The following is a 113,851-nucleotide window of genomic DNA, read 5'->3' as shown; positions in this document are numbered from 1 at the left end:
AATTTGCCCGTTCACCGTCGCATGTACCTCACGCGCCTTGGGCGGCTTGGCAAGCCGGCGCCGAAATGTGCCGGGCTTGGTGCCGAACCGGTCATGGAAGGCTTCGTAGAAACGGGAGAGGGAGCCGAAACCCGCCTCGAAGGCAATCGAGGTGATCGGCAGGTCGGTGGAAATCAGCAGCGATTGCGCCGTGTCGAGGCGGTGGCGGACGATCGATTGATTGATGGTCACGCCAACGGTGCGCTTGAAGATGCCCATTGCATAATTTGGGTGAAGGCCGACATCCCTTCCGACATCCTCGGCCGATATGTTTTCCAGCGCATGTTCGGTAATGAAGCGCATCATCCGCTCGACATGGAACATCCGGTCGGCGTCGTGATGTTCGAACGAGGCGATGGCCGAGCCCTGTTCGCGCAGATCGCGCCAGCCCTCGCGGTCGAGACGGCGCACGCGCGCGCCGAGTTCCTCGCGTACGATCTGCTCCAACTCCGCGTCACCGGAGAGCAGTTCCTCGCGCCAGCGCATGAAGACGTCGCGGTCATAGGGCCTGATATCGAGCGCTTCGATCATTGCGCCGCGAAAGACGGCATCGCGAAAACGGCTGAGGCTTGGAAGCGCCAGAAAGACCGACATCGGCACATAGAGGCAGATGAACCGCGTCGGGTCTTTGATATCCGTCACCTGATGCGGGATCATCCCCCAGAACAGGCAGAGCCGTCCTTCCGAAACGCTGAGCTCGCGCCCGTCGAACCAGTAGGTCATCTCGCCTTCCAGCACGAAATTGAGCTCGATCTGACTGTGCATGTGCGGGCCTGCCATGCGCCGCACATTGATGTTGTCGCCGGCGCAGAAACGGTGATCGCCAAACACCACCAGCGGATGGGCCGGATCGCGTTCCGGATGAACCGGTGTCGCTCCGAGCCTGTTCACGAGTTTCGGACGGCGGGTCATTTCATATCCTGCTGATGTTAGGAAACCGGAAGTCTATGCCGAAATGTCGGAAGTAGATTGCGGGTTTCGGCCGCAAGGTCAAGGCGTTCATGCGGGAGAGAGGAACAAGACGACCTGCGGGACGCAACGGCACCACACGCTGATCCTTGGGAGGATATCATGAATTCTTTTAAAGCCGCGCTCGCGCTCGGCTATGCACTGACCGTCTCGACCGCGTTCGCAGGCGAACTCGTCGTCAATTCCGACCAGACCGATCCGGCGCCGAAAAAGGCAATGGAAACCTTGATCGAAGGGTTCAAGGCTGCCCATCCGGACGTCACGGTCAAGTGGAACAATTTCGACCATGAAGGCTACAAGTCGGCGATCCGCAACTTCCTGACGGCGGACGCGCCCGACGTGGTGTCCTGGTATTCCGGCAACCGCATGGCCCCCTTCGTCAAGGCCGGCCTGTTCGAGGATGTCACTGATCTGTGGACCGAAAACAAGCTGGACGACCAGCTGAAATCGGCTGTGAAGTCAATGGAAATCGACGGCAAGAAATGGGGCATTCCCTATTCCTACTATCAGTGGGGCATCTACTACCGCAAAGACATCTTCGCCGAGCAGGGTATCACTCCGCCAAAGACCTGGGCCGAACTGATAGCCGCTTGCGAAAAGATCAAGGCAGCCGGCATGACGCCGTTTGCAATCGGCACCAAGGCCCTTTGGCCGACGGGCGGCTGGTTCGACTATCTCGACCTGCGCGTCAATGGCTACGAATTCCACATGGACCTGACGGCGGGCAAGGTTCCCTACACCGATCCGAAGGTGAAGGCCGTGTTCGAAAAGTGGGGCGAACTGGTCAAGCCCGGCTATTTCATTGAAAACCACGCCGCGATCGACTGGCAGGATGCCATCCCGCAATTCGTCCAGGGCAAGGCGCCGATGTATCTGATGGGCAATTTCGCCGTTGCTGCGATGGTCGATGGCGGGCTGAAGGAAGACCAGATCGGCTTCCTGCAGTTCCCGGAAATCACCGCCGGCATCCCGATGGCCGAGGATGCACCGACCGAATCCTTCCACATCCCGTCGGGTGCGAAGAACAAGGAAGATGCCCGCAAGTTCCTCGCCTATCTGGCAACGCCGGAGGCTCAGACCAAGATGAACGAGGTTCTCGGCCAGCTTCCGGTCAACAACCAGTCGGCCAAGTCGAACGATCCGTTCCTCAAGGCAGGCTTCGAGATGCTGGCCAACGCCTACGCCTTGGCCCAGTTCTACGATCGTGATGCACCGGCTGAAATGGCCAAGGCCGGTATGGAAGGTTTCCAGCAGTTCATGGTCAAGCCTGACAGTGTCGATGCGATCCTTGCACGCCTCGAAAAGGCACGCGGGCGGATTTACAAGTAGCGGCGGTCTCGGAATAACCCTCCCCCTTGTGGGGAGGGTCGGAGCGAAGCGAAGGGGAGGGGTTCTTTTTCTTAAACAGAAGAAAACCCCGCCCCACCCCTCCCCACAAGGGTGAGGGAGTACTCCGAGCATGCCGCGCCTTCATTAATCTCAAATTTTTTTAACAAAAGGGGCCGCGATGAGCAGCACCGTTCCCGCGACAACGAGTTACTGGAAACGCAACCAGCAGCGCCTCGCGCCCTGGCTGTTTCTGGCGCCCGGCATGATCATGTTTTCGATCTATGTGATCATCCCGATCTTTGAATCCATCTGGATCAGTTTCTACGACTGGGATGGCCTTGGGGCAAAGACCTGGATCGGCGTTGCCAATTATGTCGAGCTTCTCGATGACGAGGCGTTCTACACCTCGCTGAAGAACAACATCCTCTGGCTGGTGCTTTATCTGCTGGCGGTTCCGGCCGGTCTTGCCGTGGCGTTGTTTCTCAACCAGACGGTCACCGGCATCCGGCTCTATAAGTCGCTGTTCTTCTTTCCGTTCGTCATCAGCCAGGTGGTCGTCGGCCTGATCTTCACCTGGTTCTATGCCCCGGATTTCGGACTGCTTTCGGCGCTGATCAAGACGGTGACCGGCGAAAGCATCGCCATCCTTGCCGACGAGCGTTACGTGACGCTCGGCATCATCGCCGCTGGCCTCTGGCCACAGATCGCCTATTGCATGATCCTCTATTTGACGGGCCTCAACAACATCAATCCCGAGCAGGTGGAAGCCGCCCGCATGGACGGCGCCAAGGGCTGGTCGCTGCTCTGGAACATCGTCCTGCCGCAACTTGGTCCCGCCACCTTCATCGCCATCGTCGTCACTGTCATTGGGGCGCTGCGCTCCTTCGACCTGGTGTCGATCATGACCGATGGCGGCCCCTATGGATCGAGCCGCGTGTTGTCCTTTTACATGTATGAGCAGGCGCTGTCCGAATACGGCTACCGCATGGGTTACGGCGCGGCGATCGCGGTCGTTCTGTTCATGATCATGATGGTCTTCATCACGATGTTTATCGTGCGCATGCTGATGCAGGAAAGGAACGCCTGATGTTTCCAACGCCTGTCCAGAAGGCTTCCCCCTGGGTGCGCCACGCCTATACGATCATCCTGCCGGTCGCGCTGATCGTCTGGCTCTTGCCGCTGATCGGCGTCGCCATCACCTCGATTCGTCCGTCCGGCGATCTCGCCGCCGGCAACTATTTCGGCATACCCTCGCGCTTTGCCGGTATCGAGAACTACACCGCCGTCTTCCGGGATTCGCCGATCGGCTGGTACATCCTCAATTCCTTCAAGGTGACGATCCCGACGGTGATCGGCGCGGTCGGGCTTGCCTGCCTCTCTGGGTTCGCTTTGGCGGTCTACAAGTTCCGCGCCAACCTGATCCTGTTCTTCCTGTTCGTCGCGGGCAACTTCATTCCATTTCAGATTCTCATGGTGCCGGTGCGCGACATGACGCTGAAGGCGGGGCTCTACGACAGCATTTCCGGTCTCGTGCTCTTCCACATCGCCTTCCAGACCGGTTTTTGCACGCTGTTCATGCGCAACTTCATCAAGTCGCTGCCATTCGCGCTGATCGAATCCGCCCGTGTCGAAGGTGTCAGCGAGTGGCGGATCTTCCGCTATATCGTCCTGCCCTTGATGCGACCGGCCATCGCAGCCCTTTCGGTGCTGGTGTTCACTTTCATCTGGAACGACTATTTCTGGGCGACGGTCCTGGTGCAGGGCCAGCACGCCATGCCGGTGACGGCCGGGCTCTATTCGCTGAACGGCCAATGGATCGCCGCCTGGCATCTGGTCTCGGCCGGCTCGATCGTCGCCGCCATGCCGCCGGTGCTGATGTTCTTCCTGATGCAGAAACACTTCATCGCCGGGCTGACGCTCGGAGCGACCAAGGGATGATCGCCATGTCCTGCTTTTCCACATTTCAACGTACTTCGGGAGGCAAGGCCAATGGCTGATGTCACACTCCACAATGTCAAGAAACAGTTCGGCGCCGTCAGCGTCATCAAGGGCGTGGATCTCACCATCGCCGATGGCGAGTTCTGCGTCTTCGTCGGCCCGTCCGGCTGCGGCAAGTCCACGCTGCTGCGTATGATTGCCGGGTTGGAAGACATCTCCGCCGGTGACCTGAAGATCGGCGGCAAGGACATGACCCATGTCGGCCCGTCCGAGCGCGGCGTTGCCATGGTCTTCCAGTCCTATGCGCTCTATCCGCACATGACTGTTGCCGACAATATCGGTTTCGGCCTACGCATGACCGGTCACGACAAGGGCGAAATCGAAAAACGCACCAAGCATGCGGCAAAGATGCTGCAGCTCGAACCGCTTTTGACCCGCAAGCCCTCGCAGCTTTCCGGCGGCCAGCGCCAGCGCGTCGCCATTGGCCGCGCCATCGTCCGCAACCCGGAAGTCTTCCTGTTCGACGAGCCGCTGTCGAACCTCGACGCGGCACTGCGCGTGCAGATGCGCACCGAGATCAGCACGCTGCATCAGGACCTGAAGGCGACGATGATCTACGTCACCCACGATCAGGTGGAGGCCATGACCATGGCCGACAAGATCGTCGTCTTGAGTGCCGGATCGATCGAGCAGATCGGCTCGCCGCTCGAACTGTATCATAGACCGAAGAATCTCTTTGTTGCCGGCTTCATCGGCTCGCCGAAGATGAATTTTTTGCGGGCCACAGCCGCGCCTGCAGGCGACCAGATCCGGGTGACGTTGCCGGGTGCCATCGATATTCTGTTGCCTGCCGGTAATGCAAAGGTGAGCGAAGGCCAGCCGGTGACGCTCGGTATTCGTCCCGAACATATCGATGCTGATGCCAGGGACGGCGCCATCCTGTCAGCCAAGCTCAGGCTCGCCGAATATCTCGGCTCCGAGACGATGTTCTATGTCAGCCTTGCCGATGGCAGCGATATCGCCGTCAAGGCCGATGGGCTGGCCACGGCCAAACCGGGCACGGATTTCCGCATCGGCATTCCGCCGAAAGCCTGCCACCTCTTCGACGCCGAGGGCGTCGCCATCATCAATGGGGATCTGACGAAGTAATGCTGGGCGTTTGCTATTATCCGGAACATTGGCCAGAGGCATGGTGGGCAAAGGATGCCCGCCGCATGCGCGAGCTTGGTATCTCTTTCGTTCGCATTGGCGAATTCGCGTGGTCGCGGCTGGAGCCAAAGCGCGGCACGTTCGATTTTGACTGGCTCGACCGGGCCATGGATACGCTGGGTGCCGCCGGTCTGAAAGTCGTGCTCGGCACGCCGACGGCGACTCCGCCGAAATGGCTGATGGACGAATATCCGGAGATCGCCCCGGTTGACCAGCAGGGTCATGTCCGCGGCTTCGGTTCGCGCCGGCATTATACATTTTCCTCGGAAGTCTGGTGGCGCGAGAGCGCCCGCATCGTCGAGATCATCGCCAAACGCTACGGCGAGCATCCGGCACTCGATGGCTGGCAGACCGACAACGAGTACGGCTGCCACGACACGACGCAATCCTGGGGGCAGGAAGACCTGAAGGCATTTCGCCGCTGGCTGAGGCTGCGTTACCAGTCGACCGACCAGCTCAACGAAGCCTGGGGCAATGTCTTCTGGTCGATGGAGGTCAACAGTTTCGACGATGTCGTGCTGCCGAACCTGACGGTCACCGAGACCAATCCGGCGGCGCGGCTCGATTTCTGGCGTTTCCAGTCGGGGCAGGTGGCAGCCTATGACACGATGCAGTGCGAGATCATCCGCAAGCATTCTCCGGGCCGTTGGATCACCCATAACTTCATGGGCTTCGTCAATGATTTCGACCATTGGAAGGTCGGCGAGAACCTCGATATAGCCTCCTGGGATAGTTATCCGATCGGCTTTGTCGAAAAATTTCCGTTCAGCCAGGACGAAAAGAACCGCTGGGCGGAGACGTCGCATCCCGACATCGCACCATTTCATCACGACCTTTATCGCGGCGTCGGCCGTGGCCGTTTCTGGGTGATGGAGCAGCAGCCGGGTCCGGTAAACTGGGCGCCGTGGAACCCGGTGCCGAAGCCGGGCATGGTGCGGCTCTGGACCTGGGAGGCGTTGGCGCATGGTGCCGAAGTCGTCAGCTACTTCCGCTGGCGGCAGGCGCCGTTTGCGCAGGAACAGATGCACGCGGGCCTCAATCTGCCGGGATCGGACGAACTGTCGGCCGGCGGCCGCGAGGCGGAGGTCACCGGCCGCGAGATCATCGAGATGGGCGAACTGCCGACAACGGAACAAGCGCCGGTCGCGATCGTCTATGATTACGAAACCTACTGGAGCGCCGTCATTCAGCCGCAGGGCAGGGACTTCCAGTATCACGACCTTGCTTTCCGCTGGTATGAGGCCGTGCGCAAGCTCGGGCTCAACGTCGATTTCGTTCCCCCGGGTGCGGCGCTCGACGGCTACAAGCTGGTCCTCGTGCCATCGCTGATGATTGTCTCGGAGGCAGCATTTCAGGCATTTGCCGCGGCGGAGGGCATCGTTCTCTACGGTCCACGCTCCGGCTCGCGCACGCGCCAGTTTTCCATCCCCGACAATCTGCCGCCGGGTCCGCTTGCCGCGCTGACGGGTATTCGCGTTACGCAGGTCTCGTCGCTGCGTCCCGGTCTTGAGGATGCCGTCTCCGGGGCCGTCTCGGGCGCTGCCATCCGCTGGCGGGAATATATCGAGACCGACGGCGAGGTTCTTGCGCATTTCACCAACGGCGATCCGGCATTGTCGGTGAAGGGCCGGCACCACTATCTTGCCTGCTGGCCTGATCAGTCTCTGCTACAACAGACGCTCACCCAACTGGCGGCAAAAGCTGGCCTCGAAACGGTGGCGCTGCCCGACCACATCCGTCTGCGCAAGCGTGGCGGCATGACGTTTGCATTCAATTACGGCACCGAATCCTGGGCAAGCCCGGCCACGGGTACCGTCATTCTCGGCGACATCGACGTGAAGCCGCAGACGGTAGCGGCCTGGCGGAAATAAAACTGGCGTTTTGCCCTTGCGTAAAAAACGATCTCCTCCACAAAAGGAGATCGTTTTTCGCATTGGATTTTTTGAATGAGAGCCAGCCTGAGACAGAAAATCATCGAGGTCTGCGATCGCAAGATCGCGGAAAAAGGACCCGGTGTCGGGCTGTCCTTCTACGCGTTCTTTGCAAACCGCAATGATGATCCGGAGCTGCTGATGGAAGCGGCCGAATGGTGGATCCGGACGCACAGGCTCGATCACTTCGAAAAGGCGGTGAAGATCAAGGCGATGGTGGAGGAGATGGCCTAGGCGGCCAAATCCGCCTTTGCCGCAAGGCCCGCCACATAGGTCTCGACGATTGCCCGGTCATCACCCATGGTCTGCAACAGGAACAATTCATCGGCGAGCGAGGCCACCATCTCTGCTTTCAGCGCCATGGCAGGAGTTCCGGCCATGTTCAGCACGATGAAGTCGGCGTCTGTTCCAGGCTCCAGCGTTCCGATCCTGTCCTCCAGCGACAGCGCCTGCGCGTTGCCGAGCGTCATGAAATAGGCGCTTTCCAGCGGGTTTAGCCGCTCGCCCTGCAATTGCTGGATCTTGTAGGCTTCATCCATGGTGCGCAGCATCGAATAGCTGGTGCCGCCGCCGATATCGGTGGCAAAGGAGACGCGCACCGGCTTCTCTCTGGTCATCAGCCGCCGCAGCGGAAACAGGCCGGAGCCGAGGAAGAGGTTCGAGGTCGGGCAATGAACCGCAATCGAGCCGGTCTCGCTCATCGCGTCCATTTCGCGCTCGGACAGATGGATGGCGTGACCGAACAGGGTTTTCGGCCCCAGCAGGCCGTAGCGGGCATAGACGTCGGTATAGTCGATGGCCTCCGGATAGAGCGCACAGGTGAAATCGATCTCGTCGCGGTTCTCCGAGAGATGCGTCTGGACGTGGAGGTCCGGGAATTCGCGCACTAGGGCTGCCGCGGCCGACATCTGTTCCGGTGTCGAGGTGATGGCGAAACGCGGGGTAATGGCGACGTGGTTGCGGCCCTTGCCGTGCCATTGTTCGATCACGGCGCGAGTTTCGTCGTAGCCCATTTCCGGCGTGTCGAGCAGACCTTGCGGGGCGTTGCGGTCCATCATCACCTTGCCCGCGATCATGCGCATGTTACGGTTCAGCGCTTCGGCGAAGAAAGCATCGGCGGAAGCCTTGTGCACGGAGCAGTAGGCAGCGGCGGTCGTCGTGCCGTGGCGGACCATTTCATCAAAGAATTTTCCGGCAATACGCTGAGCGTGCGCCGTCTCGACGAAGCGGCATTCCTCGGGAAACGTATAGGTGTTCAGCCATTCCAGAAGGTTGGCCGCATAGGAGCCGATCACCTGCATCTGTGGGAAATGTAGGTGGGTATCGATGAAGCCTGGAAGGATCAGATGCGGTCGATGGTCAACTTCGGCGGCATCTCCGGGCGCCTGCACCTTGACGGAATCATAGCTGCCGCAGGCAAGGATCACACCGTTTTCGACCAGCAAAGCGCCATCGGCCTCATAAGTATAGGCACCGCTGTCATCGAGGCTCGAGGGAGCACGGTTGAAACTCAGGGTGCGTCCACGGATGAGGGTAGCGGTCATTCTGTCTTGCCTTCCGAAACGGAGCTTTCAAACCATGCGGCCACAAGCTTGCGTTCGTCATTGGTCATGTCGGTGATATTGCCGGGCGGCATCGCATGGCTGCGTCCCGCCTGGATATAGATTTCGCGGGCATGAGCAGCAATTTCCGCGTCGTTTTCGAGCATAACACCCTTTGGTGCCCGATTGATGCCTTCATAGACGGGTTCGGCCGAGTGGCACATGGAACAGCGCGTCGAAATGGCGTCTTTGACGGCCGAGAAATGCGCATTGGCGGCGAATTGCTGGAAGGCGGGCGAGACTTCGGCCTTCTCTTCGCCGGTCAGCACTTTTGGCACTGTCGAGAGCCACATGATGACGATGAAGATGATCAGAGTAACGATCCATGTCCAGGTCGGACGTCCCTTTCTGGCATGGGTGGTATTGAACCAGTGCCGGATGGTGACGCCCATCAGGAAGACCAGAGCCGCGATTACCCAATTATAGGCGGTGGCAAAGGCCAGCGGATAGTGGTTGGACAGCATGAAGAAGATGACGGGCAGGGTGAGGTAGTTGTTGTGCAGCGAGCGCTGCTTGGCGATCACGCCATATTTCGGATCCGGCGTGCGGCCTGCAATCAGGTCGGCGACGACGACGCGCTGGTTCGGCATGATGATGAAAAAGACGTTGGCCGACATGATCGTCGCGGTGAAAGCGCCGAGATGCAGGAAAGCGGCGCGGCCGGTGAACACCTGCGTGTATCCCCATGCCATGATGACGAGCGCCACATAGAGGATGCCCATCAGCGTCCAGGTGTTCTTGCCGAGCGGCGATTTGCACAGGAGATCGTAGAAAATCCAGCCGATCGCGAGCGAACCGATCGAGATCGCAATAGCCGTGGTCGCGGAGATATCCAGCACATGGCGGTCGATCAGGAAGAGATCGGCGCCGCCATAATAGACCAGACAGAGCATGGCGAAGCCGGAGAGCCAGGTGGCATAGCTTTCCCATTTGAACCAGGTCAAGTGCTCCGGCATGGTGGCGGGCGCGACCAGGTATTTCTGGATATGATAGAAGCCACCGCCATGCACCTGCCACTCCTCGCCATAAGCACCAACGGGCAGATGGTCACGCTTCACCAGGCCGAGATCAAGCGCGATGAAGTAGAAGGACGAGCCGATCCAGGCGATTGCCGTGATCACATGCAGCCAGCGAACGGCAAAAGCTAGCCATTCCCAGGCGATGGCAAATTCATACATTGATGTTCCCTTTATGCTTCCTCTGCGCACCTTGCGCAAAAATGCCCGGCGGGGGAAGAGGGCGATGCGGTCGTCAGACGCTATTTGGTGAAGCTGTTGGCTTGCGGGTTGAGTTCGCCGAGAATCCAGTCGCGAAACATGCGGATTTTCGGCGTGTTGCGTCGTGCATGCGGATAGACGACCCAGTAGTTGTGGCCATCGTTGCCGACCAGTTCGAACGGCTGGTAGAGCCTGCCGAGCGCGATGTCGTCCGGGTAGAAATCCGGCGTCAGGATGGCAACACCCTGGCCGGCGATCGCCGCGCGCGCTTCGAAACTCTGGGCTCCAAGCCGGCTGGTCGGCCGTCCCTCCAGATCCGGATCGTCAACACCTGCTGCAGCAAACCACAGCCGCCACCACGGATCGCCAGCATCGATGATCCGCAGTTTCAGAAGGTCACGCGGCTCCTGGATGCCGCCGACCGTTTCGGCAAGCGCCGGGCTCAGCATCGGTGTGAACTCGATGGGCATCAGGGGATGGCTGTCGAGGCCCGGCCAGACGCCGGTTCCTGCGCGGATGGCAAGGTCGGTGGATTCCGCGATGAGGTCGATCACCTTGTCGGTGGTGGTCAGCCGTACGGCGATGTTCGGATGGGCGAGCTGAAAGCTGCCGATGTTGCGGGCGAGCCATTGCGAGGCAAAGGTTGGCGTCGAGTTGATCAACAGGGCGCTGTTGACATCACCGCGCGCCGATAGCACCGCTTCCTGCAGCATCTCGAAAGCTTCGGTAACACGTGGTGCGAGTTGCTCGCCAACATCGGTCAGCACAATCTGCCGTGGCCGCCGCAGGAACAGCGGCTCGCCGACATTCTCCTCGATCAGCTTGATCTGATAGCTGACCGCCGTCTGCGTCATGCCGAGTTCAGCGCCTGCCTTGGTGAAGCTGCCCAGCCTTGCCGCCGCTTCGAACACGCGAAGCGCATTGAGCGGAAACTGTTTCGACATTTTCATGGATAAGTTCTCTTAATGCATGCTGACGGTTGTTCGATTGGAATTGGAGCATGTTTGCGCGCATGCTGCAATCACATTCACGAAAACAACAGGTGCCGTCATGGATTGCCAAGCAATTGAAAGATATCAACCAATGTCGCGCAAGCGCAGCGAGGGATGGCGCTCCGTGCTGGCAAGACTGCTCTGCGGGTTTCAACCACGCTACCCGAGGCTCGATCTCGAAGTGATGTCCGAATACATGAAGAGAGACTTGGGATTCATGGACGGTCGCGACCCGCGTGAGGATTCGGATATGACGCGATAGACCCTGTTTGCCGCCGGACATATTCAGAAGGTCCGGCGGTGTGATGTCAGCGTGGTACGCCCAGTTCGCCGCGTTCCAATTGTTCGAGATAGATGAATTCCGGCGCCTCGACCCCGGCCTTGGCGCGGATCTCGACCAACCGGTCGGACTCGAAAAATGCTCTCGCCGCATCGAGTGAACTCCATAACGCATAATGGACGATCCGGTTGGGGTCGGTATCGTATTTCAGCACTTGATAGGCGATCTCACCGGCCTCGCGGCGGATGCCGGCAGCGGCGTCGAAAATTGCCTTCCAGGCGGGGTAATCGGCGACCTCATGGATGATCAGAACGTAGGGCATGGTTTTCCTTCGATGGATTGGAGGGAGCGTCGCATCATGCCTTTGCCGTGAATGTAGCATTGGCTCTGGAACGGCGTGTCTTTGTTTGCAGGGGACGCCCTCTTCAACGGCTTGTTCGGCCAGGGATTGATACCGTCGCGCAGCCAGAGCAGGCTATCCAGCCAGAAACCGGCGGCGTGTCGTTTGTGAAAGAGGCTGAAATGGCCGATGCGGTCGAAGCCAAGATCTGTCGGTGACAAGGCGGCTTCGGCAGGACTGGCATTTTCATAATATTTGAGCGCCCGGCGAATGGCATTCGAGGTGCCGATGTCATCATCCGTCACTCCGATCGCCAGAATGTTGGCGGTGACGGCAGAGAACCGCCTCAAAATATCCGGCCGGTCTTCGCGCCGATGGGTAAGTTCCATGCGGGCGCGGCGAAAACTCCAGTCTCTCGCCACCCCTGCCGGAAGGTCTTCCAGCCAGCCGAGCATCCTGCCGGGGAAATATCCGCATATCGCCGTCAGGAGCGGCATGGCGAGATGCCATTTTAAAAACAGGCGCAGGCGTTGATCTCCGGCATAGTCGCGCCAATAGGCATATTGGGCGCCGACAGTGAGCATGCGGTCGACCAGCGGCGCGTTTTCCGCAAAGCCGGGCAGGAACCCGCCGATGCTGTGACCGACCACGAGCCTGGGGCCATACGGTATATGGGTGTCCAGAAAGGCGAGGGCTGCAGCGAAATCCAGTTCACCCCAATCCGCCCAGCGATAGGTACAGCCGCGCAGCGTGGCGGGCCGCGACTGGCCAATGCCGCGATAATCATAGGTCAGCACCGTGAAACCGTGACCGGCCAGAAACCGCGCATAGGGGTGGTAATAGCGTGCGAGCACGCCGGTTGCCGGGTTGATGATGACGGTGCCGCAATGATTAGCAGCCTTGCTTACCCAGATATGGCCACCAAGCCGAACGCCGTCCGCGCAGACAATCCCGACGGGCCAGCCGTCCATCTCCAGCATGATCGTTCTCCGGCGGTTTCGATGGCTTTATCGTAGGCGAGAGCATTGCTTGTGTATATTCACTGGTCGGTATACATTGAGGTATGGCAGCACCCGCTCTTCCCACCCGAGACCGCATTGTTTCTGCGGCTTCAAAGCTGTTTTACAGCGAGGGCATCCGTGCCGTCAGCGTCGATGCGGTGGCGGAAAAGGCGGGAGTGACCAAGCGCACGCTTTACTACCATTTCGACAGCAAGGACGACCTGATCGCCGCTTATCTGGAAGAGCGTGACCAGCCCAATCTGGCCCTGTTCAAACGATGGTTTTCAGAAACGGAAGGCGATGTCGCCGACAAGGTGCGGGGCATCTTCCTCAATCTGGCGGTTGCAGCCCGGCATCCACGCTGGAAGGGCTGCGGGTTTCTGAGAACGTCGGCTGAGCTTGCCAATATGCCCGGTCATCCGGCGATGAGGATCGGTGCCATGCACAAGCTTCGGGTCGAGGACTGGTTAGACAGCGTTTTCGAGGCGGCGGAATTGGGTGCGCAGGCGCGGATGCTTGCCCGGCAGACGATCCTGCTGCTGGACGGCTCTTTTGCCGTCGTCCTCCTGCATCGGGACCCCTCCTATATGGAAACAGCGGGCGAGGCCGCACATGCGCTGATCCGTGCCTCCATGCCGCGTCCGTAGAGGCTACCGCGCATGCAGCGCGACGAGAATCTCTGCCGCAGTCATGGCAGCGATCACCGAGGGGCGCTTGTCGCTGACGGCCTTGCCGCCGATGGGCAGGACGAGCCTGCCGATCGCCTCGTCGCCGAGGCCGTCCTTCTTCGCCCAGTTTGAGAACGTTGCACGCTTGGTCCTGGAGCCGATCATGCCCACGTAAGCAAGGTCGTCGCGGGCGAGTGCTTCCCTGGCAATGAGGAAATCCAGCGCGTGATCATGTGTGAGGATAACCACGGCAGAACCCGGCGCGATCTCCTTGACGATCGCCTCCGGCATGGCAACCAGGCGATGGCTGGCACCGGCCGACATCAGGTCGAGTTCATTCTTCCGGGTTTCCACCGCGTAGGTCTTCAGCGGTAAAAGCAGGAGTGCGTCTGCCAGTGCGCGCCCGACATGGCCGGCCCCGAACAGCCAGACCTCCGGCAGGGCCTGCAATCGTTGCCTCAGTTTCCGGTCGAGTGCTGCGCGGGTGGCGTCATCGCCGATCCGGAATGTCAGAACCACGCGGCCCCCGCAGCATTGGCCGATATCGGGGCCGAGCGGGATGTCCATCTCCAGTTGGTCATTCACACCTGCGAGCAATGCTCGTGCATGGTCGATCGCCATATGCTCCATCTGGCCGCCGCCGATCGTACCATGCGTGTCTGCCGGAGAGACCAGCATGACCGTGCCGGCTTCGCGGGGTGTCGATCCGAAGGTCTGCTTGATCTCGACGATGACCAGCTTGTGTTCGCGCGCAAGGAACGCTTCGAGGCTGTCGATTGCAAAGTTCATTTCAAGGCTCTTTATGCTCTTCCTGTCCGCAGGCGCTCGACGGCCATCAGGATGCGTTCCGGAGTGGCCGGTGTATCGAGCCGCGGGCATTCGCGGTAATCGGCGACACTGGCAACCGCCATCGACAGGGCTTCGAGAACCGAGATCGGCAGCATGAATGGCGGCTCGCCGACAGCTTTCGAGCGGCCGATGGTCATCTCGGCATTTTCGGCCCATTCCGCCAGCTTGACGTTGAAGATCTTTGGCCGGTCGGAGGCGAGCGGAATCTTGTAGGTCGATGGCGCGTGGGTGCGCAGTCGCCCCTTGGCATCCCACCACAATTCCTCGGTCGTCAGCCAGCCCATGCCCTGCACGAAAGCGCCCTCGACCTGACCGATATCGATCGCCGGATTGAGCGACTTGCCGACATCGTGCAGCACATCGACCCGGTCGACCATATATTCGCCGGTGAGCGTATCGATAGAAACTTCTGAGACCGAGGCGCCATAGGCGAAATAATAGAACGGCGTCCCACGGCCGGTATTGCGGTCCCAGTGGATTTTCGGTGTCTTGTAAAAGCCTGCCGCCGAGAGTTGTACGCGGGCAAAATAGGCCTGCTTGATGAAGGCTGGGAAGGGCACCAACTCATCGCCGATCTTCACATGATTGGGTACGAAAGTGATGTTTTCCCGCTCGGTCTGCCAGCGTTCGGCGGCGAAATCGACAAGCCGCTCCTTGATCTGCCGGGCGGCATCATAGGCCGCCATGCCGTTCAAATCCGACCCGGAGGAGGCGGCGGTTGCCGACGTGTTCGGCACTTTGCCGGTGGTGGTCGCGGTGATCTTGACGTTGGTGATGTCGACCTGAAAACTGTCGGCCAGAACCTGCGCCACCTTGGTATAGAGCCCCTGGCCCATTTCGGTGCCGCCATGGTTCAGGTGGATCGAGCCGTCCTGATAGACATGCACCAGCGCGCCCGCCTGGTTGAAGGCGGTCATGGTGAAAGAAATGCCGAATTTGACCGGTGTCAGCGCGATACCCTTGCGGATGATGCGGCTGGTCTTGTTGAAGTCGATGACCGCCTTGCGCCGCGCCTGATAATCGGCGCTCTCTTCCAGCTCCGCGACAATGCGGTGGATGATGTTGTCTTCAACCTGCTGATGGTAGGGCGTCAGGTCACGGCCGGAGCCTTTTTCGCCGTAGAAATTCACCTTGCGGATATCGAGCGGGTCCTTGCCCAGCGCATAGGCGATCTCCTCGATGATTCGCTCGCCGCCGACCATGCCCTGCGGCCCGCCGAACCCGCGATAGGCGGTGTTGGAGACGGTGTGGGTCTTTAGGGGTTGCGAGGTCAGTTTTACATGCGGATAGAAATAGGAACTGTCGGCATGGAACAGCGCACGGTCGGTGACCGGGCCGGACAGGTCCGAGGAATAACCGCAGCGGGCGGCATAGTTCGCCTTGACCGCATGGATACGGCCGTCGTCATCGAAGCCGACATCGTAATCGACAAGGAAGTCGTGCCGCTTGCCGGTCGCGGTCATGTCCTCGTCGCGGTCCGGCCGGAATTTCACGGCGCGCTTCAGTTTCTTCGCGGCCACTGCGGCGAGTGCCGCAAACTGGTTGCCTTGTGTCTCCTTGCCGCCAAAACCGCCGCCCATGCGCCGGACCTGCACGGTCACGGCGTTGGATGGGACCCCAAGCACGTGGCCAACCATATGCTGCACTTCGCTCGGGTGCTGGGTGGACGACCAGACGGTGATCTCGTCGTCCTCGCCCGGAATGGCCATGGCGATATGGCTTTCGAGATAGAAATGCTCCTGTCCGCCGATCCGCATCCGGCCGGCCAGGCGGTGCGGGGAGAGCTCAAGCTCCGCTTCGGCATCGCCCCGCGACAATGTCAGCGGCTTGGTGACAAGCTCGGCGCCGTTCTCCAGTGCGTCGAGAATATCTGTGTGATGCGGCAGGTCGCGATAGATGATTTTTGCCTTGCGGGCAGCCCTTCGGGCAATGTCACGTGTCTCGGCGATTACGGCAAATGTGGGCTGCCCGTGGAATTGCACCAGACCTTCGGCCAGCACCGGCTCGTCATCGAGATGGCTGGGGCTGATATCGTTGGAATGCGGCATGTCTTTTGCGGTCAAAACACAGACGACGCCGGGCGTTGCCTCGACGTCGGACAGGTCCATCGAAACGATCTCGGCATGGGCGCGGTCGGTCATGCCCAAAGCGCCATGCAGCGTACCTGCCGGTTCCGGAATGTCGTCGATATAGTCGGCTGTGCCCGAGACGTGCTTGTGGGCGCTGTCGTGGCGCAAATTCGAATGCATGGAACCGGCGATGGTCTTGCGTTCCTCGAAGGTGGAGTTGTCCATCAGTAGGTTCCTTCGCTTCTTTCTCTTCTCCCCAGCGGGGAGACGGTGGCCCGAAGGGCCGGATGAGGGGGAGCCGCACAAACTGGACTTTGCCGCAAGACCCCCTCATCACCTCGTTCCACTCGCCACTTCTCCCCGCTGGGGAGAAGAGGAAAACCGCCGCCCGCACTCATGCCGTCACCTCAAAGCGGACGAGTTCCGCCTTTTGTCCCGAAGTTTCCAAAAAGAACCGCAACAGAAGGTTCTTCGCCGTCAGCATGCGATAGGCGGCCGTGGCCCGCCAATCCGTCAGAGGCTGGTAATCGGCATCAAATGCGGCCTGAGCGGTCTTAACGGTTTCCTCGTTCCAGAGGTTCCCGACCAACGCTTTTTCGACATTGGAGGCCCGCTTTGGTGTCCCGGCCATGCCGCCGAAGGCGATCCGGGCGGAGGCGACGGTGTTGTCACTGTTGAGCGAAAGGCGGAAAGCGCCGCAGAGCGCTGAGATATCCTCGTCACGGCGTTTGGAGATCTTGTAGACAGCGAAATGATCGTCCGCAGGCAAATGCGGCACGAAAATGCTTTCGACGAACTCGCCGAGCTTGCGATCCTGGCGGCCGTACTCAATGAAATAGGCTTCGAGGGGCACGGTTCGCTGCCCGGTTTTCGAACGCAGATTGACGCTGGCACTGAGCGCGATCAGCGGCGGCGGCGTATCGCCGATCGGCGAACCGTTGGCGACATTGCCGCCGATCGTGCCCATGTTGCGCACCTGCTCGCCGCCGAGACGGTCAAGCATGCGGCCAAAGGCGGGATAGCGGGCGGAAATGGCTGAAAACGCTGCGGAGTAGCTGACACCAGCCCCGATCACGATGCCATCCTCCGTTTCGCGAATGAACTGCAGGTCTTCCAGGCCGTTGATGAAAATGACCGGATTCAAGGCACGCATCTGCTTGGTGACCCAAAGCCCAACGTCGGTGGACCCGGCAACGATGGTCGCCTGCGGGTGATCGGCCAGCACCTCGGCAAGATCAGCTGCCGTGCCGGGCACGATCAGGGTAGCATCGCCGCTTGTCATGTGGATTGTTTGTGGCGAGCGGATTGCGGTTAGCTTGCTGATGATACCGTTCCGGGCCTTGACGATCGGGTCGAACACGGCATCGGGTCTGGCCTTCGCCACGGCTTCCGCCGCCTTGACGATCGGCTCGTAGCCCGTGCATCGACAGAGATTGCCTTGCAGCGCCTTTTCGATATCGGCCCGGCCTGGATTGTCCTTCGATAGCCAGAGGCCATAGAGCGACATGATGAAACCGGGCGTGCAGAAACCGCATTGCGAGCCGTGATAATCGACCATCGCCTGCTGCACCGGGTGCAGTGTCCCATCTTTGGCCGCCAAGTGCTCCACGGTGACGACATGGGTGGCGTTCAGCGAGCCGGTGAAGCGGATGCAGGCATTGACGCTTTCGTAGACGAGTTCACCGGCCGATAGCCGTCCTACCAACACGGTGCAGGCGCCGCAGTCTCCCTCGGCGCAGCCTTCCTTGGTGCCGGTCATACGCTTTTCGAGGCGCAGAAAATCGAGCAGCGTCGCGGTTGGCTGCACGGTGGTGAGCGCAATCTCCCGATCGTTCAGGATAAAACGGATGCTGCCGGACGACTGTGTCATTCTGTCTCTTCTTTTCATTTCGACTCTTGAAACTATGCCCAAAACCGGCACCCTGACAATTGTGTTTTTGCCGTTTTCCGCCCGGTCTTTCAGGGTGAGCGCGGACATCTGGATTTGCGTTTTGTTTTCGTTTGACATTCGTTTTTGTATCGTATTGAAGTTTTTGAAATGGCTCGCGGCCTCCGAGGAGGGGCCGTGGAGATAAGAAACGCCGGGAGGGGCAGCATGGCCGGATATGTTCTCGCAATCGATCAGGGCACGACATCGAGCCGTGCGATCGTGTTCGACAAGAACCAGAAAATTGCGGGGTCCGGGCAGAAGGAATTCAAGCAGCATTTCCCGAAATCCGGCTGGGTCGAGCATGATCCCGAGGAAATCTGGGACACCGTCGTCTGGACGATCAAGGAAGCCATCAGCAAGGCCGGTATCAAGGCCAGTGATCTTTCGGCCATCGGTATTACAAATCAGCGCGAGACCGTCGTCGTCTGGGAGCGCGACAGCGGCAAAGCGATTCACAATGCCATCGTCTGGCAGGACCGTCGGACAGCTTCCTATTGCGACAAGCTGAAACGGCAGGGTTTGGAAAAGACCTTCACCAAGAAGACCGGCCTGCTGCTCGATCCGTATTTTTCCGGCACGAAGTTGTCCTGGATACTGGCCAACGTCAAAGGTGCCCGCACGCGTGGTTCCCGGGGCGATCTCTGCTTTGGCACCGTCGATACTTTCCTGATATGGCGGTTGACCGGCGGCAAATCCTTTGTCACCGACGCGACCAATGCCTCGCGCACGCTGATGTTCAACATTGCCACCAACGACTGGGATAGTGAACTGCTTGATGTTCTTCGCGTCCCTGAAGCAATGCTGCCGCAGGTTCTCGATTGCGCTGCCGATTTCGGCGTGACGGACGCTTCTATCTTCGGCGCTGAAATTCCGATCCTCGGCGTTGCCGGCGATCAGCAGGCCGCCACCATCGGTCAGGCCTGCTTCCAGCCCGGCATGATGAAATCCACCTATGGCACTGGCTGCTTTGCACTTTTGAACACCGGCAAGGACATCGTCCGCTCAAAGAACCGGCTTCTGACAACCATCGCCTACCGCCTTGACGGCGAAACTACCTATGCGCTGGAAGGCTCGATCTTCGTTGCCGGTGCCGCCGTACAGTGGCTGCGGGATGGTCTGAAGGTGATCAAGGCGGCTCCCGATACCGGCACGCTTGCCGCAAGTGCTGATCCCTCGCAGGAAGTCTATCTTGTTCCGGCGTTCACCGGCCTTGGCGCGCCGCATTGGGATCCGGATGCACGCGGCGCCATTTTCGGCATGACGCGCAATACCGGCCCGGCCGAGTTTGCCCGCGCAGCCCTTGAGGCCGTCTGCTACCAGACGCGCGACCTGCTCGATGCGATGCACAAGGACTGGAAGAGCGACGGCCGAGAAACCGTGCTGCGTGTCGATGGCGGCATGGTTGCCTCCGACTGGACGATGCAACGCCTGTCTGATCTGCTCGATGCGCCGGTCGACCGGCCGACCATTCTGGAAACAACGGCGCTCGGCGTTGCCTGGCTTGCCGGCAGCCGGGCAGGGGTCTGGCCGAACCAGAGGGATTTCGCCAAGTCCTGGGCAAGGGACCAGCGGTTCGAGCCGAAGATGGACGAGGTAACACGGAAGGCCAAGATCAAGGGCTGGAAGGATGCCGTGCGGCGGACCCTGAGCGAATAATTCTGGCTTGCCGGGATTTTGCAAACTATCCTGCAGCATGAAACACACCGTTTCAACGGAAGGTCTGTGCCATCGGCCGATACGAGGCTATTTGTGATGCCAAACGATAGTTTCGCCGGTGTTCAGCGTTGATCAGACAGGCAGGACATCATGGAACTCGGTCTTTACACATTCGGCGATGTTCATCCGCAGGCGCCACAGGGGCGTGGGCGCGAAGGTGAGGAGCGGGTGCGCCATCTGATCGAGGAAATCGAGCTGGCCGACCAGGTTGGGCTCGATGTCTTCGGCTTGGGCGAGCATCACCGATCGGATTATGTCGCGTCGGCGCCGGCTATGATCCTTGCGGCTGCCGCCGCGCGGACGAAAAACATCAAGCTGACCAGCGCCGTCACCGTATTGAGTTCGGATGATCCTGTCCGGGTGTTCCAGCAATTTGCAACGCTCGATCTGATTTCCAATGGCCGTGCCGAGATCATGGCGGGGCGGGGGTCGTTTATCGAATCCTTCCCACTGTTCGGCTATGATCTCGAAGATTACGATCAGCTGTTTTCGGAAAAGCTGGATCTGCTCCTGGCGATCCGCGATGGCGAGGTCGTCACGTGGTCGGGTGAAAAGCGTGTGCCGATCAACGGCCGAGGTGTCTATCCGCGGCCCGTCAACGATCCGCTGCAAGTCTGGGTCGCGGTTGGCGGCACGCCGCAATCGGTGGCGCGGGCTGGCGCCCTCGGCCTGCCGGTGGCACTGGCGATCATCGGTGGCGAACCGGCGCGTTATGCACCTTTGTTCGATCTCTACCGCGAAGCTGCGCGCCGGGCAGGGCAGGATGCGTCGAAACTGAAAACCAGCATCAATGTCCACGGTTTCATTGCCGATACCAATGAAAAGGCCGGTGATCAGTTCTATGGTCCTCAGGCAGAGGTCATGAACCGGATTGGGCGGGAACGCGGCTGGGGACCGACCAGCCGGGCGCATTTCAACCAGTCGATCGGGCCGAACGGCAATCTCTTCCTCGGGGACCCAGATACGGTGGCGGAAAAGATCATCCGGCACCAGAAGATCTTCAAGAATGACCGTTTCCTGCTGCAGATGGCGATCGGCCTGATGCCGCATGACCAGATCCTGCGCGGCATCGAACTCTACGGCACTAAGGTGGCGCCGTTGGTGCGCGCCGCGTTGGCTAAGGAGAAGAAACAGACAGAAACCACCTGACGGCAGTGATTTTCCTTTGGTCTGCGTCTGGATTGGCTGCTTTCGGCGAGTTACATAAACAGCCGAAAGCGAGAGACGATGACACTCAACAACGACGAAGACCTGGAGCGGCTGAAGGAAATCGGTCGTATCTGCGCCAATACGATCCAGATCATGGCGGCAGCGCTTGAGCCGGGCATGACGACGGCGGAATTGGATACGATCGGCCGCAAACTCCTGGAGGAATCTGGCGCGCGCTCCGCTCCGGAATTGACTTACAATTTTCCGGGCGCAACCTGTATCAGCGTCAACGAGGAAGTTGCCCATGGCATTCCGGGTAGCCGCATCATTCAGGCGGGCGACCTCGTCAATATCGACGTTTCCGCTGAAAAGAACGGGTGGTTTGCCGATACCGGCGCGTCCTTTGCCGTGCCGCCGGTCAAGCCGCAGGTTGAGCGTCTTTGCCGTGACGGCAAACGCGCCATGTGGGTGGGGCTGAACGAAGTGAAGGCGGGAAAGCCGCTGGCCGCGATCGGCAATGCTATCGGCGCCTTCGCCAAGAAGAACCGCTATACGCTGATCACCAACCTGGCGAGCCACGGCGTCGGCCGCTCGCTGCACGAAGAGCCGACCGAAATCTCCACCTGGCCCGACAAGCACGAGAAGCGGCGGATGACCGACGGCATGGTCTTCACCGTCGAGCCGTTCCTGTCGCTCGGTGCCCAGTGGGCCGAAGGCGGCGATGACGAATGGACGCTCTACAGCGAACCCCGGGCGCTGACCGTGCAGTACGAACACACGGTGATCGTCACCCGCAACGGTCCGCTGGTCGTCACTTTGCCGGGCTGATGGCGCCGTTGCATTCGTGCCATTGAACGGCATCATCAGATTTTGTCATTTGTCATCGGTATGCTGCATTGCAATAGGTAGGGCATGACCAAGCCCGACCAGCCGCTGAACCAGAATCTTATCCCGACTGCCCTTGCCGGCGCCATCGCCATGGCAGTTGCCATGGGGTTTGGGCGATTTTCCTATACGCCGATCCTGCCCGGCATGATGAGCGGCCTTGGTCTGCCCCCGGCCGATGCCGGTTTGATCGCATCCGCCAATTTCATCGGCTATCTCATCGGGGCGGTCGCCGCCGGTTATGGCTGGGCGGCCGGGCGTGAGCGGGCGGTCAGTCTGTCGGCGCTTGTTGCGACCACGGTTCTGTTGCTTGCCATGGGGCTGACGTCGTCACTGCTGCTGTTTTCGATCATCCGCTTTTTCGCGGGTGTCGCCAGCGCCTTCACGATGATCTTCACCTCGGCGATCGTGCTCAGCCGGGGATTGGCGGCCGGTAATCCGCATGTGCAATCCGTCCATTTCGGCGGTGTGGGTATCGGCATCGCGGTGTCGTCGCTGATGGTCTTTGTGTTGCCCTCCGGCGGCTTCGGGACTTTTGCCGGCTGGCAGGCAGCGTGGTTCGGTGGCGCTGCAATCGCGTGTCTCGGCACGATCGCGGTGGCTTTCCTCCTGCCGTCTGGCCCGGCTTCCGGTAAAAGTGCCGAGCGGGAAAAGCCGCTGGTGTGGACCCGGCCGCTGGTGATCGTCACACTGACCTATGGCCTGTTCGGCTTTGGTTACATCATCACCGCAACCTTTCTGGTTGCGATGGCGCGGCAAGGGGCAAGCGATCATACGGTCGAGTTCCTCGCCTGGCTTATCACCGGCCTCAGCGCGGCGATCTCGGTGCATCTGTGGCGCCGCGCTGTTTCACGGCTTGGGATCACCGGTGTCTATCTGGCTGGCCTTGTTGTCGAGGCTACTGGTCTTATACTCGTCGTCACCCTGCCATCGCCCTATGCGCCGCTCATCGGCGGCCTGATGCTCGGGCTGACCTTCATCATGGTGACGGCTTACGGCCTGCAGATCGGCCGGGCGCTGGCACCGGAAAGCCCGCGCAAGGCGCTTGCCTTCATGACGGCCGCATTTGGCGTCGGTCAGATCATCGGACCTCTCGTTGCCGGTTGGCTGGCCGAAGGCAATGGGAATTTCAATGCTCCGACGCTGGTTGCGGCAGCCGTGCTCCTGTTCTGCGCTGGCCTGATCGCAATGGAGTTCCGCGGGATCGTTGCTGCCATGACGGCCTAAACAGTCTCGCGATTAAATAACGGTAACATTAGCTTGACGTGATTGGCAGGTGAGGGCTTTTGCCCTAGGTTCGCCACATCGAAGCAGGGTGTTCGCGCCCGCAGAAAACGTGAGTGCCGCCTTGTTCCATTCCTTCTTTCCCCGGCCGAAACCATTTTTTATCTCGGCTTTCTTGTGGGCCATCCTCGTCATCGGATCCTGGTATGCGGGCGGGGGGGCGCTCGGCCCCACGCTCGGTTTTACGGCGCGTGATCCCAATGCCGGCGTGGACATTTCGCTTTTCTGGTCGGGGGCGTTTCTGTGGTTTTACATTTATTACGCCCTGGCAACCGCGGTCTTTGCTGCCTTCTGGTTCTGGTACGCTCCCCACCGCTGGCAATACTGGTCGGTGCTGGGAAGCTCTTTGATTGTGTTCGTCACCTATTTCTCGGTGCAGGTCAGTGTCGCCTTCAATGCGTGGTACGGTCCCTACTACGACCTCCTGCAGCAGGCTATGGCAAGGACGGCACCGGTAACGGTGGAGCAACTCTACACCGGGCTTCTCGGGATCACGGGTATTGCTTTCGTATCCATAACGGTCAGCGTGCTGAACCTGTTTTTCGTTAGCCACTACATTTTTCGGTGGCGCACTGCGATGAACGAATTCTACATGGCGAACTGGTCGAAGCTTCGCCACATCGAAGGTGCTTCGCAGCGTGTGCAGGAAGACACGATGCGTTTTTCCGGTACGGTCGAGGGCCTCGGTGTCGGTTTCGTCAGGGCGATCATGACGCTGATTGCCTTCATGCCGGTGCTTTTCACTTTTTCAGACAAAATCAACGAGCTGCCGATTATTGGGCAAGTCCCGCATGCGCTGGTTTGGGCGGCGATCCTGTGGGCACTATTCGGTACCTTTTTCCTGGCCGTTGTCGGCATCAAGTTGCCCGGTCTGGAATTCCGCAACCAGCGCGTCGAAGCAGCTTATCGCAAGGAACTTGTTTATGGCGAAGACCATGAGGATAGAGCCCAGCCGGCGACGGTGGCGGAACTCTTCGCCAACGTTCGGAAGAACTACTTCCGGCTCTATTTCCACTACCTCTATTTCAATATTGCCCGCTTTTTCTATCTCCGCGCGGATGACCTCTACAGCCTGCTGGTGCTGATCCCATCGGTCGCCGCCGGGAAGGTAACGCTGGGCATCTTCACGCAGGTCAGCAATGTTTTTGATCAGGTGCGGTCATCATTCCAGTATCTAATCAATTCCTGGACGACAATTGTTGAGCTGATGTCCATCTACAAACGTCTGAAGGCTTTTGAGGCCACGATCTACGACGAGCCACTGCCGGATATCGACCAACGTTTTCTCCGGCGCGAAGATACGGACGGCGAGCTAGCAGCCAACCGCCCTTGAGTTTCGTCAGGTTTGGGATACTTTTTAAAAGGCGGAGCGATCCGCCTTTTTTTGTTTGGCGATGATCGGCAAAGCCTCCGCATAACTCACGCAGGCGACGTCGGGCTTGCCGCAGGTTTCGGTGAGAAACCGGTCGAGCGCGCGCCAATAGGCGCCGCCATTCATCTCGACGAAATGGAAGCCCAGCTGTAGCGGGATGCGATTTCTGTCATACTCTTTCTGGAAGGCCTTGCGGTAGGCATCAAGCGTGCGCTCTTCGAAGACGGCGCTGTCCTTCTTGTTTTCGATGCCCATGGAATGGCGAACGAACAGATTGTAGTCCATGCCGATCACCCGGCGCTGCTGCGGGCCTTCGGGAATGAGCGGCAGGCCGAAGCGCGGCAATCCATCCGCATCCGACGGCCAGCCCGGCCCCTTGGTGACGAGGCTGGCATCATAGGTAAAGCCATCCTGTTTCAGGGCGGGGAGCAGGCCATCGCTGAGCGACAGATAGGGTGCGCGAAAACCCTTGATGCCATGGGTTGCGAAGTCCGCCCAGCCCTTCGGCTCCTCGCCGGGAATGCCGGCCGCCTTCCAGGCGCCGGCCAGTGCTATATTGAACGCAGAGAATTCCAGTTTCCAGTCAGCAGTGCTCCAGCCTTTGCCGTCGAAATGGCCACACGCATGACTGCCGATATCATGGCCCGCCTCGTGGGCTGCCCAGATATGGCGGACGCGTGCCTGGATCTCTTCGCGGCTCTGGGCAAAGCCGACATTGGAGCGTGCGGCCTTATGGCCCGGCGCCTGATAGGTCTTGCCGCCTTCGGCTCGGGTCATCAGAAAGGTGCAGGAGAGAAAATACGTGAACCGCGCGCCGGTGCGCTTGCCCATCTCCAGGCTTTTTTCCCATAGTTTGTTGTCGTGCGCGCCATCGAACGAGATGATGACGAGCTGCTTGCGTTCCGCCGGTGCCGGAGGCTCGACGGCGTGGGCAACGGCAGGGGCGAGTGCCATTGCGAAAGCAAGACAGGTGGCTGCGGAAATTCTGGGCATGCGGGAACCTTGGGCGGCGAATGCGGGATTGCGTTCCCTGAGCCAAGAATGCGGCAATCCTTTGATCGGACTGGAAAACAAGCCGCATTACCGCTATGCGATAGTTCTGAATTCATAACAGTTGCGGGTATCCTTCATGGCCTTTCTCATTCTCGGTATCGTCATCTTCCTCGGCATCCATCTGGTGAAGAGCTTCGCACCCGGTCTTCGCGCTGCGGTCGTCGAGCAGGGCGGCACCGGGCTTTGGCATGCCATTCATGGTTTCTGTGCTCTTCTGGGTCTTTGTCTGATCGCCTATGGCTTCGATCTGTCGCGGGCAACGACCGGCATGCTCTACACACCGCCGAAGTTTCTCACCCATATCGCCCTGACGCTGATGCTGATCTCCTTCGTCTGTCTGGCAGCTGCGTTCCTGCCTGCCGGAAAAATCAAGGCTGCTACCAAACACCCGGCGATCCTGGCCATCAAGATCTGGGCACTGGCGCATCTGATGGCCAATGGCGAGGTCAACTCGGTGCTGCTGTTCGGCACGTTCCTTATCTGGGGCGTGATCTTGCGCATCTCGATGAAGCGCCGCTGGCGTGCAGGCGAGATCAAGCATCCGGTGTTCGTGTCTTATAAATACGATGCCATCGCCTTGCTTATCGCCCTTGTTGTCTACGTGTTGTTTATCTGGAAGTTGCACGAGCTACTGATCGGCGTTGCGCCGATTGTGATGGGGTAAACGGCGCTAATCGGGGCTAAATCGCGCTGCCCCCTTACAACGGCCTCAAAATACGGTAGAAGCGCGGAAATCTTTACATCCATCTTTGCAGGGAAGGCCGGGAAACCGGAACTTAGGAATGGCGAACCAGGACGACAGCTTTATCCGCGAAGTCAACGAAGAATTGCGCTCCGAACAGGTGAAAGCCGTCTGGACGCGGTTTGGCAGCGTCATCATCGGGATCGCAATTCTCATTGTTGTCGGCACGATCGGCAAGGTCGGTTACGAGTATTGGCACGAGACATCGGCCTCGCAATCGGGCGACGAATTCCTGGCAGCCTTGACGTTGTCGCGGGAAAACAAGACGGATGAAGCGCTGGCCGCCCTCGCCACGCTCGAAAAGGATGGCTACGGCGCCTATCCGGTTCTGGCGAAAATGCGGGCAGCAACTCTTCAGGCGCAGAAGGGCGATACCGCAGGCGCGGTCAAGGTCTTCTCCGACATCTCCAAGGATGCCAGCCTGCCGCAGGCAATGCGCGATGCTTCCCGCCTGCGTGCCGCCTATCTGCTGGTCGATACCGGCACCTATGAACAGGTTTCGGCAGAAGCTGAACAGCTTGCCGTTCCTGGTAATGGCATGCGTCATTCGGCCCGTGAAGTGCTCGGTCTTACAGCCTACAAGGCTGGCGATATGCCCAAGGCCAAGACCTGGTTCCAGCAGATCGTCGATGATGCCGAGACACCGCGCAATCTGGCAAACCGCGCCCAGATGCTGCTTGACCTGATTACCGCCAGCGGAAAGGCTGCCTGAACGGGCGTCCGAGAAAACAACATTGGAGCGTGACCGTTTGCGGGTGCTCTGAAGACAGGATTATTCGATGAACTTCACCGTCGCCATCGTTGGGCGCCCCAATGTCGGAAAGTCGACGCTTTTCAACCGTCTGGTTGGCAAGAAGCTGGCGCTCGTTGACGATACGCCGGGCGTTACCCGCGACCGCCGTCCGGGCGATGCCAAGCTTGTCGACTTGCGCTTCACCATCATCGATACCGCCGGCCTCGAGCAATCCGGGCCGGAAACCCTGCAGGGCCGTATGTGGCTGCAGACGGAAGCGGCCATTGAAGAGGCCGACCTGACGCTGTTCGTTGTCGACGCGAAATACGGCCTGACGCCGGCCGACGAGACACTGGGCAAGATGCTGCGCCGCCGCGGCAAGCCAGTCGTTTTGGTTGCCAACAAGTCGGAAGCCAAGGGCTCCGACGGCGGCTATTACGACGCATTCACGCTCGGCCTTGGCGAACCTGTTGCCATCTCGGCCGAACACGGCCAGGGCATGATCGATCTGCGCGACGCCATCGTCGCAGCGCTTGGCGAAGAACGCGCCTTTCCGCCTGAGATCGACGAGCCGGAGACCAATGTCGATCTGCGCGGCGAAGAGGACCTGGACGACGAAGACTTCGAGCCGGAATATGATGAAACCAAGCCGCTGCGTGTGGCGATCATCGGCCGTCCGAACGCCGGAAAGTCGACGCTGATCAATCGCTTCCTTGGCGAAGACCGCCTTTTGACCGGCCCGGAGGCCGGCATCACCCGCGATAGCATTTCCGTCGAATGGGACTGGCGCGGCCGCACCATCAAGATGTTCGACACCGCCGGCATGCGCAAGAAGGCGCGGGTGCAGGAGAAGCTGGAAAAGCTCTCCGTTGCCGATAGCCTACGCTCCATTCGCTTCGCCGAGGCTGTTGTCATCGTGTTCGATGCGACGATTCCGTTCGAAAAGCAGGACCTGCAGCTGGTCGATCTCGTTGCTCGCGAAGGCCGCGCCGCGATCCTTGCTTTCAACAAGTGGGATCTGGTTGAGGATACCCAGGCGCTGCTGGCCGATCTGCGCGAAAAGACCGAGCGTCTCTTGCCGCAGGTCCGTGGCATCCGCGCCGTGCCGATCTCCGGCCAGACCGGCTACGGTCTCGACAAGCTGATGCAGTCGATCATCGACACCGACAAGGTCTGGAACCGCCGTATTTCGACTGCGCGGCTCAACAAGTGGCTGGAATCGCAGCAGATCCAGCATCCGCCGCCAGCCGTTTCGGGCCGCCGCCTGAAGCTGAAATATATGACCCAGGTCAAGGCCCGCCCGCCGGGCTTCATGATCTCCTGCACACGGCCGGATGCCGTGCCGGAAAGCTACATTCGCTATCTGACCAATGGCCTGCGCGCTGATTTCGAAATGCCGGGCGTGCCGATCCGCATTCATTTGCGGGCGTCGGAAAATCCGTTCGAGAACAGGAAGAAGCGGTAGACGCCGGGAGTGGCGCTTGCCCTACCATGTGATGAAGGTCGGGCTATAGGCCGCAATCTTGCTGTCGCGGGTGACGAGGATCAGCGGCTCGGTGATCGCCTGCGCGATCAGCAGGCGATTGAATGGATCAGGGTGAGTGGTGTCCAGATTTCCCAGTGCTGCGGCGTGGGCAACGGTGAGGTTCAAGAAATCATATCCGACATTGGTGAAATGCCGGATTGCTTCCTCCCCATCGAAGGGAGGACTGTCCTTGCGTCCGAGCCGGAATTTCAGCGCGATTTCCCATATACTGGCTGCGGAGACGAAAACATCGTTGCTCCGGTTTGAGAGAATTTGGCGTATGTCTGACGGTAGGCGGTGTATCGCCGTCAGACTCCATATGGCCACATGGGTATCGAGCAGCAGCCTCATTCCGGCTTGACGCCGAAGAGTTCGGCAATCTCGTCATCCAGCGCATTGAAGTCCTCGAGAGACATGTCCGGAAATTGCCCTTGAAGAAGACCAAGCCGTCTTGGCGGCTTTTCATTGGCGGCTAGCGGAACCAGTCTCGCTGCCGGTTTGCCGTCGCGCGCAATGATGATCTCGTCTTCGGCGCCGCTTTCAACGGCGCTGACAAGTTGGGAAAGGCGCGTCTTGGCTTCCAGCATATTGACGATCGTCATCGCATCTCCCCTTGGCTAAGGTTGACCAAAGGTAATGCCGGAAGCCCGGAATTGCAACGATGAGCCTACAGGCTCGCTTCGAACTTGTCTCTGGAAACAAGGGCTCCGTGATGCTGAATGACCGTCGCTGCTGCTTCTGCCGCAAACCGCGCCGCAACGCTGGCGTCACCATCGACGGCATAGCGGGCAAGGAAGGCGCCGTTGAAACTGTCGCCGGCGCTGGTCGTGTCGACGATCTTTTCGACATTGGCGGAGGGGACGAACTGGAGCGGCGTATCACCAAAACTCAGCGTCACGCCCTTTGGTCCATCCTTCACCACGATATTATCGACGCCAAGGCCGCGATAGCGGGCGATGGTTGCCGCAATGTCGGCATCGCCGAAATGCGCCTGTTCGTCGTCAAAGCTCGGCATGACGAGGCTGGAGGCGCGGGCGCCGGCCGAGACCGTTTCGCGCATATAGGTCTTGTCGTCCCACAGGCGCGGCCTGATATTGGGGTCGAAGATGACAAGTTTGCCCGCAGCCTTGGCGCGGCGCAGTTCGGACAGCAGCGTTTCGACGGCTGAAGGGGCGAGAATGGCAAGGGTGATACCGGAAAAGACGATGATATCGGAGGCTTCGATGGCGGCGCGCAGATGGGTGGCGTCGTCGGCCAAGGTCTTGGCGGCCGAGACCGAGCGCCAGTAGGAAAAGCTGCGCTCGCCATCTTTCAAATGGATCATGTAGAGCCCGGGAGAACGGCCTTCAACGCGGCGGATGGCGCTAGTGCCGACCCCGGTCTTCTCGATGAAGGCCAGCATCTCATCGGAAACCGTATCGGTGCCGACGGCGGTCAGGTAATCGACCGACCAGTCGTGTGGAAGGAACAGCCGGGCATAATAGGCAGTGTTGAACGTGTCGCCGGCATAGCCCTTGCGCAGCAGATCACCCTCTGCCTGCATCAGTTCCACCATGCATTCGCCGATCGAAAGCAGCCTGCCTGTCATGAACTTCTCCCCGTTCTTCATGCTTTGCGAGAGCCGAGATACGGCTTACCGGCGGGGAAGGCAAGCGGATGCCGCTGGTTGCGAGTTGATATAAGGTCCGGAAAATCTTGCGGTGCTTCATGCCCTGTATGATCATTTTTGCCTCGGCCCACCGCAATCGCCACAAACGGCCGGGAAGGCCGTTTACTCGCTCCTGCGGCAACGATACATCTTTCAACATATCCTTGTGATCGCGGAGCTTTTTGATGGCATCTCCCTTGACGTCCAATCCCGACTGGTGGCGCGGCGCGGTGATCTATCAGGTCTATCCACGCTCTTTCCAGGATACGACAGGGGATGGCCTGGGCGATCTCAAAGGGGTGACGCAGCGGCTGCCGCATATTGCCAGCCTCGGTGTCGATGCCATCTGGCTGTCGCCGTTCTTCACCTCGCCAATGGCCGATATGGGCTATGACGTTTCGGATTATTGCGATGTCGATCCGATGTTTGGAACGCTCGCCGATTTCGACGCCTTGTTGGCGACGGCGCACCGGCTTGGCCTCCGGGTCATCATTGATCAGGTGATTTCGCACACGTCCGACCAGCACCCCTGGTTCAAGGAAAGCCGCTCGGACCGCACCAATCCGAAAGCCGATTGGTATGTCTGGGCCGATCCGAAGCCGGATGGCACCGCGCCAAACAACTGGATGTCGATCTTTGGCGGACCCGGCTGGGAATGGGACGGGGTGCGCAAACAGTATTACATGCACAATTTCCTCGGCTCGCAGCCGGACCTCAATTTCCACAATCCGCAGGTGCAGGAAGCGCTGTTGGAAACGGTGCGCTTCTGGCTGAAACGCGGTGTCGATGGCTTCCGGCTCGACACGGTCAACTTCTATTTCCACGACAAGGAACTGCGCGATAATCCGCCGCTGGTTTATGACCCGGATGCGATTGGGCTCGATGCTCCGGACGTCAATCCCTACGGCATGCAGAACCACCTTTATGACAAGACGCAGCCGGAAAATATCGACTTCCTGCAGCGCTTTCGCGCCTTGCTGGACGAGTTCGGTGACCGGGCTTCGGTAGGTGAGGTGGGGGATGGTGCGCGATCGTTGAAGACGGTGGCTGCCTATACCGGCGGCGGCGACAAGCTGCATATGTGCTACACGTTCGACCTCTTGGGACCGGATTTTACCGCCACGCATATCCGCCGCTGCGTTCAGGCGTTTCAGGACGCGGTCACGGATGGTTGGGTCTGCTGGGCCTTTTCCAATCATGACGTCACGCGCCATATCAGCCGGTTTGCTGAGACGGCCGATGAGCGCGAGCGGATTGCCAAGCTGGCGATCTCAGTGCTCGCGGCGCTACGCGGCTCGATCTGCCTGTATCAGGGCGAGGAACTGGCCCTGCCGGAAGCGGAACTGCAGCTTGAGGATCTGCGCGATCCCTACGGCATCCGCTTTTGGCCGGCCTTCAAGGGGCGCGATGGATGCCGCACTCCGATGGTCTGGGAAAGGAAAGCCGCTCATGCAGGTTTCTCCAGCGCCAAGCCATGGCTGCCGGTGCCGGCCGAACATCTTGCGCTTGCCGTCGATCAGCAGCAGGAAACCGGTTCCGTTCTCGATCACTACCGCCAGACACTGGCCTTCCGCAAAGCGTATGTGCCGTTGCTCGATGGTGCGCTGACATTCCTCGACACCAATCAGGACATACTGGCGTTCACGCGGGATAAGGGCGGCGAGAAGCTGCTGTTCATCTTCAACCTGCACCGTGGCCCGCAGACCGTCAGCGTCCCGAAGGGCATGGTGATTGCCGATGTTATGCCGATGCCGGGATTCGCGCCGAAGTTCGATGGCGGCGAGATCCTGTTGGAGGCGATGGACGTGTTTTGCGGGCGGCTGGGATAGACACGGCTTTGCTATGGATACGGGATGACATCGAGAGATGCCATCCGTGGCACCGGTTATCCTTCATCCGGCAGCAGGCGGGCTACCAGACTGCGGGCAGCGGCGAGGTCGAGGGCACGGTCAAGGACGATGGCGTCGGGATGCGCCTCCGTCGCCACCAGAAGCACGGTGCTGGAGGCGGTAAGGCCTGCCAACTCCCGGAGACCCTCCTTGTTTGCCACATGTAGCAACCCTGCAAGACCGGCACTGCCGGATGGCGTGGTTTGGATGCCCGCTTCCTCATGCAGAAGTGTGGCTGCCTGCAAAAGTGCAGCTTCGCTGACAAGCACCGGCAGGGGATCATGCCGCCGCAGGATCGCCAGTGCCGGCGCCGATGCCTCGCCACAGGCCAGCATCTCGGCGCATGTGTGCAGCGATCCGGCGATGCGCACCACGTGTCCGGCCGCAAGGGCCGGTGCCACGCACGCTGCCTGCTCTGGCTCGACAATGGCAAGCCTGGCCGCCGGCAGCCCTTCCGCCATGGCGGCGGCAAGGCCGCCCACACCCGCCTGGACGAACTGATGGGAGACGGTGATGCCGATGGCTGCAAGTTGAGCATTGATCTCGCTGGTCATCGTTGCGTAGCCGGACATCACGTCGCGAACGATCGGGTCGTTCACATCGGCACTGGTATCCGGCACCAGGACGCCATCGACGCGGGCCGCCTCAGCGGCGGCATCCACCGCATTGTCATAGGTTCCCGCGACCCAGTAAACCGACGTGCCGAGCGCCAGGATGCGCTCTGCCCGCGAGCGTGGAACGCTGTGATGCAGGTATATCGTTGCAGGCGCGCCAGCGATTTTGGCCGCTGCCGCGACAGCCAATCCATGGTTTCCATCGCTGGCACAGATCAGGCGGGGCAGATCGCCGCGTTTCCGCAACTGGGCAATCGGCGTTCCAGTCACGCGGGCCAAGGCGCGCAGCGCCGCCGTCATGCCGCCCAGAATCTTGAAATTGCCAAAGGGTCGACTGCTTTCGATCTTGACGAGAACGCGCCCGACACCGGCGCGTTGGGCGAGGGACGGGCAGTCCGCGAGCGCCGTTGCGGTGGCGGGAACCTGAGGGGGAAAATGTGTCATGGGCAGAGTATGGTGCATCGCCATGCGGTAAAACCGCAGAGATAGTCGCATAGGCGCTGAAAAACTGTTTTTTGCGACTAGTCATCATCCAGAGCAACGGGAATGACCAAGCCGCGTTTGATGACGCCGAGCGCCACATTGGTGGTGAAGCGGCGGACATTGGCGTTTTCGGCGATCAGCCGTGACATCAACGTATCATAGGCATCCACATCAGGTGCGGTGACGATCAGCACGAAGTCCGATCCGCCGGTGATGTAAAAGGCCTGCTGGATCATCGGTTCGTTCGCCAGCCAGCGGCGCAGCTGGGCAAGAAGCTCCGGCCGTTCCCGCTCGACATCCAGCGCAACGATGAAAAATGTCGGCCTGCCCACCTGTTTGGGGTCCACCACCGCAATGTCGCGCTGGATAATTCCTGTCTCGCGCAGCCGCTTCAACCGCCGCTGGATCGCGGAAACGGAGAGCGGCACGGCGGCAGCAAGCTGTTCGGCGGTCTGGGAGGCGTCTTCCTGCACCAGGTTGAGCAAATGTCGGTCGAAGCGGTCGAGGTTCATGGAGGCATAGTACAGCCCCGAAACGCGGATAAAAAGCGATCTTGCGTCACTCAACGCGGCAAGACGGCGCGGCGATGCCTTAAACCTACCCGAGTGGACCAGATACTTTGGAATTATGTCAATGAAGCTTCTTTATCAGACTCATTCGCCCTTTGCCCGCAAGACGCTGGTCTTCGCGCATGAAGTGGGGATTGCTCATCAACTGGTTGTCGAGCATCACGAAACCAGCCCGACAAACCCCAACGCCGAGGTTTTCAATAGCAATCCGCTCGGAAAAGTGCCTGTTCTCCTGCGCGACGGCGTATCGCCGTTGTTCGATTCCGATGTCATTTGCGCCTATTTCGATACATTGCACGAGGGGCCATCGCTTTTCCCTGCCGACACCGAACGTCGATGGGCGGCACTGCGTTTGCAAGCCTTGGCTCAGGACATGGCCTATGCGGGTATCGGCATCCGCTGGGAAACGGCCCGGCGTCCCGAACATCTGCGCTATCCCGAGCTACAGGCAGGCTACGAACGAAAGCTCTTTGAAAGCTATCGTTGGCTGGATCGGGAAATCCAGGGCGACGAGCCTTTGCATATCGGCCATATCGCCGTTGCAACGACACTGGACTGGCTTGCCTTCCGGCACCTGCCACCGTTTCGGGCACACGCCAATCTTACTCGCTGGTTCGATGCGTTTGCACAGCGGCCGTCGATGCTGAAGACACCGCTTTCCGGCGAGACCCGGGACTAGAGAGCCACCTCAGCTGATCAGCGTAAACTTGTCGACATCCACCAGCCCCATGTCCGAAATCTTTAGATGCGGGATAACGGGCAGGGGCAGGAACGCCAGTTGCAAGAAGGGCTCCTGCAGCGTTGCCCCGAGCGCGAAGGCGGCCTGGCGCAGATGATGCAGTGTGTCGCGCACGCTCTCATATGGCTCAAGGCTCATAAGGCCAGCGACCGGCAGCGAGATTTCGCCGGTGACCTTGCCATCCTCGACGACAACGAAGCCGCCCTTGATCTGGCCGAGCCGGTTGGCGGCCAGCGCCATATCGTCCTCGTTGACACCGACGACGCAGATATTGTGGCTGTCATGGCCGACGGTCGAGGCAATCGCACCCTTCTTCAAGCCAAACCCCTGGACGAAGCCATTGGCATGGTTGCCGTTGACGCCGTGGCGCTCGATGACGGCGACCTTGATAATGTCGCGGCCGAGATCGACACCGGCCTGATTGCCGGATGCCGGCAGCTTGTAGCGGCGGTGTTCGGTGATGATTTTTCCCGGCAAAACGCCGATGACGGAGGTCTCCCCCTCGGCGTAGGGCACGCCGAAATCGGCGGCATTGATATGGCCGGCCTTGACGCTATCGAGACCGACCGGCGCGACCGGGCGGCGGTTGGCAAACAGGGCGTCATTGACGAGACGGCCACCGGCAAGCACGGCTTCGGCTTTACAGTTTTCCAAGCTGTCGACGACCACCAGATCGGCGCGCCAGCCGGGGGCGACAAGGCCGCGGTCGCGCAGGCCAAAGGCGCGCGCAGCCGAGATCGAGGCGGCGCGGTAGACGGCGAGCGGTTCTACCCCTTTGGCGATCGCTTCGCGGATCATGTAGTCGAGATGGCCTTCTTCAGCGATGTCGAGCGGATTGCGGTCATCGGTGCAGAGTGCCAGGAACGGCGACAGCCGCTCGGTCAGGATCGGCATCAGCGCGTGCAGATCCTTGGAGACGGAGCCCTCGCGCACCAGGATATGCATGCCCTTGCGGATCTTCTCCAGCGCCTCAGCCGCAGTGGTGCATTCGTGATCGGTGCGAATGCCGGTGGAGAGATAGCCATTGAGATCAAGCCCGCTTAACAGCGGCGCGTGGCCATCGATATGGCCGCCCTGGAAGGCGTCGAGCTTGGCAAGGCAGACGGGGTCCTTGTGAATGACACCGGGGAAATTCATGAACTCCGCAAGGCCGATGACCTTCTCGTGGTTGCGGAAGGGCAGAAGCTTTTCGATTGGCAGGTTGGCGCCGGAGGTTTCCAGATGGGTGGCGGGCACACAGCTCGAGAGCTGCACGCGGATATCCATGATGGTTTCGCAGGCGGAATCGAGGAAATACTGGATGCCCGTGGTGCCGAGCACATTGGCGATCTCGTGCGGATCGCAGATCACGGTGGTGACGCCATAGGGCAGCACGCAGCGGTCGAATTCATGCGGGGTGACCAGCGAGGATTCGATGTGCAGATGCGTGTCGATGAACCCCGGTACGACGATCTTGCCGGTGATATCGATTTCGGTGGTGCCGGTGTAAGTGCCGTAGGTGCCGACGATGCGATCGCCGCAGATGGCGATATCGGAGGCAACGAGGTCGCCGGTCACCAGATCGAAGAAACGGCCGCCTTTGAGCACGATATCGGCCGGAATACGGCCGGTGCCCTGATCGATCAGCTGTTCAAGTTTTTCGCTCACGGGTGCCTGCCTCTTGGGTGCTTGTCTGAAATATTGCTCACCGGAGCATAGAGGCTGATCGCCATCATTGCATACCGGGATATACCAGATCGATGATTGTGACTGTGGATGGTGGCTGCGCTATGGCCGACGAACCCAGCAACAAACGAAATCGGGCGCCGAAGCGCCCGATCCGTCATTGATTGCTCTGCTTACTCGGCAGAAACGATCTTGCCGCCTTCCCACTTGTAGAGCGAGAAGCTCTGCGAGGTGAGGTCGCCGGTTTCGCCATAGGTGACGTCGCCGATGGCGGTCTTGATCGGTTCTCCGGTTTTCAGGGCAGCGGTGACGGCTGCGGCGTCTTCGGCGCTGCCGGCCTTCTCGATACCGGCCTTGATCACTTCAACGGCTGCATAGGCGTTGAGCGTAAAAGCTTCCGGCGGGATGTTGACGGCCTGAAGGGCTGCAACGGCTGCCTTCGAGCTGTCGTTCTTCAGAGCGTCGGCCGCGTTGGTGAAGACCGTGCCGGCACCTGCGTCTGCGCCGATAGCCCAGAATTCGGTGTTGGACAGGCCGTCGCCGCCGATGATCTGGATCTGAGCGCCGATATCATGCAGCTGGCGCACCAGAAGACCGGCTTCCGGGTGGTAGCCGCCGAAATAGAGCACGTCGACCTTTTCAGCCTTCAGGCGGGTGGTGAGCGCGCTGAGATCCTTGTCGCCGGGTGTCAGCGAATCGTTGAAGACTTCGGTTACGCCACCGGCGTTCAGCGTTGCCTTGAAGGAATCGGCCAGACCCTTGCCGTAGGCGCCCTTGTCGTTGAGGATGCCGATGCGCTTGTCCTTGAACTGCTTCAGGACATAGGCTGCTGCGACTTCTGCCTGCTGGTCGTCACGGCCGCATGTGCGCAGGATGGTGGCAAGGCCACGCTTGGTGAGGTCCGGCGTCGTCGCTGTCGGGGTGACCATCAGGATGCCGTTTTCAGCCAGAACGTCGGATGCCGGCATGGCAACGCCCGAGGTGACCGGACCGACGACAAAGCGGATGCCTTCGCCGACGATCTGGTTGGCTGCCGAAACACCCTGCTTGGGTTCGCCGGCGTCGTCAGCCAGCTTCAGGACGACCTGTTCGCCGAGAATGCCGCCATTCTTGTTGATCTGATCGACGGCAACTTGGGCGCCGTTCTTGACCTGGTCGCCATAGGCGGCGACGGGGCCGGTCAGCGGCGCGATCAGGCCGATTACGATCTCGGCATGGGCGAGCGGCGCAAAGACCAGCGAGGCCGCGAGCGTGGCGCCCGACAATGTCTTGAATTTCATCTTGCGTCTCCTTTGGTGGGTTTGTTCCCCGCAGTGCCAGCGCTTCGGCTGCCGGGCTGGGCGGGTGAGACCTGCCAGCCGGAAAGCAACGTCAGTTCTGTTGAGGTGTCCGCCTTCTGTGAACGGATCGATCCCATGCTTCTCGTCTATGAACCCCGCCCGGATTCCGCAAGGCGATTTTTTGGGCAAAGTGCAAAATAATTGTTCAGATATTGCGCCAGACGGGACCGGGACCTCTGGTCCGGCCCCGTCTGGATGATTTTACGATCGTATCTTGTTCGTTTATGCGTTGGCGATCAGCACTTTGCGGATGCCGTCGACCAGTTCGTCGATCTCGGCCTTCGAGATGATCAACGGCGGCGAAAGGGCGATGATGTCGCCGGTGGTGCGGATCAGATAACCGCTTTCATAGGCCTTCAGGAAGGCGGAGAAGGCGCGTTTCGTCGGCTCTCCGGCGATCGGTGCCAGCTCGATCGCGCCAATCAGGCCGATATTGCGGATGTCGATCACATGCGGGCAGTCGCGCAGCGAATGCAGCGCATCGCCCCAGTAGGACGCAAGCTCGGCGCCACGGGTGAGCAGGCCTTCATCGCGATAGGTGTCGAGTGTGCCAAGCGCTGCGGCGCAGGCGATCGGGTTGCCGGAATAGGTATAACCGTGGAAGAATTCGATCATGTGCTCCGGGCCGCTCATGAAGGCGTCATGGATTTCGCCAGTGACGAACACGGCGCCCATCGGGATGACGCCGTTGGTCAGGCCCTTTGCGGTGACGATCATGTCCGGCTTGACGTCGAAATACTGGGCTGCGAACGGTGTGCCGAGGCGACCGTAACCAGTGATGACTTCATCGAAGATCAACAGGATGCCGTGCTTCGTGCAGATGTCGCGCAGTTTCTGCAGATAGCCTTTCGGCGGGATGAGCACGCCGGTCGAGCCAGCGACGGGTTCGACGATGACGGCCGCGATGGTCGAGGCGTCATGCAGTGTGACGATGCGTTCCAGTTCGGTAGCGATATCGCCGCCATGCTCCGGCTCGCCCTTGGTGAAGGCGTTCTTGTCTGGAAAATGGGTGTGCGGCATATGGTCGACGCCGGTCAGAAGCGTGCCGAACATCTTGCGGTTGGAAACGATACCGCCAACCGAGATGCCGCCGAAATTGACGCCGTGATAGCCACGCTCGCGGCCGATCAGGCGGGTGCGCGAGCCCTGGCCCTTCACCTTGTGGTAGGCAAGCGCCACCTTCAGCGCTGTTTCGACCGATTCAGAACCGGAATTGGTGTAGAGCACATGCTCCATGCCTTCTGGCGCGATATCGATCAGGCGGTTTGCCAGTTCGAAAGCCTTCGGATGGCCAAGCTGGAAGGCGGGAGCATAGTCAAGCTCGCCAGCTTGCTGCTGGATGGCTTCGGTGATCTGCGGGCGACAGTGGCCGGCGTTGACGCACCAGAGGCCGGCCGTGCCATCGAGCACCTGGCGGCCGTCATGGGTCGTGTAGTGCATGTCCCTCGCCTTGACGAACATGCGCGGTTCTTTCTTGTACTGCCGGTTGGCAGTGAACGGCATCCAGAAGGCGCTGAGATCGTTCGGCGTGGCATTGAGGCGGTTCGACATCATGTTCTCCGTGGCGCGTACGGTCTGGCGGCCAAATCCAGTGGGTTTCGGTTAAATCTTTACCTGATGGTCAAACTATCAGGGCGCTTTTCGCGGTCAAGCCTCGGCCTGACGACGTCAGAACCTGGCGCAGATCGGCAATGCCCAAGTTTCGGCGGCCCGGAAACATTTGGAAACAGGGCTTGCATCCAATCTTTTCCGAAGGTTAACCTGTTTGCAGCAGAGTGGCGCCGCGTTCCCGCAACACGCGCTCAGGATAGATATTTTGCCAAAATTTGCAGCCAGCCTGATGCTCGCGCTTTTCGTCAGTCTACCAGCGCAAGCAGAAGCAGCAGACATGATTGCCGATGGCGCCTTTGAAAAGGGGCATGATGGCTTCTGGGCGGCTGGTGGAGTCGCGCTGGCGCGCGAGCATGGCAAGTTGTGCGCCGATGTCGAGGCGGGCGGTACCCCTTGGGACCGGCTGCTCGGTCTCAACGATCTTCAGTTCGAACCGGGAAAATCCTATCGCCTGACAATGGTGCTCGAAGCCAAGGACGCGCACACATTCCCGGTCACGATCCAGCGGAATGCCGAACCCTGGACGGCGCAGGCAACCTTCGAAGCCGGGACCAAGGCCGGGAAGGTGGAGTTTTCGGCCGCTTTCACGGCAACGGAGAAAGATCCGGCCCAGATCATCTTCCAACTGGGCGGAGCGCAAAAAACTTGGCGCGTTTGCCTGGATGATGTGGCACTGCGCGAAACAAAGCCTGACAGGCTCGAGGCAACCGCGCGAAAGACGATGTACGCGCTACCGGCACTGGTCAATCAAACCGGCTATTTTCTCGATGGGCCGAAGCGGGCGACGATCTTGTCGGAGGCGACCGATCCGTTGCCGTTCAAGCTGGAAGACGAAAATGGTGCCGCAATCGGCGAGGGGATGACGGCGCCTGCCGGTTTCGATCCGACGGTCGAGGCCAACACACAGATCGCTGATTTTTCGGCTTTTGCAACGGCAGGCGAGGGCTACCGCCTGGTCCTCGGCGGGAAGAAAAGCCTGCCGTTTTCGGTCGGCCACGATATCTATGGCAAACTGCGCGTCGATGCGCTGTCCTGGTTCTATCCGCAGCGCAGCGGCATCGAGATCAAGGGCGATATCGCTGGCGAGGCCTATGCACGGCCGGCCGGACATGTGCAGGAAAGCCCGAACCACGGTGATACGAAGGTAACCTGCCTGACAGGCAAGGTCGCCACCAAGCTCTATGGCAAGGACTGGACCTGCGACTATACATTGGATGTCTCTGGCGGCTGGTATGATGCGGGCGACCAGGGGAAATATGTGGTCAATGGCGGTATCGCCGTGTCGCAGCTCTTGAGTACGTTCGAACGCGGGCTGGTTTTCGGCGATGGGGCTTCGCCGGTTTTGAGCGACAGCCTGTCGCGCATTCCTGAAAACGGCAATGGCATTCCCGATATCCTCGACGAAGCACGTTGGGAACTTGAATTCCTGATGAAAATGATGGTGCCTGACGGTCAGCCGCTGGCCGGCATGGTGCATCACAAGGTTCACGATATCAAATGGACCGGGGTGCCAATGCTGCCACATCTCGATCCGGAACTGCGCGTGCTGCACCGCCCCTCGACGGCGGCAACGCTCAATCTCGCTGCTGTAGCGGCACAGGGCGCCCGGCTGTTTGCGACCTATGACAGGGAGTTTGCGCAACGCCTGCTCGCTGCCGGTCAGAAGGCATGGCTGGCCGCCGCCGCCCATCCCGCTCTCTTCGCGCCGGGTTCCGACGGCTTGCAGGGCGGTGGCGATTATGGCGACGACGACATTTCCGATGAAACCTATTGGGCGGCCGCCGAGCTCTATATCACCACGGGAGAAGCCCGCTATCTCACGGCGCTGAAAGCTTCGCCGCATTGGGCCGGACCGGTCTTTCCCGCCGTCGGCGCGTTCGATTGGCGCAGCGTAGCGGGTCTCGGCCGTCTCGATCTGGCGCTTTATGGCGACAATCTTGAGCCCGATGACAAGGCAATGGTGATGGCATCCGTTGTATCAGCTGCGCGGAATTTCCTCAGCCTGCAGGCAAAGGAGCCGTTCGGGCATATCTACCGGCCGGCCAACAATCGCTACGACTGGGGATCAAACCAGCTCATTTTGCAGAACATGATCGTTGTTTCCGCCGGCTATGACCTCACGGGCGAATTGCCGTTTCTCAATGGCGTGCGGGAAAGTATCGACTACATCCTCGGGCGCAACGCGATGAACACATCCTATGTTACCGGTTACGGCAGCGTCTTTGCCAAGAACCAGCATAGCCGCTGGTATGCCCATCAGGTCGATAAAACGCTGCCCAATCCGCCTGTCGGTACGCTGGCCGGCGGGCCGAATTCGACACTGGTCGATGATGTCGCGCGCGCGCGCCTGAAGGGCTGCGCACCACAGACCTGCTATATCGATGACATCATGGCCTGGGGCACCAACGAAATGACGATCAACTGGAATGCACCGCTGGTCTATATCGCCTCGTTCCTGGCGGATGCGCGATGAACGGACAGACGGGCATCGCTTTCATCGGCACGGGCTTCGTCGCCGATTACTACATGACGACGCTGGCCAACCACCCGCAACTGCAGCTGGCGGGTGTCTGGGACGTCGACCCCGATCGCTTAAAGCAGTTTTGCAACTACTGGAACGTTCGCGCCTATGCCTCTGAAGCAGAATCGCTTTCCGATCCTGCTGTCGTCATCATCGTCAACCTGACGACGCCGGAAAACCACCATGCCGTCAACCGGGCGGCGCTGCTGGCAGGCAAACATGTCTATTGCGAGAAGCCTCTGGCCATGACGGTCGATGAGGCGCGGGAGTTGGTATCGCTTGCTGCGGAGCGAGGTCTTATCCTTGCCGGCGCACCGGCCAATGCGCTCAGCGATGCCTGTGGTCATTGCGCCGAAATCCTCCGCTCCGGTGTCATCGGCACGCCACGTCTTGCCTATGCCGAGATGGAGGACGGACCCGTCTTTCGCGACAAATGGCAGGAATGGCGCAGCCGCTCTGGTGCGAAATGGCCGGCAGTGCACGAATTCGAAATTGGCTGCACGCTCGAGCATGCCGGCTATGCCGCAAGCTGGCTGGTGTCGCTGTTCGGACCAGTGTCGAATGTCGCGGCTTTTTCCGCGCTCACCTTTCCCAACAAAGGCCCGGGCACCGAAGGCCTTGACCTTGGCCCTGATTTTTCCGTTGGCTGCCTGACCTTCAAGTCGGGGCTTGTCGCTCGTTTGACCAGCGGTCTGGCGGCGCCACGGGACCGGTCGCTGACGATCGTCGGCGACAAGGGCACGATCGTCGTGCGCGATCTCTGGGACAATCGCTCGCCGGTCCATGTCGAACTGAGTGGTGGCAAGCGGCCGCTGCTGCATCGGCTGGTCGAGCGCATCGAGTGGCAGTTTCAGCGAAAGTTCCCGTTTCGGCTCACTGCCGGAAAACCGGTCGTCTATCCGCAGGCAGCGCAGAAGAACAGCCTGCCGGCCTATCCCTCACAGATCGATTTTGTCCGCGGGATTGCAGCGCAGGCGGACGCGATCAAGGCTGGCAACCGGCCGCTGTTTTCCGGCGAAACGGCATTGCATCTGACGGATATCGTGCTTGCGCTCAATGCCGGCAAGCGGGACCATACACCGACGGCGCTATGAAGGCGGCAGTGACCGGATAGTTTCGATGATGCGGAGTGCTTCGGCGCTGGCGCTGAGCGGCATTTCCGATTGCTGCTGTTGCCCTGCCAGGATGGCAAGGCTCACAGCCGCGATCTCGAACTGTAGCCCATCGCCGGGAAAGCCATGCCGATAGACCGTGAGGCCGGGCAGGGGCAGCCGGCGGGCCAACTTCCCGGCTGCGCGTGACAGGCGGCTCGACCCGGAAGGAACTGCAAGGTGATGGGCGATGCGGTTTCTCGTCAGGATGATCCGGTTTGCCCGCAGGAACGGAGCATCGATCACCAGGCTGCCGGTTTCGCCTTCGATGATGAAGCGATTGGTCCCATTGCGGTCGAAACCGCAGGACAGCCTTGCCTGGAAACCGTCATAACCGAGCGCGACATCCGCTGTCATATCGACACCCGTGGGTGCGGCCGACCAGCGCCCCGATATCGTCTGCGGCGAGCCGAACAGCGAGAGCGTGAGGGCGATCGGGTAGACACCCAGATCAAGCAGCGAGCCACCGCCGAGCGACGGTGCAAAAAACCGACTGCTGGCATCGAAGGTCTTGGCATAGGCGAGTTCGGCGCGGATGCCGGCGATGGCGCCGATCGTCCCATCGGCCAGAAGCTGCTTTAGATGATTGATCGCGGGCAGGAAGACAGTCCAGAGTCCTTCCATCGCAAAGGTCTGTTTTTCCGCGGCCAGGTCGGTGAGTGCCTGCGCCTCGGCTGCAGTCGCCACGAGCGGCTTTTCGATCAGTACGGGCTTTCCGGCGTTGAGTAGCGCCCGAGTCTGATCAAAATGAGTGGTGTTTGGCGTTGCGAGATAGACGGCATCGATCGATGGATCAGTGGCGAGGGTATTGATATCCGGGATGATGCGCAGTCCGCCGAAGCGGTTTGAAAAAACGGTGGCGGCCTCAAGCGTGCGCGAACAAACGGCAACCAGTGTTGCATTATCCGTCAGCCGTATGTCTTGGGCAAACGTCGTTGCGATGGAACCCGTACCAAAGACGGCCCATTTGAGGGAAGTTGCGGAAGGTGGATTTTGGGCAGTCATGGTCATGGCGCCGATACTGCAACGCCAAGTCTCAAAGTCGCGTAAACGTCATATGACAATCGCAACCGATCCATACTCCGGAGGCAAGCGCTTCCAGATGACAAGCCGGCGAGCGGCGAGACAGGACGGGGCCGGCAAGCGGCCCCGATCCGTATCAGGCGGTACGGCGCTGCGCGACCTTTTCAACCGCGCTGGTATCGTCGCCGTAGATTTCCTTCAAGGTTTTCAGAACTTTCAGTACTGCATCCGAAGAACTTGAATAATAGATCGTCTGAGCATCTCTACGGGTAGTCACGAGATTTTGGGCACGCAGCTTCGAGAGATGTTGCGACAGGGCAGATTGGCTGAGGCCGACCTGGTTTGCCAAGGCGCCAACGGCCATCTCTTCGTTCACAAGTGAACTGAGAATCAGCAGACGCTTTGGGTTGGCCATAGCCGACAGAAACTCCGCAGCTATTTCAGCCTTGCCGTGTTTCTGAGGAGAGATCGTTTGCATTCCATACTCCATGCGAAGTTCACATCACGCTTGGTTATGAATGTGAATAAGGGATAATTAGACGTGATGAATAAAAGGACAACTGCCTACTGCAAGAAATCGGGGTAAAAGTTCCCGTATTTAACGGTAAAGTTTTACCAGTGTGTCCCGTAACTCCCCTTTGGATTGCAGTGGGGCGTCGTATTCCAGTCGCTTGAGTTGATCGCCCGACACCAGATCGACCCCGCTGGCATCGAGACCGCAGATTTTCCAACCGGTTCCTTTTGCCTTGCAATAGAGCGCGGCATACTTGCTGGCTGCATCGGAGTGGTCGGAATTCATGTGGTCGATCGCGCCTGCTTCCATTGCGGCGAGATCGTCGATTGCCGGGGAACGGATCATCAGATCCTCGCCACTCAGGACATAGGCACGGCCAAAGCCGCCATTCATGCTGGCCTTGATTGGCATGAGGCGGAAGAATGCGAAATCTGGAAAGTCGACATAGAGCTGGGCCTTCGGATGGCGGCGGATGAAGCGCTCGCGGATACGGGCGTGAGCGTTGCCATTGCGCTCGACCTTTTCCGCTTCACATTGAACCGTCAGCCGCGCATGGGCGAGTGGATCACCCTTGCCGATTTCGCCGGTCAAGAGTGAGCAGCGCTGGTCTGCGGACAGGGCCTGCGTGTGGGCCGACAGGGCGGAAACCAGGATGACCGGCGTGCCATCGGTATCGATACCGACAAGCACACGGCTGACAAAGGGGAAACCGCCGCTGTCTGGCTCGATCACCGCAATGGCGGCACTGCGCGCGGAGCGCAGGATGATGCGGGCAAGCTTGCGCGCCTCGTCATCGGTTTCGCGCAGAACGGAAGGTTTGTCGGCCATAAGGTTGCCTCTTGTCTTGAATGCCAAACGCCCGGACATGTGTTGCCCGGGCGTCCTTTATAGCGACATCATGAGCAGAACAGTCAACTTTTGTTGCGATGCCGTGTCAGGCCTTCCACGACGTTCTGCGCATTGATTGTGCCGACGATGGCGCCGTTGTCGACGACGCCGATGCTGCCGGGCTGGCGCGACATCGCATCGAGGATGTCGATCAGCGGGGTGGTCGGTTTGGCTGTTGCCGAGACACCGGCCGCAGGCGCCGTGCGGCTGACGCCCTGGCTCATGACGTCCATCGCCGTCAGCATGGTGATCGGGTTCATGTGCTGGACGAAATCGGCAACATACTGGTTGGCCGGATTCTTGACGATATCTTGCGGCGTTCCGCACTGGATGATGCGTCCGCCTTCCATGATGGCGATGCGGTTGCCGATGCGGAAGGCTTCGTCGAGATCGTGGCTGACGAACAGGATGGTCTTCTTCAGACGCCGCTGGAATTCCAGCAACTCGTCCTGCAGGCGGGTGCGGATCAGCGGATCGAGTGCCGAGAACGGCTCGTCCATCAACAGGATCGGCGCACCAGTGGCAAAGGCCCGGGCAAGGCCGACGCGCTGCTGCATGCCGCCGGAAAGCTCCTTGACCTGACGTCCGGCCCATTTCGTCAGGTTGACCAGTTCCAGCTGTTCGGCAACGCGCTCCTTGCGTTCCTTGTCCGGCACGCCGGCCAATTCCAGCCCGAAGCCGACATTGTCTTCCACTGTGCGCCAGGGCAGGAGAGCAAACTGCTGGAACACCATCGAGACATCGTGCATGCGGAAGTCGCGCAGCGATTTCGCGCTGGTTTTATACGGATTGATTCCGCCGTGCCGGGTCTTTACCTGGACTTCACCGCGCACCACTGGCGCCAGTCCGTTGACGGCGCGCAAAAGGGTCGATTTGCCCGAGCCGGAGAGCCCCATCAGCACCAGGATTTCGCCTTCGGTGATCGTCAGCGACGCATCGGCGACACCGAGCACCAATCCGGTCGCAGCGCCGATCTCGTCGCGCGTCTTGCCCTGATCGACCATGGCGATGGCCGCTTCCGGCTTGTTGCCGAAGATGATATCGACATTCTTGAAAACGACGGCCTCGGTCATGCGCCTTCTCCTTCATCGGACGAACGGAACAGGCGATCGAGAATGATCGCGAGGATGACGATACACAGGCCGGATTCGAAACCCATGGCGATGTTGACGGTGTTCAGCGCCCGCACGACCGGTACGCCAAGACCGGCAGCGCCGACCAGCGCCGAGATGACCACCATCGACAGCGACAGCATGATGGTCTGGGTGAGGCCAGCCATGATCTGCGGCATGGCAAAGGGTAATTCGATCTTGCGCAGCACCTGCGATGGCGTCGCGCCAAACGAGACAGCCGCTTCCACCAGCGAGGGCGGGGTGGAAATGATGCCGAGGCGTGTGAGCCGGATCGGCGCCGGAATGGCGAAGATGACAGTGGCGATCAGGCCCGGCACCATGCCGAGGCCGAACAGCACGAGGGCAGGGATCAGGTAGACGAAGGTCGGGATGGTCTGCATCAGGTCGAGGATCGGCCGCATCACCGCGTAGACCCAGGCGCGCCGGGCGGCGGCGATGCCGAGCGGAATGCCGACGGCCATTGAGACGGCACTGGCGGCCAGCACCAGCGCCAACGTTTCCGTCGTTGCCTTCCAGTAGCCGAGATTGATGATCAACAGCAGGCCGAACAGCGTGAACAGGGTAACGCCGATCGAGCGGCGGAAATAGTAGGAAAGGGCGGTGACGATGGCCACGACGATCAGCGGATGTGGCGTCTGCAGAACCCAAAGGATCGCATTCACCACGCCGGCCAGGATCGCGGATACCTGGTCGAAAAAGCCGGTAAAATTGGTGGTGAGCCAGGTGAAGAAACTCTTCGCCCAGCCGCCGATGGGGATGCGTCGATCAGGGTTGGTTAGCCATTCCACGGGAAAATCGCCTGGTTCTTGGTGCCAATGATAGGAGCGGAAGCGCGTGGTTTGCGCTTAAAAAAAGGCGGGGACGAAGCCCCGCCTTATATATGCCGGTCAGAGACCGAGCGCGGTCTTGACCGCCGGCAATCCTTCAGCACCATCCTTGGTGGTGACACCTGCGAGCCAGGGATCGATTGCTGCCGGGTTGGCCTTCAGCCACTCGTTGGCCGCTGTTTCCGGATCCTTGCCGTCGTTGAGGATCTTGCCCATGATCTCGTTTTCCATCGGCAGGGAGAACTTCAGGTTGGTGATCAGCTTGCCGACATTCGGGCATTCGGTGGTGTAGCCGGCGCGCACGTTGGTGAAGATGGTCGCTCCGCCGAGGTTTGGTCCGAAGATATCGTCGCCGCCGGTGAGATAGGTCAGCTTGAAGTTGGAGTTCATCGGGTGGGGTTCCCAGCCGAGGAAAATGACGGGCGTGCCATCCTTTTCGGCACGGGCGACCTGCGCCAGCATACCCTGCTCGGAGGATTCGACGACTTCAAAACCCTTCAGGCCGAACGTGTCCTTGTCGGTCATGTCGATGATCAGGCGGTTGCCGTCGTTGCCGGGCTCGATACCGTAAATCTTGCCGTCAAGTTCGGCCTTGTGGGCGGCGATATCCTTGAAATCCTTGATGCCGAGTTCGGCACCCTTGGCATTGGTCGCCAGCGTGTACTTGGCGCCCTCGAGATTCGGGCCGAACGATTCGACCGACTTGTCGTTGAGGAAGGGGCGGACGTCGGCCTCCTGTGTCGGCATCCAGTTGCCGAGGAAGACGTCGATGTCCTTGTTCTTGAGCGATTGATAGGTGACCGGAACGGAGAGAACCTTGATGTCCGTCTGATAGCCAAGGCCTTTGAGGACAGAGGAAACGGTCGCCGTGGTCGCGGTGATATCCGTCCAGCCGACATCGGCGAAACGGACGGTGCCACAGCTTTCGGGCTCGGCGGCATAGGCCGATGTCAGAGCGCTCAGCGATACGGCCGCGGTCAGCATGAATTTCAATGTCAGTCTGCTCATTGTGATTATTCCCCTGCCTTTTGATTTTAGCCAATCACCAAATGTCCGCCAATTCAAGCGCCCTGGTGTTGCCTTGAGTGTATTGAGACATTCGCCGGACACGCCCGCCTAAAGCGACGTGATATGTCGCATTGCTCATGTTCTGGCGCCTGCCGTCGATTTTCTGTGACTTTCGCGCTTGCGCTCTGGTCTTCCCCGTTTTGTCTGTTCATGAACAACCAACAGCATACAGAAGAGGACGCCATGGCAAAACTGTATTTCAGCTACGCCACGATGAACGCAGGCAAATCGACCATGCTCCTGCAGGCGTCGTACAATTATCGCGAACGTGGCATGCGCACGGTGATCCTGATTGCGGCCTTTGATGACCGGGCCGGCCAGGGCCGGGTGTCCTCGCGGATCGGATTGAGCGAGGACGGCATTGCCTTCACCCATTCCGATGACCTCTACGCTCTGATCGAACGCCTGCATGCCGAGGAAACGATCGCCTGTGTCTTTGTCGACGAAGCGCAGTTTCTCGGCGAGGATCAGGTCTGGCAGTTGGCGCGCATTGCAGACCGGATCGGCATTCCCGTGATGGCCTATGGTCTGCGCACCGATTTCCAGGGTAAGCTGTTTCCCGGTTCGATGGCGTTGCTCGCCATCGCCGACGAAATGCGCGAAGTGCGAACCATCTGCCATTGCGGCCGCAAGGCGACCATGGTGGTGCGTTTGGATGGGGCCGGAAATGTCGTCCGGGAGGGCGCGCAGGTCGAAGTTGGCGGCAATGAAAAATATGTCGTCTATTGCCGCCGTCACTGGGAAGACAAGATGAACGAAGCGTGAGGCGGACTATCGCCGGGCGGGGGCGGCGTGCCATGATGGCATCCTTGCCTTAGTGTTCCGGGAAATTGTCCATGCTTCTCTCTCCGTCTCTTCCCTTGTCCATGCGTTTCGCTTCATTCGGCCTCTTTCTCTGTCTTGGAACAAGTGTCGCGCAGGCCGCAGGCAATGCCGAGACGGGCGCTCAGGTCTTCAAGAAATGCGGCGCCTGCCACACCGCGACCGAGCCGATGAACCGTGTCGGACCAAGCCTGATGGGCATCGTGGGCCGTCCGGTCGCTGCCTTTGCGGGCTACAGCTATTCCAGCGCCATGACGGCATTTGGCGCGGATGGCAAACTCTGGGACGAGGAGAGGCTGTCGGAATATCTGCTTAGCCCGAAGGCAATGGTGCCGGGCACCAAGATGTCTTTCCCCGGTTTGAGAAAGCCGCAGGAGATCGAGGACATCCTTGCCTATCTGAAGACCGCAGTGGCGCAATAGGAGCGGCATTCCGGCCATTGTCCCGCTTCAAAGCGATTTACGGTTTAAAATCCGCCGATTGCACACTTGTTCTTCAAATTGCCGCTCCCATTATATAAGTTGATGTCATGACTGAATAATTTGGCGACGCAGCGCGTCTGTACCGGAGCAACCAGGGGGAACCGATGGCGACACTTCAGAATTTTGAGAGCGAAATCGAGAAAACCCGTGGCATCGTCGAGCAGATGCGCGGCAAGATGAACCAGTCGGCCGTCGTGCTCGACCAGTTCGCCAAATCCGACACCAAGCTGGGCGATGCCAATTTCGACATCGAGAATGCCCGCATCCAGGACGTCATCAACCAGCAGAAGGTGATGGAAGGCAATATTGCCGACCTGATCATCGGCCTGGAAGACGCCACCAATGCCTTCGGTTCCGAATTCGAGAGCATGAAGAGCTATACCGGCTATGAGAAATTCATCGGCATCTTTTCCAAGCAGAGTGCCCAGCGCATGCGCACCGACCGTGTCCGCAACATGTCGCTGGCCGGAAACCTGCAGGAATTGCTGGCCAAGTCCGACACCATCGTCGGCATCCTCAAGGAACAGAAGAGCGTTCTCGACCAGCGCTACAAGACTTCGGAGGCAAGCCTGTTGCAGGTGATCGAGCGGCGCAAGGGCACGATGGCCAACCTGCAGGAAACCCAGAAGCGCATCGAGGAACTCAACCCGATGCTGATGGACATTGAAAACAAGATTGCCGCCTCGACCGACCAGATCTCCCGCACCCAGCTTGAGGGCGAGCGTTCGGTTCTGGCGACGGAATATAACGAGAAGCAGGCGAAGGAGCAGGAACTGCTGGCGGAAAGCCAGACATACGAGCGCTACACCTCGATGTTCCAGACTTTCGTCGATTCACTCAATAACCAGATCGCCGCGCAGAACACGCTGATCAACAAGCTGACCATCGATACCGAGCAGCGCATCGTGCTGTACAAGGCGCTGGAAGATTCCTTGAAGACGGCTGCCCAGCAGGATGTTGCCCACAAGATCAACACGCTTGGCAGCCAGGTCGATACGGCGGCGGAAGAAACCATGGCCGGTATCGGCTCGGCCTCGCAGCGCCATATCGGCGATCTCCTGGAAATGCACGAGAAGAACATGCTCTCGACCCAGGACATCCAGCGCCGCAAGAAGCTTGCCGACGATGCCTTTGCGCGCCGGTTCCAGGCCGTGATGGACAAGCACAATTCGGCGAATTACGTGAAGCAGTAGTGCAGCGCATGCCGGCTGCTCACCATGGCATCAAGCCCCTCACCCTCACCCTCTCCCCGCACGCGGGGAGAGGGGACTACGGAGTTTGCCGCTTATCCCTTCTCCCCGTTTACGGGGAGAAGGTGGCCGACAGGCCGGATGAGGGGCTTTACGCCGCACAAAGAGCATTGTTGTTGAGACAACCATCATGAATGCCGCATCCGAAGGTCCCGTCGGCCAGTACTTCGCGTCCATCCGGGCAGCGCTCGCTGGCCTTGAAATCTTCCTCGGGGACCGCAACTCGCCGCTCTACCGCGATACGGTGGTCGGCGAGGTCGTCATTCCCTACCTGTCGCGGCTGAAGGCGTCCTTTTCCTGCTGGGAAAACCGGATCGGTTTCATCGAGCAGTTCCGGATCTCGCGGGCCGAAAGCGGCTTTCCGGTGTTCCAGAATGTCCTGGAACTGGAAAACGACAGGCAGTCGGCGGAAAAGCGGCTGGCCGGTATTCCCGCGGCCGATGCACTGCGCCAGGAAATGGCCGATTTCATCCTGCGGCAGAAGGCCTTTCCGGGTGAACTGCAGTCACGCATGGCCGAGCGGCTCTATCTCGAGCAGATCGGCAAGGGCGATATTTTTTCACCCTTCATCATGCCTGAGACCATCCGTGTCGGCGTCAATCCGAAGACCATGCGGCCCTATTATGTCGTCTGTTGGGGCGCGTTTGACGGAACAAGCACCTTGCCGATGGTCTATATGTCGGTGATCGAGGATTCGTCGGAAAAGATCATCAAGCTTCTCGTGACGCCGGATGGCAAGCTCAATCCCGATACGGATATCCCGCTGCCGATCGGCGGATTGCTCAATCCGGATCTTGCCAGCCGTTTCGACGATTTCGCGCTGAAGAACAGCGCCTATTCGCTGACACCGGTGACGATCGCCACCAATCTCGACAAGGATTTCGAGGAGCTGCATCCCAAGCAGTTGCGGCGCATCGTGCTTGGGCCGTTCTATTCGGCCGGAATTACCGAGAACAATGCCAAGATCAACGACATCCTGTCGAAGGTCCGCAAGACCGAAAATGCGTGGCTGTTGACGTGGACGGTGCAGGAGGTGTTCTCCAAGGCGGAACGGCCGGCCCAGAGGGGCTTCTTCTCATCGACGCCGGCATCGGAAGAATTCCATATCGATACCGACAATCTCGAGGCGACGCGCATGGGTGTCAGTTCCTACGAGAAACACGCACTGGTGCCGCACGACGCCTATCAGGCGCTTTATGCTGCCGGAGACGCTGCAGCGATTTTTGGTGACTACAAGGTGCATGTGATTTCCGGAAACCAGGTCATCAGCGAGGTCTAGACAATGTCACTGAACGCGGGCTTGACGACGCTGCACGAGGACGACATCGCCAAACATCTGGCGGTGGCACAAGGTCTGGTCACCCGGCTCATTCTTCTGGAGGCAGACGATCCGGCTGCGGCTACGGCATTGGCTGGAACGGGCCGCCGCTTTGTCTCGACCGTTTCAACCGGCGGACAGCGCCGCACCCGCGAGGTCGAGCTGACGAAGACCATCCAGTCGATCCGCTCCGCTGACCCGCTGATGTCTCCCGCGCAGCACGCCTTGCTCTATCGTTCACGGCGCGGATTGCAGGTGGCGCTGGCGGTTGCCGACGTGTTTGCCCGCCAGACCAATCTGGAAGGCTTGCAGTCGCGCAATGCGACAGCACCGCTATCCGGCGAGGACGCCAACCAGTTCAAGGCGCTTCTGTCTGCTTCCGCCTATATCGCCGCCTTCACTTTCGCCGCCTATCTCGGCGCGACGCTTGCCGGTGAGGGCGAGCCGGTCGAGGATGGCAACGAGCCGGATTTTCTGTTCGATACGCCGCAGGATGCGTTGAAGAGCATGATCTCTGCGCTCGACAAGACGATTGCCGGGGCGCCGGATGATGTCGCCCTGACCAGCCGGGCGCGCGCCTTTGCCCGTGTTGCCATCGAAGGCCTGATCGGCCGCAAGGCGCGGTTCACCGGGCTTGCCAGCTTCGAGAATGTGCATATCCGTCTCGATCAGGACGACTTCACGCTGAACGGTTTCGATGTTGCGCCAGGCGCCAAGCGCGCGCCGCTGGTGATGACCTTCAAGAAGCCGGAAGAGATCATCGGCAACCATATTGCCAAGTATCAGGCGCTGAAGCTTGCCAAGATGCTGATGGCCTATGACTTCGACCGGCAGATGAACCCGTTTGTCGAGCTTGGCGGCTTTCTCTTCACCTTCATCGGCGACGGCATGCCGGGCACTGGCAAGACCATTCTTATCCAGATGCTGGCGGGTCTGCTCAACGACTACTGCGAGATCGCCGGTTACGCTTTCCACTACGAGAATTTCGGCGTCGACCAGATTTCCTCCTATCAGGGCAAGTCCGGCCAGAACTGCAAAGCCTTCGTCAACAATGTCATCAACCCGCGGGCCATCGGCTTCGGCACGATCGACGATGTCGATCAGGTGGCCGCCAAGCGTTCCGATGATCGCGCCTCGGCCGGACAGCACGAGGTAACAGCGGTGTTGATGGAGAGCTTTGCTGGCGCCTCGACGGTGATCCGCGGCAATTGCACCTTCGGCATGTTCTCCAACTATCCGGAAAATGTCGATGATGCACTGCGCCAGCGCGCCGGTGCCCGCTGGCTGGTCGATGGGCCGCAGTCGGAAGGCGATTATATCGACATCTTCGCCATGCTGGTCGGCAAGAACCACAAGATCCCGCTGGGTGAACACCAGCTGTTTGCCGGGCAGGAAATCAAGAAGGCCGTGTCACAATCCTATGCCGAACATGCTCGCCCGAAGGAGGAGGGGCTGCTGGCCGTCTGGGAACGCCACGAAAAGGAAGAGGGCAAGATCGAGACGTTGGCCGATGTCGGCTCCTATCTGCACATGATCAAGGAGGCCGAGCCGCGCTTCACCGGTCGGGCGATCAAGAACATCACCGATGCAGTCAAGATGCGGGCGATGGACGTGGACCTGCCGGACGATTGGTTTGCGATGCCGGAAGCCTTCATGCACAAAGCCTATGACGAGAAGAAAGCCATGATCGAAACCCTCCGCGGCCCGATCACGCTCGAGATGGTCATGCAGGAAATCAACCGCTATGCCGACAGCGAGTTCCGCTACACCGACAAATCCGACGATGCAGCTGTCACCGACATCATCCGCCGCGAACGCCAAAGGGAGAAGGCCATCCGTGAGATCGAGGCCATGAAGGCTGACGGGCGCTGGCAGGGATAGGCGAAATGCAACCACGTTTTGCTCGTTATGGCAATTAAGACATAGTCGTGCTACATGGTATACACGTATCCCATATGGAAATTCATCATGGCTAAGCAAACAGCAATCCGTCTTCCTGACGAGACTTACGAAAGATTGCAGGCGCTTGCGGCTCGCACAGGGCGGACGGCGACGTTCTACATCCGGCAGGCGATCGAGGAACATCTCGAAGATCTCGAAGATATCTATATGGCAGAACAGGTGTTGGGAAAATTAGCGCGCGGTGAGACACGCACCTACACTCTGGAAGAAGTTGAGAGGAAACTTGGCTTGGACGATTGAGCTGACGGACGAGGCGCTCCGGCAGCTTGAAAAGATGGGACGTTCCAATGCTGTTCGAATCCGGGAGTATTTGCGAAAGCGTGTTGCAACGCTCGACAACCCGCGCTTGCTGGGAAAACCGTTGCAAGGTGGTGCGCTTGGCCATCTCTGGCGATACAGGGTTGGTGATTTCCGGATTTTGTGCGAGCTGCGAGACACGCAGCTTATTGTCCTCGTTGTTGAGATTGGGCATCGACGTGAAATTTACAGGTGATCAGCCCATGGTCTTGACCGCATGAAACGCCTCCTCGAAGCCGAACTGATTTACGGACGCCTGCTCGATATTTCCGAGCCGCATCTGATTGCGCGTTATAACAAGGCGTTGCAGGGCTTTGGCCTGCGCCCGACGGCGCTGCCGTCCTTCCAGATCGACATGACCGGGTTTTCGCCTGAAATCGCCGACGAGCTTGGCGACCGCGATTATCTCGATCCAAACCGCGTCAACCGCCGCTTCATCATCATGACGCCGGACCAGGAAGAACTGCCGGTCGTTCATACCAGTTTTTCCAACACCGCGGGTTTGATGCACGAGTTTTTCGGCGCCAACCGGCGGGCGATCAATGCGGTGACGATCAAGGATGCGCTGTATGGCGAGATCGAGGATTCCGTATCGGTCGTCAATGATATCGATGACCTCTTGTCGATCAATGAGGTCCGTTTTCGCGTCCTGTCGGCCGAGGACATGCTCGGCAAGGCGGCCGAATTGCGCTCGCTTGTCGACCGGTTGAAGACGGTGCCGACGGCCTGGGCCGATGATGCGCTGCTTAACCGGATGGTCGAACTGGCAAAGGTGACCGGCGATATCCGTGAGAATGCGCTTGTGCCGGACAAGCTGGTGTTCCGCCACGATGCATTCTGGGCCAATCATTTCGGCGGCGTCTATGTCTTCCTGGATGAAAAGACCACGACCGTGATCTGCGATCCTTCGGTGCCGGGCTTTCGCCGTTCACGTCCGTGGCAGGTCGGTTATATCAGCCTGTCCGACCATCAGCGCATCTATGAGTTCCTGGCCTCCACCAACCGGCTGCAATTGCCGCAAGCGTCCTGGGTACAGGATTCCGGCCTCTATCAGCATCGGGCCGACATGATCCTGCGCAGCCTGGTTAATCAGGCGGACCCAACGACGGATATCAACGCGATCGATTCAATCTGGTTGCAGACCTGGCTCCACCGCAATTCGGCGCTGGTCGCCTCGGATGGAACCTATCCGTTCCTGCAAACGATGATCCGGACGATTTCGGCGTCGGGCAGCATCAAGATGCAGGATGTAAGCCCTGAGAACCGCTTTCTGCTGGTGCGAGCCTCGCCCAATCATCCGGACCAATGGCTGACCAACCGGCTGATCTCGCAGCTCTGCCCGAGTGATTTCGTTTCCCGCTTCGTCTTTGACAAGCAGGGGTTTTATACGGCCTATGAACATTACAGCGAAAAGTTCAGGGAATATGTTGTCGCGACACTGACCAGCACATATCTCATGGACAAGGTGGCGTTCCGCAAACGCCTTTATGGCCTCAAGGAGGATAACACGAATGCTTGATCCGATCGTTGCGTTTTTCCAGCGTGTGTTTGCAGCGATCGGCCGGGGTATTGGCCTGGCGGTGTCCTGGATTCTTTTTCCCTTCATGGCGGTTGCAAATTGGTACAGAGGGCGCGCGTGGATCATCAAGGGTCCGATCGGTCTTGGTCTCCTGGTTTTGATCGCACTCTACGGCTATTTCATCTGGCAGACGCAGGTCTGGACCAATTTCGATCCTGACTATCCCAACCGGTACAATCTTGCTGAGCGCAAGAATGATGCAGGCCTTCCGGTCAAGGTCGCCGCTGGCCAGACGGCGCCGGCCAATGCCTGCGAGCGTTCGGCCATCGTCGATGTCACCGCCGATCTGATCGACTACAATGTCAACCAGAATGCGTGGATCTCGTCCATGGTGCTCTACAAAGCCGGCCTGTTCGGGATGGACTGGGACCGCACGCCATGGCTCGACAACAAGGCGTCGTTCCAGCGCGGCGTCAATGAAGCCGTCCGCCGCACCACTGTCGAACTGGTCGATTCACTGGTGCGTATGCGCGGTACCTCCGGCATCAATCCGCAGTTGCAGAGCGTGCGCAGCAAGATGCAGTACGAGGAAACCAACTGGTATTTCGGCCTGTCACCCTTCGGCTTCCTGACGCCGACGCCGACGCAGTATCGTGCTGCCTTGAAGGACCTTCGCGGGTTCAACGATCAGCTGGCCACGTGCGCTGCCACCTTCGATGCCCGCGCTGACAATTTCCTCGAATTCATGGACCGCGTTTCGAGCTCGATCGGCAGCACGTCTGCCATGCTGCGCGAGCGTTCCGAGAACTTCAACGGCGGCTGGTTCGATACGCGGGCCGACGACCGGTTCTGGTTCGCCTACGGTCAGCTTTACGGCTACTACGGCATCCTGACGGCAACCGGCGCAGACTTTGACGGGGTGATCAACCAGCGCGGTCTGGCGCCAATCTGGAATGAAAGCATCAAGCAGATGCGTGCTGCCCTGCGCATCCAGCCGCTGATCATCTCCAATGGCCAGGAAGATGGCTGGATCATGCCGACCCATCTGGCAACGCTCGGCTTTTATGTTCTCAGGGTTCGCTCGAACCTCGTTGAAATGCGCGACATTCTGGCGCGCTGAGCCTTTTCACTTGTTTGGAGACGGAGGAACGCTGTTCCTCCGTCTTTTTCGTTTGTTCTTTCAGAAAATCGCCAGATTTTGCGTTTTTCGCCGCCATTTCTCAACAAAATGATGGAAAGCGCCTTCGGTTCACGCTCATATGCTCTCAGACCAAGAAAAAGGTGGAACGGGAGAGACACCATATGGCCGATGTGAAGTCTGATATCGAAATTGCCCGCGCAGCGACGAAAAAACCGATCCTCGAAATCGGCGCCAAGCTTGGAATTCCACCCGAACATCTGCTTCCTTACGGCCACGACAAGGCAAAGATCGGCGCCGAGTTCATTGCGCAGCAGAAAGGCCGCCCGGATGGCCGGCTGATCCTGGTGACGGCGATTAATCCAACGCCGGCTGGTGAGGGCAAGACCACCACCACGGTTGGCCTTGGTGACGGCCTCAACCGTATCGGCAAGAAGGCGGTCGTCTGTATCCGCGAAGCATCGCTTGGTCCGTGTTTCGGGGTCAAAGGTGGAGCTGCCGGCGGCGGCTATGCGCAGGTGGTGCCGATGGAGGACATCAACCTGCATTTCACAGGCGACTTCCACGCCATCACGTCGGCCCACAATCTTCTGTCGGCGTTGATTGATAACCATATCTACTGGGGCAACGAGCAGAATATCGATATCCGCCGTGTTGCCTGGCGCCGCGTGATGGACATGAACGACCGTGGCCTTCGCCATATCGTTGGTTCGCTTGGCGGCGTTGCCAACGGCTTTCCACGTGAGACCGGCTTCGACATCACCGTTGCCTCGGAAGTCATGGCGATCCTGTGTCTTGCCACCGATCTCAAGGACCTTGAAAAACGCCTTGGCGACATCATCATCGCCTATAGGCGCGACAAGACGCCGGTCTTTGCCCGCGATATCAAGGCGGATGGGGCAATGACCGTGTTGCTCAAGGATGCGATGCAGCCGAACATCGTCCAGACGCTGGAAAACAACCCGGCCTTTGTCCATGGCGGCCCGTTCGCCAATATCGCCCATGGCTGCAACTCGGTGGTGGCGACGACGACGGCGCTGAAGCTTGCCGATTATGTCGTCACCGAAGCCGGGTTCGGCGCTGACCTCGGGGCCGAAAAATTCTTCGACATCAAGTGCCGCAAGGCAGGGTTGAAGCCGGATGCTGCGGTGATTGTTGCAACGGCCCGCGCAATGAAGATGAATGGCGGCGTCAAGAAGGAGGATCTCGGGCAGGAGAATGTCGAGGCCGTCAAGAAGGGCTGCTCCAATCTCGGCCGCCATATCCAGAACGTCAAGAAATTCGGCGTTCCGGTGGTGGTGGCGATCAACCATTTCACACTGGATACCGAGGCCGAGATCAAGGCGATCAAGGACTATGTCGCGACGCTCGGTGCCGAGGCGGTTCTGTGCAGGCACTGGGCGGAGGGCTCTGCCGGCATCGAAGATCTGGCCCGCAGGGTCGTGGCGCTGGCCGAGAGCGGCCATTCGCAGTTCTCGCCGCTCTATCCCGATGATATGTCGCTGTTCAAGAAGATCGAGACGATTGCCAAGGATATCTATCACGCCGATGCCGTCATCGCCGACAAATCGGTGCGCGACCAATTGCGAACCTGGGAAGAGCAGGGCTACGGCCACCTGCCGGTCTGCATGGCCAAGACCCAGTATTCGTTCTCGACAGACCCGAACCTGCGTGGCGCGCCGACCGGCCATACCGTCCCCATCCGCGAGGTCCGGTTGTCCGCAGGTGCGGGTTTCATCGTTGTCATCACTGGCGAGATCATGACCATGCCAGGCCTGCCGAGAGTGCCTTCTTCAGAGAAAATCTTTCTCAATGAAGACGGCTATATCGAGGGGCTTTTCTAGCGAAAATCCGGCGGACCGTTGCTCCCTGCAGCGATCCGCCAGGCCATTCTCTGGTCAGCTGTAAGGGCCGAGAAAATCGACCTTGCCGACGGCCACGCCCTGGTTGCGGAGGATGTCGTGGGCTGTCGTGACATGGAAAAAGAAATTCGGCAGGGCGAATTTCAGCACATAGTCGTCACCGGGAAACGTGAAGCTGAGCTTGCCGAACGTGACAGTGATTTCCCTGGTATCGCTGGCCTCGAGATCCGACGGCTTTACTGTTTCCAGGTAGGCGATCGTCTTGGCGATGCGTTCGCGAAGTTCGCCGAAATTTGTCTCGTTATCTGGGAAACTGGGCGCTGCCACGCCAATCAGGCGGCCGATGGTATTTTTCGACGTATCGCTGACACGCTGGATCTGGGCGGAAAGCGGTAGCATGTCCGGCGCGAGGCGGGCGTTGAACAGGTTGTCCAGCGGCATCTTTTTCTCGGCGGCGTAGGATTCGGCCTTGTCGAGCAGGCCGGCGAGAACGTTAAGCCCGCGAATGAAGACGGGGACGGACAATTTGAACATGGAAACGGACATGAGAAATCCTTTGAACGGGTGCCGTTGATGGTCCGGATATCCTGAGCAGATGGGGCGGGACGAAGCCTTGGGCAAGATGCTGCATTGCTGATCTCCGGCCAATTTTGAAGGGTGCGCTTAACGGCAGTAACGGTACCCGCCCTTGCGCTCGATCACGTCGAAATGTAGGTGGTTTTCGTGGGCTTCGTCGCTGCCTGGGTCGAGCACGGTTTCGAAATAGAGGCAGCCGGTTGCCGTCACCGCCCGCTGGAAGGCGCCGGCCAATGTCGAATCTTCGTCACGCGGCTGGATCTCGATCGATTTTCCGTTTTTGAACGTGAAGGAGGCGATGTCGATGGCGTTGCCGCGTGCATGTTCGGAAATCTTTCCGGTCGCCGCATTGTTGCGCAGGCGGCAGATATAGCTCGAGGCTTGGTTGATGGTGGTCAGCTCTCCCTCGCTTTCGAGTGCAACCCTGGCTGCGGGCAAGACTGCGTCCTTGGTCCATCGCGCCAGTTCCAGCGCCGTTTCACAGCGCATCTTGCCTTCCGGTTTCAACGTAATGCCCGGCAGTACGGCCGATAGCGTCAATGGCTTGTCGATACCGCACCCCTTGCCATCGTCTATTCGCGGTTCTTCCTTGAAGACGGCGCCAATGGCCTTCAGGTCGGCAAGGCAGGTGGCATATTCCTTGTCGTCCTCGGGCTTGATGGTCAGAACGGGTTCCGGCGCCGGTTTCACCTGCGGTTGAACGGTTTCAGGCTTTATGTCTGCAGGAATTTCCTCACCGGCTGGCGCCTTTTCATCAATCTTTGCCTGCGGTTTTTTCTCCGGTTTGACCTCTGGGGTCACCTCGGATTTCGCTTCGGGTTTTTCCTGCGGTATCACAACCTTCCCGCCTTGTTTAGTTTCAGTCGCTGCTGGTTTTTCCTCTGGGAGCGGACCTTTTTCAGGAAGACCGGCGCTTGCCAGCAGGACGGCGGAGAGGAGAGGGGCGAGGAAACGAAGAGGCATTGACGGTCTCCGGTTCTGCCGGGACGGCAGGGGTTCGAATTCACAACGCATTCGGCTGCAAAAGGGTTGCATGGAAGCCCCAGGGACCGGATCGTTGCCAAATCGAAACACATAATCGTGGGCAAGTCAGAATCTGACAAAAGTAAGACAATTATTTGTTGACAATAAGTGTCATGTTTTTTAACCGATGCATACAAGCAGCCCATTACAACTGCTCCCAAATGCTTCGACGCCATACCCAGCCAGCCCCTTGAGCGAATGCCTCAGCAGCCAGCCCGGTGACTTTATCAAAGGATTGATTCATGATTACCCGGCATCACTGCGCGGCTCTTTTGGCATGCGCGGCGTTTTTGACGCTTTCTCCTGCAGGCCACGTCTTGGCGCAAACTCCAGAGGAGTTGGCCGCGCTGAAGAAGAAGGCGGAGGAAACCGCACCGGCCGGTGAGGCGACTTATCTGAAGACCATCACCGCGACGGGCGGCAAAACGGGCCGTGACCCCTATTCGACACCGGCTGCCACCAGCACCATCACTGCCGATGAAGTCGAGCAGTTCGGCAACAGGAACATCGACGATGCCCTGCGTGCAACGCCGGGGACTTTTACCCGTGACAACCCGCAGAACCCGGGTCTCGCCGTCAATATTCGCGGTCTCGAAGGATCCGGCCGCGTCAATATGATGATCGATGGTGTACGCCAGAATTTCCGGTTCACAGGCCATGAGGCTCAGGGCTTTGCCTATATCGATCCAGCGTTCATCAGCGGTATCGATATTTCGCGTGGTGCAGTGTCCGGCGTTGGTGGGGCAGGGGCCTTGGCAGGTGCTGCCAATATGCGCACCTATAACATCGAAGACCTGTTGACGGATGGCAAAAACTACGGCGGCTTTGCCACGGCGTCCTTCGGCAGCAACCGGTCCGGCTGGTCGGAATCGGCGCTCGGCGCCTACCGGGTCAATGACAGCATTGCCTTCCTCGGCGGCATCAGCAAGAAGGATCCCGGCAATTACAAGAACGGCAATGGTGAGGTCGTCCCCTACACTGAATCCGACCTGATCTCCGGTATTTTCAAAACCGAGATCACGCCGAACGACGAGCATTCGCTGAAGCTCAGCGGCATTCTCTACAACAATGATTTCATCGCCAATTCCTATGACCAGACAATCAACGCGCAGACCTACAGCGCCAATTATGCCTATACACCCGGCAACGACCTGATCGATTTCCGCGCCAACATTTACTACAACGACATCAAGATGAAATATGACCAAAGCCCGATGATCCCAGGCGGTGGTTCGGCGGCCGGCCGTGTCGTCGACGACAAGGGTTTTGGCTTTGACGTCTCCAATACGTCTAACTTCGATCTCGGCGCGGTCGCCGTCACATCGAACTATGGCGTTGAATATTTCTCCGACGATTACGATGTGGTGAACAGCAGGCTGGCGCCGAGTTCCGGTGTCAACGGCAGCGGCAAGAGTTCGACGACGAGTGTCTTCAACTCGACCAAGCTGACCTATGGCATGGCCGATCTGACGCTGGGCCTGCGTTACGATCGTTTCGATCTCAAGGGCAATGGCCAGGTTTCCGCCGGCAATCCCCTCGGCATGCCGGCTGGCCCTTACTCGGTAGACAGTTCCGAAGGCCGTCTTAATCCGAGCGTCACCTTCGCGCTCAATCCGGTGGATTGGCTGCAGCCCTATGTCAAATACGCCGAGACCTCGCGTGGCCCGACCGTCAATGAGACCTTCGTCGGTGGAACGCATCCGGGCGGCGGCGCACCACAGTTCTTCTTCCCCAATCCGTTCCTTGAACCGGAAATCTCCAAGGGCTGGGAAATCGGCGCCAATATCAAGGTGGACGACCTGTTGACAGCCGGCGACAGTTTCCGCTTCAGGGCCGACTACTTCAATAACGATGTCGACAATTACATCACTGCAAACTTCATTGGTGGTACACATTTCGCCAATGTTCCCGGGACCACCAAGGTGCAGGGCATCGAACTGGAAGGCGCCTATGACGCCGGTTTCGTGTTCGCCAACGTTTCCTACACCCACACGGAATCCGATCTGCCTTCCCAGGTGAACGGTTTTGGTGCGCAGAGCTATTTGCCGGATGACATCTTCACGGCGACGCTTGGCGCGCGCTTCCTCGAAGATCATCGCCTGACGGTCGGCGGCCGCCTGTATGCGGTCAGTGAAAGCTATATCGGCGAAGTCAATGTCGCTCCGGGTCAATCACCTTATCAGGACGGCTACGAGCTGGTCGATATCTTCACCAACTACAAGTTCAAGAACGGTTTCGAGGTAACCGCCAGTGTGCTGAACGTCTTTGACAAGGAATATACGCCGGCTCTCAGCACTTCGCCGAGCATCACGGTCGACACCGGTCGTGGACGGACCTTCCTGCTGACGGCAAAGGCAACGTTCTAATCTCTGAATGAAGAAGGCGGCTTGAAAGGCCGCCTTCTTTTTTATTGACAAAGTGCATATGCACATATACGTTTTCGTCATGAAAACACAATCGTCCATCACCGTCTGCAACTGTTTCGCCATTCGCCAGGCTGCCCGTTTCGTGTCGCAGCTTTATGAGCGGCATTATGCACGGGCAGGGATCACGGCGGCACAATTCTCTTTGCTGGTCTACATCGCCGAAGCGGGAAAGGCCGGAATGGCAGAGATGGCCGAAGCGATGGTGATGGATCGCACAACATTGGTGCGCGCCCTGAAGCCGCTGGAACGCGACGGTTATGTCACCAGCGAACCGGAAGGCAAAGGATCGCGCAAGCTCTTGCTGGCGCTCTCAGCCAGCGGGCAGCAGAAGCTGTCGGAAGGCGTCGAATGCTGGCATGCCGCGCAGGCGGAGTATGTGGAATTGGTCGGAGCCGAGCGCGCTAACAATCTGCGGGAGATGCTTCTCGCCATCCCGTCCGGAAAGGCCGCCTGATAACCCAAAGCCGGGCTTTCTCCGGCTTTTTTAGTAAGCAATATAGTGCATATGCACATATCAAAGGAAGAAATGATGCCTCAGAAAATCGAAAATGCCGTCGCTCTCGTCACCGGTGCCAATCGTGGTATCGGCCGCGAATTCGTTGCCGAACTGCTGCGCCGCGGAGCCAGAAAAATCTATCTCGGCGCCCGCGATCCGGCTTCGCTTGCGGATCTCGTTGCACTTGATCCCGCGCGTCTCGTACCGCTGAAACTGGATGTGACCAACCCTGCCGATGTGGCTGAAGCCGCCAAGGCGGCGTCCGATGTGACCTTGCTGATCAACAATGCCGGCTTTGCCGGCGGGCAGGGGGTTATTTCTGCGCCGGATATTTCGATCGCCCGGCAGGAAATGGACGTGAACTATTTCGGCGTGCTGTCTCTGTCGAAGGCTTTTGCGCCCATCCTTGCTAAGGTTTCTCAAAGCAGCATCGTGAACGTCCTGTCCTTTCTGTCTCTGGTGACGCTGCCATCGGCCGGCACCTATTCGGCATCGAAGGCCGCAGGTCTTGCGGCCAGCCGCTCGATCCGGGCGGAGCTGCTTGGCCAGGGAACGCAAGTTGTCGTCACCATGCCGGTGCAGGTTGATACCGATATGGGCCGCAGTTTGCCGGAGCCCCGCCTGAAGCCGTTGGATGTCGTCAGCGAAACGCTCGATGCGGTCGAGGCTGGCATCGAGGAGGTTTTCCCGGGCGAACTGACCCGTTCGGTTGCGGCAGCGTTTGCGGCTGATCCGAAGGGCGTGCAGGCGCATATGTCCACCCGGCTTCCGGCATAAGATGCAGAAGGGCGCGGCGGAAATCGCATCTCCATTTTTCCGCCGACGCCCGCTTGCACAATCCTTTGTCTCACGCTAACAATTCCGCCATGACAAACGCACGCAACATTGCAATCTGGTGGTGGGCTCGCTGAAGCGGCCTTGACCAGTCATGCGTGATTGAGACGACAAGCCGCCCGGAAGTTTCGAGGCGGCTTTTTTGTATTCGGGCCGCAGGAATGACGGGCCTGAACGGAGCGACAGATGGCGACGACTATTCTTGCAGACGGTGCGGAAGCCTATACCACCAAGGGCGGCATTTCCGTCACCCGAAGGCGGCGCGAGGCCCCTTATGGCGAAGCGATTTCCAGCTATGTCGACAGGCTCGACGAACGCCGGGGCGCGGTCTTTTCCTCCAACTACGAATATCCGGGCCGCTACACCCGTTGGGACACGGCGATCATCGATCCGCCGCTTGCCATTTCCTCGTTCGGCCGCGCCCTGTGGATCGAAGCCTATAACGAGCGCGGCGAAGCGCTGTTGGCGATGGTCTCAAAGCATCTTGCCGATGTCGCCGATATCACGCTCGGTTCTGCCACGGCTCGCCGTCTTGATCTCACGGTCAACATGCCGGACCGGGTGTTCACCGAGGAAGAGCGCTCGAAGATGCCGACGGTGTTTACCGTTCTGCGCGCGGTCACCAACCTGTTCTTTTCGCAGGAAGATGCCAATCTCGGCCTCTATGGTGCCTTTGGCTACGATCTGGCTTTTCAGTTCGATGCGATCGAACTGAAGCTGAAGCGTCCTGACGACCAGCGCGACATGGTGTTGTTCCTGCCGGATGAAATCCTCGTCGTCGATCACTATTCGGCCAAGGCCTGGATCGACCGCTATGATTTCGCCAAGGACGGCGAAACGACCGAAGGCAAGGCGGGCGATATTGCGCCGGAACCGTTCCAGACCGTCGACAGCATCCCGCCGCATGGCGATCATCGTCCTGGGGAATATGCCGAACTCGTCACCAAGGCCAAGGAAAGCTTCCGCCGCGGCGATCTGTTCGAGGTGGTTCCGGGCCAGAAATTCTACGAACGCTGTGAAAGCAAGCCATCGGAAATTTCCAACCGGCTGAAGGCGATCAATCCGTCGCCCTATTCCTTCTTCATCAATCTCGGCAATCAGGAATATCTGGTTGGCGCTTCACCGGAAATGTTCGTGCGCGTCTCCGGTCGCCGCATCGAAACCTGCCCGATTTCCGGCACGATCAAGCGCGGCGACGATCCGATCGCCGATAGCGAGCAGATCCTCAAGCTTTTGAACTCCAAGAAGGACGAATCCGAGCTGACCATGTGCTCGGATGTCGACCGCAACGACAAGAGTCGCGTCTGCGAACCGGGTTCCGTCAAGGTCATCGGCCGCCGCCAGATCGAGATGTATTCGCGTCTGATCCATACAGTTGACCACATCGAGGGGCGCCTGCGTGATGACATGGACGCCTTTGACGGCTTCCTGTCGCATGCGTGGGCCGTCACCGTCACCGGTGCGCCGAAACTGTGGGCCATGCGCTTCATCGAAAGCCATGAAAAGAGCGCCCGGCTCTGGTATGGTGGTGCCATCGGTATGGTCGGCTTCAACGGTGACATGAATACCGGTCTGACCCTGCGCACGATCCGCATCAAGGACGGCATTGCCGAGGTGCGCGCCGGTGCGACGCTGCTCAATGACAGCAACCCGGAAGAAGAAGAAGCCGAAACCGAACTGAAGGCATCCGCCATGATCGCAGCGATCCGCGACGCAAAATCCGCCAACAGCCGCGGCGCTCGCCGCGATGTCGCTCCGGTTGGCACCGGCGTCAAGATTCTGCTCGTCGATCACGAGGACAGCTTCGTTCATACGCTGGCCAACTATTTCCGCCAGACGGGCGCGACGGTGACGACGGTACGTTCGCCGGTCTCAGACGAGATTTTCGGCCGGGTCAAGCCTGACCTCGTCGTCCTGTCGCCGGGACCCGGTACGCCAAAGGATTTCGATTGCAAGGCGACGATCAAGAAGGCGCGTGCCCATGATCTGCCGATCTTCGGCGTCTGCCTCGGGTTGCAGGCACTGGCCGAAGCCTATGGCGGCGATCTGCGCCAGCTTGCCGTGCCGATGCACGGCAAGCCCTCGCGCATCCGCGTGCTGGAGCCCGGCATCGTCTTTTCCGGTCTTGGCAAGGAAGTCACCGTGGGCCGCTATCATTCGATCTTCGCCGACCCCTCGACCTTGCCACGGGATTTCATGATCACGGCCGAGAGCGACGACGGCACGATCATGGGCATCGAACATACCAAGGAACCGATTGCCGCCGTGCAGTTCCACCCGGAATCGATCATGACGCTGGGTGGCGATGCCGGCATGCGGATGATCGAGAACGTGGTGGCGCATCTGGCCAAGCGAGCGAAGATCAAGGCCGCATAAGAGGCGTTTCGTCAGTTTAGACGGAAATTCCGGGCCCGACCCGCTACGGACGCTTTGACAAAGCCGTAGCCTTGATCCATATGCAGACTATCCAAAACCGCTGAAGCGCTCCTCGCGCTCCGGCGGTTTTGGCGTTCTAGGACCCTGATTTCTGCAATTCATTCGCATATGCAAGGAGATGATGATGGTAGGGCAAAAGACAATAACGGTGCAGCGCCTCGCCTTCTGGAGCATCCCGATCTCCATTGCCGTACTGGGGCTGAAGATGCTCGCTTGGTGGTTTACCGGTTCGGTGGCGCTGCTTTCCGATGGACTGGAATCGATCGTTAACGTCGTTGCCGCCATCGTTGCTTTCGCGGTGATTGGCTATGCGGCCAAGCCTGCGGATGCCAGCCATCCTTTCGGTCATCACAAGGCGGAGTATTTTTCAGCGGTTATCGAGGGGGTGTTGATCGTCGTTGCAGCCCTTCTGATCGTCTCCGAAGCCCTGCCGGCAATCTGGGCGCCGAAGCTGCCGGATGCACCGGCGCTCGGCCTTGCGATCAACCTGTTGGCGGGCATTGTCAATGCCATCTGGGCGTATGTGCTGATCCGTGCGGGGCGCGCTTATCGTTCTCCCGCGCTATCCGCGGATGGCCATCATATTCTCTCCGATGTGGTCACCTCGATCGGCGTATTGGTCGGTCTTGTGCTAGCCATTCTCACCGGTTATGCGGTGCTTGACCCGCTGCTTGCGGTGATCGTCGCCTGCAACATTCTCTATCAGGGTTGGAAGGTGATCGCCCGTTCGATCAACGGGTTGATGGACAAGGCCGTTCCTGTGGAGGAAGAAGAGGCGATCAAGAAGGCGATTGCCGCAAATGCAACGGGTTCGCTTGGCGTACACGACCTGAAGACCCGTGAAGCAGGGGCTGTGATCTTCGTCGATTTCCACATGGTGGTTCCGGCGGCCATGCCGGTGGGCGAGGCCCATGACATCTGCGACCGCCTTGAAGATGCCATCCGTGTGGTTCACGCCGGAGCCAAGATTGCCATCCACGTCGAGCCAGAGGGCGAAAAGGCCCATGGCATTCGCGTCAAAGTTATTGAAGGATTGAGATCATGACAAAAACAGACGTCTCCGGTCTGTCACAACTCGGGCAGAACGTGGCTTCGCCGCAAAACCCGGAAGAGGCCGTGCTTGAACGCGTGCCAACCAGCCATGCCGGCACGGATTTCGTCGTGCGCTTCACGGCGCCGGAATTTACCTCGCTTTGCCCGATGACCGGCCAGCCGGATTTCGCCCATATCGTCATCGACTATGTGCCGGATGGATGGCTGGTCGAATCGAAATCGCTGAAACTCTATCTGCATTCGTTCCGCAATCATGGTGCGTTCCATGAGGACTGCACGCTCGATATCGCCAAGCGGCTGGTCGATCTGCTGGCGCCGAAATGGCTGCGGATCGGTGCCTACTGGTATCCGCGCGGCGGTATCCCGATCGATGTCTTCTGGCAGACGGGTGCGCCGCCGGAAGGTCTGTGGCTGCCGGATCAGGGCGTTCAGCCCTATCGCGGCCGCGGCTGAAACGAAAAACGGCGGGCTTTTGGCCCGCCGTTTTTCGTTGATGCGATGAGGATCAGCTAACGATCAGTGCCAGTCCGGCAAAGGCGGTGACGCCGCCGAGAATCCGTGAAATGATCCGGCCGGACGACAGGCGGCCGATGCCGAGGCCAAGACCGATGCCGGCGACATGCAGCAGTGCTGTTGCAATGATAAAGCCGGCGCTGAAGGGCAGGGCGCCGGCCGCACCCAGTTCGCCGCCATGGGCATAGCCGTGGAACAGCGCGAAGACGCCGACGACGGCAGCGCTTGCAACGGTTTCCATGCGCACAGCCATGGCGACCAGAAGGCCAAGCGCGACGACGGAGGCGAGAATGGCGGGCTCGACGAAGGGCAGGTGGACACCGGCCATCGCCAATGCAAAGCCGAAGGCCATGGTGCCGACGAAGGCGGAAGGCACCACCCAAAAAGCGCGTCCACCGATTTGAGCGGCCCAGAGGCCGACGGCGATCATCACCAGGATATGGTCAATACCGGATAGCGGATGGGTAAAGCCCGCCAGCAGTGATCCGTGTTCAGCTGGATCGAGATGGGCGAAGGCTGGCACGGTCGAGGCGGCAAAGCCTGCTGCGGCCAGAAGAAGGCGTTTTTTCATTGGTGTCCCCCTGAAGGGCGAAGATGTGGGAGACACCCCGCCGGATGTAAATTCTTGTCCTGCGCATCTTATGGGGCGGCGGGTCGCTGTCTATACGGCAATTGCCTTAGGTGGCGTCTTTACCATAGCCGCAGGGTGTTGCGGATTGGGCTTTCATCCGTATCCGCTTTTGTTGCATTGTTTTCGCAGTCGAGTCGCCTTATCTGACAGCGGCAGAACATTTGAATTTATTTCGCGGGAGAGTTCGCATGATGAACGAAGAAGACGACGACAAGACAAAGGAATTGTCATTGGGCAAAGAGACTGAGGCGAATCTTTTCAAGTCGCGCTCGATCTTCATCTACGGCCCGATCAATCAGGAACTGGCACAGAAGGTCTGCTCGCAGCTCGTGGCTCTTGCCGCCGCCAGCGATGACGATATCCGCATCTTCGTCAGCTCCCCGGGCGGCCATGTCGAATCCGGCGATTCGATCCACGACATGATCAAGTTCATCAAGCCGAAGGTCTGGATGATCGGAACCGGCTGGGTCGCTTCCGCCGGCGCACTGATCTACGTCTCGGCTCCGAAGGAACGGCGCATTTGCCTGCCAAACACCCGCTTCCTGCTTCATCAACCCTCCGGTGGCACGCGCGGCATGGCGTCCGACATCGAAATCCAGGCCCGCGAAATCATCAAGATGAACGAGCGCCTGAACAAGATCTTCTCCGAGGCAACCGGCCAGCCGGTCGAAAAGATCGCCAAGGACACGGACCGTGACTACTGGCTCTCCGCCGAAGAAGCCAAGGCCTACGGCCTCGTTTCGCGCATCGTATCGTCGCAGGCCGATATCTGAGGCTTGCTGATCGCTGAAATATCGAAACCCTGCTGGTTCGCCCGGTGGGGTTTTTTTTATTGCCAGGGCGTGGCGGGATCGGCGCTTGCCCTTGCGCACTTCTCTCGCTATACAAGCCTCATGTTGAAGACAGGCGCCATCATCGTCGAACAGGTTTCCCGCGGGCACGTTGCCATCGTGGAACGTTCGCGCGCCTTTACCTCGCTTCTTCTTCTCGGCCTTACACGCGGTTGCCGGGTTCTTTGAAGGAGCGCCCGGTGGCCGAAAGCCCACCGGCCCCAGCTCCTTGCCTTTCCTGAAATCCAGATACGAAAAGAACCCGAGAGCCAGCATTTTGCCGTCGCAATGCGACCGTCGATCGGTTATTGCATGCGGGCTATGCGCCTCACAGAGTGAAGAGAAGCCGCAATGATCATGAAGTCCCACACCGTCAAGCAAGGCATGCCTGAAGCCGCGGTCAAGTATCAGCCCTATCCGCAGATCAATATTCCCGACCGCACATGGCCGGGCAACACCATCACCAAAGCACCGATCTGGTGTTCGGTGGACCTGCGCGACGGCAACCAGTCTCTGGTCGACCCGATGGGCCACGACCGCAAGGCCCGCATGTTCCAGCTGCTGCTCGATATGGGCTTCAAGGAAATCGAGATCGGTTTCCCGTCGGCCTCGCAGACCGATTTCGACTTTGCCCGCTGGTGCGTCGAGGAAGGCAACGTGCCTGCTGACGTTTCGTTGCAGGTTCTCGTCCAGTGCCGGCCTGAGCTGATCACCCGGACGTTTGAAGCTCTGCAGGGTGCCACCAAGCCGATCGTGCATTTTTACAACTCGACCAGCGAGTTGCAGCGTCGCGTGGTGTTTTCCAAGGACGTCAAGGGCATCAAGCAGATCGCCACCGATGCCGCCAAGATGATTGCCGACATGGCCGCCAAGGCCGGTGGCGGTTTCCGGTTCGAATATTCGCCGGAGAGCTTTACTGGCACCGAATTGGAAGTGGCGCTGGAAATCTGCAACTCGGTTGCCGAGATCATCAAGCCGACGGCCGACAACAAGCTGATCCTCAACCTGCCATCGACCGTCGAAATGGCGACGCCGAACGTCTATGCCGACCAGATCGAATGGATGTGCCGCAACCTCGACAATCGCGAAAACCTGATCATCTCCTTGCACCCGCATAACGACCGCGGCACGGGCATTGCGGCAACGGAACTCGGTCTGATGGCGGGTGCTGACCGCGTCGAAGGCACGTTGTTCGGCAATGGCGAGCGCACCGGCAATGTCGACGTGGTGACCCTGGCGTTGAACATGTTTACGCAAGGGATCGATCCTGAGCTGGATTGCTCCGATATCGAGCGGATCAAGGAAGTCTACGAATATTCTAACCAGATGGTCATTCCCGAGCGCCATCCCTACGTTGGCGAACTGGTCTACACGGCCTTCTCCGGTTCGCATCAGGACGCGATCAACAAGGGCATGAAGGCGATCAAGGTTGCCAACAAGCCGCTCTGGGAAGTGCCTTACCTGCCGATCGATCCGCAGGATGTCGGCCGTTCCTACGAGGCGATCATCCGTATCAACTCGCAGTCGGGTAAGGGCGGCATCGCCTATATCCTGCAGCAGGACTACGGCATCAACTTGCCGCGCAACCTGCAGGTCGAGTTCCGCGAAGATATCCAGCGGATCACCGACGAAGAGGGCAAGGAACTGCCGTCCAAGGCGATCCACGCCCGTTTCATCGAGCGCTATGTCGATCAGCCGGACGCACGTATCCGCTTTGTCGATCATCACACCTATCCGGTCGGCGAGCACAAGGGCGTGCGCGTCGTTGCAGCCGAGATCACTGACAATGGCGAAACCAAGCGCATCGAGGGCAAGGGTACCGGTCCGATCGATGGCTTCATCAATGCATTGGCGATCTATCTCGGTATCGATATCTCGGTTGCCGATTATTCCGAGCATTCGCTACAGCACGGCTCGAATGCCGCTGCTATCGCCTATGTTGAAGTGGAATATCCGGGCGGAAAACTGTTCGGCGTCGGCATCGATACCAATATCGTCGCGGCATCCCTCGAAGCCATTGTCTCCGCAGCAAACCGGGTTTTGGAGCTGAAGGCTAAATAATACAGCCTGTTACGCGGTTTGTTAAAAAGATCGATTCAAGCAAAAGGGCCGCTTTCGTCAAGGAAGCGGCCCTTTTGCAGTGATATCGAAACTCAGATTGCGGTCGAAACCGCTGTCGCCAATTGATGAAGGTTGGCGTCGGACGATGGGCCAACGACGACATAGGATGCGCCTGCCTTCTGCCAGGAAATCATCGCGATATCGTCGCGCATGCTTTCGGTCATCTTGCCGTCGGTGCTGCCCGGTGTGCTTTTCAGAAAACAGATCGCAAAGACGTCGCCGTCCTGATCCTTGTACATCAGTTGCGCCACCGGCTTGCCTGAGGCCACCAGCAGGCGGGCGCCTTCAAATGTCAGGCCTTTGTTGCTCAGGTCCGGCAGCGAAAAATTGACGCCGACGTTCGACGCCAGCCAGCCTTCGATCTTGCCTTCGGCGGAGGCCGGAACCTCCACAAGATGTTCGGCCGTCTGGCGCGAATAGATGCGGTGGTAGTCGGCGATATCGTCGAGCCATGTGCGGGCGGCAGCCATTTTTACCTGCTGCTCGTCGTCATGGCTGGTCTTGCCGATGATGAAGCCGGTCGAGCCGCCGACAAGCAGCAAAACCAGGGAGGCGGCGAGGGCGCGCGGCCACAGGCGCTGCTTTGTTTGACGGGGTGCTGCGGTCACGACGCGCTCGGTCTTCGGATTGAGACCCGGGCCCTGCTTGATCCGGCGCACCAGCGACAGCGGCACCGGATCGTGAAGAAATTCCTCGAACGCCTTGTTGCCGAAGGCATTTCCGGCCCGCAGCCTCTCCAACATTCGCCGGGCTTCGTCATCGCGCGCCACCAGCTGTTCCAGTTCCTTGCGTTCCGCTTCATTGACTTCGCCGTCGAGATAGGCCGACAGGCGAACGTCGAGCGGGAGCCCTTTGGTGGTTTGCAACGCTCAGGCCCTCCTTTCCGTCGTCTCTGTAATCATTGCGGCCAAGCGCAGGCGCGCGGTCGAAAGCCTGCTCATTACTGTCCCGATCGGTATCTTCAGGATATCGGCGGCTTCCCGGTAGCTATGCCCTTCGATGTTCACCAAAAGGAAAACGCTGGCCAAGCCTTCTGGCATGGAGAGGATCATTTTCTGCAGCTGATTGGCGTAGACAGCTTTTTCGCCAGATGCCTCGATCGACAGCTCATCTTGCTCGGTGGCGTCGACCGTACCAGTGCCGGTGCGCACCCGGCGCTTTCTGATCTCATCGATCCATAGATTGCGTGTCATTGCGTATATCCAGCTTTCGAGCCGACCTTCACCGTTCCAGAGGTGATTGCGGGTGATTGCCCGCTCGCATACCTCCTGGACCAGGTCATCGGCATCGGCGGCGTTCCGCGTCAGTGTCATCGCGAAACGGCGCAACTTGGGCAGAACACTGACCAAGTCCCGTCTGAATTCGTTCGAGTCTGCCGCTGGACGCATTGCTCTTCCAAAGAAAACGTTCCGGGTCGACAGTTTATTCGCCCGGATCGAAATACACGCGGCATATTTTGCCACTTCGGGGACGTTTCTCAACGTCAAATATCAGGCCGGGCAATGCGTTAGGATCGCCCGGCCTGATTGCTGTCAGTAGTGGCGAACGCCGCCGAGGGATTCGAGCAAGGCGCGGTAGGCCCAGCTGTTTTCACCGCCGCGGTCGCGGATCTCGATGAGCTGTGCCTTGGCTTCCTCGACCTTGCCCTGTTCGAGCAGCGCCTGGCCCATGTAGGAGCGTGCAAGGATATAGTTTTCATCGGCCTGCAGCGCGCGCTTGTAGAAGCTCATACCGAGTTCCATGCGTCCGGCCTTGCGGTTGGAATAGCCGCGATAATTGAGGATGCGGGCGCTGTTCTGGTCTTTCACAGCGTCGAGTACCTTCAGCGAGTTTTCGTATTGGCCGGCATAGGCCAGTTCGCGGGCCGCCTTGAACAGGATATCGTCGTCAAGCCCGCTCTTCTTGGCATTGACGCATTCTTTCTTGTTCTTGTCCCAGATCTTGCCATTCTTGCATTCGGTGGAGGTCTTGGTCTTTTCCGGCGGTGCGGTCGTATCCTCGCCTGCAGCCCAGGCCGCTTGGCCCAGTGCGAAGAAGGAGGCGGCTGAGAACAAGGCGATCATTGCAGTCTTGCTATGGATCATGGTCATCTCCCTGGCTGAAACTGATACCGGCAAGCCGGATTGCGCACGACATCTGCCGATGCCAGCATTCCCATTCTTACGGTCAGTGCTGTAGGACGGATGACGAGCGCCGATTATTTCGCGAGCATAGTCTTTTTTCGCCGCGTGGCGAGTAACGATAGGGCGATCAGAGCCGGGTGGTTTCGACCAGCGTGACGGAGCGGCTGTCCATCGTCAGTTCGAACCGCTCGCGGATCACGTTCCATTGTCCCGGGCTGCCGGAGATTGAAAACAGGTTGAACCCGGCGGGTGGCTTCTTGCCGCCGCGGCCTTGCGAAGCCGACGCGATGCCAACGACCGGCACCGGTTTGACCTGACCCTTGAGCGAATAGACCGTGTTCAGGTGCGTATGGCCGTGCAGCACCAGTTCAGCGCCACCGGCGGTGATCGTTGCGGCAAAGCGGCGAATGCCGAGCATGCGCTTGTGCAGGGATGTAGCGCCACGGATCGGCGGATGATGGATCATTACGACGCGAAACAGGCCGGCTTCGCCTGCTGCACGCAACAGATTGACGGTCTCGCGCGCCTGACGGCTGCCGAAATAGCCGCTGGCTGCGAAGGGCGGGGTGGCAACGGCGGTAGAGCAGCCGATCAGCGCCACAGGACCACGAACCCGTAAGTACGGGTAGCAGTGAAAATCCTCGTTCCACTCCGCCGGTCCGCGCTCGCCGCGCATATAGGGATACCAGGCCCTGGTCGTTTTTTCATAGGCACCCGGCACATAGGCATCGTGGTTGCCCGGCACGATCGAGATGTTTTCGGGTTCTCCAGCTTCTTTCAGCCAGCCGGTCATGATCTCGATTTCACGCGAGGACGCGAGGTTAACGAGATCGCCTGTTATCGCGAGATGATCCGGATCGATCCGCTCGATTTCGTCCATCAACAGGTTGAGGGTATTGCCGACGAGGTGGTTGCGTCGATTGCGATGCCAGTTGACGAAGCCGGTAATGCGTTTCGATGCAAGTTCACGGTACGAGAGGTCCGGCAGGGGGCCGAGATGGATGTCGGAAATATGGGCGAGTTTGAACATCCTTCGTACCTAGCGCATATTCCTGCAAAGGGGAATCATTCCAGACGCTTTATCCTCGGCGTGATAATTCGAAAGGAACCGGACCGGAATGAACGCGAGGCCGCGGGAAATGCGCAGTTGGAGAGCAAGGCTGATCACCCGCCTGGCTCACAGCTATTTTGCGGTCGCGCGGGGCATGACGATGGGCGTGCGGGCTGCCTGTTTCGATGCCGAAGGCCGGGTTTTCCTGGTCCGGCATTCCTATGTGCCCGGCTGGCATATGCCTGGCGGCGGTGTCGAGCGGGGCGAGACGGCCTTACAGGCACTGGTCAAGGAATTGCGCGAGGAGGGAAATCTCGAAATGAGCGGCCCGCCTGAACTCTTCCATGTCTATTTCAACCGGCAGACTAGCAATCGTGACCATGTGATCTTCTATCGCTGCCGCAATGTCCGGCAGGTTTCGCCGAAGAAGCCGGACATGGAAATTGTCGAGAGCGGCTTCTTCGCGCTGGATGCTCTGCCGGCGGCAACGACGCCTGCAACGCGCAGGCGTCTGGCGGAACTCTTAGACAGTGTTCCGCCAGCCGAAGTCTGGTAGATCAGGCAGCCAGTTTTTCACGGCCATGTGGCGCGTCAAGAGCAAGGACTGGCCCAGCGGGCACAATGCCGGTCGGATTGATCATGGTGTGGCTGCGGTAATAATGCTCCTTGATGTGGCGCATGTTGACCGTTTCGGCGACACCGGCCACCTGATAGAGATCCTGCAGATAGCCTTGCAGGTTGGGGTAATCGGCGATGCGGCGGATGTTGCACTTGAAGTGCCCGACATAGACCGGATCGAAGCGCACCAGCGTTGTGAACAGCCGCCAATCAGCCTCGGTGATACGTGCACCGCTCAGGTAACGCCGGATCGACAGGCGCGCTTCCAGTTCGTCCAGCACCTCGAATACCGTCGTGACACTTTCCGCATAGGCATCCTGTGAGGTCGCGAAACCCGCCTTGTAGACGCCGTTGTTGACGGCGCCATAGATATGCTCGTTGAGGGCGTCGATCTCGCCGCGCAGATCCTGCGGATAGAAGTCCTCGGTCGAACCCGTCAATCCGTCGAAGGCCGAGTTGAACATGCGGATGATTTCAGCGGATTCGTTGGAAACCATCTTGTTCTGCTGCTTGTCCCACAGCACCGGCACGGTAACGCGGCCCGAGTAATGTGGATCTGCCTTGGCATAGACCTGCCAGAGCGCTTCGGAGCCAAACAGGTGATCGACGGTGCCGCCGATCTCGTTCTTGAACTCCCAACCCTTCGACAACATCAACGGATCGACGATCGAGACAGTGATCAGGTCTTCGAGCTTCTTCAGCTTGCGGAAGATCAGCGTGCGGTGCGCCCACGGACAGGCGAGCGAAACGTAGAGATGGTAACGCCCAGCCTCGGCCTTGAAGCCACCTTCGCCTGTCGGACCGGCCGAGCCGTCGGCGGTGATCCAGTTGCGGAACTGCGATGCCGCCCGCTTGAAATGTCCCTTGGTTTCCTTCGTGTCGTACCAGACGTCCTGCCAGACGCCATCAATCAGCATGCCCATTGACTATCTCCTGGCGGCTGTATCGCCGCTTGTCTGTGAATTCATGATCCATAGATAGCGCATCAAACCCGCTCATATAGTCCGTAAAAACTGAACAGTGCGTTTTAGGCTTTGACACGACGCATTTTTCTGCTATCCGGCCAGACAGAATTTTTCTGAACACGGATCAAGATTGATGTTTTTCCCGGGAAGCCCACGACGACGCTGATGCTGCAAACGCCCTTGAGGGCGAAGCCATCATATTTTTGTCTCGTATGCCCGGTTTCCCGATGTTCATGAAAAAGCACGACCTCGTCTATCTCACTGAAGACGCTTCCCACGACGCAGCCATCGAAATCATCAATGAAGAAGCATTTGGCCCTGGCCGGTTTGCGCGTGCTGCCGCCCGCATCCGCGAGCAGGGGCCGCATGATCTATCCCTGTCTTTTTTCTGCGCCGACGATGGCGAGACGATCGCCTCGGTGCGGATGACCCCGGTGATGGCGGGTTCGATCAAGGGCCATCTGCTGGGTCCTTTGGCTGTTCGTCCGTCGCACAAGAACCGGGGTATCGGCCGCGAGCTGGTCCGTATTGCGGTCGAGGCGGCGCGGCGCAAGGGTTCGGAATGTGTCATCCTCGTCGGCGATCCTCCCTACTACCAGCCGCTCGGTTTCGAGAAGGTCGCCTATGGCGCGCTGACGTTTCCGGGACCGGTCGATCCGAACCGCGTGCTGGTCGTGCCGATGACCGAGGGCGTTCATGAGGGCCTGAAGGGCGACATTCACTGGCGGGCCTGATTTCCCCGCAGGGGATTGTCAGCGGACAATGCTGCCCATTCCCAATTCCGCCATAGTGACTGCGAATATCCCGGCCATCGCAACCGGGATATTTTTGATGCGTCTGCTACCCGCGGTCTTCGCCTCGCTTCTTCTTGCCACCTCGGCGTCTTCTGCCGATCTCATCCAGTTCTGGGACAAACCGCAGCATGGCGGCAACAGCTTCAACCGGCTGCCTCCGGACCAGGCCTATTTCGATGCTCTGAAAGGCTATGGCGCCACCTGGGTGCGGCTGTCCTATGACAAATGGAAGCCTCAAAAACGCGACTTCCTGATTGGCGATGCCGACAAGTATGAGGGCATTCCGGCAAAGGACCTTGCGACGCTGAAGGCAACACTCGATCGCGCCGACAAGGCGGGCCTGAGGATCGTCATCACGCCTTTGTCGCTGCCGGGCATGCGCTGGGCGCAGAACAACGGGAACACGTTTGACGGTCGTTTATGGCAGGATAAGGCCTGGTGGGCGCAATCCGCAGCCTTCTGGAAGGACATCGCCACGGCCCTCAAGGATCACCCGGGCGTGGCTGCCTACAACATCATCAACGAACCAGCGCCGGAAAAGAACAATGGCGTGGCCGAGCATGGCGGTGCCGACGCGATGAAGGCCTGGTATGCGAAGCAGGCCGAGACTGCCCGCGACTTGCCGGCCTTTTACGAGACGATGATCAAAGCCATCCGCGAGGTTGATCCCTCAACCCCGATCATGGCGGATGCCGGCTGGTATGCTGCAGCCGATGCGTTCAGCTATTGGCCAAAGCCGCTCACCGATGGCAAGGTTCTCTATAGCTTCCACATGTACGAGCCCTACGCCGCCACCAGCGCGCCGAACATGAAGCGCGACAAGCCCTATGCCTATCCGGGCAAGGTGCCGTTTGGCGAGACGGAAGAAGCCTGGGACCGCGAGCGGGTCGCCGCCTATCTCAAGCTTCCTGTCGACTGGGCCGACAGCCACAACGTACCGCGCAACCGCATAGTGGCAGGCGAGTTCGGCTGCATGCGCCGCTGGGAAGGGTGCAAGACGTATCTCGAGGATGTCCTGACCTCGCTCGACGACAACAAGCTGCACTGGGCCTTCTACAGCTTTCGCGAGGACAGCTGGGATGGCATGGATTACGAGCTTGGCGCGCAGAAGGTCAACTGGAAGTACTGGGAAGCGATCGATCAGGGCAAGCCTGACTCGGTGAAGCGTAAACCGGGGGCGGAATTCGATCCGATTAGGAAGAGGCTTTAAGGGGCGTCGCTGTCGGGAGATATCGGAGAACATCAAGCGCTATCGACGCTTCCGCCCCTCACCCTAACCCTCTCCCCGCGAGCGGGGAGAGGGAATGATGGAGTTTTCCGCTTGTCCCTTCTCCCCGTTCACGGGTAGAAGGTGGCCGACAGGCCGGATGAGGGGCCGTTGCCGATAATTCGGCAATTGTCTTGCATCAGGGAAGGAATAGGCCACGATGGATTGCCTGCACCGCCAATAAATTCACCGCCCCTCGCGATGCCAGGTGGCCGAGAGGACGAACAGCAGAGCCGCCAAGCCGAGGAATCCGGCGAACAGCGACAGCGAATTGATGCCCTTCAGCACGGTCTCATCGGTCATGCGCAGCGACATCCGCTGTGCATCGGCAACGCGGACGGTGCCGCGGACGGGCAGAATCTGCGGCACATCGACCGGCCCCTCGGCATTGGCAAGACGCTGCACCAGCCCCTTTGTTTTTTCCGCCCAGGGGGCCAACGTTTCAGTCGTCGAAATCGTCGCCTTGAACTCCGGCGCATCGACGCTGCCGACATGCACCAGCGTATTGAGTTCGCCGTTGGTGACTTCGAACAGACCGGTCTCAGCGGTGCGGACGCTGGCCTTGTAGAGACCGGGTTCGCCTTCGTTGAGCGTAATCTCTTCGGTCTTGCCGGAAGGGTAGGTCAGCGTCGCCGGCCCCGGATCGCCGGCAATGGTCTGGCGGGCGATTTCGAGGGTGCGGCCGCTCGCATGCGCCGTCAGCGCTTCTTCTTCCAACGCCGGTTCCTGCATCAGCCAATGAGCCGTGCGGCGATAGAGCGAAACACTCGGGCCGCCGCCTTCGAAGCCGCGCGCCCAGAGCCAGCCCTGATCAGAGAGCAGCATGGCGACACGGCCCTTGCCAACACGGTTCAGGACCAGGAGCGGCTTGCCGTCGGCCGCCTGCATGACGGTTTGACCGAGCGGCTTGTCGACATCCACCGTACGGAACCAGCGGCCCCAATGCGGCGGCTCGCTGTCGGCGCCTTCCAGGCCACGGGTAACCGGATGTTTCTTTCCCTCGTCCGACAGCCGCGGATAGAAGGCTTTCTCGTTCATGAAGCCGGTCGGACTTGCGGGCAGCACAGTCGATAGTGGCGTCGTCGCAATCGAGTCATCGCCGGCGTGTTCAGGGCCAGCGGCAATCAGGAGGGCGCCGCCGTTCTCAACATATTGGGCGATGTTGTCATAGTAGAGGATCGGCAGCACGCCGCGATGCTGGTAGCGATCGAAGATGATCAGATCGAATTCGTTGATCTTGTCGACGAACAGTTCGCGGGTCGGAAACGCGATCAGCGACAATTCGTTGATCGGAGTGCCGTCCTGTTTTTCCGGCGGCCGTAAAATGGTGAAGTGGACGAGATCGACGGCGGCATCGGATTTCAGCAGATTGCGCCATGCCCGCTCGCCCGAATGCGGTTCACCGGAAACTAAGAGCACACGCAGATTTTCACGGATGCCGTCGATGACGTGGACCGCACGATTGTTGGCTTCCGTCACTTCACCGGCGACCGGGGCGACGGAAAACTCGAGGATATTGTTGCCGCCACGCGGCACGGTGAAAGCGAAAGGCACATCGGTGCCAGGCTCGGCCATTTCCGTGGCGATCTCGTTGCCATTGAGGCTGATCGTCACTTCCGCCGTGCCGCCGGGTGCTGCGCCGTCATCGGCGATACGGAACGTCACCTTCTGCTCTTCGCCGACAATGCCAAAGCGCGGGCCGCTGACGATCTCGACGCGCCGGTCGAATTCATCCGGCTTGCCGGTAATCAGGCCGTGGACCGGGGCATCAAAGCCAAGCGGCTGGTTGATGTCGGGAACATCGTGGATCTGACCGTCGGTGATGAAGATTGCCCCCCCGACGCGGGCAGGCGGCACGTCGGCAAGGGCCGTCTGCAGGGCTGTGAACAGTTTGGTCGAGGGCGTTTCGGTGTTCTCGTCATCAGCGGCCTCGACGATACGCGCTTCGATCTGCGGGAATTTGGCCAGCCGTTGCTTCAGGGTCGCCAGCGCTTCATCGGTCATGGCGCGGCGGTCCGCGTTGTCCTGACTCTGGCTGCGGTCGATGACGACGCCGACGATGGTTGAGAGCGGTTCGCGTTCCTCCTGAAAGAATACCGGATTGGCGACGGCTAGGATCAAGGCTGCGAGTGCGGCTGTGCGGAAGGCAGCGCCGCGGACACCGCGCCAGAAGCCGAGTACCGACAACAGGACTGCGGCGAGCGCCAGCACGGCGATGAAAGGCCATGGAATCAGGGGCTGGAAGTCGAGTGTCATAAGCTTGCCCTCACTGGCCTAGCCGTTCGAGCAGAGCAGGGATATGCACTTGATCGGCCTTGTAGTTGCCGGTCAGCATATACATCATGATGTTGACGCCTGAGCGGAAGGCGAGTTCGCGTTGCTGCTCGTCCGGTGGCACGGTCGGCAAAAGCGGCATGCCGTTGCTGTCGATTGCCCAGGCGCCGGCAAAATCATTGCCGGTGATCATGATCGGGGAGACGCCGTCGCCGGAGCGGGCCGGCCTGCCGGTCGGCTGCGAGCCATTGTCCGGTTGCGCCTCTATCCACAGCGGGCTGCCATTGTAGCGGCCGGGAAAATTCGACAGCAGGTAGAACGACTTGGTCAGCACGTTGTCGGCCGGAACCGGTTCCAGCGGCGGGATATCGAGATCGGCAAGGATCGCCTGCAGCCGCTCGGAATTGGGGCTTGTGCCGGAACCGGATGACAGCGATGAAAACTGATCGCGCGTATCGAACAGCACGGTGCCGCCCGAGCGCATATAGGCATCGATCCGGCTGATCGCCGCAGGGCTCGGCATCGGCGCGTTGGCCGATACCGGCCAGTAGATCAGCGAATAGAATGCCAGTTCGTCCGAGGCAATGTCGAGACCGATCGGCGGGCCGGGTTCGAGCGTCGTGCGATAGGTGAGGAAATCGGTCAGGCCAGCCAGGCCGCGCTCGGAAAGCCGGTCGACATCGGCTTCACCGGTGATGACATAGGCGAGGTGGGTCTTGTCCAGTTGCCGCAGGATGATGTCGTCCCCCGGCTTGCTGTCGTCGGCAAAGGACTGGCCAGGCGTGGCGACCAGCGTGCCTGCCGCGAGTACCAGAACGATTGCCGCCGACGCTGGCATTCTCAGGCGGGCAAAGGCGCCGCCCATGAACAGCACGATGGCGGAATCGATCAGCAGCAGGATGAGCGCTGCAGCAAACAGCGATGGTTTCAGCGACCAGGCCTCGGCACCGATGAGCGGTTCCGTGGTGTAGGGAATAGACAAGCCTGCCTTGTCGATCGGCTTCAACTGGCTATCGCGGGGCAAAAGGTTTAGCGCGGTAAATCCTTCTTCCGAACCATAGAGACCAGGCGGATGCTCGACGCTGGAAACAGGGGTGCTTCCAGCGGTAACTTCCAGCGGCCGTGCCTTGCCGGTTTCGCTGATCAGCACGCCGTCGGCGTTCAAGAGGCGATACGGTGCCAACGTCTGGCCCTTTACCGCACCTTCGCTTGCAACGCCGCCGCTCCGCGACAGCTGGACACTGCGGCGAAGCATTTCGACGAAATCGCCTGATATCGGCAGGTTCGACCAGGTCGCCTCGGCACTGACATGGAAGAGAATGATGCGGCCGGTCCCTTGCGTTTTTGTTGTCACCAGCGGCGTGCCGTCGGCAAGGCTTGCCCAGGTCCGCGAGGACAGGTCTGCGGTCGGCTCGGCAAGCACCTGCCGTTTGACGAGAATGCCTTCCGGCCTTGGCATGCCGGCAAAGGGGCTGAGCGCCGGATAGTCGGCCAGCGGTTGCGGTTCGGACCAGGAAAGCGCGCCGCCAAGCGCGCGTTCACCTTGCCGCAGCGTCACCGGCACCAGTGGATCGTCGGCAGGGGCAGCGGCCAGACGCGGACCGGCAAACCGCACCAGCGTACCGCCGTTTTCGATCCATTTGGTGATCGGCGCGTACGTCTCTTCCGGCAGGCGGCCGATATCGGCCATGATCAGCATCGACGGCTTCTGTGCAAGAAGCTCGGGGATCGAAACCGCCATGTCGGCTTCGTTCGGCTGGATCAGGTCGGCATAGGGCGCTAGCGCCCGGTTGATATAGTAGAGCGGCGAAAGTAGCGGCTGCGACTGGTCGCGGGCTTCGCCGCTGAGCAGTGCCACCCGGCGGCGGCGGAAGCCGTCATCGAGCAGGAACGTGCCGCCGGCGGTTGCCAATCCATCGATGCCGACGCGCGCAAAATCATTCCGCAGTTCGAAGGGGGCGGCAAGCGTCGCCTTGGCAAGACCTTCTCCGGCAGAAAAAGCGACAGAGCCGTTGGCGATCGCCCGGCCGCGTGTGTCATAGGCGGTGACGGGCAGGGTCCGGGCGCCGGCCGTATCGAGGCGAGTGGCGCTGACCACCATCGATTCGGCATCATTGGCGGAATTGCTGATCGCCACGGCGTGATCGTTGCTGCCCTCGATCAACCGCAAATTGGCCGGTGCGAGTGCCGCCAGTTCCGCCATCACCTGACTATCATCGGCCTCGATGCCATCCGAAAGGAAGGCCAATGTGCCGGGCGTGGTGCCGTTGAGCGCTGTCCTTAATGCATTGACGGCTGTTTGCCTGTCCGGCCGCAGCGGTTGCGGTGTTGCTGCAGCAAGGCGGTTGCGCGCGGTCAAGGCAGATCCGGGTACGGCATTGTGGTCCTGGTCGGCAGTGAAGACGACGGCGACCGGCAGGTCTTTCGCTTCCGCATCGCCGATCAACGCTTCGGCGGTTTCGACGCGGCGCTGCCAGTCACTCGATGTTGCCCAGCTGTTGTCGATTACCAGCGCCAGCGGGCCGTTGCCCGAAAGCGTGTTCGTGCGCGGATTGAATACCGGGTCGGCGATGGCGAGGATGATGGCGGCGGCCATCAGCATGCGCAGCAGCGTCAGCCACCACGGGCTTTTCGACGGCGTTTCTTCACGCTTCAGGACGCTGGCGAGAATGCGCAATGGTGGAAACACCTCCACCACCGGTTTGGGCGGTGTCATGCGCAAGAGCCACCAGATCGCCGGCAGGGCAACCAGGGCTGCGAGCATTAGCGGATTGGCGAAGATGAACGGCAGGAAGCTCACAACTGGCCTCCATGGGTGGCGCGCCCGGGCATGCCCGAGAGATACATGTGCACGGCGACCAGCGCCTCGGAGGCGAGGTGATCGGTGCGATGTGGTGTGAACGTCCAGCCGAGATGGCGCAGGTTTTCGCCGAGGCTGTCGCGGCGGGCGATGTAGGCGCGGCGATAGTCGTCGCGAACGATTTCGGCGCGGCCGGCTGTCAGCTTCTCGCCGGTCTCCGGATCGGTGAATTCGGTGCGCCCGGCATAGGGAAAGCTCTCTTCGGCCGGGTCGGCAATCTCAATGACATGGCCACGCAGGCCGCGCCGGGCAAGCGGTCCGAGACGCGCCATGATTTTGTCGGCCGGATCGAGAAAGTCGCCGATCAGGACCAGATCACTGGTGCCACGGATCATGGCCGTCTGCGGCAAGCCACCCGAAAGCGGTGTATGCATCAGCGCGGTCGCCAGCCGTTCGGCGGCATTGCGGGCCGACACCGGCTCCATGACGCCGGGGCAGCCGATCCGCTCGCCGGAACGGGCAAGGATTTCTGCCAGTGCCAGCATCAGCACCAGCGCGCGGCTTTCCTTGGAGACCGAACCGAACTTTGATTTGTACATCATCGACGGCGACAGGTCGGCCCAGAGCCAGATGGTGTGGGCCGCCTCCCATTCGCGGTCGCGCACATAGGTATGATCGTCGCGGGCCGAGCGGCGCCAGTCGATGCGCGACAGGCTCTCGCCGTCGCTATAGGGCCGGAACTGCCAGAAATTTTCGCCGATTCCGCGCTTGCGGCGGCCGTGCCAGCCGGAAATCACCGTATTGGCGATGCGCTTTGCTTCCACCATGCAGTCCGGGATCAGCCGGGCGCGGCTCTGCGCACGGGAAAGGACGTCTCCAGAGGGTGTCGGTTCGACGATTTGGCCGATGGCAGCCATTCATTATCCCTTGGCTTGCTTGACCAGACCGGTAATCACGTCCCGCACCGACATGCCTTCCGCCCGGGCTGCGAATGTCAGCGCCATCCGGTGCTGCAGCACCGGCTCAGCCAGCGCCATGATGTCATCGATCGATGGCGCGAGCCTGCCGTCATAAAGAGCGCGGGCGCGGGCGCACAGCATCAGCGACTGGCCGGCGCGCGGGCCGGGGCCCCAGGCGACGTTCTTGTCGGTTGCGGCATTGCCGTTGCCGGGACGGGCCGAGCGCACCAGCGACAGGATGGCATCGACGACTTTCTCGCTGACGGGCATCTGCCGGATCAGCTGCTGGATATCCCTGAGCTGGGCGGCATCGATAACACCGCCTGCTTCGGATTCATGGGTGCCGGTGGTTTCGAGCAGGATCTGCCGTTCGGCCGCAAGCTCCGGGTAGCCGACATCGACCTGCATCAGGAAGCGGTCGAGTTGAGCTTCGGGCAGGGGGTATGTGCCTTCCTGTTCCAACGGGTTCTGCGTCGCCAGAACATGGAAGGGCTGTGGCAGGTCGTTGCGCTGACCAGCGACGGTGACGTGGTACTCCTGCATGGCCTGCAGCAGCGCTGACTGCGTGCGCGGGCTGGCGCGGTTGATTTCGTCGGCCATCAGAAGCTGGGTGAAGATCGGGCCGGGCACGAAGCGGAACGACCGGCGGCCGTTGTCGTCCTGGTCCATGACTTCGGAACCGAGAATATCGGATGGCATCAGGTCAGGAGTAAACTGGATACGGCTGGAATTGAGGCCGAGCACGGTACCGAGCGTCGAGACCAGCTTGGTCTTGGCAAGGCCGGGAACGCCGACCAAGAGCGCATGACCACCGGAGAGCACTGCCAGCAACGTCTGTTCAACAACGCTCTCCTGACCGAAGATCACCTTGCCGACTTCCTTGCGGATGAGGGCAATCTCGCCCAGCGCCTTTTCTGCCGCAGCGATGATCGCCTTGTCGTCCACCGCGCCGTCTGTCGTTTTCATCACACCCATTGTCTGTCTCCAGTGGCCGGCAACGGCGCCGAATCGCGAAAAGCGCGCTTTCCGTTTCTCTTTTTCAATCTATGCTCCGCCCGGTGGCTGACAAGACGGGGGCAACGCACTATCTCGTGAGGCAGTGCTCGATAAAAAGCAAGAATAGGGCCAAACGGGACGGAACGATGGCGGATGCGGAAATACATCAGGCGGGCGATGCTGCAGGACTGGCGGCGCTGATCACCCGCGCGGCCGGGCAGACGAACGGCCAGACCAGGGGATTACCCCCGGTCGAGCGCTGGAATCCGCCGTTTTGCGGCGATATCGACATGGAGATCCGCGCTGATGGAACCTGGTTCTACATGGGCACGCCGATCGGCCGGCAGCCTCTGGTTCGGCTGTTTTCCACGGTTCTGCGCAAGGACGAGGACGGCAAGACCTATCTCGTAACTCCTGTGGAAAAACTGGGCATCCGCATCACCGATGCACCTTTTGTCGCGGTCGAGATGAACGTCACTGAACGCGACGGCGTGCCCGTCATCACCTTCCGCACCAATGTCGGCGATGTCGTCGAGGCCGGCCCGGATCATGCGCTTCGTTTCGTCGTGCATGGCGAGAACCGTGAATTGAAACCCTATCTGCATGTGCGCGGGCGGCTGGAAGCGCTGGTGTCGCGCGCCGTGATGTACGATCTGGTGGGGCTCGGCGAGACGGTGGCGATCGACGGCACGGCGATGTTTGCCATCCGCTCTGGCGGCGTCACCTTTGCCATCATGCCCGCCCAGGAACTGGAAGCGCTGTCGGCATGACGGATTTGTTGTTTTCAGCCGATGATTTTCGCCGCCGGGCGCTCCGGCAGTCCGGCAGCCCCACGGAAGAGGCCTGGCGGGAACATGGCGATTTTCTGCTCAATCCCGACACTGTTCCCTATCTTGAGACCCTGAAACTCAGGGATGCCGCTGTTCTCGTGCCTGTCATCGACGATGGCGACGAGGCGCGGGTAATCTTCACCCGGCGCACGGCGACACTGCGCAAGCATTCCGGCCAGGTTTCCTTTCCGGGCGGCGCCATCGATCCGCAGGATGATACGCCGGAGCGTGCGGCCCTGCGCGAGACCGAAGAGGAAATCGGCCTTGACCGGCGGTTTGTCGAAACGGTTGGCCGGCTGCCTTATTATATGGCGATGTCGGGCTTTCGCATTACGCCGATTCTGGCCGTGGTCCAGCCGGGTTACGACCTCATCCCGAATCCTGCGGAAGTTGACATCGTCTTTGACGTACCGCTGTCCTTCCTGATGAACCCTGATAATCACGGCCGCGGCCAGGCGACCTGGAAGGGTGCCGAGCGGCATTTTTACAGCATGCCCTATGGCGAACAGCATATCTGGGGCATTACGGCGGGCATTGTCCGCATGTTGTATGAAAGGCTTTATGCATGACTTCCGTTGCCGCTGAAACATGGTTTTCGGCGCCCGCGCTGACGCGCATTTTCGATCTTCTCAACGCCGATGGCGGCGAGGTGCGTGTGGTCGGTGGTGCCGTTCGCAACAGCCTGATGGGGCTTGCCGTCGCCGATATCGACATGGCGACGACGCTTCTGCCGCAAGTGGTGGTCGCACGCGCCAAATCTGCGGGTATCAAGGCGGTACCGACCGGGATCGAACACGGGACGGTGACCCTGGTCATCGATGGAAAGCCCTACGAAATCACGACCTTGCGTCGGGACGTGGAGACGGACGGCCGTCATGCCGAGGTCGCCTTCGGCACGGACTGGACAGTGGATGCTGAGCGGCGTGACCTGACGATCAATGCGCTCTATGCCGATGCGAAGGGCGATGTGATCGACCTCGTCGGCGGTTTGGCCGATGTCGAGAAACGCAATATCCGTTTCATTGGCAATGCCAGCGAGCGAGTGGCCGAAGACTATCTGCGGGTGCTGCGGTTCTTCCGCTTCTTTGCGCATTACGGCTCTGGCCGCCCGGATGCCGACGGCCTTCGCGCCTGCGCCCAGGCGCGCTCGAAACTATCGACACTGTCGGCCGAGCGGGTCTGGTCCGAATTGAAGAAGCTGCTTTCGGCGCGCGATCCGGGCCGGGCGCTGCTTTGGATGCGGACATCCGGCGTGTTGAGCGAAATCCTGCCGGAAAGCGAGAAATGGGGTATCGATGCGATCCCGGGGCTGATTGCCGCCGAACAGGCTTTTGGCTGGCAACCCGATCCGCTGCTCAGGCTGGCATCGATCGTCCCGCCTGACGCCGAGCGGTTGGATGCGATGGCTAAGCGGCTGCGGTTGTCCAAGGCGGAAGCGGTCTATTTCACTGCCTGGACCAAGGCCCCACGTTTGCCGGCCGAGATTGCCGATACCGCATTCGACCGGTTGCTGTATCGGAACGGAGACAAGGGGATAGCAACGTCGCTGCGGCTTTCACTCGCCTCCGTGCGGCAGAAAGCCGAAAACGATCCGGCGCTGCTACCTGAGACGGCACGGCTGCAACGGCTTTTGACGCGGTCGGAGAAATGGCAGAAGCCCGTGTTTCCGCTGACCGGGGCCGATGTTCTGGCCACCGGCATTCCCGCCGGGCCGCGGGTCGGCGAAATTCTTGGCCAGCTTGAGGAGAAATGGGTAGACGGCAATTTCAATGCCGACCGGGCAACGTTGGTTGCCCGGCTGCAATCGACGGTCTGAAAGGGCTGAGGTTCAGGCGACTTTCGCCTCTTCGACAATGCGCGCCTTAATATTGTCGATCATGTTTTCGCGAATCAGCGTTTCTCCGTGCACCGTACGCATGTGTTCCACGGCCCGCCGGACGACTTCGGCGTCGCTGTCGGCGTGGGTGTGCCATTCGCAGCCGGGCACGAGGGTCCCGCATTCAAACAATCGCATGATGCTCCTCCTTGCGTTTGCATAGTCCGCCTGGAAGGCGTTCAGACCAGACGGATTAAGCAAGTATAACCGAAAATGGTGCCGATGGTTCCGCCGATTGCCTCCTTGGCGTTCACAATATTGCGGGCAGCCCCCGTTTTCTGAACGCGACATGGCCTTGAAGCTTCCTTTTCAGGGTCACATTGTCGCCCGATCTGTCCTCAACCCTTGGCACCGGGGGTAGCCCCTTTCGGAAAGATTGGTGAAAACCGTCTTGAGACTGACTTAAGGAAGGACACGCATATGACCATTCGCCACATGCCCGTTGCAGCCCTGACCGCTGCGGCACTCAGCCTGATCGTCATCAACTCGCCGGCCTTTGCCCAAGGTGCAGCCGAACCACAGACGACCCAGCCGATGCAGGGCACGGCTCCCGCTGCCATCAGCGATCAAAAGATCGAAGCCTTTGCCGTCGCCTATCTGCAGGTCGACAAGGTCCGCCAGGATTATGCCGCCAAGATCGGGGCCGAAAAGGACGCGGTGAACAAGCAGAAACTTCAGAACGAGGCCAACAAGCAGATGATTAATGCGGTCGAGAAGTCGCCGGACATGTCGCTTGATGAATACAAGACGATCATTACCGCAGCGCAGACTGATCCTGATGTCGCAAAGAAGGTGCAGGAGAAACTCAAGACCACTGATACCGCTCAATAGGCCGATATCGCGGAGCAGGGCAAACTAGGTCCTGCTCCCGAATTGTTTCCAACAGAAAGCACTATAAAAAACGTGAGCTTTGATGTTATGCCTTCGTCTCCCTGAGACGTCCGCAAAGGCATGCCCACCATCATGAGCTCTTCTCTTCAGCAGGAACTGATCGCTTCGATCCGCAATATCGCGGATTATCCGAAGCCAGGCATCATGTTCCGCGATATCACCACGCTGCTTGGCAATCCGCGCGCTTTCCGTAGTGCGATCGATGCGCTGATCCAGCCCTTTGCCGGCACCAAGATCGACAAGGTTGCGGGCGTGGAAGCACGCGGCTTCATCATGGGTGGCGCCATGGCGCACCAGATGTCGGCCGGTTTCGTTCCGATCCGCAAAAAGGGCAAGCTGCCGCACGATATCGTCCGCATCGCCTATAGTCTCGAATACGGCGTCGACGAGATGGAAATGCACCGCGATGCCATCAAGCCGGGTGAGAAGGTGGTTCTGGTCGATGACCTGATCGCCACCGGTGGCACCGCCGAAGGCGCGACCAAGCTCTTGCAGCAGATGGGTGCCGATATCGTCGCCGCCTGTTTCATCATCGACCTGCCGGAACTCCGCGGCCGCAAGAAGCTCGAAGCCCTCGGTGTCGAGGTTCGCACGCTGATCGAATTCGACGGCCACTGAAGAAACGGCGGGAGCCATCTATGACGTCGATACAGGAAGCGCTGGGCGCAGCTGCGAATGAGGGAATCATCACCTCAGCGCAGGCGGAGAAGCTGGTGCCGTTTTTGCTGGATGCGAAGATGGCAGCCGGTGGCGGAGAACGCCGGGTGGCCGGTCCGGCGGTGCTCGCCGATGACGCACTTCTGGCAGAAGAAAGCGAGCAGCCGCGTTTCGTTCGCGGTTTCCACGATATCCTGATCACCATCGGCGTCGTCGTGGCGCTCGTTGGCCTCTGGGGTATCGGCAATCTGTTTGCCGTCCTGCCTGCCATCATCATCCTGGCCGAGATCCTGATCCGGAGGCAACGTCTTGCGCTGCCCGCCGTGGCGCTGACTGTGGCTCTCCTCCACTGGACCGGCATGTTTGCTCTGCTGGTCATCGAGGTGGCGGCGCCAGAGGAACTCGACACCCTGATCAACTGGCTGATGGTGTTGCCGATCTTTGCTGCTGTTCTGGCAGCGTTTTACTGGCGATACCGGGTGCCCTTAGCGCTGGCGGCAACGCTTCTGGCGCTGTTCCTGCTCGCCATGGATATCGTGCTTGTGCTGATTGCCAAGGCCTACGGCTCGACCGAGGCCCTTGCCGAGCATTCAGGTCTGGTTTCCAGCGTGTTCCTGATCAGCGCGTTGGGCCTCTTTTCAGCGGCAATGTCCTATGATGTTGCCGATCCAACCCGCAAAAGCCGTAAATCCGACGTGGCATTCTGGCTGCATCTCGCAGCTGCTCCGGCGCTGCTCTACGCCATGCTGTCGTTCATCTTCCTGCGCAATTTTTCCAGCGAATGGTGGGGAGACGCAACATCACCGGCGGATGCGGCCGCGGTGCTTGCGATCGTCATCGTCTTCATGGGCATCGGCCTGATCATCGATCGGCGCGCCTTTGTCACCTCTGGACTGGTATCGCTCGGTCTGGCGATCTGGACGATCCTGCAGCGGGGCGGGGTGGCTTTCAGCGACTATTTTTCCGTCACCGTGCTTGCGGTCGGCGTCGTCGTTTTGATGATCGGTATTTTCTGGCAGGTGTTGCGGCGGGCTATCGTCTCGCTCCTGCCAGCCGGGATCACCTCACACCTGCACCCGGTCTATCAAGCCAAGGTCTGATGACGGTTCTCAAGGGAACTCGATGACCTTGCTTTCGAACCGGATGACCGGCTGGCCATCCTGGTTTTCGCCTTCACACAGGATGGTGTTGATCCGCCATCCCGGCCGTGATTCCAGGTCCTTTGCCGCAACGAACGTGACGAAATAGGTGATCGTGTCGCCGGCGAAGACCGGCCGCAGCCAGCGCATGTCCTTGAAGCCGGGCGAAGGGCCGAGCTTGGGCGCAACGAGGCCCTCGGCCGCCAGCCGCTTCATTTCACCCAGCCAGTACGGTACGAAGCATTTCATCCATCCGGCGCAGGTGTGCCAGCCGGACGCGCAGAGGCCGCCGAACAACGATTGCCTGGCCAAGTCCGCATCGAGATGAAACGGCTGCGGATCGAATTTTTCGGCGAAATGGATGATGTCTTCGGGGCTGAACGTCACCGTGCCGATGGTTTCGCGCGTATCTGCGGGGTGGAGGTCGGACAGTTTCATGCAGCGTCTCCTGCCCTTTGGCAGCGGATCATGTTGGCATAGTCGCAAATCGCCACGGTCTCGCCCCGCTGGTTGACGACGACGGCGCGCAGCCGCACGATGCCGATCTCGGGCCTTGAGCGCGAGACACGCGCCTCAAGGACGGTGCAACTGCCGGACAGCGTGTCGCCGGCAAGCACCGCTTTCTTCCATTCCATGCTGTCGACGCCGGGAGACCCCTCTGACGCCGTCTCATGGATGTAGCTATCGCAGAGCATCCGCATCATCATCGCGCTGGTATGCCAGCCGGAGGCCGCCAATCCGCCGAGAATGCTGGCCCTGCCGCCTTCCTCGGACAGATGCATCGGCTGCGGGTCGAATTCCGATGCAAAGGCGATGACCTCCTCGGCCTTGACCACGACCGGTTTGAAATCGAACCGTTTGCCGACCGGAAAATCCTCGAAATGAAGCATGGCTGAATATCCTCCAACACGGACGTTCTAGCATCCGCACGTGTCCTGGGAAATGGAAACAGGATTACGGTGGCGGGCCGGATCAAGGCTGGAAAGGCAGGTCCTGACCGTTGATCTTCACCTTCTTGCTTTCGTCGACGGTAATATTCCACATCTGACGGCCATCCGGCGTCTGCTTGGCAAAACCCTTGATCATCAGCAGCATGAAGGCCGCCTGGCCGAATTCCGGCACGGTTGCGGCGTTCTTTTGCATGTAGGAAACCGTATTGTCGAAATCCTTGGCATAGAGGGTGACATCGGTGTTCTGGCGGTCCGGCTGTTCCGGATAGACGGTCGTCGTACCGGACAGGCTGAAATCGTAGACGGCGGAGCGGGCCGAGACCTCGTCATACCGGATCGTCATGGCGCCGCCCGGCAGGAAGATGCGACCGGCCTCGGCCGACTGTTCGTCGGTCAGCGGCTTGTCGGCGTCGAAGTTGGCGCGGTCGATCAGATAGGTGATGCCGCTGGCCAGATTGAGCTTTTCCAGCGAAATACGGGCGGTCACGGTTTGGGGAAGCGCCGAGGCAAAGGCTTCCGGCACCTGTCCGGGCGGCAGCGATGGTTTGTCGATGGTGACGCCGAAGCCGACTTTCGCATCGTCCTTCAGGCCGTTGGTGTCGATGGTGTAGCGCAGGGTTTCCGCACCATAGGTGCCGGTGGCCGTGGCGATCCTGAAATTGGCGATCTCGATTGATTCCAGAAGGTTTTCAAACATCGGCAGGTTGGCGCGTATCAGCGACTTCAAGCGAACCTGCTCGGTTGCCAGCAGCTTTTCCTTCTTCACATTGTCGAAAACGAAGAAAACAAGATCCTGCAGCGGCCGGTAGGCAAGGCCGTTGACGGCGACATCCGCTGTCACAGTATCGGCGGAAATATCCACCTTCATCTTTAAGGGATCGATGATCGTTTCGGTAAAGCCGTTCAGCGCCGTGTTGCCGCGAATGTCGATGGTCTGCGGCGTCGCCCGCGTCGAATTCATCGTCGACGTCATCGACCCGAACCGGGCCTCGACAGATTGCTGCGGTGACACCGACGTCATGAAAATGCCATCTGCGGACATGTCGGCGGTTTTGAAATAGAACAGATCGGGATCGACAATGCCTTCGGCGCGCATCGCGTCGATCTTGTAGGTGAAGTCGGTTTTTTCGGGTCCTGTAGTGAACTGTCCCTTCACATCGAGATCAGCGGCCTGGGAGAAATGCCAGAGTCCATCGTCCATCGGGCGGATCAGCGAAAGCAGTGGCTTCAGGCCGGAAATGCTGAAGGTTTTCGGATCGATGTCTTTCAGAAGCACGGTCGGATCGAAGGTCAGCTCGTAATCGGCGGTGCCGGGCCGCACCTTGATCAGGCCGGTCTTTGCCAGGGTTTCCGGGAGGAATGAGGTGAACTTCCGCTCGAGTTCCTGCGCACCCTGATGGCTGATATCCGCGGCCTGCACTGATTGTGTGATGAGGGCGGTTGAAAGCAGAAGGGCAGGAATCAGGCGCATTGAAAACTCCTCAAATGATTGCGAGGCAACATATAGCCGATCGGCTGAAGGGCAAGCGCCAAGGCGGCCGCAACACGCTACAGACGGCAACGCCGTTCGCTAGAGTTAACGAACGGCGTTGCCGTGTCTTGAGTTTCCTGTCGGAAGCGCAGCCGCCCGTACGGCCCCACGCTCCGTTTAGGTGTTGAAGCGGAAGTGGATGACGTCGCCGTCCTGAACGACATATTCCTTGCCTTCGTCGCGCGCCTTGCCAGCTTCCTTGGCGCCGGTTTCACCGCCAAACGCGATGTAATCGTCATAGGCAATGGTGAAGGCGCGGATGAAGCCGCGTTCGAAATCCGTGTGGATGACGCCTGCGGCGGCCGGTGCCTTGGTTCCGCGCGGAATGGTCCAGGCGCGCGTTTCCTTGGGGCCGACGGTGAAATAAGTGATCAGGTCGAGCAGCTTGTAGCCGGCGCGGATCAGCTGGTCGAGACCGGCTTCATGCAGGCCTAGCGCTTCCAGGAATTCCTTGGATTCTTCTTCCGGCAGCTGCGCCACTTCGGATTCGATCGCAGCCGAGATAACGACGGTTTCTGCACCCTGCGCCTTGGCCATGGCTTCGACGGCCTTGGTATGGGCATTGCCGGTTGCAGCATCGGCTTCCGCGACGTTGCAGACGTAGAGAACCGGGTGGGCGGTCAAAAGATTGAGACCCTGCAGGATGAGCTTTTCTTCCGCATCCAGTGTCGGCAGAAGCGTGCGCACCGGCTTGCCGTCCTGCAGCAGCTTCAAAGCCGCATCCATGACCGGCAGCAAGCTGAGGGATTCCTTGTCCTTCGATGCGGCGCGCTTGCGCGTCTGCTCGGTGCGGCGTTCCAGGCTTTCCAGATCGGCGAGCATCAGCTCGGTCTCGATCGTCTCGGCGTCGCCGACAGGATTGATGCGGCCCTCGACATGGGTGATATCGTCGTCTTCGAAGCAGCGCAGCACATGTACCGTCGCATCAACTTCGCGGATATTGGCGAGGAACTTGTTGCCCAGACCTTCACCCTTCGACGCGCCGCGCACCAGGCCGGCGATATCGACGAACGAGATGCGGGTCGGGATCAGTTCCTTGGACTTGGCGATATCGGCAAGCTTGCGCATGCGCGGATCCGGCACAGCCACTTCTCCGGTATTCGGCTCGATGGTGCAGAACGGATAGTTTGCCGCCTGCGCCTGCGCCGTCTTGGTCAGCGCGTTGAAAAGAGTGGACTTGCCGACATTCGGCAGTCCGACGATACCGCATTTGAAACCCATGGTCTTGAAACCTGTCCGATCGAATTCTGTTGCTGTGCCTTTTGCGGAAACTTGGGCCGAGGTCAAGCCTCAGACCGGTTTTGCAGGCTTTATAGGGGAGAAGCCGCCCGAGTGCATCTTGTTTGAAGCCGGTTTGCGATGCACAATGGATCTTTCCTCCACTCCTGTGACCAACGGGCGGATTTCCGATGGCGGATAACGACACCAGTCTCAAACCCAAAACTGTGACCAAGCCAAAGCTGGAAAGGCCGAAGCTCTACAAGGTCACTCTGGTCAATGACGATTATACGCCGCGCGAATTCGTCATCATGGTTCTGAAGGCGGTGTTCCGCATGAGCGAGGAGACCGGCTACCGGATGATGATGACCGCCCACAAGATGGGCGTGTGCGTCATTGTCGTCTGTGCCAGGGATATTGCCGAGAGCAAGGCGAAGGAAGCCACGGATCTGGGCAAGGAGGCGGGCTTTCCGCTGATGTTTGTGACGGAGCCGGAGGAGTAGGCAGGACTAAATCCCGGCAGGCCGCCTGATCTGAAAGCCGGTCTTGTTCTGCACGAAGCCGCATCCCTCATAGAATCTCAGTGTCGCCGGTTCTTTCGAACCGGTCAGCAACATGACTTTGTAACATCCGGCGTCCCAGGCCCGCTGGAAGGCATCTGTGATCAAAGTCCGCGCATGGCCGCGCTTGCGGTATTCGGCGTGCGTGACGACGTTCTCGATCAACGCATAGGGCGCGCCGCCGCGGGTCAGGTTTGGGATCACCACCAGCGTCACCGAAGAGGTCAAATTCTCGTCCGAGACGCCGATCAGCAGCGTCATACCTGGCTGCGCGATGATCTCGGCGAAGCGCCCGGTTGCGATATCCGACGCCATCTCCGGATCGTCCGGGTTGAGGTGTCGATAGAGTGAAAGCAGGGCCGGAAGATCGTCTGGCGTTGCCGGCCGGATACGGAAATCACCGGTCTGCATGGTTCTATTCGTCCTTGTTGCCGAACAGCTTCTTGAGCATGTCGGCCATCGGGCCGGTCGTCGGCAGGATTTTTGGCTGTGCGCTGTTGCGGGCCTGGCGGATATGCGACTTTCCAGTGGCGGGCTTTGTTGGAGTCTGGACGGGCTCCGGCTTGCCGCCGGTTGCCAGCGTCAGCTTGTTGAGAAACTGCGAATCCTCGGCCTTCACGAGCATGTCGGCATTGTCAGCCAGCGCATCGAGCAGCGATTCCAGCCAAACCTTGTCGGCCTTGGCGAAATCACCGAGCACATGGCCGTGCACTCTCTCCTTCGAACCAGGATGGCCGATACCGAGGCGCAGGCGGCGGTATTCGCGGCCGCAATGCGCATCGAGCGACTTGATGCCATTATGGCCACCGTGGCCGCCGCCGGTCTTGATCCGGGCCTTGCCCTCAATGAGATCAAGTTCGTCGTAGATTGCCAGAATGTCCTTAGGCTCCAGCTTGTAGAAGCGCATGGCCTCGCCGACCGCTTCGCCCGAGAGGTTCATGAAGGTCTGCGGCTTCATCAGGAGCACCCGTTCGCCGCCGATCTCGCCTTCCGAAACCAGCGCCTTGAATTTCTTCGACCAGGGCGAAAAGCCGTGACGCCGCTGGATCGCGTCGACGGCCATGAAGCCGATATTGTGGCGGTTACCGGCATATTCGGCGCCTGGATTACCAAGACCTGCGAAAATCAGCATGGGTGTATCTCTAACAGTCGGACAGACTGTCTTGCACCGCGTTGGCGGCCGGATGTCAACCGTCTGGCGTGTGCAAGGGCCGGTTTTCCGGTCTGGCCCTGCGCTTAACGCCGCTATGCGGGTTATCGGTTGGGGCGCAGTCCGTACTTTATGAAGATCTGGTCCTGCGTGCCGTCGGCGATCAGTTTGTCGAGTTGTGCCTGCATTGCCGTGACCATGCTATCCGGCAAATCGAGATTGCAGGCAAAGCCATAGAATTTGCCTTCGAGAACAAGCGCGCTTTCAAGTGCTGCACCCTGGTCGCGCATCATTTCGAAGGTCTTTTCCGAGGTCATCATCAGGTCGATGCGGCCGCTCAGGAGCTTCTTTACCGTCGTTTCCATGTCGGCGGCGAGATCGACCTTGGGGAAAGCGTTCTTGTGCAGATAGTTGGCCGAAAAATCGTCGCGCTGGGTACCGACGGTGAAGCGCTTGGCCTCCTCGGCATTGGCCGGATTGACGCCCGAGCCTGTCTTGCGGACCATCACCATACGATCGATCAGCAGCGGCTCGACCCATTTGAATCGCTTGTCACGTTCGTCATCATGACCGGTGGTGAAAAGACAGGTCCACGGCTGGTTTTCCGTCAGCGACAGCGCCCGTGCCCAGGGAAGAATTTCGAGCGAGTAGGGGGTGCCAAGTGCCTGCATCATCCGTTCGGCCTGCTCGACGGCGGCGCCGCTGATGACCCCGTTTTTGCTGAAATTGTAGGGAGGATACTCTTCCGTCAGCAATTTCAATGTTTCGGCATTCGCCGTGCCCGAGAAAAGGAGAGCGAGTGCGAACGCCATATGTCTCATACCCGTTCTTCCTTTATTGTTGTCACGCGAGGCTGGTCGCCTTTGCTTCGGATTCCATTTCCAGCATCAGCAGCATGTTCTCGATCGGCATCGGCCGGCTGAAAAGATAACCCTGGCCGTAGTCGAGACCCAGCTTGCGCAGCAGTTCCCATTGTTCCTTGGTTTCGATGCCTTCGGCAACAACGGTACAGCCCATCTGATGCGAGATCGTCCGGATGCCCTTGATCAGCATGCGGCTCTTGCGGCGGATGTCGGCTGTCCCCGTTGTCAGCGACCGGGTAAAGGACTGATCGACTTTGACGATATCGACTGGGAACCGGTTGAGATAACTGAGCGAGGAATAGCCGGTGCCGAAATCGTCGAGCGCGATCCGGCAGCCGAATTCGCTGAGTTGCTTCAACACGGCATGCACATCGGGATTGTCGGCCATCAGCACCGCTTCGGTGATCTCGATGACGATGCGGGCAGGGGAGATATGGTGCTTGAGCAGCAGCGCCGCGAGTTTGTGCGGCAACGTCTCTTCAAACTGGAGTGGCGAGAAGTTGACGGCGAGATAAGTCGCCTCGGTCCCTTCCAGCTGTGTCAGCCGCGCGAGGTGGCTGATCGCCTTTTCCAGCACGCGTTCGCCGATGCGGGCGATCGAGCCGGTTTCCTCGGCGATGCCGATGATCTTGGCCGGCGGGAGGATACCTTTTTCCGGATGGTTCAGGCGCATCAGCGCTTCGAACCCGGCGATGCGGCCGTCGCTGAGGCTGACGATCGGCTGCAGATAGGCCTCGAACCAGTCTTCCTTGAGCCCGGCTTCGATGTTCTGTTCCATCTCGTGGCGTTCGCGGGCGGTGTCGAGCATGCTGGTATCGAACAGCAGCATGCCGTTCTTGCCGTCGCGCTTGCGCGCATACATCGCCATGTCGGATTTCAACAGCAGTTCTGCCGCGTTTGCCGCGTGGTCGGGATAAAGGGCGATGCCGACGCTGGCGCTGACCGAAAGCTCGGCACCTTCGACGAGGATCGGCTGGCGAAGGCTGGCGCCGATGCGGTCGCCGATTTCGCTGGCCAGGGCCTCAACGTCCTCGGCGCTGACCAGGATGGCGAACTCGTCGCCGCCGAGCCGTGACATCGCATCGGCCGGGCGAAGCGTGGTGCGGATACGCGCAACAACCTGGCGCAATACTTCGTCGCCGGCGGCATGGCCGAAATTGTCGTTGATCCATTTGAAGCGATCGAGGTCGATGAAGATGCAGGCCAGCTGCATCGTATTCTCATCGGCCTGGCGGATGCCGTCATCGAGCGCCGCTTCGAAGCCCTGGCGGTTGAGAAGACCGGTCAGATGATCGGTGATCGCCTGCGCATGATTGCGGCTTTCGGCCTGCTTCAGTTCCGTGACGTCGGTCATGACCGACAGGGAGAGACCGCCGCGCTCGCCGCTGGTGGCACTCTTCGTCTCCAGAATGAGAACGGTCATGGTTTCACCGTTCGCCTTGATGAACGGGACGGTGACTTCGCAGATATTGGCATGGGTGGTATTGTCGTTGCGGCGGCGGGCCCGATAGGTTTCGTGCCAGTGTTCATCGACGAAATCGGTAAAGACGCGGCCGATAACCTCGGTGCGGTCATAGCCCGTGGCCGTCAGCCAGTAGTCACTGACGGCGGTGAGGCAGTTGGCCGGATCAAGCGAGAACAGCATCGATGGGGTGAGGTTGTAGATGTCGGTAGCGCGGCTATGGGCGAGCTTCAGCTCGGTTTCCTCGCGCTCCAGCTTGCTCTGCATCTCGTTGAAATTATGCGCGAGCGTGCCCATCTCGTCGTCCGATGTCCAGTCGACATGGTGGCGCGAACCGAGCCTTCTTGTGGCTTCGATTGCCGCCGTCAGCCGCATCAGCGGCCGGATGACCGTCAGGCGGTTGCCAAGGATGGCCGCTGCAAAGACAATACCGACCGCGACGATCAGGATAAAGAAGATGCTCAGTTCATCCTTGCTGAAGCGCGACAGGAGACCGGGCGTGGAGACCCATATCTCAAGGGTGCCGACGGATTTCTGTCCGTCGTTCGAATTATAAAGGATTTCCCTGGTGAGAACCTTGTGCGGCAGGCTGGCATCCACCGGACCTTCCGGAAGGCGAATGGAGATCGATTGGGAGCTGTCCTTGACATGCACCGACATGACGGCGGCGTCGCCGATCAGCGATTTTGCGATCTGCTCGACGCCGTCCGTGTCAAAATCCCAGAGGGGTTTACCAAGCGCCTGAGCGCCTGCTTCCATGAGAACCTGCGTGTTCTGCAAGCTTTCACGGGCAACCCGCTCTGACGACAGTGCCAGAAACAACACGATCAACGGAGCGATAAAGACAAGCATCGCACCACAGACGATCGCAATAAAACGATTTTCAACAGAGTGCATCATCGGATGCCCCCGGTTGCGCCACCAATTCCACGTCCCATTAGGATTCTCGTACACTGAAGTCGGATAATCCCCCAGCGCCAACACATCACGAAAATCTTAAATGTTGCTGAAACCTTGCGGCGAAAACTGGGGTGACTGCCGCGGGAGGCAAAACCTTGAGGCGAGCGAAGCAACAAAAAAGCCCGCTTCACGGGGTGAAGCGGGCTTTCAATCCTGGCCGTCAGGCCGGAATTTTTACTCGGCTACAACTTCTTCTTCCTTCGTGCCGCCAGCAGGCTGCGCGATGGTCGCAATCGTGAAGTCGCGGTCGGCGATAACCGGCGACGCGTTCTTCGGAAGCTTGATGTTCGAGATGTGAATGCCGTCGCCGATCTTCAGGCCCGACAGGTCGGCCGTCAGGAATTCCGGAATGTCGTCGGCCGGAACAACCAGTTCGACTTCGTGGCGAACGATATTCAAAACGCCGCCGATCTTGAGGCCCGGGGACTTTTCTTCGTTGACGAAGTGAACCGGAACTTCAACGGTAACGACGCTGTCCTTCGAAACGCGAAGGAAGTCGACATGCATGGTGAAGTCACGGACCGGATCCAGCTGGTAGTCCTTCGGCAGGACGCGGATCTTCTCGCCGCCAACGTCGATCGTGGCGATCGTGGTCATGAAACCACCGGCGTGAATCTTCTGGGTGACTTCCTTCGTAGAGAGGGCGATGGAAATCGGAGCCTGCTTGTCACCATAGATGACTGCAGGAATAAGACCGTTGCGGCGAAGTTCACGGGAGGACCCCTTACCAACCCGTTCGCGCGTTTCGGCCTTGAGCTCGTAGGATGCGTGGCTCATGGTCTTAACCTTTCTGGTGTTTTTGGAGAGCTCATCCGCTTATTTATAAAGACAGGATGAACCGAGACGTTTGACCGCCTCATCCGCGTTTGCCTCCAAGGGTGTCTGCGCGGACGCGCGTCCATAGCCGAGAACGCCCGCAATTGCAAGCAAAGCCCGGTTTTGCCGGCAAAAGCCCGGTTTTGCCGAAAAATCCGCTTGGAAGTGGCGATGCAACCGCGGTTGCACGCACAGCGGGATGTTTTTCAGAACTTGATAACCGTCAAATCATGAAAATCCAACCGCGTTAATCTCTCTTAGTTCTTGCGTGGCAGATTGCGGCCACGTTCAAAACAGGTGCTTCATGCTCAAGGTTCTTTCCTGCATCGCCATAGATCATCACTACGGTTTGCTGTCGCTTGCAACTCTCGTCTGCATTTTGGGTTCAGTCCTGACCATGCGGCTTTATGCCCGTGTCAGGCGCACTGTCGGCGTGCAGCGGCTGAACTGGTTGTTCATGGGAGGGGTCATCGGCGGTTCGACGATCTGGACCACGCACTTCATTGCCATGCTGAGCTTCAGGCCGACGCTCGAACATGCCTATGAACCGATCCTGACCCTGGCTTCCCTGGGCGCGGCGATCGGCATCACGATACTGGGCTTTTTCGTCACCGCCATGCGCAAGACCGGTCCGACCATCGAGCTTGGCGGCGCGATTGTCGGTGCGGGCATCGCCATCATGCACTACATGGGCATGATGGCCTACCAGATCGCCGGGCGGATGGAGTGGGATTACAGCTACTATGCTGCCTCGATCATTCTGGGTGTCAGCTTCGGCGCTCTTGCTACCAGCCGGATTGCCCGCCCGGCCACCCGATTTTGCAAATATGGTGGTGTCGTCGCGCTGATCCTGGCGATCGTCAGCATGCATTTCACCGGTATGGCAGCGGTCACCATCATTCCTGATCCGATGATCCAGCCGTCGGCAGCGCTTATTCCCGATAACCTTCTGCTCGTCATGGTCATGGTGATGATGTGCCTGATGCTGGGGCTTGGTGCATCGACCTATGTCATCGACCTTCATTCCAGCCAGGTCGCAGCCGAACGTTTCCGCCACCTGTCACTGCACGATCCGTTGACGGCCCTGCCGAACCGGGTCGCCTTTGGCGAACATCTCGAAGAGATCATCCGGCGGCAGAAGGACGACACGTCGCGTGTTGCAGTCCTGTCCTTCGATCTGGACCGTTTCAAGGACGTCAACGACGTTCACGGTCATGCGGCCGGTGATGCTGTCCTGCGGACGATTTCCGAGCGGATGGCCAGCGTTCTGGGGGAGGGAGAATATGTTGCCCGCATCGGCGGCGACGAATTCGTGGCGCTGACCTCCAATTTCTTCATGAAAAGCGAAGCAAAGACCTTTGCAGCGCGGTTGATCGCCGAAATCGGCAAACCCGTCGAATGGCAGGGCAAGACGCTTTTGGTTGGCAGCAGTGTCGGTATCTCGCTGTTTCCCGTCGATGCACGCACGCCAGAAGAGCTTTTGGCACAGGCGGATCTGGCCATGTACCGGGCCAAAGCGGCCGGCTCGAATTCAATCCGTCTCTACGAGCCCTCGATGGACGATGCCGCGCGCAGCCGAAGCGTCCTTGCCATGGACATGCGTGATGGCATCGAGCGCAACGAGTTCGAACTCTATTATCAGTATCAGAACAACTCGCTGACGCGCGACGTCATCGGTTTTGAGGTCCTGTTGCGCTGGAAGCATCCGGTGCGCGGTATGGTGCCGCCGACGGAATTCATTCCGATCGCCGAGAAGAACGGCTTTATTCACGAACTCGGTGACTGGGTGCTGTTGACGGCTTGCCGCCAGGCGGCCTCCTGGGACAATCCGATCAAGATTGCCGTCAACGTCGCGCCGGCTCAGTTGGCCGATACGAACTTCCCCAACCGGGTAAGCGAAATCCTGGAGGAAACCGGCCTTGATGCCGCCCGCCTCGAACTGGAAATCACCGAATCGGGCATCATCGCCGACCAGCAGCACGCGCTTCACATCATCCGCCAGTTGAAGCAGCTTGGCGTCAAGATCGCCATGGACGATTATGGGACCGGCTATTCGTCGCTCTCGACGCTTCAGAACTTCCCGTTCGACAAGATCAAGATCGATCGCGCCTTCATCGATGGCGTCACCAGCAACCGCCACTCTGCCGCGATCGTGCGCTCGACCATCATTCTCGCCCAGAGCCTGGATATTCCGGTACTGGCGGAAGGGGTGGAGAACGAGGAACACATGGACTTCCTGCGCAGCGAAGGCTGCCTGCAGGTGCAGGGATACCTGTTTGGCAAACCGATGCCGCTCAGCGAGATCGAGCATGTTGTCAACGCGATCAGTGCTGACCGCTCGGCGGCCGGCGCGGAATCCGAAACGGACGGAGGCAACGCCGTCGCCGCATGATGTACCAGTCGTCCGCGCCCCAATCGCGCGGCCGCAGGTGGAGCTGTTCAGCGGCGCGGACTGAGCGCATCAGGAATACACTTACTGGTTGTTTTTCTGATTCCAGCATTAAGCCTACGCAACTGACAGAACCGTCGCCGGAAGCAGGGTTTCTCCCGCATTGCTTTTGAACGCATGTCCGACATCCCGAGTTGGTCAGTTAGAATAATGTCATTCAATGATTATTAGTGGTTGCGTGAGACGATTCCATCCGTATCAGTACGGGTGGTGTCAATGCTCAAGGTTCTTTCCTGTATAGCCACCGACCATAGCTACGGACTTCTCGCGCTTGCCGCCCTTGTTTGCGTCCTGGGGTCGATCCTGACCGTCCGCCTTTATGTTCGCGTTCAGCGCAGCGCCGGGATGCAGAAGTTGAACTGGCTGTTTATGAGCGGGGTCGTCGGTGGCTCGACGATCTGGATGACGCATTTCATTGCGATGCTGAGTTTCAATCCACCCTTGGCGCATGCCTATGAGCCGATGCTGACGATGGCATCGCTGGCTGCTGCAATCGTCATCACAATTATGGGATTTCTGATCACGGCGGCAGGCAGGCCCAGTATTGTCATCGAATTCGGCGGCTGCGTGGTCGGAGCAGGGATCGCCATCATGCATTATACCGGCATGGCCGGTTACCAGATTGCCGGCAGGCTGGAGTGGGATCAGAGCCACTACGCGGCGTCCGTGTTCCTTGGCATCGGCTTCGGCGCTGTCGCCATGAGCCTGATCGCAAGGCCGGGGGCACCGGCCCGTCAATACGCGGGTATTCTCGCCCTGGTCCTGGCGATCACCACCATGCATTTTACCGGGATGAGTGCGATCACGATCATTCCGGATTCGCTCATCGTTACCTCGAATGACATGATCCCCGAAAGCCTGCTGACGGTCGTGGTCGCCATTATCGGCCTGATGCTGGCGCTCGGCGCATCGACCTATGCCATCGATCTGCAATCGACGCGGGGAGCGGCGGAGCGGTTCCGTCATCTGTCGCTTCACGACCCGTTGACGGGATTGCCAAACCGCGTCGCTCTCGGGGAGAAGCTTCAGGAGATCATCGACCGTCACAAGGACGGCACGGCCGGCATCGCCGTCCTGTCCTTTGACCTTGATCGTTTCAAGGATGTCAACGACGTGCACGGGCATGCGGCCGGCGATGCCGTCCTGCAGGGTGTGGCCGGGCGGATGTCAAAAGTGCTGGGCAAAGGGGAATTCATCGCACGCATGGGCGGCGACGAGTTCGTTGCCCTGTCCAGTAATCTGGCCCGGTATGACGATGCCACCGCCTTCGCGTCGAGGCTTGTCGAGGCGATAATTCAGCCGGTCGAATGGGAAGGGAAGAAGCTGCAGGTCGGCACGAGCGTCGGAATTTCCCATTATCCCGCCGACGCACGCACGCCGCAGGCGCTTCTGGCGCAGGCGGATCTCGCCATGTACCGCGCCAAGGCCGTGGGGTCGAATGCCGTTCGACGCTACGAGCCGGCGATGGATGATGCCGCCCGGGACCGCAGTGCGCTTGCAATGGACATGCGCCAGGGCATCGAGCGCAACGAATTCGAGCTCTACTACCAGTACCAGAACAACTCTTTGACGCGCGACGTCATCGGCTTTGAAGTTCTGCTGCGCTGGCATCACCCGGTCCGGGGCATGGTGCCGCCCGCGGAATTCATTCCGATCGCCGACCGTAACGGCTTCATTCACGAGCTGGGGGATTGGGTCTTGCGCACGGCCTGTCACCAGGCGGCGTGCTGGACGAACCCGCTCAAGATCGCGGTCAATGTTGCGCCGGGCCAACTCACCAATGTCAACCTTGCGGCACGGGTGCAAGAGATCCTGCTGGAAACGGGTCTTGAACCCTGCCGGCTGGAGCTGGAAATCACTGAATCCGGCATCATCGCCGACCAGCAAAATGCCCTACGGATCATCCGGCAGCTGAAGCAGCTCGGTGTCAAGATCGCCATGGACGACTATGGTACCGGCTATTCCTCGCTGACGACCCTGCAGAACTTTCCGTTCGACAAGATCAAGATCGACCGTGCCTTCATCGATGGCGTGACGACCAGTCGTCAGTCGGCGGCGATTGTCCGTTCGACCATCATCCTTGCCGACAGTCTCGGCATTCCGGTTCTGGCCGAAGGCGTGGAATGCGAAGAGCATATGGACTTCCTGCTGAACGAAGGCTGCCCGCAGGTGCAGGGTTACCTGTTCGGCAGGCCGATGCCACTGAGCGAGATCAGTCATGTTGTGAACAGGCCGCCATGCGGTGAGTTGCCCGGTCACCAGGCAGGCGGGATCGAACCGGAAACCTTGCCCATGCGTTCCGCCGTTGGATGACCGGTTGAGTCAGCGTTTGCGGGACTTGGTGAAGCGGGCAAGGGCAAGCATCAGACCGCCGGCCATCAGGCCCCAGAAGGCACCGGAAACCCCGGCGAAACTGACACCGGACGCGGTGACCAGAAATGTCACAGCTGCGGCCTCACGGCCGTCCGCTTCCTTGAACGCGGCCATGGCCGATCCAGCAAAGGCACTGATCAAGGCAAGGCCGGCCACCGCCTGGATCAGGATCGGCGGGGCAAGGCTGACGAAGGCCGTCACGGTGGCCGCAAGGAGACCGAAGACGATGTAACCGGCACCGGCGACGATCGACGACCAGTAACGCCGGGCCGGATCGTGATGCGCGTCCTCGCCGGCACACATCGCAGCGGTGATCGCAGCCAGATTGACCGCATGACCACCGAACGGCGCGCTCAGGATCGAGAAGACACCGGTTGTTGCAAACAGCGGGCCGGGCTGCGGTTCGTAGCCGTTGACCTTCAAGACGGCGATGCCCGGAATATTCTGGGATGCCATGGTGACGATGAACAGCGGCAGCGCGATGCTGACGAAGCCGGCGACGGTAAACGCTGGCGTGACCCACTCGACATGCGGAACCAGCGTTGCCGAAAGCCGTGTCATTGCATCGGCAGGCATATCGACCCCGAAGGCGAGCACCAGCACGAACGCCAGAAGTGCCGCCGGCACTGCAAACAGCCGGTTGATGCTGCCGACGATCACCCAGGCGGCGGCGATGGGCAAGCCGAGCAGCGGATTGAAGGCAATCGCCTTGACCGGCGCAAAGCACAGCCCGATCAGAACCCCCGCGAGCATCGCGTTGGCCAGCGCCGCCGGGATTGCCGCAACGGCGCGGCCCAGCGGTTTCCATAGTCCCGCCACGACGATTAGCGCGCCGCAAATCAGGAACCCGCCGACTGCGGTGTTGAACCCGCCCGCCACGGCACCCGAACTCGCAAGCAGTGCGGCGCCCGGCGTCGACCAGGCTATGCTTACCGGTAGTCGCGTCGAAAGGCTGAGTACGATCGCACACAGTCCCATCGATACCGATAGTGCCATCAGCCCGGAAGCGGCCTGCGCCTCGGTCGCGCCGACGCCCGTCAGCCCGTGCAGTACGACGGCAAAGGAACTTGCAAATCCAACGAAGGCAGTGAGCAGGCCCATGAACAGGCTCTGAAGGGAGAAGTCTCGAAGCATTGTCTGGGACCTGGCTGTAGGACGTGTCTTGAAGACAGATTCGCCTATCATATCGTCATGTTCGTGCAATACCATGTGCTTGCCCTGGCCGATATTTCGGGTCACGGCCGTTTTATCTTTGACCTTTGTTCAACTGGACGTTTTACTGTCACTAAATCTATGGTGAGGTTCGCGTCAGCCCTCAGGGAGGAGAGCCGGTGAAACATTCGGATCATGTTCAAGCCGTTGCGCACCATGTGTCGGCCGCTGCCAGTTCGCCTGTCGCCGCTTCCTGGCGCCGCTGCCTGACCGTGCATGGATTGTCTCCCGAAGATGTCCGCTCACCGCTCAGGCTGTCGGAACAGGAGTTCCGTGCGGCGCGGGAAAAATCCGGGCACCTGATCGAGGAAGCGCAAGCGGAACTGGACCGGCTGTTTTCGACGGTCGGCAAGGCGGGATGCTGCCTCCTGTTGACCGACGAGAACGGCATTGCACTCGAACGCCGCGGCGCGCCGGGCGACGACCACGACTTTCGCGGGCTGGGCCTCTGGTCCGGCACGGTGTGGAGCGAGGCGAGCGTCGGCACCAATGGCATCGGTACGGCAATCGCCGACGAGCGCGCCGTCGTCATCCAGCGTGACCAGCATTTCTTGAGCTGCAATACCGGCCTCTCGTGTGTGACTGCCCCCATCCGCGATCATCTGGGAAGGGTCGCTGCCGCCATCGATATCTCCACCTGCCGCGACGATGCCGGCGAAATGGCCATGCTGTTGTTGTCGCAGGCCGTCCGTGACTCCGCCGCCCGTATCGAAGCCAATCTGTTCCATCGCGCCTTCAACGGCGCGCGTATTCTTTTTGTGCCGGCCGACAACAAGAGCAGCCCGGCGCTCATCGCCATCGACCGAGACGATCTTGTACTCGGCGCTACCCGTGCCGCCCGGTTGAAGCTCAATCTCGACGACAGGCGCATTGCCAATGGCATTCCGGCCGCCGACCTGTTGAACGAGGCTCCGGCGGGGCAGGGGGAGGATCTCCTCGATGCCGAGCGCGCCGCGCTTCGCCGCGTCTTGTCGAGAGCGCACGGCAATGTGTCCTTGGCGGCTGGTACGCTGGGGATCAGCCGGGCGACGCTTTACCGAAAGATGAAGAAACTGTCGGTCAACTGATGGCGCGGTGCTGGTTGCCGCGCTGCAGCATGTTTGCTGTAATTCACCTGTCGCACATCTGAAACACTTGTGGTCAGGCGCAGGCATTGCGCCCCTACGCGTTCCGAAAGTTCCGGCGCACATTTCCTCCCAGCAGATGTTGGAGTCTGTTTCAGGAGGAGAAATTACATGTTGCATCAGAAGATCGTCGAAAATCCGTTCAAGCAGAAATATGGCAACTACATCGGTGGCGATTGGCGCGAGCCGGTCAGCGGCCGCTATTTCGACAACACGACCCCGGTCACCGGCGGGGTGTTGTGCCAGATCGCCCGTTCAGAGGCTTCTGATATCGAACTGGCACTGGATGCTGCCCATGCCGCCAAGGAAAAGTGGGGCCGCACATCCTCGACGGAGCGCGCCAATATCCTGATGAAAATCGCCCAGCGAATGGAAGACAATATCGAGCTTCTGGCAAGGGCCGAGACTTGGGACAACGGCAAGCCGCTGCGTGAAACGATGGCAGCAGACATGCCGCTCGCCATCGACCATTTCCGCTATTTCGCGTCCTGCGTCCGCGCCCAGGAAGGCTCTATCGGTGAGATCGACCACGACACCGTCGCCTATCATTTCCATGAGCCGCTTGGCGTCGTCGGCCAGATCATTCCGTGGAATTTCCCGATCCTGATGGCTGCGTGGAAGCTTGCGCCGGCGCTTGCTGCAGGCAATTGCGTGATCCTGAAGCCGGCCGAACAGACACCGGCCTCGATCCTCGTCTGGATCGAACTCGTCGGTGATCTCCTGCCGCCGGGCGTGCTCAACATCGTCAACGGCTTTGGTCTTGAGGCCGGCAAGCCGCTTGCGACCAACCCCCGCATCAACAAGGTGGCATTTACCGGCGAAACCTCGACCGGCCGGCTGATCATGCAGTACGCCAGCCAGAATCTCATCCCGGTGACGCTGGAACTCGGCGGCAAGTCGCCGAACATCTTCTTCGAAGACGTCATGCGCGAGGACGACGATTATCTCGACAAGGCGCTCGAAGGCTTTGCAATGTTCGCGCTCAACCAGGGAGAAGTCTGCACATGCCCAAGCCGTGCGCTGGTGCATGAAAAGATTTACGATCGCTTCATGGAAAAGGCCATTGCGCGTGTCGCTGCTATCAAGCAGGGCAACCCGCTCGACATGTCGACGATGATAGGCGCCCAGGCGTCCAGCGAACAACTAGAAAAGATCCTGTCCTACATGGATATCGGCCGCCAGGAAGGTGCCGAGGTCTTGATCGGCGGCGAGCGTAACAATCTGGAGGGTGAATTTGCCGGTGGCTTCTACGTCAAGCCGACGGTGTTCAAGGGCCACAACAAGATGCGCGTGTTCCAGGAGGAAATCTTCGGGCCGGTCGTGTCGGTGACAACCTTTAAGACTGACGAGGAAGCGCTGGAAATCGCCAACGACACGCTCTATGGCCTCGGTTCTGGCGTCTGGAGCCGCGATGCCAACCGCTGCTATAATTTCGGCCGCAACATCCAGGCCGGCCGCGTCTGGACCAATTGCTACCATGCCTACCCGGCGGGTGCTGCTTTTGGCGGCTACAAGCAGTCCGGCATCGGCCGCGAAACCCACAAGATGATGCTCGACCACTACCAGCAGACTAAGAACATGCTGGTGAGCTACAGCCCCAAGGCGTTGGGTTTCTTTTGATTTTTTCCTTCTCCCCGCTAGCGGGGAGAAGGTGCCCGAAGGGCGGATGAGGGGCCACTTGAGCTTGCCCCTCATCCTAACCCTCTCCCCGTAGGCGGGGAGAGGGGATTAACTCGGAAGGAAACTCATGACAGACACCATCAAGGGCGAACCACGGGTGCTTGCCACCGACGCGGCACTGGCGTTCCTTAAGGAGATCCGTCAGGATCATCCCGATGTGCTGTTTCATCAGTCCGGTGGCTGTTGCGACGGTTCGTCGCCGATGTGTTATCCCGCCGACGACTACATTGTCGGCGATAACGATATCAAGCTGGGAGAGATTGGCGGCGTGCCGGTCTATATCAGCGCCAGCCAGTTCGAGGTCTGGAAGCACACACAACTGATCATCGACGTCGTGCCGGGCAGGGGCGGCATGTTCTCGCTCGACAATGGCCGCGAGCGCCGGTTTCTCACCAGGTCGCGGCTGTTCGCAGGCGGCGAGGCCTGCGCCATTCCGATTGTCAAAAGAGCATAGCGCCGGCCATGCCGCCGATTGAGCGGATCAATCGAACAGGCTGGAGACCGATTCTTCCTGGCTGGTGCGGTTGATCGCTTCGCCGATAAGGCTGGATGTCGAGATGACGCGGATATTGTGGGCCGATTGGACCGCCGTGGTTGGCTGGATCGTGTCGGTGATCACCAGTTCCTTCAGCTTCGACGACGTGACACGGGCGACAGCACCGCCGGACAGAACGCCGTGGGTGATATAGGCCGTGACGCTGGTGGCGCCGTTCTTCAAAAGTGCTTCTGCGGCGTTGCAGAGCGTGCCGCCGGAATCAACGATATCGTCGATCAGCAGACAGTCCTTGCCGGTCACGTCACCGATGACGTTCATGACTTCGGATTCGCCGGCGCGTTCGCGGCGCTTGTCAACGATCGCCAGCTGGCAGTCGAGACGCTTGGCCAGCGCCCGGGCGCGGACCACGCCGCCGACGTCGGGCGAAACGACCATGACGTTTTCAAGATTGTAATGTTCCTTTACGTCACGCGACAGGATCGGCACGGCGTAGAGGTTGTCTGTCGGGATGTCGAAGAAGCCCTGGATCTGGCCTGCATGCAGATCGAGTGTCAGAACGCGGTCGGCGCCGGCTTCGGTGATCAGGTTGGCGACCAGCTTGGCCGAAATCGGCGTGCGCGGGCCGGGTTTGCGGTCCTGGCGGGCATAGCCGAAATAGGGAATGACGGCGGTGATGCGGCGGGCTGAAGATCGGCGCATGGCATCGATCATGATCAGCAGTTCCATCAGGTGGTCATTGGTCGGAAACGAGGTCGACTGGACAACGAAGACATCTTCGCCGCGCACGTTCTCCTGTATTTCCACGAAGATTTCCTGGTCGGCAAACCGTCTGACGGTCGCTTTGCCCAGGGGCAGGTTGAGATAATTGCAGATCGCTTCGGCCAGGAGCCGGTTCGAGTTGCCTGCGAAAACCTTCATCGATGGTCCGCCTGTGCTGGCGCGAATATTTATTACGCGCAAATTCCGTAAGCCAGCCTGGGTCTCGATCGTCCCAAGCTTATGCGCGCTTCATAACGCGCTTGACTTCGAATGCAAGAGGATTGCCGCGTTGCAGCGTAGTTTATCCTAAAAAGATTTGCTCAAACGTGGTGAAGTGAGGATATTTCGCCTCACACCAACGGATTTTCCATCCCGCCGCTTGTCAACCGGCGTTGCTGTCACGCCAGCTGAGATATTCGTTGATGGTCTTGGTGGCGATCGCCTGCATCGTCTGCGGCGGGACGGCGGACCAGAGATTGGCGGCCGTGGCATTCACCGTGTCCTGCCCCTGGATGCGGTGCAGCCGGTTGCCGGCGCCATCCAGTACGTCCCAGACATAGACCACAGTCGTCTTGCCGCCGTCGTTCAGTGCCGAGAAATAGCCTTTCAGGATATGCTGGCTGCTGGTGTCGGATGCGGCCTTGATCGTCAGGCCGTGCGAGCGGGCCTCGCTGCCGAGCTGTTTGGAGAGCGGCGTGACGACCTCCACCGGCGCACCGATGATCGGCAGGAAGCGGATGGTGCCCGCTGCCGCAGGGGCGATCGCTGCCGCCTTCTGCGGCTGCTGGGCTTGTGGTTCCTGCTCGGCAACCTGCTGTTCGGGCTCTGTGGGCTGGTCGTTTCGTGTGGCGCCATCGTCCTGCGATGTCTCAGCCTGCCCGGTAGCAATTGATCTGCGGCTGACCTGCTGTTCCTGTGCCGGAATCTGGCCTTGCTGCAAACGGTTGGCCTGTGCATCCAGCGACCCGGCCGGATCGGTATAGTCGACATCGCCCTGCGCCATCACCGTGCCGCTTGGGCCTTCCGAAAAGCCCTCCTGTTCCGGCGAGGCCAGTTGCGCGCTTTGCACCGGCGTGGACGCCTGTGGCGTAACGTCAACCGTCTGCATGGAATCGAGATCGGACTGGTTGACCGGCGGCGAGCGGAAGGTGCCTGCGCCAACATCGACCTGCGGGGTGAGATCGTCCATGCTGTTGCAGCCCGTCAGGGCCACAATCATTCCAAGGCTCGCAAGAAGCATGATCCGCTTGTGCATCGTCCTACCGTCCGGTTCGTCGGTGACGGAATAGGCGAAGGCCCCCACCTTCTTTCCGCCGTTCAAAGGGACGATAGATCAATTTTCCTAAGCAGAGATGAAGTCCAGTCCATAGCGCGACAATGCCTTGGGCGCGCCGTCTGTGGTGAGGTAAGTCTGGCCCAGCGTCATGGCCGTGCCGCTGTCTGAGTCCATGATGATCATGTGGACGAACAGGGACATGTCGGGTGCGATCTCCTGTGGATTGCCCATGTGGAACATCTGATGCTCCATCCAGGAGGGTGAGAATCGGGCGCCAAGCGAGTAGCCGCAGGCGTTCAGCCGGTGCCGTGTCAGGCCGCGTTCGTCCATGATCTTCGAATGAACGTCGAAAACGGTGCCGAACGTGTTGCCGGGACGAAGCACCATCTCGATGGCCTGGATGGTGTCGCGGCAGGCGCTGTAGAGCTCGCGGTGACGGTTGGTCGGCTCTCCGACAACGACGGTGCGCATCATCGCGGCATGATAGTGGGCGCTGACACCCGCCCATTCCAGCGTCAACTGGTCCTGTGCGTCCAGTGTACGGCGGCCGGCCTTGTAGCGGCAAAGCAGGGCATCGGCGCCGGAGCCGATGATGAATTCGTTGGCGGGATAGTCGCCACCGCCGGCAAAGACTGCGCCCTGCATGGCGGCCAGGATAGCGGCTTCGCTGCCGCCTGCATGGATCAGCGGAATGGCGGCATCCAGCGCGTCGTCGGCAAGGCTTGCGGCCTTTTCGACATAGGCGATCTCGGCGGGGCTCTTGATCAGGCGCAGGCGGCTGACCAGCAACGAGGCATCGACCAGTTCGCCGAAACTCGTCAGCTGCTGATCGAGCAGCCGGGCAATGCGGCCGGTCATGCCATGGGTGTCATATTCTATGCCGATCCGGGCTCCGAGCAGGTCGAGGTCGCTCAGCAGGTTTTTCAGGTCCATCGTCGGGTCGGCGTTGACCCGGTCGACCCAGACCTCGACGCGCTCGATATTGGAGGTGTGCTTGGCCTGGCGCAGATCGGCCGAACGGGTCAAAAGCACCATCGAGCCGTCGGCTTTCACCACCAGCGTCTGGAAAAAGCAGTAGCCGAACGTGTCGTAGCCGGTCAGCCAATACATGCTTTCCTGCGCAAACAGCAGCATGGCAGCCAGCTTTTCTTCCTTCATCCTGGCCGTCAGCCGTTCCAGCCGCGCTGAAAATTCGTCCTGCGTGAAATGCAGTGCCATGTCATGCCTCCCGTATGGATATTGCAGAAATTTGCCGGCCGTAATCCGGCTCGCTGCGATGCGTCGTGCGGCGGTAGGAAAAGAAGCGTTCCTCATCCGCATAGGTGCAAAGATCGAGGTTTTCTGCGATGACGCCGGCATCCGTCAACCGCCTGGTGGTCAGCCCCGGCAGATCGAACATGGCGTGGCCCTCGCGGGTGGATGGCGTAAAGAAGACGGCGTAGGCGGGATCTTTCTCCAGAAAGCGTTCGACGAATTCGGTGCCAACCTCGTAATTCCGGCGGCTGATCGAAGGGCCGAGACTTGCGGCGATACGCTCGCGGCGCGCCCCCAAAGAAATCATCGCCTCGATGGTACTTTCGAGCACGCCGGTCAGCGCCCCCTTCCAGCCGGCATGGGCGGCACCAATCACGCCGGCCTC

At 59.7% G+C, this 113,851-nt stretch carries 104 protein-coding genes (2 of these 104 running past the window's edge); 53 read left to right on the top strand and 51 right to left on the bottom strand.

Annotation, left to right across the window (positions count from 1 at the left end; genetic code table 11):
- A protein-coding gene (locus ACSQ3J_RS15415; RefSeq protein WP_060505818.1) for a helix-turn-helix domain-containing protein crosses the window boundary here: on the bottom strand, positions 1 to 951 show its 5' portion. 15 nt of this gene lie to the left of the window's left edge; the window shows 951 of its 966 coding nt (coding positions 1-951); the start codon lies at positions 949 to 951; the stop codon falls past the left edge of the window.
- Between the two features lie 159 nt (positions 952 to 1,110).
- Here ACSQ3J_RS15415 and ACSQ3J_RS15410 point away from each other — a divergent pair, with 159 nt between their 5' ends.
- The 6 genes from ACSQ3J_RS15410 to ACSQ3J_RS15385 all read left to right on the top strand — a co-directional run bounded on the left by ACSQ3J_RS15410 (position 1,111) and on the right by ACSQ3J_RS15385 (position 7,649).
- Positions 1,111 to 2,337, top strand: coding sequence for an ABC transporter substrate-binding protein (locus ACSQ3J_RS15410; RefSeq protein ID WP_060505817.1), 1,227 nt, complete (start codon positions 1,111 to 1,113; stop codon positions 2,335 to 2,337).
- 178 nt (positions 2,338 to 2,515) lie between these two features.
- The gene (locus ACSQ3J_RS15405) at positions 2,516 to 3,424 is read left to right on the top strand and encodes a carbohydrate ABC transporter permease (RefSeq protein ID WP_060505816.1); all 909 of its coding nucleotides are present in this window, start codon (positions 2,516 to 2,518) and stop codon (positions 3,422 to 3,424) included.
- Positions 3,424 to 4,275 carry a carbohydrate ABC transporter permease gene (locus tag ACSQ3J_RS15400; protein WP_060505815.1) on the top strand — a complete coding sequence of 284 codons (852 nt, stop codon included), beginning with the start codon at positions 3,424 to 3,426 and terminating at the stop codon, positions 4,273 to 4,275. The genes ACSQ3J_RS15405 and ACSQ3J_RS15400 overlap by 1 nt, the downstream gene beginning before the upstream one ends.
- Before the next feature lie 51 nt (positions 4,276 to 4,326).
- Positions 4,327 to 5,424 (top strand): ABC transporter ATP-binding protein, encoded by a 1,098-nt coding sequence (locus ACSQ3J_RS15395; protein ID WP_436039490.1) that lies wholly within the window; start codon positions 4,327 to 4,329, stop codon positions 5,422 to 5,424.
- Positions 5,424 to 7,355, top strand: a complete 1,932-nt coding sequence (locus tag ACSQ3J_RS15390; RefSeq protein WP_436039488.1) for a beta-galactosidase — start codon at positions 5,424 to 5,426, stop codon at positions 7,353 to 7,355. The genes ACSQ3J_RS15395 and ACSQ3J_RS15390 overlap by 1 nt, the downstream gene beginning before the upstream one ends.
- A 75-nt stretch (positions 7,356 to 7,430) precedes the next feature.
- Positions 7,431 to 7,649, top strand: coding sequence for a DUF6500 family protein (locus tag ACSQ3J_RS15385; RefSeq protein WP_060505812.1), 219 nt, complete (start codon positions 7,431 to 7,433; stop codon positions 7,647 to 7,649).
- On the opposite strand, the gene guaD is transcribed toward ACSQ3J_RS15385, so the two are convergent.
- The 5 genes from guaD to ACSQ3J_RS15360 all read right to left on the bottom strand — a co-directional run bounded on the left by guaD (position 7,646) and on the right by ACSQ3J_RS15360 (position 12,825).
- On the bottom strand, positions 7,646 to 8,959 hold the full coding sequence (guaD, locus tag ACSQ3J_RS15380) for a guanine deaminase (protein WP_436039486.1): 1,314 nt from the start codon (positions 8,957 to 8,959) through the stop codon (positions 7,646 to 7,648). The genes ACSQ3J_RS15385 and guaD overlap by 4 nt on opposite strands.
- Complete coding sequence (gene puuD, locus ACSQ3J_RS15375; protein WP_436039484.1) at positions 8,956 to 10,194, bottom strand: urate hydroxylase PuuD; 1,239 nt, start codon at positions 10,192 to 10,194, stop codon at positions 8,956 to 8,958. The genes guaD and puuD overlap by 4 nt, the downstream gene beginning before the upstream one ends.
- Before the next feature lie 80 nt (positions 10,195 to 10,274).
- Entirely contained in the window at positions 10,275 to 11,183 is a 909-nt protein-coding gene (locus ACSQ3J_RS15370; RefSeq protein WP_060505809.1) for a LysR substrate-binding domain-containing protein, read from the bottom strand.
- 350 nt (positions 11,184 to 11,533) lie between these two features.
- Complete coding sequence (locus tag ACSQ3J_RS15365) at positions 11,534 to 11,827, bottom strand: putative quinol monooxygenase (RefSeq protein ID WP_060505807.1); 294 nt, start codon at positions 11,825 to 11,827, stop codon at positions 11,534 to 11,536.
- Complete coding sequence (locus ACSQ3J_RS15360; RefSeq protein WP_436039481.1) at positions 11,812 to 12,825, bottom strand: alpha/beta hydrolase family protein; 1,014 nt, start codon at positions 12,823 to 12,825, stop codon at positions 11,812 to 11,814. Before ACSQ3J_RS15360 ends, ACSQ3J_RS15365 begins: the two co-directional genes overlap by 16 nt.
- 83 nt (positions 12,826 to 12,908) lie before the next feature.
- Here ACSQ3J_RS15360 and ACSQ3J_RS15355 point away from each other — a divergent pair, with 83 nt between their 5' ends.
- Positions 12,909 to 13,493 carry a TetR/AcrR family transcriptional regulator gene (locus tag ACSQ3J_RS15355; protein WP_436039479.1) on the top strand — a complete coding sequence of 195 codons (585 nt, stop codon included), beginning with the start codon at positions 12,909 to 12,911 and terminating at the stop codon, positions 13,491 to 13,493.
- A 3-nt stretch (positions 13,494 to 13,496) separates the two neighbouring features.
- Here ACSQ3J_RS15355 and xdhC read toward each other — a convergent pair whose 3' ends face one another.
- The 3 genes from xdhC to xdhA all read right to left on the bottom strand — a co-directional run bounded on the left by xdhC (position 13,497) and on the right by xdhA (position 18,302).
- Positions 13,497 to 14,291: a xanthine dehydrogenase accessory protein XdhC gene (gene xdhC, locus ACSQ3J_RS15350; protein ID WP_436039595.1), complete on the bottom strand. Its 795-nt coding sequence runs from the start codon at positions 14,289 to 14,291 to the stop codon at positions 13,497 to 13,499.
- Positions 14,292 to 14,314: 23 nt separating this feature from the next.
- Complete coding sequence (xdhB, locus tag ACSQ3J_RS15345) at positions 14,315 to 16,657, bottom strand: xanthine dehydrogenase molybdopterin binding subunit (protein WP_060505804.1); 2,343 nt, start codon at positions 16,655 to 16,657, stop codon at positions 14,315 to 14,317.
- Between the two features lie 169 nt (positions 16,658 to 16,826).
- Positions 16,827 to 18,302: a xanthine dehydrogenase small subunit gene (xdhA, locus tag ACSQ3J_RS15340; RefSeq protein WP_436039477.1), complete on the bottom strand. Its 1,476-nt coding sequence runs from the start codon at positions 18,300 to 18,302 to the stop codon at positions 16,827 to 16,829.
- A 225-nt stretch (positions 18,303 to 18,527) separates the two neighbouring features.
- Here xdhA and glpK point away from each other — a divergent pair, with 225 nt between their 5' ends.
- The 5 genes from glpK to sbmA all read left to right on the top strand — a co-directional run bounded on the left by glpK (position 18,528) and on the right by sbmA (position 24,729).
- Entirely contained in the window at positions 18,528 to 20,018 is a 1,491-nt protein-coding gene (gene glpK, locus ACSQ3J_RS15335) for a glycerol kinase GlpK (RefSeq protein WP_436039475.1), read from the top strand.
- 150 nt (positions 20,019 to 20,168) lie between these two features.
- Entirely contained in the window at positions 20,169 to 21,227 is a 1,059-nt protein-coding gene (locus ACSQ3J_RS15330; RefSeq protein WP_436039473.1) for an LLM class flavin-dependent oxidoreductase, read from the top strand.
- A 78-nt stretch (positions 21,228 to 21,305) separates the two neighbouring features.
- Positions 21,306 to 22,055 carry a type I methionyl aminopeptidase gene (map, locus tag ACSQ3J_RS15325; RefSeq protein ID WP_060505800.1) on the top strand — a complete coding sequence of 250 codons (750 nt, stop codon included), beginning with the start codon at positions 21,306 to 21,308 and terminating at the stop codon, positions 22,053 to 22,055.
- A gap of 84 nt (positions 22,056 to 22,139) precedes the next feature.
- The gene (locus tag ACSQ3J_RS15320; protein WP_436039471.1) at positions 22,140 to 23,339 is read left to right on the top strand and encodes an MFS transporter; all 1,200 of its coding nucleotides are present in this window, start codon (positions 22,140 to 22,142) and stop codon (positions 23,337 to 23,339) included.
- Between the two features lie 121 nt (positions 23,340 to 23,460).
- A complete protein-coding gene (gene sbmA, locus ACSQ3J_RS15315; protein ID WP_060506062.1) occupies positions 23,461 to 24,729 on the top strand; it encodes a peptide antibiotic transporter SbmA in 1,269 nt (422 codons plus the stop codon).
- Positions 24,730 to 24,753: 24 nt separating this feature from the next.
- Here sbmA and ACSQ3J_RS15310 read toward each other — a convergent pair whose 3' ends face one another.
- Positions 24,754 to 25,761, bottom strand: a complete 1,008-nt coding sequence (locus ACSQ3J_RS15310) for a polysaccharide deacetylase family protein (RefSeq protein ID WP_436039469.1) — start codon at positions 25,759 to 25,761, stop codon at positions 24,754 to 24,756.
- A 136-nt stretch (positions 25,762 to 25,897) separates the two neighbouring features.
- On the opposite strand from ACSQ3J_RS15310, the gene ACSQ3J_RS15305 reads away from it, so the two are divergent.
- From ACSQ3J_RS15305 to der, 3 genes are all read left to right on the top strand, one after another.
- The gene (locus ACSQ3J_RS15305; RefSeq protein WP_436039467.1) at positions 25,898 to 26,485 is read left to right on the top strand and encodes an NnrU family protein; all 588 of its coding nucleotides are present in this window, start codon (positions 25,898 to 25,900) and stop codon (positions 26,483 to 26,485) included.
- Between the two features lie 118 nt (positions 26,486 to 26,603).
- Entirely contained in the window at positions 26,604 to 27,275 is a 672-nt protein-coding gene (locus ACSQ3J_RS15300) for a tetratricopeptide repeat protein (protein ID WP_436039465.1), read from the top strand.
- Positions 27,276 to 27,342: 67 nt separating this feature from the next.
- Complete coding sequence (gene der, locus ACSQ3J_RS15295) at positions 27,343 to 28,761, top strand: ribosome biogenesis GTPase Der (protein WP_436039463.1); 1,419 nt, start codon at positions 27,343 to 27,345, stop codon at positions 28,759 to 28,761.
- Positions 28,762 to 28,782: 21 nt separating this feature from the next.
- Here der and ACSQ3J_RS15290 read toward each other — a convergent pair whose 3' ends face one another.
- From ACSQ3J_RS15290 to ACSQ3J_RS15280, 3 genes are all read right to left on the bottom strand, one after another.
- Complete coding sequence (locus tag ACSQ3J_RS15290; protein WP_037098844.1) at positions 28,783 to 29,172, bottom strand: type II toxin-antitoxin system VapC family toxin; 390 nt, start codon at positions 29,170 to 29,172, stop codon at positions 28,783 to 28,785.
- Positions 29,169 to 29,423, bottom strand: coding sequence for a type II toxin-antitoxin system Phd/YefM family antitoxin (locus ACSQ3J_RS15285; protein WP_037098842.1), 255 nt, complete (start codon positions 29,421 to 29,423; stop codon positions 29,169 to 29,171). Before ACSQ3J_RS15285 ends, ACSQ3J_RS15290 begins: the two co-directional genes overlap by 4 nt.
- A 65-nt stretch (positions 29,424 to 29,488) precedes the next feature.
- Positions 29,489 to 30,409, bottom strand: coding sequence for a sugar kinase (locus ACSQ3J_RS15280; protein ID WP_037098840.1), 921 nt, complete (start codon positions 30,407 to 30,409; stop codon positions 29,489 to 29,491).
- A 245-nt stretch (positions 30,410 to 30,654) separates the two neighbouring features.
- Between ACSQ3J_RS15280 and bglA the strand changes: the two genes are divergently transcribed.
- Positions 30,655 to 32,298 (top strand): beta-galactosidase BglA, encoded by a 1,644-nt coding sequence (gene bglA / locus ACSQ3J_RS15275; RefSeq protein WP_037098837.1) that lies wholly within the window; start codon positions 30,655 to 30,657, stop codon positions 32,296 to 32,298.
- Between the two features lie 56 nt (positions 32,299 to 32,354).
- Here the strand turns inward: bglA and ACSQ3J_RS15270 are convergent, their stop codons facing one another.
- Complete coding sequence (locus ACSQ3J_RS15270; RefSeq protein ID WP_436039460.1) at positions 32,355 to 33,416, bottom strand: pyridoxal-phosphate dependent enzyme; 1,062 nt, start codon at positions 33,414 to 33,416, stop codon at positions 32,355 to 32,357.
- 77 nt (positions 33,417 to 33,493) lie between these two features.
- A complete protein-coding gene (locus tag ACSQ3J_RS15265) occupies positions 33,494 to 33,967 on the bottom strand; it encodes an Lrp/AsnC family transcriptional regulator (protein WP_436039458.1) in 474 nt (157 codons plus the stop codon).
- A 121-nt stretch (positions 33,968 to 34,088) separates the two neighbouring features.
- Between ACSQ3J_RS15265 and ACSQ3J_RS15260 the strand changes: the two genes are divergently transcribed.
- The gene (locus ACSQ3J_RS15260; RefSeq protein WP_436039456.1) at positions 34,089 to 34,703 is read left to right on the top strand and encodes a glutathione S-transferase family protein; all 615 of its coding nucleotides are present in this window, start codon (positions 34,089 to 34,091) and stop codon (positions 34,701 to 34,703) included.
- A 9-nt stretch (positions 34,704 to 34,712) separates the two neighbouring features.
- Here ACSQ3J_RS15260 and ade read toward each other — a convergent pair whose 3' ends face one another.
- The 3 genes from ade to ACSQ3J_RS15245 form a co-directional block, all read right to left on the bottom strand.
- Positions 34,713 to 36,410, bottom strand: a complete 1,698-nt coding sequence (ade, locus tag ACSQ3J_RS15255; protein ID WP_436039454.1) for an adenine deaminase — start codon at positions 36,408 to 36,410, stop codon at positions 34,713 to 34,715.
- Positions 36,411 to 36,601: 191 nt separating this feature from the next.
- Positions 36,602 to 37,708: a branched-chain amino acid ABC transporter substrate-binding protein gene (locus ACSQ3J_RS15250; protein WP_436039452.1), complete on the bottom strand. Its 1,107-nt coding sequence runs from the start codon at positions 37,706 to 37,708 to the stop codon at positions 36,602 to 36,604.
- 282 nt (positions 37,709 to 37,990) lie between these two features.
- The gene (locus tag ACSQ3J_RS15245) at positions 37,991 to 39,319 is read right to left on the bottom strand and encodes an aspartate aminotransferase family protein (RefSeq protein WP_060505792.1); all 1,329 of its coding nucleotides are present in this window, start codon (positions 39,317 to 39,319) and stop codon (positions 37,991 to 37,993) included.
- Between the two features lie 265 nt (positions 39,320 to 39,584).
- On the opposite strand from ACSQ3J_RS15245, the gene ACSQ3J_RS15240 reads away from it, so the two are divergent.
- Together ACSQ3J_RS15240 and ACSQ3J_RS15235 are read left to right on the top strand one after the other, a co-directional pair.
- Complete coding sequence (locus ACSQ3J_RS15240) at positions 39,585 to 41,852, top strand: glycoside hydrolase family 9 protein (protein WP_244482311.1); 2,268 nt, start codon at positions 39,585 to 39,587, stop codon at positions 41,850 to 41,852.
- On the top strand, positions 41,849 to 42,994 hold the full coding sequence (locus tag ACSQ3J_RS15235) for a Gfo/Idh/MocA family protein (protein WP_060505791.1): 1,146 nt from the start codon (positions 41,849 to 41,851) through the stop codon (positions 42,992 to 42,994). The genes ACSQ3J_RS15240 and ACSQ3J_RS15235 overlap by 4 nt, the downstream gene beginning before the upstream one ends.
- Here ACSQ3J_RS15235 and ACSQ3J_RS15230 read toward each other — a convergent pair.
- The 6 genes from ACSQ3J_RS15230 to ACSQ3J_RS15205 form a co-directional block, all read right to left on the bottom strand.
- The gene (locus ACSQ3J_RS15230; protein ID WP_436039450.1) at positions 42,989 to 44,062 is read right to left on the bottom strand and encodes a Gfo/Idh/MocA family protein; all 1,074 of its coding nucleotides are present in this window, start codon (positions 44,060 to 44,062) and stop codon (positions 42,989 to 42,991) included. The genes ACSQ3J_RS15235 and ACSQ3J_RS15230 overlap by 6 nt on opposite strands.
- A 148-nt stretch (positions 44,063 to 44,210) precedes the next feature.
- On the bottom strand, positions 44,211 to 44,552 hold the full coding sequence (locus ACSQ3J_RS15225; protein ID WP_060505789.1) for an ArsR/SmtB family transcription factor: 342 nt from the start codon (positions 44,550 to 44,552) through the stop codon (positions 44,211 to 44,213).
- A gap of 120 nt (positions 44,553 to 44,672) precedes the next feature.
- Positions 44,673 to 45,416: a HugZ family protein gene (locus ACSQ3J_RS15220; protein WP_060505788.1), complete on the bottom strand. Its 744-nt coding sequence runs from the start codon at positions 45,414 to 45,416 to the stop codon at positions 44,673 to 44,675.
- 83 nt (positions 45,417 to 45,499) lie between these two features.
- A complete protein-coding gene (gene choV, locus ACSQ3J_RS15215) occupies positions 45,500 to 46,549 on the bottom strand; it encodes a choline ABC transporter ATP-binding protein (RefSeq protein WP_060505787.1) in 1,050 nt (349 codons plus the stop codon).
- Positions 46,546 to 47,397: a choline ABC transporter permease subunit gene (gene choW / locus ACSQ3J_RS15210; protein ID WP_037098811.1), complete on the bottom strand. Its 852-nt coding sequence runs from the start codon at positions 47,395 to 47,397 to the stop codon at positions 46,546 to 46,548. Before choW ends, choV begins: the two co-directional genes overlap by 4 nt.
- Before the next feature lie 99 nt (positions 47,398 to 47,496).
- Positions 47,497 to 48,444 (bottom strand): choline ABC transporter substrate-binding protein, encoded by a 948-nt coding sequence (locus ACSQ3J_RS15205; protein WP_436039446.1) that lies wholly within the window; start codon positions 48,442 to 48,444, stop codon positions 47,497 to 47,499.
- 243 nt (positions 48,445 to 48,687) lie between these two features.
- Between ACSQ3J_RS15205 and ACSQ3J_RS15200 the strand changes: the two genes are divergently transcribed.
- From ACSQ3J_RS15200 to ACSQ3J_RS15155, 10 genes are all read left to right on the top strand, one after another.
- A complete protein-coding gene (locus ACSQ3J_RS15200) occupies positions 48,688 to 49,269 on the top strand; it encodes a thymidine kinase (RefSeq protein ID WP_060505785.1) in 582 nt (193 codons plus the stop codon).
- 71 nt (positions 49,270 to 49,340) lie between these two features.
- Positions 49,341 to 49,748: a c-type cytochrome gene (locus tag ACSQ3J_RS15195; RefSeq protein ID WP_436039444.1), complete on the top strand. Its 408-nt coding sequence runs from the start codon at positions 49,341 to 49,343 to the stop codon at positions 49,746 to 49,748.
- Positions 49,749 to 49,912: 164 nt separating this feature from the next.
- Positions 49,913 to 51,001, top strand: coding sequence for a hypothetical protein (locus ACSQ3J_RS15190; protein WP_113550628.1), 1,089 nt, complete (start codon positions 49,913 to 49,915; stop codon positions 50,999 to 51,001).
- Positions 51,002 to 51,188: 187 nt separating this feature from the next.
- Positions 51,189 to 52,337, top strand: a complete 1,149-nt coding sequence (locus ACSQ3J_RS15185; protein WP_060505783.1) for a hypothetical protein — start codon at positions 51,189 to 51,191, stop codon at positions 52,335 to 52,337.
- A gap of 3 nt (positions 52,338 to 52,340) precedes the next feature.
- Complete coding sequence (locus tag ACSQ3J_RS15180) at positions 52,341 to 54,257, top strand: AAA family ATPase (protein ID WP_436039441.1); 1,917 nt, start codon at positions 52,341 to 52,343, stop codon at positions 54,255 to 54,257.
- A gap of 87 nt (positions 54,258 to 54,344) precedes the next feature.
- Entirely contained in the window at positions 54,345 to 54,578 is a 234-nt protein-coding gene (relB, locus tag ACSQ3J_RS15175) for a type II toxin-antitoxin system RelB family antitoxin (protein WP_060505781.1), read from the top strand.
- Positions 54,562 to 54,831: a type II toxin-antitoxin system RelE family toxin gene (locus tag ACSQ3J_RS15170; protein WP_060511745.1), complete on the top strand. Its 270-nt coding sequence runs from the start codon at positions 54,562 to 54,564 to the stop codon at positions 54,829 to 54,831. Before relB ends, ACSQ3J_RS15170 begins: the two co-directional genes overlap by 17 nt.
- A gap of 21 nt (positions 54,832 to 54,852) precedes the next feature.
- The gene (locus ACSQ3J_RS15165) at positions 54,853 to 56,154 is read left to right on the top strand and encodes a DUF6638 family protein (RefSeq protein ID WP_436039439.1); all 1,302 of its coding nucleotides are present in this window, start codon (positions 54,853 to 54,855) and stop codon (positions 56,152 to 56,154) included.
- Complete coding sequence (locus ACSQ3J_RS15160; protein ID WP_060505778.1) at positions 56,147 to 57,274, top strand: DUF2333 family protein; 1,128 nt, start codon at positions 56,147 to 56,149, stop codon at positions 57,272 to 57,274. Before ACSQ3J_RS15165 ends, ACSQ3J_RS15160 begins: the two co-directional genes overlap by 8 nt.
- A gap of 182 nt (positions 57,275 to 57,456) precedes the next feature.
- Positions 57,457 to 59,136, top strand: coding sequence for a formate--tetrahydrofolate ligase (locus tag ACSQ3J_RS15155; RefSeq protein ID WP_060505777.1), 1,680 nt, complete (start codon positions 57,457 to 57,459; stop codon positions 59,134 to 59,136).
- A 54-nt stretch (positions 59,137 to 59,190) separates the two neighbouring features.
- Here the strand turns inward: ACSQ3J_RS15155 and ACSQ3J_RS15150 are convergent, their stop codons facing one another.
- Together ACSQ3J_RS15150 and ACSQ3J_RS15145 are read right to left on the bottom strand one after the other, a co-directional pair.
- On the bottom strand, positions 59,191 to 59,700 hold the full coding sequence (locus ACSQ3J_RS15150) for a DUF1993 domain-containing protein (protein WP_060505776.1): 510 nt from the start codon (positions 59,698 to 59,700) through the stop codon (positions 59,191 to 59,193).
- Between the two features lie 117 nt (positions 59,701 to 59,817).
- Positions 59,818 to 60,693 (bottom strand): extensin-like domain-containing protein, encoded by an 876-nt coding sequence (locus ACSQ3J_RS15145; RefSeq protein WP_060505775.1) that lies wholly within the window; start codon positions 60,691 to 60,693, stop codon positions 59,818 to 59,820.
- A 377-nt stretch (positions 60,694 to 61,070) separates the two neighbouring features.
- Between ACSQ3J_RS15145 and ACSQ3J_RS15140 the strand changes: the two genes are divergently transcribed.
- From ACSQ3J_RS15140 to queF, 7 genes are all read left to right on the top strand, one after another.
- The gene (locus ACSQ3J_RS15140) at positions 61,071 to 63,119 is read left to right on the top strand and encodes a TonB-dependent receptor domain-containing protein (protein ID WP_244482309.1); all 2,049 of its coding nucleotides are present in this window, start codon (positions 61,071 to 61,073) and stop codon (positions 63,117 to 63,119) included.
- Positions 63,120 to 63,198: 79 nt separating this feature from the next.
- A complete protein-coding gene (locus ACSQ3J_RS15135; RefSeq protein WP_060506059.1) occupies positions 63,199 to 63,633 on the top strand; it encodes a MarR family winged helix-turn-helix transcriptional regulator in 435 nt (144 codons plus the stop codon).
- Positions 63,634 to 63,708: 75 nt separating this feature from the next.
- Positions 63,709 to 64,452: an SDR family NAD(P)-dependent oxidoreductase gene (locus tag ACSQ3J_RS15130; protein ID WP_060505773.1), complete on the top strand. Its 744-nt coding sequence runs from the start codon at positions 63,709 to 63,711 to the stop codon at positions 64,450 to 64,452.
- Positions 64,453 to 64,541: 89 nt separating this feature from the next.
- Positions 64,542 to 64,586, top strand: coding sequence for a trpE operon leader peptide TrpLE (gene trpLE / locus ACSQ3J_RS15125; protein ID WP_197065633.1), 45 nt, complete (start codon positions 64,542 to 64,544; stop codon positions 64,584 to 64,586).
- Positions 64,587 to 64,695: 109 nt separating this feature from the next.
- Positions 64,696 to 66,885 (top strand): anthranilate synthase, encoded by a 2,190-nt coding sequence (locus tag ACSQ3J_RS15120; RefSeq protein ID WP_060505772.1) that lies wholly within the window; start codon positions 64,696 to 64,698, stop codon positions 66,883 to 66,885.
- A 184-nt stretch (positions 66,886 to 67,069) separates the two neighbouring features.
- The gene (locus ACSQ3J_RS15115) at positions 67,070 to 67,990 is read left to right on the top strand and encodes a cation diffusion facilitator family transporter (protein ID WP_060505771.1); all 921 of its coding nucleotides are present in this window, start codon (positions 67,070 to 67,072) and stop codon (positions 67,988 to 67,990) included.
- Complete coding sequence (gene queF, locus ACSQ3J_RS15110) at positions 67,987 to 68,451, top strand: preQ(1) synthase (RefSeq protein ID WP_060505770.1); 465 nt, start codon at positions 67,987 to 67,989, stop codon at positions 68,449 to 68,451. The genes ACSQ3J_RS15115 and queF overlap by 4 nt, the downstream gene beginning before the upstream one ends.
- 52 nt (positions 68,452 to 68,503) lie before the next feature.
- Here the strand turns inward: queF and ACSQ3J_RS15105 are convergent, their stop codons facing one another.
- Positions 68,504 to 69,082: a HupE/UreJ family protein gene (locus ACSQ3J_RS15105; protein ID WP_060505769.1), complete on the bottom strand. Its 579-nt coding sequence runs from the start codon at positions 69,080 to 69,082 to the stop codon at positions 68,504 to 68,506.
- Positions 69,083 to 69,333: 251 nt separating this feature from the next.
- On the opposite strand from ACSQ3J_RS15105, the gene ACSQ3J_RS15100 reads away from it, so the two are divergent.
- Positions 69,334 to 69,915: an ATP-dependent Clp protease proteolytic subunit gene (locus ACSQ3J_RS15100; protein WP_037099456.1), complete on the top strand. Its 582-nt coding sequence runs from the start codon at positions 69,334 to 69,336 to the stop codon at positions 69,913 to 69,915.
- Positions 69,916 to 70,323: 408 nt separating this feature from the next.
- Entirely contained in the window at positions 70,324 to 72,033 is a 1,710-nt protein-coding gene (gene leuA, locus ACSQ3J_RS15095; protein ID WP_436039434.1) for a 2-isopropylmalate synthase, read from the top strand.
- Between the two features lie 92 nt (positions 72,034 to 72,125).
- Here the strand turns inward: leuA and ACSQ3J_RS15090 are convergent, their stop codons facing one another.
- The 4 genes from ACSQ3J_RS15090 to ACSQ3J_RS15075 form a co-directional block, all read right to left on the bottom strand.
- Positions 72,126 to 72,959, bottom strand: coding sequence for an anti-sigma factor family protein (locus ACSQ3J_RS15090; RefSeq protein ID WP_060505766.1), 834 nt, complete (start codon positions 72,957 to 72,959; stop codon positions 72,126 to 72,128).
- A 3-nt stretch (positions 72,960 to 72,962) separates the two neighbouring features.
- Positions 72,963 to 73,481: an RNA polymerase sigma factor gene (locus ACSQ3J_RS15085; RefSeq protein WP_060505765.1), complete on the bottom strand. Its 519-nt coding sequence runs from the start codon at positions 73,479 to 73,481 to the stop codon at positions 72,963 to 72,965.
- A 144-nt stretch (positions 73,482 to 73,625) separates the two neighbouring features.
- Positions 73,626 to 74,183: a tetratricopeptide repeat protein gene (locus tag ACSQ3J_RS15080; protein WP_436039431.1), complete on the bottom strand. Its 558-nt coding sequence runs from the start codon at positions 74,181 to 74,183 to the stop codon at positions 73,626 to 73,628.
- Between the two features lie 160 nt (positions 74,184 to 74,343).
- A complete protein-coding gene (locus ACSQ3J_RS15075; protein WP_060505763.1) occupies positions 74,344 to 75,246 on the bottom strand; it encodes a metallophosphoesterase family protein in 903 nt (300 codons plus the stop codon).
- 88 nt (positions 75,247 to 75,334) lie between these two features.
- Here ACSQ3J_RS15075 and ACSQ3J_RS15070 point away from each other — a divergent pair, with 88 nt between their 5' ends.
- A complete protein-coding gene (locus ACSQ3J_RS15070; RefSeq protein ID WP_060505762.1) occupies positions 75,335 to 75,823 on the top strand; it encodes an NUDIX domain-containing protein in 489 nt (162 codons plus the stop codon).
- A 1-nt stretch (position 75,824) separates the two neighbouring features.
- Here the strand turns inward: ACSQ3J_RS15070 and ACSQ3J_RS15065 are convergent, their stop codons facing one another.
- Positions 75,825 to 76,808, bottom strand: coding sequence for a glutathione S-transferase family protein (locus tag ACSQ3J_RS15065; protein WP_060505761.1), 984 nt, complete (start codon positions 76,806 to 76,808; stop codon positions 75,825 to 75,827).
- Between the two features lie 275 nt (positions 76,809 to 77,083).
- On the opposite strand from ACSQ3J_RS15065, the gene ACSQ3J_RS15060 reads away from it, so the two are divergent.
- Positions 77,084 to 77,584, top strand: a complete 501-nt coding sequence (locus ACSQ3J_RS15060; protein WP_436039428.1) for a GNAT family N-acetyltransferase — start codon at positions 77,084 to 77,086, stop codon at positions 77,582 to 77,584.
- Between the two features lie 97 nt (positions 77,585 to 77,681).
- The gene (locus tag ACSQ3J_RS15055) at positions 77,682 to 78,854 is read left to right on the top strand and encodes a glycoside hydrolase family 5 protein (protein ID WP_060506057.1); all 1,173 of its coding nucleotides are present in this window, start codon (positions 77,682 to 77,684) and stop codon (positions 78,852 to 78,854) included.
- Between the two features lie 243 nt (positions 78,855 to 79,097).
- Here ACSQ3J_RS15055 and ACSQ3J_RS15050 read toward each other — a convergent pair whose 3' ends face one another.
- Genes ACSQ3J_RS15050 through ACSQ3J_RS15035 form a run of 4 tightly spaced genes read right to left on the bottom strand, consistent with a single transcriptional unit; the run spans position 79,098 to position 85,919 of the window.
- The gene (locus ACSQ3J_RS15050) at positions 79,098 to 81,167 is read right to left on the bottom strand and encodes a hypothetical protein (protein ID WP_060505760.1); all 2,070 of its coding nucleotides are present in this window, start codon (positions 81,165 to 81,167) and stop codon (positions 79,098 to 79,100) included.
- A 10-nt stretch (positions 81,168 to 81,177) separates the two neighbouring features.
- On the bottom strand, positions 81,178 to 83,985 hold the full coding sequence (locus tag ACSQ3J_RS15045) for a DUF4159 domain-containing protein (RefSeq protein ID WP_060505759.1): 2,808 nt from the start codon (positions 83,983 to 83,985) through the stop codon (positions 81,178 to 81,180).
- Positions 83,982 to 84,902, bottom strand: coding sequence for a DUF58 domain-containing protein (locus tag ACSQ3J_RS15040; protein ID WP_060505758.1), 921 nt, complete (start codon positions 84,900 to 84,902; stop codon positions 83,982 to 83,984). Before ACSQ3J_RS15040 ends, ACSQ3J_RS15045 begins: the two co-directional genes overlap by 4 nt.
- A gap of 3 nt (positions 84,903 to 84,905) precedes the next feature.
- Positions 84,906 to 85,919: an AAA family ATPase gene (locus tag ACSQ3J_RS15035; RefSeq protein ID WP_436039425.1), complete on the bottom strand. Its 1,014-nt coding sequence runs from the start codon at positions 85,917 to 85,919 to the stop codon at positions 84,906 to 84,908.
- Positions 85,920 to 86,086: 167 nt separating this feature from the next.
- Here ACSQ3J_RS15035 and ACSQ3J_RS15030 point away from each other — a divergent pair, with 167 nt between their 5' ends.
- From ACSQ3J_RS15030 to ACSQ3J_RS15020, 3 genes are read left to right on the top strand one after another with little or no spacing between them, the layout of a single operon-like run.
- Entirely contained in the window at positions 86,087 to 86,710 is a 624-nt protein-coding gene (locus ACSQ3J_RS15030; RefSeq protein WP_060505756.1) for a DUF1285 domain-containing protein, read from the top strand.
- A complete protein-coding gene (locus tag ACSQ3J_RS15025; protein WP_060505755.1) occupies positions 86,707 to 87,339 on the top strand; it encodes a CoA pyrophosphatase in 633 nt (210 codons plus the stop codon). Before ACSQ3J_RS15030 ends, ACSQ3J_RS15025 begins: the two co-directional genes overlap by 4 nt.
- Positions 87,336 to 88,586: a CCA tRNA nucleotidyltransferase gene (locus ACSQ3J_RS15020; RefSeq protein ID WP_060505754.1), complete on the top strand. Its 1,251-nt coding sequence runs from the start codon at positions 87,336 to 87,338 to the stop codon at positions 88,584 to 88,586. The genes ACSQ3J_RS15025 and ACSQ3J_RS15020 overlap by 4 nt, the downstream gene beginning before the upstream one ends.
- A 12-nt stretch (positions 88,587 to 88,598) precedes the next feature.
- Here ACSQ3J_RS15020 and ACSQ3J_RS15015 read toward each other — a convergent pair whose 3' ends face one another.
- A complete protein-coding gene (locus ACSQ3J_RS15015; protein WP_060505753.1) occupies positions 88,599 to 88,784 on the bottom strand; it encodes a DUF1059 domain-containing protein in 186 nt (61 codons plus the stop codon).
- A gap of 282 nt (positions 88,785 to 89,066) precedes the next feature.
- Between ACSQ3J_RS15015 and ACSQ3J_RS15010 the strand changes: the two genes are divergently transcribed.
- The 3 genes from ACSQ3J_RS15010 to ACSQ3J_RS15000 all read left to right on the top strand — a co-directional run bounded on the left by ACSQ3J_RS15010 (position 89,067) and on the right by ACSQ3J_RS15000 (position 91,294).
- Positions 89,067 to 89,477, top strand: coding sequence for a DUF4168 domain-containing protein (locus tag ACSQ3J_RS15010; protein ID WP_060505752.1), 411 nt, complete (start codon positions 89,067 to 89,069; stop codon positions 89,475 to 89,477).
- A 132-nt stretch (positions 89,478 to 89,609) separates the two neighbouring features.
- On the top strand, positions 89,610 to 90,155 hold the full coding sequence (locus ACSQ3J_RS15005) for an adenine phosphoribosyltransferase (RefSeq protein ID WP_436039421.1): 546 nt from the start codon (positions 89,610 to 89,612) through the stop codon (positions 90,153 to 90,155).
- Between the two features lie 20 nt (positions 90,156 to 90,175).
- Positions 90,176 to 91,294 carry a hypothetical protein gene (locus ACSQ3J_RS15000; protein ID WP_436039419.1) on the top strand — a complete coding sequence of 373 codons (1,119 nt, stop codon included), beginning with the start codon at positions 90,176 to 90,178 and terminating at the stop codon, positions 91,292 to 91,294.
- Between the two features lie 9 nt (positions 91,295 to 91,303).
- Here ACSQ3J_RS15000 and ACSQ3J_RS14995 read toward each other — a convergent pair whose 3' ends face one another.
- The 4 genes from ACSQ3J_RS14995 to ychF form a co-directional block, all read right to left on the bottom strand.
- Positions 91,304 to 91,771, bottom strand: a complete 468-nt coding sequence (locus ACSQ3J_RS14995; RefSeq protein ID WP_436039417.1) for a MaoC family dehydratase — start codon at positions 91,769 to 91,771, stop codon at positions 91,304 to 91,306.
- Positions 91,768 to 92,223 carry a MaoC family dehydratase gene (locus ACSQ3J_RS14990; RefSeq protein ID WP_436039415.1) on the bottom strand — a complete coding sequence of 152 codons (456 nt, stop codon included), beginning with the start codon at positions 92,221 to 92,223 and terminating at the stop codon, positions 91,768 to 91,770. The genes ACSQ3J_RS14995 and ACSQ3J_RS14990 overlap by 4 nt, the downstream gene beginning before the upstream one ends.
- Before the next feature lie 82 nt (positions 92,224 to 92,305).
- Positions 92,306 to 93,754: a hypothetical protein gene (locus ACSQ3J_RS14985; protein ID WP_436039413.1), complete on the bottom strand. Its 1,449-nt coding sequence runs from the start codon at positions 93,752 to 93,754 to the stop codon at positions 92,306 to 92,308.
- 177 nt (positions 93,755 to 93,931) lie between these two features.
- Positions 93,932 to 95,035 (bottom strand): redox-regulated ATPase YchF, encoded by a 1,104-nt coding sequence (gene ychF / locus ACSQ3J_RS14980; protein WP_060506055.1) that lies wholly within the window; start codon positions 95,033 to 95,035, stop codon positions 93,932 to 93,934.
- A 188-nt stretch (positions 95,036 to 95,223) separates the two neighbouring features.
- On the opposite strand from ychF, the gene clpS reads away from it, so the two are divergent.
- Positions 95,224 to 95,535 (top strand): ATP-dependent Clp protease adapter ClpS, encoded by a 312-nt coding sequence (gene clpS / locus ACSQ3J_RS14975; protein ID WP_060505747.1) that lies wholly within the window; start codon positions 95,224 to 95,226, stop codon positions 95,533 to 95,535.
- Between the two features lie 6 nt (positions 95,536 to 95,541).
- Here clpS and ACSQ3J_RS14970 read toward each other — a convergent pair whose 3' ends face one another.
- From ACSQ3J_RS14970 to ACSQ3J_RS14950, 5 genes are all read right to left on the bottom strand, one after another.
- Positions 95,542 to 96,003 carry an N-acetyltransferase family protein gene (locus ACSQ3J_RS14970; protein WP_436039410.1) on the bottom strand — a complete coding sequence of 154 codons (462 nt, stop codon included), beginning with the start codon at positions 96,001 to 96,003 and terminating at the stop codon, positions 95,542 to 95,544.
- A 4-nt stretch (positions 96,004 to 96,007) separates the two neighbouring features.
- Complete coding sequence (gene pth, locus ACSQ3J_RS14965) at positions 96,008 to 96,724, bottom strand: aminoacyl-tRNA hydrolase (RefSeq protein WP_436039408.1); 717 nt, start codon at positions 96,722 to 96,724, stop codon at positions 96,008 to 96,010.
- A 122-nt stretch (positions 96,725 to 96,846) separates the two neighbouring features.
- Positions 96,847 to 97,563, bottom strand: coding sequence for a substrate-binding periplasmic protein (locus ACSQ3J_RS14960; protein WP_060505744.1), 717 nt, complete (start codon positions 97,561 to 97,563; stop codon positions 96,847 to 96,849).
- Positions 97,564 to 97,585: 22 nt separating this feature from the next.
- Positions 97,586 to 99,967, bottom strand: a complete 2,382-nt coding sequence (locus tag ACSQ3J_RS14955; protein WP_436039406.1) for an EAL domain-containing protein — start codon at positions 99,965 to 99,967, stop codon at positions 97,586 to 97,588.
- A 234-nt stretch (positions 99,968 to 100,201) separates the two neighbouring features.
- Positions 100,202 to 100,804, bottom strand: coding sequence for a 50S ribosomal protein L25/general stress protein Ctc (locus tag ACSQ3J_RS14950; RefSeq protein WP_060505742.1), 603 nt, complete (start codon positions 100,802 to 100,804; stop codon positions 100,202 to 100,204).
- Between the two features lie 343 nt (positions 100,805 to 101,147).
- Here ACSQ3J_RS14950 and ACSQ3J_RS14945 point away from each other — a divergent pair, with 343 nt between their 5' ends.
- Both ACSQ3J_RS14945 and ACSQ3J_RS14940 read left to right on the top strand, forming a co-directional pair.
- Positions 101,148 to 103,235: a putative bifunctional diguanylate cyclase/phosphodiesterase gene (locus ACSQ3J_RS14945; protein ID WP_060505741.1), complete on the top strand. Its 2,088-nt coding sequence runs from the start codon at positions 101,148 to 101,150 to the stop codon at positions 103,233 to 103,235.
- A 273-nt stretch (positions 103,236 to 103,508) separates the two neighbouring features.
- Positions 103,509 to 105,605, top strand: a complete 2,097-nt coding sequence (locus ACSQ3J_RS14940; protein WP_436039403.1) for a putative bifunctional diguanylate cyclase/phosphodiesterase — start codon at positions 103,509 to 103,511, stop codon at positions 105,603 to 105,605.
- 9 nt (positions 105,606 to 105,614) lie between these two features.
- Here ACSQ3J_RS14940 and ACSQ3J_RS14935 read toward each other — a convergent pair whose 3' ends face one another.
- Positions 105,615 to 106,799, bottom strand: a complete 1,185-nt coding sequence (locus ACSQ3J_RS14935; RefSeq protein WP_060505739.1) for a benzoate/H(+) symporter BenE family transporter — start codon at positions 106,797 to 106,799, stop codon at positions 105,615 to 105,617.
- Positions 106,800 to 106,996: 197 nt separating this feature from the next.
- Here ACSQ3J_RS14935 and ACSQ3J_RS14930 point away from each other — a divergent pair, with 197 nt between their 5' ends.
- The 3 genes from ACSQ3J_RS14930 (at position 106,997) to ACSQ3J_RS14920 (ending at position 110,135) form a co-directional block, all read left to right on the top strand.
- Entirely contained in the window at positions 106,997 to 107,944 is a 948-nt protein-coding gene (locus tag ACSQ3J_RS14930; RefSeq protein WP_060505738.1) for a helix-turn-helix domain-containing protein, read from the top strand.
- Between the two features lie 168 nt (positions 107,945 to 108,112).
- Positions 108,113 to 109,621 (top strand): aldehyde dehydrogenase, encoded by a 1,509-nt coding sequence (gene adh, locus ACSQ3J_RS14925; protein ID WP_060505737.1) that lies wholly within the window; start codon positions 108,113 to 108,115, stop codon positions 109,619 to 109,621.
- Between the two features lie 127 nt (positions 109,622 to 109,748).
- The gene (locus ACSQ3J_RS14920; protein ID WP_060505736.1) at positions 109,749 to 110,135 is read left to right on the top strand and encodes a DUF779 domain-containing protein; all 387 of its coding nucleotides are present in this window, start codon (positions 109,749 to 109,751) and stop codon (positions 110,133 to 110,135) included.
- Between the two features lie 27 nt (positions 110,136 to 110,162).
- Here ACSQ3J_RS14920 and ACSQ3J_RS14915 read toward each other — a convergent pair whose 3' ends face one another.
- The 4 genes from ACSQ3J_RS14915 to pgeF all read right to left on the bottom strand — a co-directional run.
- Entirely contained in the window at positions 110,163 to 111,095 is a 933-nt protein-coding gene (locus tag ACSQ3J_RS14915; protein ID WP_060505735.1) for a ribose-phosphate pyrophosphokinase, read from the bottom strand.
- A gap of 223 nt (positions 111,096 to 111,318) precedes the next feature.
- On the bottom strand, positions 111,319 to 112,191 hold the full coding sequence (locus tag ACSQ3J_RS14910) for a hypothetical protein (protein WP_060506054.1): 873 nt from the start codon (positions 112,189 to 112,191) through the stop codon (positions 111,319 to 111,321).
- A gap of 87 nt (positions 112,192 to 112,278) precedes the next feature.
- The gene (locus ACSQ3J_RS14905; protein ID WP_060511748.1) at positions 112,279 to 113,430 is read right to left on the bottom strand and encodes a M24 family metallopeptidase; all 1,152 of its coding nucleotides are present in this window, start codon (positions 113,428 to 113,430) and stop codon (positions 112,279 to 112,281) included.
- Between the two features lies 1 nt (position 113,431).
- Positions 113,432 to 113,851, bottom strand: partial view of a peptidoglycan editing factor PgeF gene (pgeF, locus tag ACSQ3J_RS14900; RefSeq protein WP_060505733.1) — the 3' portion only. The gene runs 375 nt beyond the window's last position; the window shows 420 of its 795 coding nt (coding positions 376-795); its start codon lies off the right edge, out of view — the gene reads right to left on this strand; it ends in the stop codon at positions 113,432 to 113,434.

The sequence above is a fragment of the Rhizobium sp. LjRoot98 genome (assembly GCF_964252935.1).
Taxonomy (GTDB): domain Bacteria; phylum Pseudomonadota; class Alphaproteobacteria; order Rhizobiales; family Rhizobiaceae; genus Pararhizobium.
This window is presented reverse-complemented; position numbering and strand designations above follow the sequence as displayed.

Bases quoted from the DNA above. Each gene is read 5' to 3' on its own strand.
- ACSQ3J_RS14985 (WP_436039413.1), bottom strand. From the start codon at position 93,754: ATGCGCCTGATTCCTGCCCTTCTGCTTTCAACCGCCCTCATCACACAA.
- ACSQ3J_RS15285 (WP_037098842.1), bottom strand. From the start codon at position 29,423: ATGACGATCGTCAATATGCTGGAAGCCAAGACGCGCCTTTCCCAACTT.
- ACSQ3J_RS15265 (WP_436039458.1), bottom strand. From the start codon at position 33,967: ATGAACCTCGACCGCTTCGACCGACATTTGCTCAACCTGGTGCAGGAA.
- ACSQ3J_RS15300 (WP_436039465.1), top strand. From the start codon at position 26,604: ATGGCGAACCAGGACGACAGCTTTATCCGCGAAGTCAACGAAGAATTG.
- ACSQ3J_RS15330 (WP_436039473.1), top strand. From the start codon at position 20,169: ATGGAACTCGGTCTTTACACATTCGGCGATGTTCATCCGCAGGCGCCA.
- ACSQ3J_RS15320 (WP_436039471.1), top strand. From the start codon at position 22,140: ATGACCAAGCCCGACCAGCCGCTGAACCAGAATCTTATCCCGACTGCC.
- bglA (WP_037098837.1), top strand. From the start codon at position 30,655: ATGGCATCTCCCTTGACGTCCAATCCCGACTGGTGGCGCGGCGCGGTG.
- ACSQ3J_RS15290 (WP_037098844.1), bottom strand. From the start codon at position 29,172: ATGAGGCTGCTGCTCGATACCCATGTGGCCATATGGAGTCTGACGGCG.
- ACSQ3J_RS15115 (WP_060505771.1), top strand. From the start codon at position 67,070: ATGGTAGGGCAAAAGACAATAACGGTGCAGCGCCTCGCCTTCTGGAGC.
- ACSQ3J_RS15120 (WP_060505772.1), top strand. From the start codon at position 64,696: ATGGCGACGACTATTCTTGCAGACGGTGCGGAAGCCTATACCACCAAG.
- ACSQ3J_RS15360 (WP_436039481.1), bottom strand. From the start codon at position 12,825: ATGCTGGAGATGGACGGCTGGCCCGTCGGGATTGTCTGCGCGGACGGC.
- ACSQ3J_RS14945 (WP_060505741.1), top strand. From the start codon at position 101,148: ATGCTCAAGGTTCTTTCCTGCATCGCCATAGATCATCACTACGGTTTG.
- leuA (WP_436039434.1), top strand. From the start codon at position 70,324: ATGATCATGAAGTCCCACACCGTCAAGCAAGGCATGCCTGAAGCCGCG.
- ACSQ3J_RS14905 (WP_060511748.1), bottom strand. From the start codon at position 113,430: ATGGCACTGCATTTCACGCAGGACGAATTTTCAGCGCGGCTGGAACGG.
- ACSQ3J_RS15010 (WP_060505752.1), top strand. From the start codon at position 89,067: ATGACCATTCGCCACATGCCCGTTGCAGCCCTGACCGCTGCGGCACTC.
- ACSQ3J_RS15250 (WP_436039452.1), bottom strand. From the start codon at position 37,708: ATGAAATTCAAGACATTGTCGGGCGCCACGCTCGCGGCCTCGCTGGTC.
- xdhA (WP_436039477.1), bottom strand. From the start codon at position 18,302: ATGACACAGTCGTCCGGCAGCATCCGTTTTATCCTGAACGATCGGGAG.
- ACSQ3J_RS15130 (WP_060505773.1), top strand. From the start codon at position 63,709: ATGCCTCAGAAAATCGAAAATGCCGTCGCTCTCGTCACCGGTGCCAAT.
- ACSQ3J_RS15230 (WP_436039450.1), bottom strand. From the start codon at position 44,062: ATGACCATGACTGCCCAAAATCCACCTTCCGCAACTTCCCTCAAATGG.
- ACSQ3J_RS15305 (WP_436039467.1), top strand. From the start codon at position 25,898: ATGGCCTTTCTCATTCTCGGTATCGTCATCTTCCTCGGCATCCATCTG.
- ACSQ3J_RS15080 (WP_436039431.1), bottom strand. From the start codon at position 74,183: ATGACCATGATCCATAGCAAGACTGCAATGATCGCCTTGTTCTCAGCC.
- ACSQ3J_RS15270 (WP_436039460.1), bottom strand. From the start codon at position 33,416: ATGACACATTTTCCCCCTCAGGTTCCCGCCACCGCAACGGCGCTCGCG.
- ACSQ3J_RS15390 (WP_436039488.1), top strand. From the start codon at position 5,424: ATGCTGGGCGTTTGCTATTATCCGGAACATTGGCCAGAGGCATGGTGG.
- ACSQ3J_RS15030 (WP_060505756.1), top strand. From the start codon at position 86,087: ATGGCGGATGCGGAAATACATCAGGCGGGCGATGCTGCAGGACTGGCG.
- ACSQ3J_RS15065 (WP_060505761.1), bottom strand. From the start codon at position 76,808: ATGGGCATGCTGATTGATGGCGTCTGGCAGGACGTCTGGTACGACACG.
- ACSQ3J_RS15400 (WP_060505815.1), top strand. From the start codon at position 3,424: ATGTTTCCAACGCCTGTCCAGAAGGCTTCCCCCTGGGTGCGCCACGCC.
- ACSQ3J_RS15160 (WP_060505778.1), top strand. From the start codon at position 56,147: ATGCTTGATCCGATCGTTGCGTTTTTCCAGCGTGTGTTTGCAGCGATC.
- ACSQ3J_RS14960 (WP_060505744.1), bottom strand. From the start codon at position 97,563: ATGAGACATATGGCGTTCGCACTCGCTCTCCTTTTCTCGGGCACGGCG.
- ychF (WP_060506055.1), bottom strand. From the start codon at position 95,035: ATGGGTTTCAAATGCGGTATCGTCGGACTGCCGAATGTCGGCAAGTCC.
- glpK (WP_436039475.1), top strand. From the start codon at position 18,528: ATGGCCGGATATGTTCTCGCAATCGATCAGGGCACGACATCGAGCCGT.
- ACSQ3J_RS15015 (WP_060505753.1), bottom strand. From the start codon at position 88,784: ATGCGATTGTTTGAATGCGGGACCCTCGTGCCCGGCTGCGAATGGCAC.
- ACSQ3J_RS14920 (WP_060505736.1), top strand. From the start codon at position 109,749: ATGACAGACACCATCAAGGGCGAACCACGGGTGCTTGCCACCGACGCG.
- map (WP_060505800.1), top strand. From the start codon at position 21,306: ATGACACTCAACAACGACGAAGACCTGGAGCGGCTGAAGGAAATCGGT.
- ACSQ3J_RS15025 (WP_060505755.1), top strand. From the start codon at position 86,707: ATGACGGATTTGTTGTTTTCAGCCGATGATTTTCGCCGCCGGGCGCTC.
- ACSQ3J_RS15280 (WP_037098840.1), bottom strand. From the start codon at position 30,409: ATGACAGGCAGGCTGCTTTCGATCGGCGAATGCATGGTGGAACTGATG.
- ACSQ3J_RS15310 (WP_436039469.1), bottom strand. From the start codon at position 25,761: ATGCCCAGAATTTCCGCAGCCACCTGTCTTGCTTTCGCAATGGCACTC.
- ACSQ3J_RS15385 (WP_060505812.1), top strand. From the start codon at position 7,431: ATGAGAGCCAGCCTGAGACAGAAAATCATCGAGGTCTGCGATCGCAAG.
- ACSQ3J_RS15075 (WP_060505763.1), bottom strand. From the start codon at position 75,246: ATGTTCAAACTCGCCCATATTTCCGACATCCATCTCGGCCCCCTGCCG.
- ACSQ3J_RS14955 (WP_436039406.1), bottom strand. From the start codon at position 99,967: ATGATGCACTCTGTTGAAAATCGTTTTATTGCGATCGTCTGTGGTGCG.
- ACSQ3J_RS15055 (WP_060506057.1), top strand. From the start codon at position 77,682: ATGCGTCTGCTACCCGCGGTCTTCGCCTCGCTTCTTCTTGCCACCTCG.
- ACSQ3J_RS15020 (WP_060505754.1), top strand. From the start codon at position 87,336: ATGACTTCCGTTGCCGCTGAAACATGGTTTTCGGCGCCCGCGCTGACG.
- ACSQ3J_RS14935 (WP_060505739.1), bottom strand. From the start codon at position 106,799: ATGCTTCGAGACTTCTCCCTTCAGAGCCTGTTCATGGGCCTGCTCACT.
- ACSQ3J_RS15050 (WP_060505760.1), bottom strand. From the start codon at position 81,167: ATGACACTCGACTTCCAGCCCCTGATTCCATGGCCTTTCATCGCCGTG.
- ACSQ3J_RS15180 (WP_436039441.1), top strand. From the start codon at position 52,341: ATGTCACTGAACGCGGGCTTGACGACGCTGCACGAGGACGACATCGCC.
- ACSQ3J_RS15035 (WP_436039425.1), bottom strand. From the start codon at position 85,919: ATGGGTGTGATGAAAACGACAGACGGCGCGGTGGACGACAAGGCGATC.
- ACSQ3J_RS15370 (WP_060505809.1), bottom strand. From the start codon at position 11,183: ATGAAAATGTCGAAACAGTTTCCGCTCAATGCGCTTCGCGTGTTCGAA.
- ACSQ3J_RS15405 (WP_060505816.1), top strand. From the start codon at position 2,516: ATGAGCAGCACCGTTCCCGCGACAACGAGTTACTGGAAACGCAACCAG.
- ACSQ3J_RS15150 (WP_060505776.1), bottom strand. From the start codon at position 59,700: ATGTCCGTTTCCATGTTCAAATTGTCCGTCCCCGTCTTCATTCGCGGG.
- ACSQ3J_RS15410 (WP_060505817.1), top strand. From the start codon at position 1,111: ATGAATTCTTTTAAAGCCGCGCTCGCGCTCGGCTATGCACTGACCGTC.
- ACSQ3J_RS15195 (WP_436039444.1), top strand. From the start codon at position 49,341: ATGCTTCTCTCTCCGTCTCTTCCCTTGTCCATGCGTTTCGCTTCATTC.
- ACSQ3J_RS14970 (WP_436039410.1), bottom strand. From the start codon at position 96,003: ATGCAGACCGGTGATTTCCGTATCCGGCCGGCAACGCCAGACGATCTT.
- ACSQ3J_RS15085 (WP_060505765.1), bottom strand. From the start codon at position 73,481: ATGCGTCCAGCGGCAGACTCGAACGAATTCAGACGGGACTTGGTCAGT.
- ACSQ3J_RS15135 (WP_060506059.1), top strand. From the start codon at position 63,199: ATGAAAACACAATCGTCCATCACCGTCTGCAACTGTTTCGCCATTCGC.
- ACSQ3J_RS15040 (WP_060505758.1), bottom strand. From the start codon at position 84,902: ATGGCTGCCATCGGCCAAATCGTCGAACCGACACCCTCTGGAGACGTC.
- relB (WP_060505781.1), top strand. From the start codon at position 54,345: ATGGCTAAGCAAACAGCAATCCGTCTTCCTGACGAGACTTACGAAAGA.
- clpS (WP_060505747.1), top strand. From the start codon at position 95,224: ATGGCGGATAACGACACCAGTCTCAAACCCAAAACTGTGACCAAGCCA.
- ACSQ3J_RS15165 (WP_436039439.1), top strand. From the start codon at position 54,853: ATGAAACGCCTCCTCGAAGCCGAACTGATTTACGGACGCCTGCTCGAT.
- ACSQ3J_RS15000 (WP_436039419.1), top strand. From the start codon at position 90,176: ATGACGTCGATACAGGAAGCGCTGGGCGCAGCTGCGAATGAGGGAATC.
- ACSQ3J_RS15200 (WP_060505785.1), top strand. From the start codon at position 48,688: ATGGCAAAACTGTATTTCAGCTACGCCACGATGAACGCAGGCAAATCG.
- ACSQ3J_RS15100 (WP_037099456.1), top strand. From the start codon at position 69,334: ATGAACGAAGAAGACGACGACAAGACAAAGGAATTGTCATTGGGCAAA.
- adh (WP_060505737.1), top strand. From the start codon at position 108,113: ATGTTGCATCAGAAGATCGTCGAAAATCCGTTCAAGCAGAAATATGGC.
- choV (WP_060505787.1), bottom strand. From the start codon at position 46,549: ATGACCGAGGCCGTCGTTTTCAAGAATGTCGATATCATCTTCGGCAAC.
- ACSQ3J_RS14940 (WP_436039403.1), top strand. From the start codon at position 103,509: ATGCTCAAGGTTCTTTCCTGTATAGCCACCGACCATAGCTACGGACTT.
- ACSQ3J_RS15105 (WP_060505769.1), bottom strand. From the start codon at position 69,082: ATGAAAAAACGCCTTCTTCTGGCCGCAGCAGGCTTTGCCGCCTCGACC.
- xdhB (WP_060505804.1), bottom strand. From the start codon at position 16,657: ATGGACAACTCCACCTTCGAGGAACGCAAGACCATCGCCGGTTCCATG.
- ACSQ3J_RS15355 (WP_436039479.1), top strand. From the start codon at position 12,909: ATGGCAGCACCCGCTCTTCCCACCCGAGACCGCATTGTTTCTGCGGCT.
- ACSQ3J_RS15005 (WP_436039421.1), top strand. From the start codon at position 89,610: ATGAGCTCTTCTCTTCAGCAGGAACTGATCGCTTCGATCCGCAATATC.
- ACSQ3J_RS15155 (WP_060505777.1), top strand. From the start codon at position 57,457: ATGGCCGATGTGAAGTCTGATATCGAAATTGCCCGCGCAGCGACGAAA.
- ACSQ3J_RS14990 (WP_436039415.1), bottom strand. From the start codon at position 92,223: ATGCTTCATTTCGAGGATTTTCCGGTCGGCAAACGGTTCGATTTCAAA.
- ACSQ3J_RS15145 (WP_060505775.1), bottom strand. From the start codon at position 60,693: ATGCCTCTTCGTTTCCTCGCCCCTCTCCTCTCCGCCGTCCTGCTGGCA.
- guaD (WP_436039486.1), bottom strand. From the start codon at position 8,959: ATGACCGCTACCCTCATCCGTGGACGCACCCTGAGTTTCAACCGTGCT.
- puuD (WP_436039484.1), bottom strand. From the start codon at position 10,194: ATGTATGAATTTGCCATCGCCTGGGAATGGCTAGCTTTTGCCGTTCGC.
- ACSQ3J_RS14995 (WP_436039417.1), bottom strand. From the start codon at position 91,771: ATGAAACTGTCCGACCTCCACCCCGCAGATACGCGCGAAACCATCGGC.
- queF (WP_060505770.1), top strand. From the start codon at position 67,987: ATGACAAAAACAGACGTCTCCGGTCTGTCACAACTCGGGCAGAACGTG.
- ACSQ3J_RS15235 (WP_060505791.1), top strand. From the start codon at position 41,849: ATGAACGGACAGACGGGCATCGCTTTCATCGGCACGGGCTTCGTCGCC.
- ACSQ3J_RS15205 (WP_436039446.1), bottom strand. From the start codon at position 48,444: ATGAGCAGACTGACATTGAAATTCATGCTGACCGCGGCCGTATCGCTG.
- ACSQ3J_RS15220 (WP_060505788.1), bottom strand. From the start codon at position 45,416: ATGGCCGACAAACCTTCCGTTCTGCGCGAAACCGATGACGAGGCGCGC.
- ACSQ3J_RS15185 (WP_060505783.1), top strand. From the start codon at position 51,189: ATGAATGCCGCATCCGAAGGTCCCGTCGGCCAGTACTTCGCGTCCATC.
- ACSQ3J_RS15070 (WP_060505762.1), top strand. From the start codon at position 75,335: ATGAACGCGAGGCCGCGGGAAATGCGCAGTTGGAGAGCAAGGCTGATC.
- der (WP_436039463.1), top strand. From the start codon at position 27,343: ATGAACTTCACCGTCGCCATCGTTGGGCGCCCCAATGTCGGAAAGTCG.
- ACSQ3J_RS15395 (WP_436039490.1), top strand. From the start codon at position 4,327: ATGGCTGATGTCACACTCCACAATGTCAAGAAACAGTTCGGCGCCGTC.
- ACSQ3J_RS15225 (WP_060505789.1), bottom strand. From the start codon at position 44,552: ATGCAAACGATCTCTCCTCAGAAACACGGCAAGGCTGAAATAGCTGCG.
- pth (WP_436039408.1), bottom strand. From the start codon at position 96,724: ATGCTGATTTTCGCAGGTCTTGGTAATCCAGGCGCCGAATATGCCGGT.
- ACSQ3J_RS15190 (WP_113550628.1), top strand. From the start codon at position 49,913: ATGGCGACACTTCAGAATTTTGAGAGCGAAATCGAGAAAACCCGTGGC.
- ACSQ3J_RS14950 (WP_060505742.1), bottom strand. From the start codon at position 100,804: ATGAGCCACGCATCCTACGAGCTCAAGGCCGAAACGCGCGAACGGGTT.
- ACSQ3J_RS15260 (WP_436039456.1), top strand. From the start codon at position 34,089: ATGAAGCTTCTTTATCAGACTCATTCGCCCTTTGCCCGCAAGACGCTG.
- ACSQ3J_RS14915 (WP_060505735.1), bottom strand. From the start codon at position 111,095: ATGAAGGTTTTCGCAGGCAACTCGAACCGGCTCCTGGCCGAAGCGATC.
- ACSQ3J_RS14910 (WP_060506054.1), bottom strand. From the start codon at position 112,191: ATGCACAAGCGGATCATGCTTCTTGCGAGCCTTGGAATGATTGTGGCC.
- ACSQ3J_RS15245 (WP_060505792.1), bottom strand. From the start codon at position 39,319: ATGTCGAACCGCCTCAATGCCACGCCGAACGATCTCAGCGCCTTCTGG.
- ACSQ3J_RS15060 (WP_436039428.1), top strand. From the start codon at position 77,084: ATGAAAAAGCACGACCTCGTCTATCTCACTGAAGACGCTTCCCACGAC.
- ACSQ3J_RS15365 (WP_060505807.1), bottom strand. From the start codon at position 11,827: ATGCCCTACGTTCTGATCATCCATGAGGTCGCCGATTACCCCGCCTGG.